The organism is Neisseria benedictiae (assembly GCF_958267435.1).
Classification (GTDB): Bacteria; Pseudomonadota; Gammaproteobacteria; order Burkholderiales; family Neisseriaceae; genus Neisseria; species Neisseria bergeri.
On record NZ_CATQFV010000027.1, the window covers coordinates 171,211 to 264,439 of the forward strand.

At 53.1% G+C, this 93,229-nt stretch carries 83 protein-coding genes, 1 tRNA gene, 3 pseudogenes, 1 CRISPR repeat array and 1 riboswitch (1 of these 89 cut by a window edge); of the genes and pseudogenes, 39 read left to right on the forward strand and 48 right to left on the reverse strand.

Going from position 1 to position 93,229, the window contains the following annotated elements:
- Nucleotides 1-240, forward strand: the 3' portion of a protein-coding gene (gene argC, locus Q3O12_RS03035; RefSeq protein ID WP_301669257.1) for an N-acetyl-gamma-glutamyl-phosphate reductase. Its footprint begins 804 nt before the window's first position; only the last 240 of its 1,044 coding nucleotides appear in the window; the start codon falls outside the window, past its left edge; its stop codon occupies nucleotides 238-240.
- A gap of 149 nt (nucleotides 241-389) precedes the next feature.
- Here argC and Q3O12_RS03040 read toward each other — a convergent pair.
- From Q3O12_RS03040 to grxC, 4 genes and pseudogenes are all read right to left on the reverse strand, one after another.
- Nucleotides 390-506: pseudogene (locus Q3O12_RS03040) on the reverse strand (IS5/IS1182 family transposase); the annotation flags it as partial.
- A 431-nt stretch (nucleotides 507-937) separates the two neighbouring features.
- A complete protein-coding gene (gene recG / locus Q3O12_RS03045; protein ID WP_301669258.1) occupies nucleotides 938-2,980 on the reverse strand; it encodes an ATP-dependent DNA helicase RecG in 2,043 nt (680 codons plus the stop codon).
- An 85-nt stretch (nucleotides 2,981-3,065) separates the two neighbouring features.
- Entirely contained in the window at nucleotides 3,066-3,509 is a 444-nt protein-coding gene (secB, locus tag Q3O12_RS03050; protein ID WP_002226664.1) for a protein-export chaperone SecB, read from the reverse strand.
- 20 nt (nucleotides 3,510-3,529) lie between these two features.
- Nucleotides 3,530-3,787: a glutaredoxin 3 gene (grxC, locus tag Q3O12_RS03055; protein WP_002214462.1), complete on the reverse strand. Its 258-nt coding sequence runs from the start codon at nucleotides 3,785-3,787 to the stop codon at nucleotides 3,530-3,532.
- A gap of 213 nt (nucleotides 3,788-4,000) precedes the next feature.
- On the opposite strand from grxC, the gene rng reads away from it, so the two are divergent.
- Nucleotides 4,001-5,494, forward strand: coding sequence for a ribonuclease G (rng, locus tag Q3O12_RS03060; RefSeq protein ID WP_301669260.1), 1,494 nt, complete (start codon nucleotides 4,001-4,003; stop codon nucleotides 5,492-5,494).
- A 38-nt stretch (nucleotides 5,495-5,532) separates the two neighbouring features.
- Here rng and Q3O12_RS03065 read toward each other — a convergent pair whose 3' ends face one another.
- The 3 genes and pseudogenes from Q3O12_RS03065 to Q3O12_RS03075 form a co-directional block, all read right to left on the reverse strand.
- Nucleotides 5,533-6,780 (reverse strand): ATP-binding protein, encoded by a 1,248-nt coding sequence (locus Q3O12_RS03065; RefSeq protein WP_301669338.1) that lies wholly within the window; start codon nucleotides 6,778-6,780, stop codon nucleotides 5,533-5,535.
- 100 nt (nucleotides 6,781-6,880) lie between these two features.
- Nucleotides 6,881-7,551 (reverse strand): annotated as a pseudogene (locus Q3O12_RS03070) (response regulator transcription factor).
- A 114-nt stretch (nucleotides 7,552-7,665) separates the two neighbouring features.
- Nucleotides 7,666-8,238: an NADPH-dependent FMN reductase gene (locus Q3O12_RS03075; RefSeq protein WP_118997744.1), complete on the reverse strand. Its 573-nt coding sequence runs from the start codon at nucleotides 8,236-8,238 to the stop codon at nucleotides 7,666-7,668.
- 158 nt (nucleotides 8,239-8,396) lie between these two features.
- Here Q3O12_RS03075 and dacB point away from each other — a divergent pair, with 158 nt between their 5' ends.
- Nucleotides 8,397-9,806 carry a D-alanyl-D-alanine carboxypeptidase/D-alanyl-D-alanine endopeptidase gene (gene dacB / locus Q3O12_RS03080; protein WP_301669261.1) on the forward strand — a complete coding sequence of 470 codons (1,410 nt, stop codon included), beginning with the start codon at nucleotides 8,397-8,399 and terminating at the stop codon, nucleotides 9,804-9,806.
- 198 nt (nucleotides 9,807-10,004) lie between these two features.
- Nucleotides 10,005-10,115: pseudogene (locus tag Q3O12_RS10845) on the forward strand (IS5/IS1182 family transposase); the annotation flags it as partial.
- Between the two features lie 397 nt (nucleotides 10,116-10,512).
- Here the strand turns inward: Q3O12_RS10845 and Q3O12_RS03085 are convergent.
- From Q3O12_RS03085 to rlmD, 8 genes are all read right to left on the reverse strand, one after another.
- Nucleotides 10,513-10,588, reverse strand: a tRNA-Asn gene (locus Q3O12_RS03085).
- Between the two features lie 92 nt (nucleotides 10,589-10,680).
- Nucleotides 10,681-11,040: a roadblock/LC7 domain-containing protein gene (locus Q3O12_RS03090; RefSeq protein ID WP_003710368.1), complete on the reverse strand. Its 360-nt coding sequence runs from the start codon at nucleotides 11,038-11,040 to the stop codon at nucleotides 10,681-10,683.
- Between the two features lie 20 nt (nucleotides 11,041-11,060).
- Nucleotides 11,061-11,705 (reverse strand): hypothetical protein, encoded by a 645-nt coding sequence (locus Q3O12_RS03095; protein ID WP_003710371.1) that lies wholly within the window; start codon nucleotides 11,703-11,705, stop codon nucleotides 11,061-11,063.
- A gap of 1 nt (nucleotide 11,706) precedes the next feature.
- Nucleotides 11,707-12,243: a GTP-binding protein gene (locus Q3O12_RS03100; protein ID WP_003710372.1), complete on the reverse strand. Its 537-nt coding sequence runs from the start codon at nucleotides 12,241-12,243 to the stop codon at nucleotides 11,707-11,709.
- Between the two features lie 11 nt (nucleotides 12,244-12,254).
- Entirely contained in the window at nucleotides 12,255-13,352 is a 1,098-nt protein-coding gene (locus Q3O12_RS03105; RefSeq protein ID WP_118802037.1) for a response regulator, read from the reverse strand.
- Between the two features lie 19 nt (nucleotides 13,353-13,371).
- Nucleotides 13,372-14,790 carry a tetratricopeptide repeat protein gene (locus tag Q3O12_RS03110; RefSeq protein WP_301669263.1) on the reverse strand — a complete coding sequence of 473 codons (1,419 nt, stop codon included), beginning with the start codon at nucleotides 14,788-14,790 and terminating at the stop codon, nucleotides 13,372-13,374.
- A 527-nt stretch (nucleotides 14,791-15,317) separates the two neighbouring features.
- Complete coding sequence (locus tag Q3O12_RS03115; RefSeq protein WP_301669264.1) at nucleotides 15,318-15,659, reverse strand: hypothetical protein; 342 nt, start codon at nucleotides 15,657-15,659, stop codon at nucleotides 15,318-15,320.
- 200 nt (nucleotides 15,660-15,859) lie between these two features.
- Nucleotides 15,860-17,191 carry a 23S rRNA (uracil(1939)-C(5))-methyltransferase RlmD gene (gene rlmD, locus Q3O12_RS03120; RefSeq protein WP_301669265.1) on the reverse strand — a complete coding sequence of 444 codons (1,332 nt, stop codon included), beginning with the start codon at nucleotides 17,189-17,191 and terminating at the stop codon, nucleotides 15,860-15,862.
- Nucleotides 17,192-17,254: 63 nt separating this feature from the next.
- Here rlmD and Q3O12_RS03125 point away from each other — a divergent pair, with 63 nt between their 5' ends.
- Nucleotides 17,255-18,277, forward strand: coding sequence for a L,D-transpeptidase (locus tag Q3O12_RS03125; protein WP_118818018.1), 1,023 nt, complete (start codon nucleotides 17,255-17,257; stop codon nucleotides 18,275-18,277).
- A 79-nt stretch (nucleotides 18,278-18,356) separates the two neighbouring features.
- On the opposite strand, the gene Q3O12_RS03130 is transcribed toward Q3O12_RS03125, so the two are convergent.
- The 5 genes from Q3O12_RS03130 to rpsT all read right to left on the reverse strand — a co-directional run bounded on the left by Q3O12_RS03130 (nucleotide 18,357) and on the right by rpsT (nucleotide 23,074).
- Nucleotides 18,357-18,641, reverse strand: a complete 285-nt coding sequence (locus Q3O12_RS03130; protein WP_050888842.1) for a PepSY domain-containing protein — start codon at nucleotides 18,639-18,641, stop codon at nucleotides 18,357-18,359.
- Nucleotides 18,642-18,791: 150 nt separating this feature from the next.
- Nucleotides 18,792-20,600 (reverse strand): aspartate--tRNA ligase, encoded by a 1,809-nt coding sequence (gene aspS / locus Q3O12_RS03135; RefSeq protein WP_301669268.1) that lies wholly within the window; start codon nucleotides 20,598-20,600, stop codon nucleotides 18,792-18,794.
- Between the two features lie 57 nt (nucleotides 20,601-20,657).
- Nucleotides 20,658-21,359, reverse strand: a complete 702-nt coding sequence (locus Q3O12_RS03140) for a DUF502 domain-containing protein (RefSeq protein ID WP_301669270.1) — start codon at nucleotides 21,357-21,359, stop codon at nucleotides 20,658-20,660.
- Nucleotides 21,360-21,501: 142 nt separating this feature from the next.
- Complete coding sequence (locus Q3O12_RS03145; protein ID WP_301669271.1) at nucleotides 21,502-22,650, reverse strand: phospholipase A; 1,149 nt, start codon at nucleotides 22,648-22,650, stop codon at nucleotides 21,502-21,504.
- 160 nt (nucleotides 22,651-22,810) lie between these two features.
- Complete coding sequence (gene rpsT / locus Q3O12_RS03150) at nucleotides 22,811-23,074, reverse strand: 30S ribosomal protein S20 (RefSeq protein WP_002212556.1); 264 nt, start codon at nucleotides 23,072-23,074, stop codon at nucleotides 22,811-22,813.
- 302 nt (nucleotides 23,075-23,376) lie between these two features.
- On the opposite strand from rpsT, the gene Q3O12_RS03155 reads away from it, so the two are divergent.
- Nucleotides 23,377-24,519, forward strand: coding sequence for an extracellular solute-binding protein (locus Q3O12_RS03155; protein WP_002224944.1), 1,143 nt, complete (start codon nucleotides 23,377-23,379; stop codon nucleotides 24,517-24,519).
- Between the two features lie 973 nt (nucleotides 24,520-25,492).
- On the opposite strand, the gene Q3O12_RS03160 is transcribed toward Q3O12_RS03155, so the two are convergent.
- Together Q3O12_RS03160 and murI are read right to left on the reverse strand one after the other, a co-directional pair.
- Nucleotides 25,493-25,756 carry a hypothetical protein gene (locus Q3O12_RS03160; protein ID WP_301669272.1) on the reverse strand — a complete coding sequence of 88 codons (264 nt, stop codon included), beginning with the start codon at nucleotides 25,754-25,756 and terminating at the stop codon, nucleotides 25,493-25,495.
- 602 nt (nucleotides 25,757-26,358) lie between these two features.
- Complete coding sequence (gene murI, locus Q3O12_RS03165; RefSeq protein WP_039854299.1) at nucleotides 26,359-27,171, reverse strand: glutamate racemase; 813 nt, start codon at nucleotides 27,169-27,171, stop codon at nucleotides 26,359-26,361.
- A 200-nt stretch (nucleotides 27,172-27,371) separates the two neighbouring features.
- Between murI and tsaE the strand changes: the two genes are divergently transcribed.
- Nucleotides 27,372-27,833, forward strand: a complete 462-nt coding sequence (gene tsaE, locus Q3O12_RS03170) for a tRNA (adenosine(37)-N6)-threonylcarbamoyltransferase complex ATPase subunit type 1 TsaE (RefSeq protein ID WP_301669273.1) — start codon at nucleotides 27,372-27,374, stop codon at nucleotides 27,831-27,833.
- Nucleotides 27,830-29,080 (forward strand): N-acetylmuramoyl-L-alanine amidase, encoded by a 1,251-nt coding sequence (locus Q3O12_RS03175; protein ID WP_301669275.1) that lies wholly within the window; start codon nucleotides 27,830-27,832, stop codon nucleotides 29,078-29,080. Before tsaE ends, Q3O12_RS03175 begins: the two co-directional genes overlap by 4 nt.
- A gap of 57 nt (nucleotides 29,081-29,137) precedes the next feature.
- On the opposite strand, the gene Q3O12_RS03180 is transcribed toward Q3O12_RS03175, so the two are convergent.
- The 10 genes from Q3O12_RS03180 to Q3O12_RS03225 all read right to left on the reverse strand — a co-directional run bounded on the left by Q3O12_RS03180 (nucleotide 29,138) and on the right by Q3O12_RS03225 (nucleotide 37,920).
- On the reverse strand, nucleotides 29,138-30,280 hold the full coding sequence (locus Q3O12_RS03180; RefSeq protein ID WP_301669276.1) for a THUMP domain-containing class I SAM-dependent RNA methyltransferase: 1,143 nt from the start codon (nucleotides 30,278-30,280) through the stop codon (nucleotides 29,138-29,140).
- Nucleotides 30,281-30,328: 48 nt separating this feature from the next.
- The gene (locus Q3O12_RS03185; protein ID WP_301669277.1) at nucleotides 30,329-30,751 is read right to left on the reverse strand and encodes a hypothetical protein; all 423 of its coding nucleotides are present in this window, start codon (nucleotides 30,749-30,751) and stop codon (nucleotides 30,329-30,331) included.
- Complete coding sequence (locus Q3O12_RS03190) at nucleotides 30,744-31,553, reverse strand: NUDIX domain-containing protein (RefSeq protein WP_301669278.1); 810 nt, start codon at nucleotides 31,551-31,553, stop codon at nucleotides 30,744-30,746. The genes Q3O12_RS03185 and Q3O12_RS03190 overlap by 8 nt, the downstream gene beginning before the upstream one ends.
- A gap of 81 nt (nucleotides 31,554-31,634) precedes the next feature.
- The gene (gene acpS, locus Q3O12_RS03195) at nucleotides 31,635-32,012 is read right to left on the reverse strand and encodes a holo-ACP synthase (protein WP_301669279.1); all 378 of its coding nucleotides are present in this window, start codon (nucleotides 32,010-32,012) and stop codon (nucleotides 31,635-31,637) included.
- A gap of 49 nt (nucleotides 32,013-32,061) precedes the next feature.
- Nucleotides 32,062-32,790 carry a pyridoxine 5'-phosphate synthase gene (pdxJ, locus tag Q3O12_RS03200; RefSeq protein WP_301669280.1) on the reverse strand — a complete coding sequence of 243 codons (729 nt, stop codon included), beginning with the start codon at nucleotides 32,788-32,790 and terminating at the stop codon, nucleotides 32,062-32,064.
- A 60-nt stretch (nucleotides 32,791-32,850) separates the two neighbouring features.
- Entirely contained in the window at nucleotides 32,851-33,591 is a 741-nt protein-coding gene (recO, locus tag Q3O12_RS03205; protein ID WP_003676684.1) for a DNA repair protein RecO, read from the reverse strand.
- 36 nt (nucleotides 33,592-33,627) lie between these two features.
- A complete protein-coding gene (pheA, locus tag Q3O12_RS03210) occupies nucleotides 33,628-34,755 on the reverse strand; it encodes a prephenate dehydratase (RefSeq protein ID WP_301669281.1) in 1,128 nt (375 codons plus the stop codon).
- 38 nt (nucleotides 34,756-34,793) lie between these two features.
- Nucleotides 34,794-36,023, reverse strand: coding sequence for a multidrug effflux MFS transporter (locus Q3O12_RS03215; protein ID WP_308447782.1), 1,230 nt, complete (start codon nucleotides 36,021-36,023; stop codon nucleotides 34,794-34,796).
- Nucleotides 36,024-36,138: 115 nt separating this feature from the next.
- A complete protein-coding gene (locus Q3O12_RS03220; RefSeq protein ID WP_301669282.1) occupies nucleotides 36,139-37,014 on the reverse strand; it encodes a DMT family transporter in 876 nt (291 codons plus the stop codon).
- Nucleotides 37,015-37,107: 93 nt separating this feature from the next.
- Nucleotides 37,108-37,920 carry a carbon-nitrogen hydrolase family protein gene (locus Q3O12_RS03225; protein ID WP_301669284.1) on the reverse strand — a complete coding sequence of 271 codons (813 nt, stop codon included), beginning with the start codon at nucleotides 37,918-37,920 and terminating at the stop codon, nucleotides 37,108-37,110.
- 83 nt (nucleotides 37,921-38,003) lie between these two features.
- Here Q3O12_RS03225 and Q3O12_RS03230 point away from each other — a divergent pair, with 83 nt between their 5' ends.
- The gene (locus tag Q3O12_RS03230) at nucleotides 38,004-38,876 is read left to right on the forward strand and encodes a prephenate dehydrogenase (protein ID WP_301669285.1); all 873 of its coding nucleotides are present in this window, start codon (nucleotides 38,004-38,006) and stop codon (nucleotides 38,874-38,876) included.
- 63 nt (nucleotides 38,877-38,939) lie between these two features.
- Here Q3O12_RS03230 and Q3O12_RS03235 read toward each other — a convergent pair whose 3' ends face one another.
- A complete protein-coding gene (locus Q3O12_RS03235) occupies nucleotides 38,940-40,094 on the reverse strand; it encodes an NnrS family protein (protein ID WP_301669286.1) in 1,155 nt (384 codons plus the stop codon).
- A gap of 44 nt (nucleotides 40,095-40,138) precedes the next feature.
- The gene (locus Q3O12_RS03240) at nucleotides 40,139-40,507 is read right to left on the reverse strand and encodes a hypothetical protein (protein WP_025457980.1); all 369 of its coding nucleotides are present in this window, start codon (nucleotides 40,505-40,507) and stop codon (nucleotides 40,139-40,141) included.
- A 173-nt stretch (nucleotides 40,508-40,680) separates the two neighbouring features.
- On the opposite strand from Q3O12_RS03240, the gene Q3O12_RS03245 reads away from it, so the two are divergent.
- Nucleotides 40,681-41,127 (forward strand): Rrf2 family transcriptional regulator, encoded by a 447-nt coding sequence (locus Q3O12_RS03245; protein WP_301669287.1) that lies wholly within the window; start codon nucleotides 40,681-40,683, stop codon nucleotides 41,125-41,127.
- A gap of 91 nt (nucleotides 41,128-41,218) precedes the next feature.
- On the opposite strand, the gene metK is transcribed toward Q3O12_RS03245, so the two are convergent.
- Nucleotides 41,219-42,388, reverse strand: coding sequence for a methionine adenosyltransferase (metK, locus tag Q3O12_RS03250; RefSeq protein WP_301669288.1), 1,170 nt, complete (start codon nucleotides 42,386-42,388; stop codon nucleotides 41,219-41,221).
- A gap of 173 nt (nucleotides 42,389-42,561) precedes the next feature.
- Nucleotides 42,562-42,672, reverse strand: a riboswitch (SAM-I-IV-variant riboswitch).
- A gap of 101 nt (nucleotides 42,673-42,773) precedes the next feature.
- Here metK and Q3O12_RS03255 point away from each other — a divergent pair.
- Entirely contained in the window at nucleotides 42,774-43,625 is an 852-nt protein-coding gene (locus tag Q3O12_RS03255) for a lysophospholipid acyltransferase family protein (RefSeq protein ID WP_301669289.1), read from the forward strand.
- A gap of 43 nt (nucleotides 43,626-43,668) precedes the next feature.
- On the opposite strand, the gene tsaD is transcribed toward Q3O12_RS03255, so the two are convergent.
- The 4 genes from tsaD to Q3O12_RS03275 all read right to left on the reverse strand — a co-directional run bounded on the left by tsaD (nucleotide 43,669) and on the right by Q3O12_RS03275 (nucleotide 48,881).
- Complete coding sequence (gene tsaD, locus Q3O12_RS03260; RefSeq protein WP_301669290.1) at nucleotides 43,669-44,733, reverse strand: tRNA (adenosine(37)-N6)-threonylcarbamoyltransferase complex transferase subunit TsaD; 1,065 nt, start codon at nucleotides 44,731-44,733, stop codon at nucleotides 43,669-43,671.
- A gap of 115 nt (nucleotides 44,734-44,848) precedes the next feature.
- Nucleotides 44,849-46,036, reverse strand: a complete 1,188-nt coding sequence (gene ccsB, locus Q3O12_RS03265) for a c-type cytochrome biogenesis protein CcsB (protein WP_301669291.1) — start codon at nucleotides 46,034-46,036, stop codon at nucleotides 44,849-44,851.
- Nucleotides 46,029-47,981, reverse strand: a complete 1,953-nt coding sequence (locus Q3O12_RS03270; protein WP_301669341.1) for a cytochrome c biogenesis protein ResB — start codon at nucleotides 47,979-47,981, stop codon at nucleotides 46,029-46,031. The genes ccsB and Q3O12_RS03270 overlap by 8 nt, the downstream gene beginning before the upstream one ends.
- Nucleotides 47,982-48,257: 276 nt before the next feature.
- Nucleotides 48,258-48,881, reverse strand: coding sequence for a c-type cytochrome (locus Q3O12_RS03275; protein WP_301669292.1), 624 nt, complete (start codon nucleotides 48,879-48,881; stop codon nucleotides 48,258-48,260).
- Between the two features lie 205 nt (nucleotides 48,882-49,086).
- Between Q3O12_RS03275 and yihA the strand changes: the two genes are divergently transcribed.
- Nucleotides 49,087-49,716 carry a ribosome biogenesis GTP-binding protein YihA/YsxC gene (gene yihA / locus Q3O12_RS03280; RefSeq protein ID WP_301669293.1) on the forward strand — a complete coding sequence of 210 codons (630 nt, stop codon included), beginning with the start codon at nucleotides 49,087-49,089 and terminating at the stop codon, nucleotides 49,714-49,716.
- 120 nt (nucleotides 49,717-49,836) lie between these two features.
- On the opposite strand, the gene Q3O12_RS03285 is transcribed toward yihA, so the two are convergent.
- Nucleotides 49,837-52,233 (reverse strand): penicillin-binding protein 1A, encoded by a 2,397-nt coding sequence (locus Q3O12_RS03285; RefSeq protein ID WP_301669294.1) that lies wholly within the window; start codon nucleotides 52,231-52,233, stop codon nucleotides 49,837-49,839.
- Between the two features lie 150 nt (nucleotides 52,234-52,383).
- Here Q3O12_RS03285 and pilM point away from each other — a divergent pair, with 150 nt between their 5' ends.
- From pilM to Q3O12_RS03370, 18 genes are all read left to right on the forward strand, one after another.
- Nucleotides 52,384-53,499 (forward strand): type IV pilus biogenesis protein PilM, encoded by a 1,116-nt coding sequence (gene pilM / locus Q3O12_RS03290; RefSeq protein ID WP_301669295.1) that lies wholly within the window; start codon nucleotides 52,384-52,386, stop codon nucleotides 53,497-53,499.
- Nucleotides 53,500-53,501: 2 nt separating this feature from the next.
- Entirely contained in the window at nucleotides 53,502-54,101 is a 600-nt protein-coding gene (locus Q3O12_RS03295) for a PilN domain-containing protein (RefSeq protein ID WP_301669296.1), read from the forward strand.
- Nucleotides 54,102-54,764, forward strand: coding sequence for a type IV pilus inner membrane component PilO (locus tag Q3O12_RS03300; protein WP_301669297.1), 663 nt, complete (start codon nucleotides 54,102-54,104; stop codon nucleotides 54,762-54,764).
- 17 nt (nucleotides 54,765-54,781) lie between these two features.
- The gene (locus Q3O12_RS03305; RefSeq protein WP_107819764.1) at nucleotides 54,782-55,327 is read left to right on the forward strand and encodes a pilus assembly protein PilP; all 546 of its coding nucleotides are present in this window, start codon (nucleotides 54,782-54,784) and stop codon (nucleotides 55,325-55,327) included.
- 17 nt (nucleotides 55,328-55,344) lie between these two features.
- Entirely contained in the window at nucleotides 55,345-57,522 is a 2,178-nt protein-coding gene (locus tag Q3O12_RS03310; RefSeq protein ID WP_301669298.1) for a type IV pilus secretin PilQ, read from the forward strand.
- Between the two features lie 147 nt (nucleotides 57,523-57,669).
- Nucleotides 57,670-58,182: a shikimate kinase gene (locus Q3O12_RS03315; RefSeq protein WP_301669299.1), complete on the forward strand. Its 513-nt coding sequence runs from the start codon at nucleotides 57,670-57,672 to the stop codon at nucleotides 58,180-58,182.
- Between the two features lie 10 nt (nucleotides 58,183-58,192).
- Nucleotides 58,193-59,272, forward strand: coding sequence for a 3-dehydroquinate synthase (aroB, locus tag Q3O12_RS03320; protein ID WP_301669300.1), 1,080 nt, complete (start codon nucleotides 58,193-58,195; stop codon nucleotides 59,270-59,272).
- Between the two features lie 522 nt (nucleotides 59,273-59,794).
- Nucleotides 59,795-60,637, forward strand: coding sequence for a class II glutamine amidotransferase (locus Q3O12_RS03325; RefSeq protein WP_301669301.1), 843 nt, complete (start codon nucleotides 59,795-59,797; stop codon nucleotides 60,635-60,637).
- A 28-nt stretch (nucleotides 60,638-60,665) separates the two neighbouring features.
- Nucleotides 60,666-61,130, forward strand: coding sequence for a transcriptional regulator NrdR (locus tag Q3O12_RS03330; RefSeq protein WP_301669303.1), 465 nt, complete (start codon nucleotides 60,666-60,668; stop codon nucleotides 61,128-61,130).
- A gap of 31 nt (nucleotides 61,131-61,161) precedes the next feature.
- A complete protein-coding gene (gene ribD / locus Q3O12_RS03335) occupies nucleotides 61,162-62,271 on the forward strand; it encodes a bifunctional diaminohydroxyphosphoribosylaminopyrimidine deaminase/5-amino-6-(5-phosphoribosylamino)uracil reductase RibD (protein ID WP_301669304.1) in 1,110 nt (369 codons plus the stop codon).
- Nucleotides 62,272-62,465: 194 nt separating this feature from the next.
- Entirely contained in the window at nucleotides 62,466-63,887 is a 1,422-nt protein-coding gene (locus tag Q3O12_RS03340; RefSeq protein WP_301669306.1) for a lipopolysaccharide biosynthesis protein, read from the forward strand.
- A 167-nt stretch (nucleotides 63,888-64,054) separates the two neighbouring features.
- A complete protein-coding gene (locus tag Q3O12_RS03345) occupies nucleotides 64,055-65,296 on the forward strand; it encodes a NeuD/PglB/VioB family sugar acetyltransferase (RefSeq protein WP_301669308.1) in 1,242 nt (413 codons plus the stop codon).
- A gap of 183 nt (nucleotides 65,297-65,479) precedes the next feature.
- Nucleotides 65,480-65,713 (forward strand): hypothetical protein, encoded by a 234-nt coding sequence (locus tag Q3O12_RS03350; RefSeq protein ID WP_185079931.1) that lies wholly within the window; start codon nucleotides 65,480-65,482, stop codon nucleotides 65,711-65,713.
- Nucleotides 65,710-65,931: a helix-turn-helix domain-containing protein gene (locus Q3O12_RS03355; RefSeq protein ID WP_123812337.1), complete on the forward strand. Its 222-nt coding sequence runs from the start codon at nucleotides 65,710-65,712 to the stop codon at nucleotides 65,929-65,931. Before Q3O12_RS03350 ends, Q3O12_RS03355 begins: the two co-directional genes overlap by 4 nt.
- A 37-nt stretch (nucleotides 65,932-65,968) precedes the next feature.
- Nucleotides 65,969-66,196, forward strand: a complete 228-nt coding sequence (locus Q3O12_RS10855; protein WP_369419351.1) for an adenine-specific methyltransferase EcoRI family protein — start codon at nucleotides 65,969-65,971, stop codon at nucleotides 66,194-66,196.
- A 122-nt stretch (nucleotides 66,197-66,318) separates the two neighbouring features.
- Nucleotides 66,319-67,494, forward strand: a complete 1,176-nt coding sequence (locus tag Q3O12_RS03360; protein WP_301669342.1) for a DegT/DnrJ/EryC1/StrS family aminotransferase — start codon at nucleotides 66,319-66,321, stop codon at nucleotides 67,492-67,494.
- Nucleotides 67,495-67,541: 47 nt separating this feature from the next.
- Nucleotides 67,542-69,452, forward strand: coding sequence for an NADH-dependent dehydratase PglD (gene pglD, locus Q3O12_RS03365; protein ID WP_301669310.1), 1,911 nt, complete (start codon nucleotides 67,542-67,544; stop codon nucleotides 69,450-69,452).
- Between the two features lie 55 nt (nucleotides 69,453-69,507).
- Nucleotides 69,508-70,800 (forward strand): valine--pyruvate transaminase, encoded by a 1,293-nt coding sequence (locus Q3O12_RS03370; protein ID WP_301669343.1) that lies wholly within the window; start codon nucleotides 69,508-69,510, stop codon nucleotides 70,798-70,800.
- 52 nt (nucleotides 70,801-70,852) lie between these two features.
- Here Q3O12_RS03370 and Q3O12_RS03375 read toward each other — a convergent pair whose 3' ends face one another.
- The 3 genes from Q3O12_RS03375 to Q3O12_RS03385 all read right to left on the reverse strand — a co-directional run bounded on the left by Q3O12_RS03375 (nucleotide 70,853) and on the right by Q3O12_RS03385 (nucleotide 72,548).
- On the reverse strand, nucleotides 70,853-71,689 hold the full coding sequence (locus tag Q3O12_RS03375; RefSeq protein ID WP_301669311.1) for a PHP domain-containing protein: 837 nt from the start codon (nucleotides 71,687-71,689) through the stop codon (nucleotides 70,853-70,855).
- 444 nt (nucleotides 71,690-72,133) lie between these two features.
- Nucleotides 72,134-72,337 (reverse strand): oxidoreductase-like domain-containing protein, encoded by a 204-nt coding sequence (locus tag Q3O12_RS03380; protein ID WP_002240002.1) that lies wholly within the window; start codon nucleotides 72,335-72,337, stop codon nucleotides 72,134-72,136.
- Nucleotides 72,315-72,548 (reverse strand): RNA-binding S4 domain-containing protein, encoded by a 234-nt coding sequence (locus tag Q3O12_RS03385; RefSeq protein ID WP_004467908.1) that lies wholly within the window; start codon nucleotides 72,546-72,548, stop codon nucleotides 72,315-72,317. Before Q3O12_RS03385 ends, Q3O12_RS03380 begins: the two co-directional genes overlap by 23 nt.
- 192 nt (nucleotides 72,549-72,740) lie before the next feature.
- Here Q3O12_RS03385 and Q3O12_RS03390 point away from each other — a divergent pair, with 192 nt between their 5' ends.
- From Q3O12_RS03390 to cas2, 5 genes are all read left to right on the forward strand, one after another.
- On the forward strand, nucleotides 72,741-72,869 hold the full coding sequence (locus Q3O12_RS03390; protein WP_019742775.1) for a hypothetical protein: 129 nt from the start codon (nucleotides 72,741-72,743) through the stop codon (nucleotides 72,867-72,869).
- 219 nt (nucleotides 72,870-73,088) lie between these two features.
- A complete protein-coding gene (dnaE, locus tag Q3O12_RS03395; RefSeq protein ID WP_301669313.1) occupies nucleotides 73,089-76,523 on the forward strand; it encodes a DNA polymerase III subunit alpha in 3,435 nt (1,144 codons plus the stop codon).
- Nucleotides 76,524-76,801: 278 nt separating this feature from the next.
- A complete protein-coding gene (gene cas9 / locus Q3O12_RS03400; RefSeq protein WP_301669314.1) occupies nucleotides 76,802-80,047 on the forward strand; it encodes a type II CRISPR RNA-guided endonuclease Cas9 in 3,246 nt (1,081 codons plus the stop codon).
- 65 nt (nucleotides 80,048-80,112) lie between these two features.
- Complete coding sequence (gene cas1 / locus Q3O12_RS03405; protein ID WP_301669315.1) at nucleotides 80,113-81,027, forward strand: type II CRISPR-associated endonuclease Cas1; 915 nt, start codon at nucleotides 80,113-80,115, stop codon at nucleotides 81,025-81,027.
- Nucleotides 81,020-81,346, forward strand: coding sequence for a CRISPR-associated endonuclease Cas2 (cas2, locus tag Q3O12_RS03410; RefSeq protein WP_301669316.1), 327 nt, complete (start codon nucleotides 81,020-81,022; stop codon nucleotides 81,344-81,346). The genes cas1 and cas2 overlap by 8 nt, the downstream gene beginning before the upstream one ends.
- Before the next feature lie 63 nt (nucleotides 81,347-81,409).
- Nucleotides 81,410-82,237: a CRISPR direct-repeat array (repeat unit 36 nt; unit sequence ATTGTAGCACTGCGAAATGAGAATGGGAGCTACAAC).
- A gap of 315 nt (nucleotides 82,238-82,552) precedes the next feature.
- Here cas2 and Q3O12_RS03415 read toward each other — a convergent pair.
- Nucleotides 82,553-83,362, reverse strand: a complete 810-nt coding sequence (locus tag Q3O12_RS03415; RefSeq protein WP_301669317.1) for an alpha/beta hydrolase — start codon at nucleotides 83,360-83,362, stop codon at nucleotides 82,553-82,555.
- Nucleotides 83,363-83,549: 187 nt separating this feature from the next.
- The gene (locus Q3O12_RS03420; RefSeq protein WP_301669318.1) at nucleotides 83,550-85,667 is read right to left on the reverse strand and encodes a TonB-dependent siderophore receptor; all 2,118 of its coding nucleotides are present in this window, start codon (nucleotides 85,665-85,667) and stop codon (nucleotides 83,550-83,552) included.
- A 159-nt stretch (nucleotides 85,668-85,826) separates the two neighbouring features.
- Here Q3O12_RS03420 and Q3O12_RS03425 point away from each other — a divergent pair, with 159 nt between their 5' ends.
- The gene (locus Q3O12_RS03425; protein WP_301669320.1) at nucleotides 85,827-86,486 is read left to right on the forward strand and encodes an HAD-IA family hydrolase; all 660 of its coding nucleotides are present in this window, start codon (nucleotides 85,827-85,829) and stop codon (nucleotides 86,484-86,486) included.
- Nucleotides 86,487-86,572: 86 nt separating this feature from the next.
- Here Q3O12_RS03425 and ispH read toward each other — a convergent pair whose 3' ends face one another.
- Together ispH and lspA are read right to left on the reverse strand one after the other, a co-directional pair.
- On the reverse strand, nucleotides 86,573-87,541 hold the full coding sequence (ispH, locus tag Q3O12_RS03430) for a 4-hydroxy-3-methylbut-2-enyl diphosphate reductase (protein ID WP_301669321.1): 969 nt from the start codon (nucleotides 87,539-87,541) through the stop codon (nucleotides 86,573-86,575).
- 29 nt (nucleotides 87,542-87,570) lie between these two features.
- Nucleotides 87,571-88,065 carry a signal peptidase II gene (gene lspA, locus Q3O12_RS03435; protein ID WP_301669322.1) on the reverse strand — a complete coding sequence of 165 codons (495 nt, stop codon included), beginning with the start codon at nucleotides 88,063-88,065 and terminating at the stop codon, nucleotides 87,571-87,573.
- 1,154 nt (nucleotides 88,066-89,219) lie between these two features.
- Here lspA and Q3O12_RS03440 point away from each other — a divergent pair.
- The 3 genes from Q3O12_RS03440 (at nucleotide 89,220) to Q3O12_RS03450 (ending at nucleotide 90,499) form a co-directional block, all read left to right on the forward strand.
- Nucleotides 89,220-89,963, forward strand: coding sequence for an opacity family porin (locus Q3O12_RS03440; RefSeq protein ID WP_301669323.1), 744 nt, complete (start codon nucleotides 89,220-89,222; stop codon nucleotides 89,961-89,963).
- Nucleotides 89,964-89,976: 13 nt separating this feature from the next.
- Complete coding sequence (locus tag Q3O12_RS03445; RefSeq protein WP_196427926.1) at nucleotides 89,977-90,147, forward strand: hypothetical protein; 171 nt, start codon at nucleotides 89,977-89,979, stop codon at nucleotides 90,145-90,147.
- A 181-nt stretch (nucleotides 90,148-90,328) separates the two neighbouring features.
- Nucleotides 90,329-90,499 (forward strand): hypothetical protein, encoded by a 171-nt coding sequence (locus Q3O12_RS03450; protein ID WP_199901114.1) that lies wholly within the window; start codon nucleotides 90,329-90,331, stop codon nucleotides 90,497-90,499.
- Nucleotides 90,500-91,158: 659 nt separating this feature from the next.
- Here Q3O12_RS03450 and Q3O12_RS03455 read toward each other — a convergent pair.
- A partial coding sequence (locus Q3O12_RS03455; RefSeq protein ID WP_301669324.1) for an isoleucine--tRNA ligase occupies nucleotides 91,159-93,229 on the reverse strand: 2,071 nt, incomplete at its 5' end.

Sequence of the window (93,229 nt, forward strand, 5' to 3'; positions counted from 1 at the left end):
CGCGACAGCCTGTTCGTGGACATCCTGCCTGCCGGTTCGACACCCGAAACCCGCAGCGTGCGCGGCGCAAACCTCTGCCGCATCAGCATCCAACAGGCGGCGCAATCCGATGTGTGGGTCGTCCTTTCCGTCATCGACAACCTCGTCAAAGGCGCGGCGGGTCAGGCGGTGCAAAATATGAACATTATGTTCGGACTGGAGGAAACACACGGCTTGGGCGGCATCCCCCTGCTCCCCTGAAGCGCAAACGGCAAACCGCAGGCATCGTGCCTGCGGTTTTTGATGCCGTCTGAAAGCGACGGTTTTTTTGGGTTCGGACGGCTTTCGGCTCATCATTCCGCGAAAACAACAATCTGAAATCCCGTCATTCCCGCAAAAGCGGGAATCTATAGTGGATTAAATTTAAACCAGTACAGCGTTGCCTCGCCTTGCCGTACTATCTGTACTGTCTGCGGCTTCGTCGCCTTGTCCTGATTTAAATTTAATCCACTATAGTTTATCCGGTTTCAGCGATTTCCGACACATTTCCACACGCTTCGATTCCGTCATTTCTCCGGTTTCAATCATTTCCGATAACACCGTGGTTTTTCATTTCTAGATTCCCGCCTGCGCGGGAATGATAGCGGAGGGCTTGCCGTTTTCCCGATAAGTCTCTGCGGCTTCCCATTGCCGGATTTCCGCCCACTTGGGAATAACGGGATTTAAAATCATGAAAATGTATCAAAAATAATATAGTGGATTAACAAAAACCGGTACGGCGTTACCTCGCCTTAGCTCAAAGAGAACGATTCTCTAAGGTGCTGAAGCACCAAGTGAATCGGTTCCGTACTATTTGTACTGTCTTCGGCTTCGTCGCCTTGTCCTGATTTTTGTTAATCCACTATAAAAAATCAGATTTCCGTTACACTTTTTTCTAATATTTCAGACGGCATTTTGCTCACACGCCCAAATATCCTTCCCTGCCGGAAAGCCACCGCGCCAGATGCGCTTCGACGATTTCGGGGTTTTGCTCAATCAGCAAAGGGGCGGTTTCGCGCGCCTGTTCCAAAAGGTGTAAGTCTTCTTCAAGCTTGGCGAAACGCAGCATAGGCACGCCGCTTTGGCGCGCGCCGAGAAATTCGCCGGGGCCGCGGATATTGAGGTCTTGGCGGGCGATTTCGAATCCGTCGGTGTGTTCGTAGATGACTTTCAGCCGCGCTTTGGCGAGTTCGCCCAAGGGTTCGGCAAACAGGAGGACGCACACGCTTTCTGCCGCGCCGCGCCCGACCCGTCCGCGTAATTGGTGCAGCTGCGCCAAGCCCATGCGCTCGGCGTGTTCGATGACCATCAGGGCGGCGTTGGGCACATCTACGCCGACTTCGATAACGGTGGTGGCGACCAAGACATTCAGCTCCCCCGAAGAAAACCGCGCCATCACTTCGACCTTTTCGGCGGCCTTCATGCGCCCGTGTACCAGTCCGATATTGAGTTCGGGCAATGCCGTCTGAAGCCGGGCGAGGGTTTCGGCGGCGGTTTGCAATTGCAGGGTTTCGCTTTCTTCAATCAATGGGCAGACCCAATATGCCTGCTGCCCTTTGCGGCAGATGTTGAGGACGAAGCCTTCGACTTCGGCGCGGCGGACGTTGTTGACGAGGCGCGTTTTAATCGGGGTGCGCCCGGGCGGCAATTCGTCGATGACGGACACGTCCAAGTCGGCGAAAAAACTCATCGCAAGCGTGCGCGGGATGGGCGTGGCGGACATCATCAGCTGATGGACTTCGCGCCCTTTGTTTTTAAGGGCAAGACGTTGGGCGACGCCGAAGCGGTGCTGTTCGTCCACAATGGTCAAACCCAAATTGTGAAACGCCACGCCGTCTGAAAACAGGGCATGCGTGCCGACGGCGATTTTGACGCTGCCGTCGGCGAGTTTGGCTTTGGCTTCGTCTTTGGCTTTTTTACGCAAACTGCCAAAAAGGCGGACAACTTCAATGCCCAAAGGTTCGAGCCATTGTTTAAATTTAATAAAATGTTGTTCGGCAAGGATTTCAGTGGGCGCCATTACAGCCACCTGCGCACCGGATTCGATGGCGGTCAGCGCGGACAAGGCGGCGACGATGGTTTTGCCGCTGCCGACATCGCCTTGCAGCAGACGGTGCATGGGGTGGGTTTGCGCCATATCGCGGCAGATTTCGGACACGGCTTTTTCTTGTGCATCGGTCAGGGCAAACGGCAAGGCGTGGCGCAGGGCTTGAGTCAGCGTACCGTCGCCGCCCAATGCCGCCGCCGTGCCGCTGATACGCTTCTGCCGCGCCAGCCGCATGGACAACTGTTGCGCCAAAAGTTCGTCGAATTTGAGCCTTTGCCATGCAGGCAGCGTGCCGTCTGAAAGCTGATGAATCGTGAAACTCGGCGGCGGCGAATGCAAAAGGCGCAGGCTTTCGGCAAGGTGCGGCAGCTTCAGACGGCCTAATAAAGCATCAGGCAGCGTGTCGTGCAGCGGCGTAACGTCCAACGCCGTCTGAATGATGCGGCGCAAAGTGGGCTGGTTCAAACCGTTTACGGTCGGGTAAACCGGCGTGAGGCTTTCCGCCAAACCACTGCTCTCGGCATCGCGGATTTTGGGATGAATCATCTCGTCGCCGTAAAAGCCGTGTTTGATTTCGCCCACGGCGCGGATGCGTTTGCCGACCGCCGTCTGCTTCTGATGGCCGGCGTAAAAGTGGATGAAGCGCAGGAAAAGGACGCTGCCGGAGCCGTCGGCGATTTGGACAATCAGCTGCTTGCGCGGTTTGAACGTTACTTCCTGATGGATAACCTCGCCCTCGACCTGGCACGGCACGCCGATCGGCGCGTCCTTAATCGGCATAATGTGCGTCTCGTCCTCGTAACGCAGCGGCAGGTGCAAAACCAAATCCCACGCGGTATGGAGGTTGAGTTTGTCGAGCTTCTTGGCGGAAACATCGGTGATTTTGAGCTGTTTCTGGGTTTCGGGCGACATCATAGGCGGATTCCTTTGGACGCGCCTATTTTATCCGAAAACAAAAATGCCGTCTGAAACGGATTCAGACGGCATCGGCAGGCAGGAATCAAGCCCCGGCGGCTTCGGCTTCCTGCTGTTGTTGGTAAATCGCCTCAAAATTAATCGGCGCAAGCAGGACGGGCGGGAAGCCGGCGCGCGTTACCGTACCGGAAACCGCTTCGCGCGCGTAAGGGAAGAGGATGTTCGGACACGCCACGCCGAGCAGCAGGTCGGCATCTTCTTCGGGGATGTTTTCCAGACGGAAAATACCGCTTTGGGTTACTTCGTTCAAAAACATCGTGCGCTCGTTATCCAATTTGGCGGTAACGGTAACGGTAACGTCCACGTTGTAGTAACCGTCTTCCAGCTTTTGGCTGCCGGTGGAAACGCGCATATCCACTTCGGGCTCGCCCTGTTCCAAAAAGATTTGCGGCGCGTGCGGCACTTCCAAAGACAAGTCTTTGACATACAGTCGCTCGATGCTGAATACGGGTTGCAGTTCTTCGCTCATTGTGTTTTCCTAGTTGGGGGTTAAGGGTTCAGCAGTCCGTCCAAACCGCCTTCCTGCTGGAGGCGGTAGAGGTCGGTAAATCCGCCGACGTGCGTTTCGCCGATGAAAATCTGCGGCACGCTGCGCTGTCCCGAAAGCTGCTGCATTTCGGCAAAGGCTTCGGGGCTTGCATCGACACGGATTTCGTCGATATGTCCGACACCTGCCGCGTGCAGCAGCCTTTTCGCCATCGTGCAGTAGGGGCAAAACGGACCTGTGTACATGGTAACGGTCTGCATATTGGGTTTCCGAAAGTTTTGCAATGATAATCAATATAGGGGCAATCGCTCCGTTTGGCAAGTGCGGAACAGATGCACATTCAGACGGCATGTGCGGAGTGTGTCAAAGTTTCTTTTTTAAAGTATGATAGGCATTGTGAAAAATATTTTTGCACCCGCTCTGCGCGGCGGAACGGGTGCAAAAATATTTTTATTACATTTTCAGGAAAAACCATGTTGTCAGGACTCCCCATCCCCAAAGACATCGCGCGCCCACCCGAAACGATATTGGTCAACATCACGCCGCAGGAAACGCGTGTGGCGGTGTTGGAGGAAAACAATATCTGCGAGCTGCACATCGAGCGCAACAGCGGGCACAGCCTGGTCGGCAATATCTATTTGGGCGTGGTGCGCCGCGTATTGCCCGGAATGCAGAGCGCGTTCATCGACATTGGTTTGGAACGCGCGGCGTTTTTACACATCGTCGATGTCCTCGAGCAACGCCGCAACCCCGACGAAACCCAGCGCATCGAGCATATGTTGTTTGAAGGACAGTCGGTTTTGGTGCAGGTCATCAAAGACCCCATCAACACCAAAGGCGCGCGGCTTTCCACCCAAATCTCGCTGGCGGGGCGTTTCCTCGTCCACCTTCCGCAGGAAGACCACATCGGCGTATCCCAGCGCATCGAGGACGATGCCGAACGCAGCAGCCTGCGCGAACGCCTCAACAAGCTCCTGCCGGAAAACGCCTGCCGGGGCTACATCATCCGCACCAACGCCGAAAACGCCACCGACGAACAGCTCCAGTCCGACATCGACTACCTGACCAAAGTGTGGGAACACATCCAAGAACAGGCAAAAATCCAACCGCCCGAAACCCTGCTTTATCAGGATTTGCCTTTAAGCCTGCGCGTGTTGCGCGATATGGTCGGCTGCGACACGCAGAAAATCCTCGTCGATTCCACCGTAAACCACGGACGGATGACGCGTTTTGCCGAACAATACGTCCACGGCGCATTGGGCAGGATAGAATTGTTCAAGGGCGAACGCCCGCTGTTTGAAACCCACAACGTCGAACAGGAAATCAGCCGCGCCCTGCAACCGCGCGTCAACCTCAACTTCGGCAGCTACCTGATTATCGAGTCCACCGAAGCGATGACCACGATAGATGTAAATACCGGCGGCTTTGTCGGCGCGCGCAATTTCGATGAAACGATTTTCCGCACCAACCTCGAAGCCTGCCACACCATCGCCCGCGAATTAAGGCTGCGCAACCTCGGCGGCATCATCATCATCGACTTCATCGATATGGCGCAGGAAAGCCACCGCGAAGCCGTATTGCAAGAGCTTGCCAAAGCCCTCGCCTTCGACCGCACGCGCATCACCCTGCACGGCTTTACCCATTTGGGGCTGGTCGAGCTGACGCGCAAACGCTCGCGCGAAAACTTAAACCAAGTCCTCTGTGAACCCTGCCCTTCCTGCCAAGGCAGAGGCCGTCTGAAAACGCCGCAAACCGTGTGCTACGAAATCCAGCGCGAAATCGTCCGCGAAGCGCGCCGTTACGATGCCGAAAGTTTCCGCATCCTCGCCGCCCCCAACGTCATCGATTTGTTTTTGGACGAAGAATCGCAATCCTTGGCAATGCTGATAGATTTCATCGGCAAACCGATTTCTCTGGCAGTCGAAACCGCTTACACACAGGAACAATACGACATCGTATTGATGTAGGAAATGCCGTCTGAAACCTGTTTTCAGACGGCATCTGTCTATTTCAGGGTTTCCTTGTCCAACAAGGCGCGTATCAGCAGACCGTGTCCGAACCTGCGGCTGTCGGTCAGTTCCAAATATCCGCCGTATTTTTTGGCTAGCGTGTCGGCAATCGACAGCCCCAGCCCCGTCCCCTGCTGCTCCGTTCCCAAAATACGGTAAAACGGATCAAGGACGCGGGCGCGTTCGGATTCGGGAATGCCTTTCCCGTTATCTTCCACCCACACGGCGAGATATTTCCCTTCATCCGTGAAACCCAAATCTATCCTGCCTTCGGGCGGCGTGTAACGTACCGCGTTGTCGGCAAAGGTTTTAATCAGCGTATAGATTTCCGTTTCGTCGGCAGACACTTCGACATCGCCTCCGACCGCCACGCCGATGTCCTGACGTTTTTCCAAAGCCAGCGGCATCAGTTCCTGCAACACTTGGCGGAAACGGCTTTGCAAACCGAATGTCGTTTTCGTCAGAGGGGTTTCGTCCGACTGCGAACGCGCCAATGCCAAAAGCTGTTCGAGCAGGTGTTTGTTGCGCCGTATGCTTTGCTGCAAAACGGCGGACTGCCGCGCCGCTTCTGGCGGGAGCGGCATATTGTTGAGCCGTTCCGCCTGAAGGGAAAGGGCGGTCATCGGCGTGCGCAACTCGTGCGCCGCATCGGCGACAAACCGCTGACGGTGGCGGATGTCTTCATCCGCACGTTTCAAAAGCAGGTTGATGGCGGTTACGAAACCTCTGATTTCACTGGGAATATTGTCCACACTCAAAGCAGACAGGTCATTGATTCGGCGTTTTTCGAGACTTTGCGACAATTTGCGGACGGGGCGCATGGCTTTGTGCGTAATCCACACGGTCAGCAAAATCATCAGCGGCAATGCCGCCGACAGGGGCAGCACGCTTTGCCACGCCGCTGCCGCCGCCAAATCTTCCCGGTATTCGCTTTCCTGCATCACGGCAATCCGCCCCCGCTCCGTCGTGCGGATATAGACGCGGTAATAATCGTCATCATCGTCCGCACGCAAAGTATGCAGCCCGTCTTTCAAATGCGGCGGCAGACTGACAATCGGCTTCTGATTCGGCATCTGCACCAAAATACGCGTATCGCCGTCCCCCTCCGGCGAAGCATCGGAACGGTAATCGGGACCGACATACAATGCCGTCTGACGCAGCAGGCCGTCCTGAAGCTCCTCCGCCTCGTGAAAAGTATAGTAATAAGAAAAAATGCCGGCAGCCATTGCCAGCGGAAAAAACATCAAAACCAGCGCGACACTGATTCTGACCTGAAGCGACTGCTTCAACATCACAATCAAACGTTCCAACATCGGCAACGCCCCCCTTCCCCGACAGCATCCCTTAAACAGCCGACGGCACAAGCCAGCCGACACCGCGCACATTTTGTATGCTTTCCTTACCCAGTTTCTTACGCAGCGCGTGAATCAGAAAATCCACCGCATTGCTTTCGACTTCCTCGCCCCAACCGTAAATCTTATCTTCCAAATCCGAACGCGACAAAATCACGCCCGGCCTCGCCAGCAAAGCCTGCAATACCGAAAACTCCTTATTGCTCAACGCGACCTGCCGCCCTTCGGCAACAATTTCCGCCTGATACGTTGCCGGATTCAGCGAAATCACGCCGTTGGACAGGCAAACCTGTCCCTGAGACCGCTCCCGCGCCGCAACACCGCCCTCATCCGTGCCTGAAGCTCCGCCATATCGAACGGCTTGACGATATAGTCGTCCGCACCGCCGTCCAAACCATTCAGCCGGCTGTACAAATCATCCCGCGCCGTAACGATCAGCACGGGGACGGTACAGCCTGCCGCGCGTATTTCCGACAAAACATCCAAACCATCGCGCCCCGGCAAACCCAAATCCAGCAGCATCAGGTCATAAGGCTGGGCAGCGGCCGCCGCTGCAACCTGCGCGCCGTTTTTGACCCAATCCACCGCATAACCGCCGTCTTTCAAATTTGCCGACACCGCTTCCGCAATCATCGCATCATCTTCAACCAGCAAAACACGCATCAACTTTCCCTTTCAGACAAACCGCGGCTATTCTAACACTTGAACATTAGCTGCAATTTAGCGGCAACAAAAAACCGCAGAACAGAAATTCTGCGGTTTTTGACCGTTTTCAACCTATTTTGCGTGTTTCTCCACCAGAGAGACAAACTGATTAATATATGACTGAACAAAATCCCTTGCCGAGTCGATCAATTTGCCTTTTTCATCAAACAGCGTCGGCGAATTGCCCAAAAACACCTCAGGCTGTCCTGTCAGCGGCATATCGAAATAAGACAGGGCAAGACGCAGGTTTTTTTGGGAACTGTAGCCCCCCATCTTGCCGACGGAATGGCTGATGATGCCGGCCGGTTTGTTTTTCCACGCCACGTCGGCATTCGGTTTCGAGCCGATGTCCACCGCATTTTTCAAACAGGCGGGAACGGTGCGGTTGTTTTCGGACGTAACGAACAAAATGCCGTCTGAAGCCTTAATCGTTTCGCGGAAAGCCGTGTAGCTTTCGGGCAGCGGCACATCTTCCACCGCAGGGTCGTCATAATCGAAATTGTAAAGCGGCAGATGTCCGATTTCGACGATTTCCGCCTGCCAGCCTTCGGGGAACATCTCCGCCGCATTCAATGCCACTTTGCGCGCAAACGAAGCACGGCGCAGGCTGCCCACCAAAATACTGATTTTCTTAGCCACAATCATTCCTCCTGAATATTAAGTTTGTACGTCTCAATCATTTCATAATGATAACGATTATTATATATGTGATTTCCCCTGCAAACAAGCCGGACCGCCGCCCCAGCGTTCCCACTTATCCGGCTTTGCCTTATAATTGCTTTTTTTATGTAACAGATTCACCTATGAATTTCCCCAAAACAGCGGCCTCCCTGCTGCTGCTTCTCGCCTCCCTCGCCGCACACGCGCTCGATACCGGCCGCATTCCGCAAAACGAAATCGCCGTATATGTCCAAGAACTCGGCAGCGGCAGGGTCGTCATCGACCACCGTGCGGATGTCCCCGTCAATCCCGCTTCCACGATGAAACTCGTTACCGCGTTTGCCGCCTTCAAAACCTTCGGCAGCAATTACCGCTGGGCGACTGAGTTTAAAAGCAACGGCAAAGTGAGTAACGGCACGCTGGATGGCGATTTGTATTGGGCAGGCAGCGGCGACCCCGTTTTCAATCAGGAAAACCTGCTTGATGTTCAAAAACAGTTGCGCAACAAAGGCATACGCAATATCACGGGACACCTGATACTCGACCACAAGCTGTGGGGCGAAGTCGGCAGTCCCGACCATTTTGAAGCCGACGGAGGCTCACCGTTTATGACGCCCCCAAATCCGACTATGCTGTCTGCCGGTATGGTTATGGTGCGCACCGAACGCAATGCCGCCGGCAGTACCGACATCCTTACCGATCCGCCTTTGCCGCATATTTTCGCCCAAAACAACTTGAAAATTACCGCCTCCCAAGCTGCCTGCCCTTCGGTCAAAAAACTGATGCGTGCATCTTTTTCGGACAATACGCTGAAATTGCGCGGCAATATTCCCGAAAGCTGTTTGGGCAAGCCTGTCGGTGTCCGGATGTTCGCGCTTGACGAACTGATCCGGCAAAGTTTTACCAACCACTGGCTGCTGGGCGGCGGACGGATTTCAGACGGCATCGGCATAGCCGACACGCCGGAAGGCGCGCAGACGCTTGCCGTTGCACACTCAAAGCCGATGAAGGAAATTTTGACGGACATGAACAAGCGTTCGGACAATCTGATTGCGCGTTCCGTCTTCCTCAAACTCGGCGGCAACGGCAAACTACCCGCCGTTTCCGAACAGGCAGCGTCTGCCGTCCGGCGCGAACTTGCCGTGTCGGGCATCGATGTTGCGGATTTGGTTTTGGAAAACGGTTCGGGTCTGTCCAGAAAAGAAAGGGTAACGGCGAGAATGATGGCGCAAATGTTGGAAACGGCTTATTTCAGCCCGTTTGCACAAGATTTCATCGACACGCTGCCCATCGCCGGCACAGACGGGACTTTACGCAACCGCTTCAAACAAAGCGGCGGTCTGTTGCGTTTAAAAACCGGCACGCTCAACAATGTCCGCGCCCTTGCAGGTTATTGGCTGGGCGACAAACCGATGGTGGTGGTCGTCATCATCAACAGCGGCCGCGCCGTTTCCCTGCTGCCCGACTTGGACAACTTCGTTGCCAACAACATCATCTCCGGCGGCGATGGCTGGCTGGATGCGAAACTGATGTGCAAAGAACGCCAAGCCTGAACGGACAAAATATAGTGAATTAACAGGTTACCGCATTGCCGTACAGTTCGCAGTTTCACCGCCTTGTTCCGATTTCTGCCGACCCACGATAAAATGCCGTCTGAACTTGCACTGCCCCAACTGATAGGGTGCAGTCAAGTCTAGACGGCATTTTTATTTCTCCATCAAATCATAGCTCCAATCCAACAGCATCAATCTAGTGGATTAAATTTAAATCAGGACAAGGCGACGAAGCCGCAGACAGTACAAATAGTACGGCAAGGCGAGGCAACGCTGTACTGGTTTAAATTTAATCCACTATATTTCATCCGTTTCCGCACCATAATCCAACACGATACCGACCCAATGCTGCTTGTTCATATGGTATGCAGGTAAAAAATTTTCCCCCTGCCTCAAAACGGAAACCATATCAGGATTACTCTTCACATTAATGGATGTTACCCCTCCATCCCCTGCAAACCCAAACGGCTTTTGGCAATCCTCCCGATTAGGGCATACCATTTCCCCCTATTCCCACCATGCCTCAACACGGCAGAATCGGGATATTTTATCCACAAATACTTAAGAACCGTGCCGCATTGCTTCTCTACGTATTCTAAAATCCGCCTTGATTGGGTAACAACTTTCCCTCCATAAAAGGATGCCGTACCGGATTCTCTGACAAAAACAAAACCCTCTAAGAAAATACTTAGAGGGTTTTGGAATTTGGCTCCCCGACCTGGGCTCGAACCAGGGACCTGCGGATTAACAGTCCGTCGCTCTACCGACTGAGCTATCGGGGAATAAGCGAGAATAATAAAACAGAAATACCGAACGTGTCAATATAAATTTACAATCGATTGCACTTTATCTGCAAGCCCGCAATCTTTATATGTCATATGGCTTCCGCAATATGCCTTGCCGCACGTTTCGCATCCAATAGGATTAAACCAAGTTTGCCGGTTTCTTTTGCCATCAGCACCAACACGGCATCTTTACCCGCCTGACTTAAAAGGATATAGCCTGATTTTCCTTTAATCATCACTTGTTCCAATTCCCCGCAGGCGAGTTCTTGCACCGAACGGCTGCCTAAAGCAAGCAAAGTGGCAGAAATCGCCCCTACCCTGTCCGAATTCAAATGTGAAGGAAGCATTGTCGCCATCGGCAATCCGTCGGTTGAGATAACGGCAGATGCGACAATATCCGGAGATGTGTTGTTCAAATCTTCCAAAACCGAAATTAATAATTGCTGCATAAACCCTCCTATCCCAAGTTTTACACGCGGTTGCTGTAACGGCGGTATAAAATCCTGACCAAAGTAACAAATGCCTCTTTGCTCAAGTCCGGAATACCACCGATGACCAAAATAAATTTGGTTGAACCGATATACAATGGGAAAAATGTCAATTCGCTCTGACCGGAAGGGTCGCAAACGCCCCAAGCGTTATTGTTGATATACAGGTTGTTCTTAATCAGCAGCCGGTGTTTCTTTTCCATCTGTGCGACTTCTGCCGCCAGCAACCCCAACTCTTCCGCCGCCTCATGATGGAAATTGGCATTGGCAAGATACAGGCCGTTCCGATCGACCAATAATGCCTTACCACTGCCGGACAATTGTTCCATCAGCAACGGCAATTGCTCGTCCGACAGATTGATGCCGTCTGAATGACCGTTTTCATCGCCATAAAGGAATTCGAGTTTTTGCAAACGGTACAACAGGTTCAAAGCGGTATCGATGTCGGCGGTGTCCGCCCAGGCGAGCAGCTTCTCACTGCTGACCACTTCGTCCGCATCCGCTTTCAACAGGCTGTGCAACAAGGTTTTACCGGCACTGGGGGTATCGCTGGATACGGCATAAAATGCACCGGCAGGAGTCAGGCGGGGATATAAATTTGCTTGTAGTGAAAGTGTTGATTCCATATTAAACCTCCAGTCCCGGATCAATAGAAAATAACATTGCGCTAACCAATTGCTTTACGTCATCTTCCTTACGGGCATCAATTTCAAAAACCGGAACATTAAGATTATGTTTTGCAAGATATTTGTGATACACGTCGATACCGGGCTGAGAGCGTATATCCATCTTGGTAATACCGACAACGACGGGTGCCTTCTCCAGCAGCCCTCGAAACGAATGTAAAAAGAATTCCAAATCTTTCAACGGGTTGGTTCGGGCATTATCTAAAAGCAAGACCAAACCCATACTGCCTTGGCTTAAGATTTCCCACATAAAGTTGAACCGTTCCTGACCGGGCGTACCATATAAATGGACTTTGGTATCCTCATCCAAGCTGATGACCCCGTAGTCCATCGCCACTGTCGTATTCCTTTTCCTATCCAAAGTCATATCGGATGCGGAAGCATCGGTCTGGACGGGTGCTTCATCCGAAATAGCCGCAATGGCGGTGGTTTTCCCTACGCCGACAGGTCCTGTGAAAATAATTTTATTTTCTCTCATCTCTCTGCCTCTTAGCTGCCCAACAGTTTTTTCATCAGCCTTTGAAGAAGGCCGCGCGGCTGGGATTGGGATGGTGTCGTGATTTTTTCCGCTTTTTTCACCATTTCACTATCAGAGGCAGAATCGGCCCCGATATTTATTTTATCCGCCATATCGGAGTATGCCTGTTGTGAAACCGTTTTTAAATCTACCGACAAAAACCCGGTTATATAGGTTGCTGCAAGATAATTCAGAATATCATTGAGGTTTAAAGGCATCACTTTATACAACACATTAAGGTTGACGGATGCCTTGGTCAGAAATGCCGACAAGCGTATCGATCCCGGCACATTTGCCAACCGGGTCAGGTTCGGCCAAGATTTCAACGTAAACGGAGTATCGGGAGAAATCGGATAAATCAACCTGCCCTGCGCCGTCCAAATGGAAAATTGCCACATACAGGACATAATGCCTACTTTAGCCTTTTCGCGCCATTGCGGGTTATCGGGAACAGTCTTGCAACTGACCTGCAAATTTTCGTCTTTGCACAATTCTTCGAGTTTTTGCACACTTTCTGTCAGCAAAACCCGTTGTATCGAGGGGAAAACAATAAGGACCGGCTTATTTCCATGCAAGATAGCGATGTCCCGCCTGTTCTTTTCCGCAAACCGCAACGCCCCCAATAATCCTTTATTCGGGTTAAACCGGCGTATCGTAACCGTACGCTGCACATTCCCGTTGTTTTTCGCCGACCGGTCTGCGGGTGCAATAAACGATTTCCCATAAACATTCTCGCCCTGCAACAACTTGCGGAGCATAGGAAACAATGTTTCAAACCGAATCGGTTTGGGCAGGTAGGGAACTTCAGAATCGGGAACTTTCTCCGAACAGACGGCGACAGGTATATCCTTATAACGCTCGGCAAGCTCTTTCCAAAGTTCAAAACCGCCCTCGGCATCGGTATCCGCCAAAACCAAATCGGGCACGACACTGCCGTCTGAAGGGGATACCGTTTCATAACGGGTGGTATTGTGCATTTTGAATGCCATTTTGAAAACGGATTCCTGCTGCGCCGTCATCCCCGCCAACATTACGTGTACTGTTTTAATTTTCGGCAGTTGAACTTCCATTTTTATTTTCCGTACCGTTTTATTTTTTTATATTTTGATTCATACGCTGCAGCAGCCGGCTCATCAGCATAACGACCTCTTCAGGAAGCCTGTCCGCACGTTCCCTCAATACCCTTAAAAACTGCCCCAACCTATCCCAATCTTCAGTACGTTCATAAATATCGATCAACGTAATATAAAGCTGGGACTCGTCGGGATATTTCAATACCGCCTGCTCCAATACATCCATTGCCGCTTCAATCTGACCATACATCAGTAACGACTCTACTTCTTTAACCGCATCGTCTGCCGGAGACGAACCGGTGTTGATCAATGAAGAATCTTGAAGCACCAAATCCCGATGTTGCGCTTTGAATTTCTGTATATTTTTCGGCAGATACCCATGCCCCATACCGATGTCTTTGATTTGCAGGTCGTTCGGCCCTTTTTCCAAATCATCGAAAACTTCATGGTAACCCAGGCTGTACCCCCAACCCAGCATCCGCTCTTTAACCTGCCTGCCGTAGTTGCCCAACGTTTGGTAAAGCTTCCACAAATGTCCGGCAAAACGGTCTATGTCCGCGTGTTGGTAATCGAGTTTCAACGCATCAATAATCAGGTTTGCAGGTTTTTCGGAAGTTTGGATGGCACGGTCGTATTGTTTCGATGCCGTTTCGTAGCTGACTTTGTCTTTAAGGATTTTCGCACCTTGATCGGCACGAACCAGACCGGCAATCGCACCGATTTCCTCTTGGCTGATTCCGGACACGTCTTTTTTGCCCCGCACAATCGGGATGCGCTTGATTTCTTCGGCTCCATAAGCCTTACCGTCGGCATCCGGCGGGGGCGATGCGGAAGCTGCCGTCGCAGAACCGCCTTCCGCGCGTTTTTCAATCTCCTGAATGCCCCATCCCAAACCTTCTTCTGCCAAGACGCGGATACGCAAATGGTTTGAATCGCGCTGTAATGCCTGTTCGATATATTTTGCCAAAAGTTCGGAAGGAATCAGTCTGCCGTATTTTTGCAGATTGTCTGCCAAAACATCGACATCCCCCACTTCGAGATTGATATCGAGCAGCTCGCGGATAAGGTTTTCAGGTTTCGCTTCACCATCCGGAATGCCGTCCAGATAGGCAGCCAAAGACTCGGCAGCCTTGCCCTGATAACCGAACTGCTTATAAACCTGATATTCCGTCAGCGGATCGACTTCTTGCGCAGATACTGCTGCAGATGCGTTTTCGGCACTCTCATTCCAAGAAAATCCCGTCTGCGTGCCGTCTGAAACCGATTGGTCAACCTGATCGACCCAGTCCGAATCATTGCTTCCGGGCGGCTGCCCCTGCGTATTGCCGACACCTTGGGATTTGCGCTTCGGTGTTTTCTTACCCTGCTTCGCACGCATAACCAAAAGCACCAGCAATACCGCCAGTGCCAGACCGATAATTAATGAGTTTTCCAAAGGATACTCCCGATACCGTAACGAGCGGATAGCTGACTGCCTGCAACGGCAATTGTCCGCTTTTATTATTAACGATTTACTGAAATAGACTTGTAAGTTTCAAATCATACCATAATTTAACGTTTGACAATATGCCTTCTGCACAAGCCTTGCCATATGACCTTTCTTGGATTTGTTGTTCATATTTACGAGCTATTGACCTTGGAAACGGAAAGGTATGAAGTCTCGTTCTCCTCTCAGTCTGAACACTTCTCCGTAGATGTCGAGGACGCAGTCCTATACTACCTCGCCCTTGCTGTCTAGAGCTTGTATGGGCGTACCCAGATAGTCCTGCACGATGGTGTAGCTGTCCTCCTCGGCAAGCTTTGCCACCGGGGTGTAGCTACCACCGTCATACACCCACGTTCCGAGGTTTTGCACTAGCTCTGCTTGTCAAAAGATACTCCGCCTAACTTATTAACAACTCGGCGTGGGGCGTTTTCTTTTTCATATTCCCATTCGTGTAAAAGAACGTTGCCGTCCCAATATTATTGATTTTTCTTTTTCCAATTTTCATAGCGAATTTGTAAATTTTCTCGCCATTCTTCACTTGGACATTTATCTATAAGTTTTTGATATTCTTCCTCTGATGCACTTAAAATACAAGTTTCAAAAAGATGCAATAATCCCCAATGCATATCATAGAAAAAACCATCTGGAAAAAGAGATACTAATACCTCTGCTTCTTCAAGTGTAATAGGTTTTTCTATACTTGATATAAGCTCATTATATTGTTCTATCAATTCATCTATTTTTTCATCATTGTCATCTGCATCTGATTCTGTTGGCATTCTACCAATTGCTTTCAACTTCAAAATTTGTTCTCTCATTATTTACAAGCTTCTTTAATTTTACTTAGTGTCAATTCTCCCTTTTTAAGCATTCCTAAATCTTCATATTCCTTGATAATTTGCTTAATAGGATTATCATATTTACTTCCTCTTATGTTTTATACGTTTAAATGTATTTGTCGGGCACTATCTGTTTACACCCCTTCCTTAATTAGTCTTTGCCTTTGATTTTCAAAAAGTTATTTTCCTGTTTGCGGCAACAAATCGAATACGGCGACAGACTCGGTATGAGATGTCTGGGCAAACATATTCATTATCCCTGCCTGGCTGAGTATATAGCCTTTTTCAACCAACACGCCCGCATCCCGTGCCAAAGTGGAAGGGTTGCAGGATACATAAACGATTTTTTGCGGAAGATAGGGTGTATGCAGCGATTTGACGACTTCATACGCACCGCTTCTGGGAGGGTCTATCAGCATTTTGTCAAACCTTCCCCAAGAGGCGACTGTCTTTTCGGTGCAATCAAAGAGGTTGGCAGCAATAAAATCTGTCTGTCCGCCGCAACCGTTCAACCGAGCATTTTGCTGGGCGCGCCTGACCAGGTTTTCCGCACCTTCGATGCCGACGACATCCGCCCCGCTTTTTGCCATCGGCAGACTGAAATTGCCCAAACCGCAAAACAGGTCGGCAATCCTTTCGCCCCGCCGTATGTCAAGCATTTTTACGGCGCGTGAAACCATCAGCCGGTTGGTATCGGTATTGATTTGTGTAAAATCTCCCGGACGGAATGGCATTTCAATGCCGAATTCAGGTAATGTATATTTTAATGTTTTGTCTGTTTTGGGATAAAACGGTTGCGATACGCCCCCTTCGATTTGCAGCCAAACCTGCCAGCCGTCCGACAATTCCGAATCAAACCACTGCCGAATCCGGTTTTCTTCGTTCTGCCGAAGTTTGCTTTTGAACGCGATGTTCAATACGGTGATTTCACTGCCGCGATAAAACTCGGCAAAACGGGCAACACTTCCCTCTTCCGCCAAATCCTGCAAAAGCTCCCTGATGGCCGGCAGCTTTTCCGAAACCGGCTTCGGAAGAAGCATACATGACGAAATATCCACCACATCATTCGTTTTCTTTGCCTGAAACCCCAGTTTCAGACGGCATAGTTTGTCTAATGACACACTGAACCGCGCCCTGTCCCGATAATGCCATACATGTCCGTAAATCGGCGGCAATATCTGCTTCGGTTTGACCTTGCCGATACGCTCGAGCTGCTCTTCCATCATCCTTTGTTTGAACGCCACCTGCGCCGCCGGGGAAATATGTTGCAGGGAACAACCGCCGCAGCGTTCAAAATAACGGCACTGCGGGACGGTGCGCTCATCCGAAACTTTGAATATCGCTACTGTTTCCGCTTCGTCAAACTGCTTTTTCTGTCTGACAATCCGAAAACCGACTCTTTCAGACGGCAATGCCCCTTTAATAAAAACCGTTTTGCCGCCAACCTTTGCCACACCCCTGCCTTCATAATCCAAGGCGGAAATTTCCGCGACATTTGTTTCCGTTGCCATTACCCAATCCGTCCGCACTGTACCGAAGCGCATATTTTCGCACAAATTGGTACGGTTTCAGGTATGATTTGCCGAAAACCTATCGGACACACACCATATTTTGATATGAATAAAACAATCTGCCGCACTGCCGCACTATTGATAAGCGGTTTTTCATACGCAAACACCGTCATTCCCGATGTCTCTCCCGTCGCACAAGGTCAACATGTCTTCATCAACATCCCCCAACAACGCCTGTTTCTCTACACCGACGGCAAACTGACCAAGGTTTATCCCGTTGCGGTAGGTCGGGCGATGACGCAAACCAATCTAGGCGAACATAAAATCGGGGCGAAAGCCTATAACCCTGTTTGGCACATCCCCAAATCCATACAGAAAGAACGCGGCGACGGCGTAAAAACCATAGCCGCCGGCCCGGACAACCCTTTGGGGCCGGTTTTTGTCCGCTTAGGCGACCCGAAACTCGGTTTGGGCATACACGGAACCAATGCGCCGGCCAGCGTCCCCGGGGTTCGGAGTCACGGCTGCGTCCGCATGAAATCGCCCGACGCGCTCGAATTTGCCAAAACCATCGCCACCGGCTCGCCCGCCTCCGTCATCTATCAAATGGCGGGTCTCAATGAAGATGCGGATCGCAACCTGTGGCTTGCCGCCTTCCGCGACCCTTACGGCAAAAACAACCTTGACACCGCCTCCCTGAAAAAAAGTATTGCGCAATGGGCAAAAACACAGGGCAAAACCATCGCGCCCGAGAAAGTTGATGCCATACTCAAAGACCGCACCGGATCGGCCGTCTGCCTGACCTGCGGCAAAAACGGCAAGATGAAGATGCCGCTCAAATCGCTGGCGTGGATACAGGGTTCTTCCGCATACAGCCAAGCTGAAGCACCTAAGCCGAAAATTACCCCGGTTAACCCTGTCGAACAGCCGGTTGCCCAAGCTGCCGAACAACTGCCGGTTCAAATCGTCCACCCCATTCCCGCCCTGCTGCCGGCCGATGTCGAACCGGTTACCGAATCCGTACCTCAGGCAGAAACTGAAACTTTTAAAAACACTGCCTCCGAACCGTTTGATTCGCTGTTCTAAACCCGTCTCCTCACCGGAAAACAAAATGCCGTCTGAACGCTTCAGACGGCATTTCGCATTCATCTTCCCATCAAAGGAATCAGCGATCAAGCTGCTCTTTGATGATTTTCAGGTCGGGGTAAGACAACACGATATCGTATTCGCGGCCGTCTTTATAGGCTTCCACTTCCAAAACAGGTTTGCCCCAATGGTCGTCGGCATCGACATCGTGAACCTGATAACCGCGCTGTTCCAACATTTTCACGGCTTTTGTGCGGTTTTGTTCAAAATGGGGATCGCCGTAAATCTGACGCTCGGCAGAGTCGCCGGCAAATGCGGCTGCGGCACTCAGGGAAACAACGGCAGCCAATAACAGTTTTTTCATTTTCAGTCCTTTCTTTATCGACTTATTGAACAAGGGGTGTTTTTCAATGCCGCCATTAAAACACAGCAAAATTAGGTTTGAATTAGCAGGAAGTTAAGAAGCGTAAATGCCGTCTGAAAAAAACAGAGCCGTCAAACGGCTCCGTTTTCCTTATGCTTCTTTGGTTTCAGCCACCTTTTGGCGCAGGCGCAGGCTCAATTCACGCAACTGCTTGTCGTCCACGCTGTTGGGCGCGTTGGTCAGCAGGCATTGGGCACGTTGTGTTTTCGGGAAGGCAATCACGTCGCGGATAGATTCGGCGCCGGTCATCAGGGTAACCAGACGGTCGAGGCCGAATGCCAAACCGCCGTGAGGAGGCGCACCGAATTTCAGGTTGTCCAAGAGGAAGCCGAATTTCTCTTGTTGCTCTTCAGAGCTGATTTTCAGCGCGGCAAACACTTTCTCTTGTACGTCTGCACGGTGGATACGGATAGAGCCGCCGCCGATTTCCCAGCCGTTCAATACCATGTCGTAGGCGCGCGCCAAACAATTTGCAGGGTCGGAAACCATCAGGTCTTCATGGCCTTCTTTAGGCGCGGTAAACGGATGGTGTACGGCAACGTAGCGATCGGCTTCTTCGTCGTATTCGAACATTGGGAAGTCGACAACCCACAAAGGTTTCCATTCGTCTACGAAGTAGCCGTTGTCTTTGCCGTGTTCCAAGCCGACTTTAATGCGCAACGCGCCGATGGCTTCGTTCACGACTTTGGCTTTGTCTGCGCCGAAGAAGATAATATCGCCGTTTTGTGCGCCGGTACGCTCGATGATTTCTTTCAGGGCGTTTTCAGACAGGAATTTTACGATTGGAGATTGCAGGCCGCTGTCTTCGCCGTTGGAGAGGTTGCTCACATCGTTCACTTTGATGTACGCCAAACCTTTCGCGCCGTAGATGCCGACAAATTTAGTGTATTCGTCGATTTCTTTGCGGCTGAATTTTGCACCGTTCGGTACGCGCAGAGCGACTACGCGGCCGCCTTTCATGTCGGCTGCGCCACGGAAGACTTTGAATTCTTCCGTTTTCATCAGGTCGGTCAACTCGGTAAATTTCAAGTTGATGCGCATGTCCGGTTTGTCAGAGCCGTAGTAGAACATGGCTTCAGAGTAAGGCATGCGTGGGAAGTTGCCCAAATCCACGTTTAAAGCGTCTTTGAAGACTTGTTTGGCCATGCCTTCGGTGATGTCCATGATTTCATCCTCGTTCAGGAACGAGGTTTCCAAGTCGATTTGAGTGAATTCAGGTTGGCGGTCGGCACGCAAGTCTTCGTCACGGAAACATTTGGTGATTTGGTAGTAACGGTCGAAACCAGCAACCATCAACAGTTGTTTGAACAATTGTGGAGATTGCGGCAGAGCGAAAAACTCGCCCGGATGAACGCGGCTCGGCACGAGGTAGTCGCGCGCGCCTTCAGGCGTGGAGCGGGTCAGCATTGGGGTTTCGATGTCGATGAAGCCTTGTGCGTCCAAGTAGCGGCGAACGCCCATAGCAACTTGGTAACGCAGGCGCAGGTTGCGTTGCATGGCAGGACGGCGCAAGTCGATAACGCGGTTGGTCAGGCGAACGTTTTCGCTGATATTTTCATCGTCGATTTGGAACGGAGGCGTAGCGGCAGCGTTCAAGACTTCGATTTCTTTGGCAAGAATCTCGATTTTGCCGGAAATCATTTTGTCGTTGGTCGTACCTTCGGGACGGTTGCGTACGCGGCCGGTAATGCTCAAAACGTATTCGTTACGGGCGGAATCGGCAGCGGCAAACGCTTCGGGCGTATCGGGATCGATCACGACTTGGACGATGCCTTCGCGGTCGCGCAGGTCGATAAAAATCACACCGCCGTGGTCGCGCCGGCGGTGTACCCAGCCTTTGACGGTAACGGTTTGGTCTAAGTATTGCTCGCTGATCAGGCCGCAATAGTTGGTACGCATAAAATCACCTTTTATTGATTTAAACTGAAAACAGAAAATGCCGTCTGAACGGCGGCTTTATTGTTGTTCGGGCAAATCCGCCTTTTCAGACGGCATAGGTCCTGCCAATGTTTTGACGGGCAGGTCGTCAGGGATGACCATACCCAGCGAAATCACATATTTCAACGCTTCGTCCACGCTCATATCGAGTTCGCGCACATCGCTTTTCTTTACCATAATATAGTAACCGCCGGTCGGGTTGGGCGTGGTCGGGACATACACGGAAAGATAATCGCCATCCTGAGGCAATGCGGCCTTAACCGCATTCGACACCTGACCGGACACGAATGCGATTGTCCAAATACCCGATTGGGGAAACGGCACGAGTACCGGTGTTTTAAACGAACGGCTGCTGTCGGACAGCAGGGACTCAGATACTTTTTTAACACTCGAGTAGATGGATTTCACAACCGGAATCCTACCCAACAGACTGTCCCACGCGGCAAGAATCTGCCGGCCCAATACGTTGGCGGCAAACAATCCGGTTACAAACAATACGGCAATGGCAACGATAACGCCCAGCCCCGGGATATTAAACCCCAAAACATATTGCGGCCGCCATTGCTTCGGCAGCAGGTTGACGAGCTGGTCGGACGCGGAAACGATATAGGAAACCACCCAAACCGTTACCGCAATCGGCAGCCAGACCAAAATGCCTGTAATCAGATATTTTTTTAACGCCTTAGCAGTTTTACCGCCCTCGGCCGCAGGTTCCGTCATCTTGCTTGATTCCGACAAAGTCCGTACAAACCGCACATTATACGCGTTTGCCCGGATTCAAACGAATTTTTTATCCCGCCCCGCCAAACCGCCGGCGGCTTCAGACGGCACGGCAACTTGATATGCCGTCCGAACACGCGGTTCAGATGCCGTCCCAGTCGTTGAACATCAACCCGATACCGATACCGTTCTGCTTGTGGTTGTAGTCGATCAGGCTCTCGCCGTAACCGTGGAATCCGCGTATCACGCCTTTGAGTTTGCCCTTAATCGGAAACGAATAGGCGGCTTCAATCGCGCCGTAGCCCGTTTTGGGGTTGTAGCGCAATACGGAATACACATTCTGCCTGTCGTTCAGGCGGTACTGCAACTTCACGTCGCCATACCCCATATAGTCGGCAATATCGGGATTGTCGTTTTTATCGCCGCTCTGATCGAACGCACGCACCCACACGCGCGGAATCACCGTCAATTTGCCCCACTCCATCCCCGCCACGGCGTAAATCCTGTTCCACGAACGCGATTCGGGACGGCTCTGTCCGTTGGACTGGTGGACAAAACCCGCACCGAGCATACGCAGCCTGCCGCCGAACGGCAAATCTGCCTTCACAGGCTGGGTCAGGAAAATTTCGGGTTTGTAATCCGTATTGCGGAACGGCGCGGATTTCCTGCCTTGGTTGTAAATCTGCCAATCGGATTTTTGGGTGTAGCCGAACCACAGATCCGCGCGGGTTTTAAACAAATCTTCGGCAATTTTGCTTTTGAACGAAACCTGCAATTTGGTTTCCGCACGCTTTTGCTGCCCGAATCTCTCTTGTTCGGTTATGCCGCGCGTTGGTGAACTCGGAGAATAGTTGGGCGAACTGTTATACCAAACCGGCATAAGGTACATCGGATTGTGTTCGCGCACGCCCAACAGCCCGCGCAAATCGTTTTTGTCCAAGTCGTACATCAGGCTCAAAGGCGTATAGATGTCGGCGGTTTCGCCCGCACTGTCGGCAGGAAGCGCATCCCCGCCTTTTTCAACAACAATGACCGCCTCGCCCTTATCCAGGCTGCTGCGGACGGTTTCCGTCAGATTGAGTACGGTTTTCGGCTCCCGCCCTTCCTGCCCTGCCGAAGACGGAAGCTGTGCCGCAAAAATCCTGTCGTAACACGCCAAACGCGTAACATTGTCCGTCAAAGCGGCGCATTGCAGCGCGGTCTCTCCAAAAGCGGATGCCGTCGGCAACAGTCCTGTCAAAAGGATATAGCGCATATTCCGTGTATTCATCTCCGCCCCCATTGTCGGCATATTGGTTTTCAGACGGCATTTTATAGCGGATTCAGATAAAAAACCGCACCCTTTCCGCCATTTCGGGATTTTGTCCCTACAATGCGGAAAACCCCGAAACCGTCGGGCTTCAGGGTTTTCCGCTTATCGCGTATCAACCGCCTTGGCGGTTTTGCAAAAATCAAGCCAAGGCTTTTACTTTTGCAGACAGACGGCTTTTGTGGCGAGCCGCTTTGTTTTTGTGGAACACGCCCTTGTCGGCGATGCGGTCGATGACTTTGACGGACTCTTGGTAAACCGCTTGTGCGGCAGCTTTATCGCCTGCTTCGACTGCTTTCAATACTTTTTTCACTGCGGTGCGGAATGCGGTACGCAGGCTAGCGTTGTGGGCGCGTTGTTTGACGGACTGGCGGGCACGTTTGCGTGCTTGTGCGCTGTTTGCCATATTGGAATCTCCTGGAAGAAAAATAAATTCTGTAAACGCGCAATTTTAAAGGGGGTTTACATTATATGCAAGCCTTTTCTCTCTATCCGCCCGTCGGATACCCTGACAGCGCAGGAAAACGGCAAAATCGGGCAACCGTTTTCCTCCCCTTTTAAAAACAGGATAATTTTTTAGGAAAATCAGTCCAATATCGCTTTGAGTTTGCACAAATTTACTTTACAATGCCCAAACCTTGCGCCGGGGTGTTTATGGGGCGCGGGGTTTTCTTTTTTTCCAACCTCTTTCATCAGGAATCTGCCCGTATGAAAAAATCCGTATTAGCCGTTTTGGCCGCGCTGTCTCTGGCAGCCTGCGGCGGCAGCGAAAAAAACGCCGTGCAACCTCAAGCAGACGCTGCGTCTGCTGCCAATGCCGAAGCCGCTGCCACCGATACTCTGAACATCTACAACTGGTCGAACTATGTTGACGAGAGTACGGTCGAAGACTTTAAAAAAGCCAACAATCTGAAGCTGACTTACGACTTGTACGAAAACAACGAAACGCTGGAAGCCAAAATGCTGACCGGCAAATCCGGTTACGATTTGGTTGTGCCGGGCATCGCCTTCCTGCCGCGCCAAATCGAGGCGGGCGCGTATCAAAAAGTCAACAAAGACTTGATTCCCAACTATAAAAACATCGATCCCGAACTCTTGAAAATGCTGGAAACCGCCGACCCGGGCAACCAGTATGCCGTCCCCTATTTCTCCGGCGTGAACACGATTGCGATTACGGCGAAGGGCAAAGAGCTTTTGGGCGGCAAGCTGCCCGAAAACGGCTGGGATTTGCTGTTCAAACCCGAATACACCCACAAGCTGAAATCCTGCGGCATCGCCCTGTGGGACACCCCGAGCGAAATGTTCCCGATTTTGCTGAACTACTTGGGCAAAGACCCCAAAGGCTCGAATCCTGAAGATTTGAAGGCGGCGGCGGAAGTGTTGAAGTCTATCCGTCCTGATGTCAAACGTTTCAGCCCGTCCATCATTGACGAGCTGGCGCGCGGCGACATCTGCCTGGCGGCAGGCAACGGCGGCGATTTGAACTTGGCGAAAGCACGTTCCGAAGAAGTGAAAAACAACGTCGGCATCGAAGTGCTGACACCGAAAGGTATGGGCTTCTGGATTGAGTCTTGGCTGATTCCCGCCGATGCGAAAAACGTCGCCAATGCCCACAAATACATCAACTACACGCTCGACCCCGAAATCGCGGCGAAAAACGGCATCGCCGTAACCTTCGCCCCCGCCAGCAAACCGGCGCGCGAAAAAATGCCTGCCGAGCTGGTGAACACCCGTTCCATCTTCCCGAACGAGCAGGATATGAAAGACGGTTTCGTGATGCCGCAAATGAGTACGGATGCGAAAAAACTGTCGGTCAGCCTGTGGCAGAAAATCAAAGTCGGCACCAACTGATTTGAAGCATTAAAAATGCCGTCCGAACGATGTTCGGACGGCATTTTATATTGGATTGAAATAGAAATATTTATATAGTGGATTAACAAAAATCAGGACAAGGCGACGAAGCTGCAGACAGTACAAATAGTACGGAACCGATTCACTTGGTGCTTCAGCACCTTAGAGAATCGTTCTCTTTGAGCTAAGGCGAGGCAACGCCGTACTGGTTTTTGTTAATCCACTTCCCACGGTCGGGATTTCAGATTGCGGACATCTGTCAGGAAGACAAAAAACCTTCCGCCGTCATTCCTCACAGGAGGTAATCCGATCCGTTGGGATTTTGCAACTTCAAATCAATCCGCAAACTGAAATCCCGTCATTCCCGCGCAGTCGTGAATCCGAACGCGTCCGCACGGAAACCCGTATCCCGTCATTCCCATGAACGTGGGAATCTAGAACGCGGGGTTGGAGCAAGCGTTTTATCCGATAAGTTTCCGCACCGACAGGTCTGGATTCCCGCTTTCGCGGGAATGACGGGATTTTAGCGAGCCGTGGGGGTGGGCTTCGGCCCACCGTACCAAGAGTTTTTGGAGAATCGGTAAGATTCGGCGGTTTCGGTTTTCGGTGGGAATGGGAGGAATGGATAACATTGACGGAGTTGGTGGGATAGGAGGGGTTGGTGGGCTGAAGCCCACCCTACAGCCCACCCTACACCTGCCTTACAGCCTGCCCTATGTCCACGCTGCACATCCTACGCCCGCCTTGCGTTCCTTATAAGCAGCATTTTACGCAAAACTTTGCGTCCGCTGAAAAAATTTCAAACGGTCTTTTTTATCAAATGCGAAAAATATAACGTCATTCCCGCGCAGGCGGGAATCCAGACCTGTCCGCACAGAAACTTATCGGATAAAAACAGTTGCTCAAACCCCGCGTTCTAGATTCCCACTTTCGTGGGAATGACGTGGTGCAGGTTTCCGTATGGATGGATTCGTCATTCCCGCGCAGGCGGGAATCTAGTCTGTTGTTGCGGAAACTTATCGGATAAAACGGTTTCTTTAGATTTTACGCCCTGGATTCCCGCCTGCGCGGGAATGACGGGATTTGAGGTTTCTGTTTTTGATTTTCCGCTTTCGAGAAAATGACGGTTTAGAGTTACCCGAAACCTCAAAAAAAACCGAAACCGAACGGTCTGGATTCCCGCCTGCGCGGGAATGACGGCGGAGCGGTTTCTGTTTTTTCCGGTAAATACCCACAAGCTAAAATCCCGTTATTTTCACAAAAACAGAAAACCAAAAACAGCAACCTGAAATTCGTCATTCCCACGAAAGTGGGAATCCAGTTTTTCGAGTTTCAGTCATTTCCGATAAATTGCCTTAGCATTGAAGGTCTAGATTCCCGCCTGCGCGGGAATAACGGGATTTGAGGTTTCTGCTTTTGATTTTCTGTTTTCGTAGGAATAACGGTTTAGAAGTTACCCGAAACCTCAAAAAAAAAACCTAAACCGAACGGTCTGGATTCCCGCCTGCGCGGGAATGACGGGTTTCGAGATTACAGTGTATCGAGAAGGATGGGAAACGGTGGGAATTGTGTAAAAAATGCCGTCTGAAGCCTTTCAGACGGCATTTGCGGCATTCGGACATTTAAAAATCCCATCATTCCCGCGCAGGAGGGAATCCGAATACATCTGCACAGAAACCTGCATCCCGTCATTCCCGCGAAAGCGGGAATCTAGAACGTAAAATCTAAAGAAACCGTTTTATCCGATAAGTTTCCGCACCGACAGGTCTAGATTCCCACTTTCGTGGGAATGACGGGATTTTAGGTTTCTGTAATCTCGGGCAGCTTTCCGTTATCGTTTTAACCCAAAGACACCATTTCAATCTGCTCCATCGTCCTACCCAGAAAACGCTCGCCTATCGTTCTGAATTTCAAAGGAATATCGCTGACGTAAAAACGGTAGTCGGGATTGTTGTTGTCGGTATTGAGCAATCCTTCCTGCGCAAGGACGCGTGCGGTTTCTTCGGCCGTCGTAATTGCAGAATCAACCAACGCGACATTGCCCGCCTCCCTACCGATTAAGGGCTTGAGCAAGGGAAAGTGCGTGCAGCCCAACACCAGCGTATCGATGCCGTCTGCAAGCAATGGTTTGAGGTATTCGCATACGGTCAGGCGGGTAACTTCATGTTCCAACCAACCTTCCTCCACCAAAGGGACAAGCAGCGGCGCAGCCTGCGTGCGGACGAGCGTATCGGGGTTGTTCCTATGGATGGCGCGCGCATAAGCATTGCTGTTGACTGTCGTATTGGTGGCGATAATGCCGATTTTGTTGTTGCGCGTCGTTGCCAGCGCGGCTTTCGCGCCGGCGGAAATCACGTCCAACACAGGCATATTGCCCGTCTTTTGACGGATTTTCTGCCCCGCCACCGCCGCAATCGTATTACACGCGATAACCATCGCCTTAACATCGTGTTCCAGTAGAAAATCGACAATCTGCATGGAGAAATGCTCAATGGTCGCCTTCGACTTCGTTCCATAAGGCACACGCGCCGTATCGCCGAAATAAATGATGTTTTCCATCGGCAGCCGCTCCATCAGCGCGCGCACATTGGTCAAACCGCCGATTCCTGAATCAAAAACACCGATGGGGCGCTGCCTGCCGATATTTTCCATCCTTCTTCCAATCTGTCCTAAACATACAATTCGCGTATTGTACACGCGCCGCTTTTTCTTGACAGCCATGCCGTCTGAAAGCAGAACGCGTATTTGGCTGTTATAATGCTCGGACAGGAAGCATCCGCCCCTCGGGTGCAAAGTTTGCAAAACCTGTAAAACTGCCCATAATACCCCCAACCTTACAACAAACCGTTTCCATGTCTGATTTACCCTCTATCTCCCGATTCCTTGCCGATGAAGCCGCCACACTCGATTTGGGTGAAGCATGGTCTTCCCGTTTAAACGCACCCCTGGTCATTTATCTCGAGGGAGACTTGGGCGCGGGGAAAACCACGCTGACACGCGGAATCCTGCGCGGACTCGGTCATCGGGGACCGGTCAAAAGCCCGACTTACGCCATCGTCGAATCCTATCCGCTGAAACCCTTTACCCTGCATCATTTTGACCTCTACCGTTTCACCACGCCCGAAGAATGGGAAGATGCCGGATTGGACGAACTGTTTGCCGCAAACAGCGTCTGCCTGATCGAATGGCCGCAACAAGGTGGGGAATTTACCCCGCCTGCCGACATCACCGCAACATTGACACACGACGGCGACGGCAGAAAATGCCTGCTGACCGCCCATACCGAACGAGGACGTGAAGGCCTGCCGCTATGACCAAACTGACACGAAGACAAATCATCCGCCGCACCGCCGGCACACTGTTCGCCCTAAGCCCCATCGCATCCGCCGTTGCCAAAACGGTACGCGCACCACAATTCACCGCCGCACGGATATGGCCGTCGCACACCTACACCCGCCTGACGCTGGAAAGCACCGCCGCGCTCAAATACCAACACTTCACGCTCGACAACCCGGGCAGGTTAGTCGTCGACATACAAAACGCGAACATCAATACCGTATTGCACGGACTGTCTCAGAAAGTCATGGCAGACGACCCCTTTATCCGCAGCATACGCGCGGGTCAGAACACGCCGACCACCGTCCGCCTCGTCATCGACCTGAAACAATCCTCACGCGCACAAGTCTTTTCCCTCCCCCCTGTCAGCGGTTTTAAAAACCGCCTCGTTATCGACCTCTATCCGCACGGAATGGATCCCGACGATCCGATGATGGCACTGCTTAACGGCAGCCTGAACAAAACCCGTCGCGGCTCCCCTGAAGCCGACCTCGCTCAAAACACTCCCGCACAAACCGAACGCGGCAGAAACGGGCGCAGACCCGTCATTATGATCGACCCCGGACACGGCGGCGAAGACCCCGGTGCCGTCAGCTCGGGCGGATTGCAGGAAAAACACGTCGTCCTCTCCATCGCCCGCGAAACCAAAAATCAGTTGGAAGCATTAGGTTACAACGTCTTTATGACGCGCAACGAAGACGTGTTCATACCATTGGGCGTGCGTGTCGCCAAAGGGCGCGCACGGCGGGCGGACGTATTCGTCTCCATCCACGCCGATGCCTTCACCAGCCCCTCCGCACGCGGCACGGGGGTTTATATGTTGAACACCAAAGGCGCAACCAGCTCTGCCGCCAAATTCTTGGAACAAACCCAAAATAATGCCGACGCGGTCGGCGGCGTACCGACCAGCGGCAACCGCAATGTCGATACCGCCCTGCTCGATATGACCCAAACCGCCACACTGCGCGACAGCCGCAAACTCGGCAACCTGGTGCTTGAAGAATTGGGCAGGCTCAACCACTTGCACAAAGGCAGGGTGGACGAAGCCAATTTCGCCGTTTTGCGCGCACCCGATATGCCGTCTATCCTGGTCGAAACCGCCTTCCTGTCCAACCCTGCCGAAGAGAAGCTGCTGGGCAGCGAATCCTTCCGCCGGCAGTGCGCCCAATCCATTGCCTCGGGCGTCCAACGCTACATCAACACTTCCGTATTGAAGCGGGGTTGATTCCGAAAAATAAATGCCGTCTGAACATTTTTCAGACGGCATTTTTGTACACTTTCCTCAACGGTTCGATCCCTGCACCATATCAATCAGAAACAGGCGGCAATCGAGGTTGCCGTTATAAAGTGGGATTTTGCGTTTTGGCGACAGGCGCATGAATTTGGGCATTTCCCTGTCGCCGGTAAATATGCCGACCCGCCAGCCGGCATAGTGTTTTTTCAACCACGTACCCAACTGCGGATAAAGCGCCTGCAAAGCGTGGACTTCCTCAAGGCGTACACCGTAGGGCGGATTGGACACCATAATGCCGTCCACGCCGTTCGGCCGGACGGACTGCGCATCGGCAACGCTGAAGGAAACGATGTCGTCCACCCCGGCACTGCGTGCGTTGGCAAATGCCGTCTGAATGATGCGACGGTCGCTGTCGCTGCCCGAAATCGGTGCAAAAGCGGGTTTGACCTGCGCTTCGGCACGGCGGCGCAAATCCGACCACAGCGTTTTATCGAAATTTTGCAGTTTCTCAAAACCGAAACGGCGCATCATACCCGGTGCGCGGCCTGTGGCAATCCAAGCTGCCTCGATGGCAATCGTGCCGCTGCCGCAGAACGGATCTTGAAACGGCTGCGTGCCGTCGTAACCTGCCAAGAGCAGTAGTCCGGCAGCAAGGTTTTCACGCAGCGGGGCTTCGCCGGTATCCAGGCGGTAGCCGCGTTTAAACAGGGCTTCGCCCGAAGTGTCGATAAAAACCTCGACGTGCCGCTCATCCAAAAAAACATGGATACGGACATCGGGAGAGGTTTTGTCTACACTCGGACGGGCATCGTAAATGTCGCGAAAGGCATCGCAGACGGCATCTTTGACGGTCAGTCCGACAAATTGGATGCTCTTAACGTTGGCACGCTTTGCCTCGACTTTGACTTTGAACGTCTGCTGCAAGGTAAACCAATTAAACCAGTTGATGTTTTTGGCAAGTTTGTAGATGTCGCGCTCATTGCGGTATGTGCCTTTGGTCAGACGCAGCAGGATACGGCTGGCGGTGCGCGAGTGCAGGTTGGCGGCGTAGGTCTGTTCCAATCCGCCCCGGCAGGAAACGCCGCCGTCAAACGCTTGAACATCGGTACAGCCGAGGCTTCCGAGTTCTTGAGATAAAACGGTTTCCAAGCCGCGCGGGCAGGTGGCGAAAAGTGTATATAAAGTATTCATAGCGTGTCCTTTCCGGACGAGTATTCCGGCAATGGCGGATTAAAAGGTTTATTCGGCGGTAAATGCCGTCTGAAATGTCCGACTGCCGATTGTAATGTCCGCCGTAAAATCGCGCCTGCCTTCGACACAGACGGGCAGGCGGATGCGTACTGCCTGCCAATTCCCCGACGGTTGCCGCTCGAACATATAGCGGTTGAAACCCATATCCATATTTTTCATACTGAAGCTGATACTGACCTGTTCCGTGCCGGCGGGCGCGTGTTCGATATAAATATCAAACGGTTTTTTGGTTGAAACGGCGGCGGCGCGGACGCGGCTTCCGTCCGGCAGCGTGCAACCTTCGGTCAAATCGCATTGCACCTCCGCAACTTGCGGCTGCTGCGCCTGCCACCATTGCAACAAAACGAGCTTGAAGGCGGCAAAGGCAATCAGCAGCAGTGCGGCAAGCAGCAATTTGCGGTTTTTAGCCATTTCCGTCCCCCATTTTTTCATCGGCTAACACGGCGTGTGCGCCCGCCGCCAGCCATTGCCCGCCGTAATGCGATGCCGTCTGAACATCAGCGGCAACGACCAGCGGCACGGATACGCCGTGCTTCAACACTTCGTCCACCGCTGCGGCTTGTGCGGCATTACCGACCCGCCACACGGCCACATCCGCGCCCTTTTCCTGCGCCTGCCGCCATTGTTCGCGGGTCTGCACCATCATCCAAACGCTGCCGGCGTGTTCGGGCCTGTCCTGCCATTGCGCCGCTTCCATCAAAACGTTCGCACCGCTTCCCTCTGCCGAACCCAAAGGCAGGACGCGGTACGCGCCCATACTGTTTTCTCCGTACAAACCCGTTTTCAGGCTGCCGTACAAACGGCGCGGGACGGACAACGAACGCAAAAGCGCGCCGTTGGCGGGCAGCATGGGGGCAACGGTAAAATCGCCCGCCTTCTGCCAAGACCATTTCTGTCCTTCGCGCGATTGCGGTTCGCCCATCCATTGGTCGGGGTTTACCCATAGGAATTTCAGGCAGACATGCGCATGCTCGTAGGAATGGATTTTGGTCAGCCAAGGCGTGGCGGCGAGGATGCGGATGCTGAGTTCTTCTTCAAACTCGCGTTGCAGGGCTTGGAAGTCGGTTTCGCCCGCTTCGACCTTGCCGCCGGCAAATTCCCAATATCCGGCATAGGGCTTGCCTTCGGGGCGGGAACTGAGCAGGTAGTCGCCGTCCCGGTTGAGCAGGATGCCGGCAACGACGCGGATAAGGGGTCGGGTGTCTTGGGTCATGGCGGGTATGCGGTTGGTCGGTCGGAGTGCAAATGAAGGACGGGCAATGCCGTCAACGGGTTTGCCGCATTTCAGACGGCATTATTTTTCGGCAACGGCAAACGCCAACACGGTATCGCCTTCGTCCGCCATACTCAGGCTGACGCGGCTGATACCTTGTTCTTCCAGCCATTCTGACAGGACGGGGGCATAGAAAAATTCGGGTTTGCCCAATGCGTCGTGCCCGATGCCGATGTTGCGGAAGGAAACTACGCCGCGTATGCCCGTGCCGACGGCTTTGGCAAAGGCTTCTTTGGCGGCAAAGCGTTTGGCAAGATAGTTGACGGGTTTGCCCGCCTGAGGAAATTCAAGCAGCTCTTCGGGAGTGAGGATGCGCCCGGCAAACGCCTGTCCGAATTTTTTGTTTAAGCGGATGATGCGCTTGAGGGAAACGATGTCTGTACCAATGCCGTAAATCATATTTGCGCTCCTTTGTCGTGAAATGCCGTCTGAAACGGTTTGCCTGCCCTTACGGCAGCATTCTTGCACGGAACATGGTTTCTTTCATCTGGCGCACGGCCTCGGGCAATCCGAGGAAAAGTGCCTGCGAAATCAGCGAATGTCCGATGTTCAGCTCGCGGATGGCGAGAATTTGGGCGATGGGGGTAACGTTGTGTATGGTCAGTCCGTGTCCGGCGTTGACGACCAAGCCCAAATCGCTGGCAAAATGCGCGCCGTTTTGCAGACGCTCGAATTGTTTGATTTGTTCGGCGTGGCTGCGTGCATCGGCGTATGCGCCGGTGTGCAGCTCGATAACGGGTGCGCCGACATCATGGGCGGCTTGGATTTGCTCGTTGTCGGCATCGATAAAGAGCGAGACTCGGATGCCCGCGTCGGTCAGGATTTTGGTGAACTCGGCAATTTTTTCTTGTTGCGCCAATACGTCCAAGCCGCCTTCAGTCGTGATTTCCTGACGTTTCTCAGGCACGATGCACACGTCTTGCGGCATGACTTTGAGTGCGTTTCCCAACATTTCTTCAGTCAGTGCCATTTCAAGGTTCAGGCGCGTGCGGATGGCGTTTTTGACGGCGAACACGTCCGCGTCTTTGATGTGGCGGCGGTCTTCGCGCAGGTGCATGGTAATCAAATCCGCACCGTGCGTTTCCGCGACCAATGCCGCTTCCACAGGGCTGGGATAGGTCGTGCCGCGGGCATTGCGGACGGTGGCGATGTGATCGATGTTGACACCTAAAAGCATGATGTTTCCTTTCCTCTTCGATTTTTTATTTTGCAGCATACCGGTACGCTGCGTCGGCACCTATGTTGCACGACGGTCAAACTGCCGTATCTGTTCCAACACCTGCCTCGACTTCACCCCTTCAGGAAGCAGGCTGCCTGTCAGCAGCCGTGTGATTTTCAGGGCATCCTGAAGGCTTTGCGCACTGCCGAAACTGCCCGTCTGCAAATCAATCAGGCTCTGCCCGTCGGCAATAATGACGGTTTCAGACGGCAAAACACATTCCCTGCCTACGGGCATGACTGCTTCTTCCGGTCTGATACAGTATCTGGCGGATGACTGGATTTCCCTGCCCTCTCCGTCCGTATGCAAATCGGGGGCGACGCCTAAGGCCGTCAGCAGCTTCCACTCGAAGCGGCGCAAATCGGCAACATGGTCTGCTTCGCAGCAGACTGCCTTCATCACTTCAGCCAATGCATCGTATAACTCAGGCATGGGATCTTCGCGCGCGGTCAGTTTCAACACCAGCTCGTTCACATACAATCCGCCAAACAACGCCCTGCCCTGCGGCTGCCGCCATCCGCCGACCCATTCGGCGCGGTGAAGGGTTTTGAGTTCCTGACTGCCGTACCACGACACGCTGACAGGGACGAACGGAACCAATACGCCGCGCAGCTCGCTCTGCCGTTTGCGCGCGCTGCGCGCCAGCAAAGCCACACGCCCGTAACGGCGGCTGAATGCTTCAACCCACAGGCTGCTTTCTCGCCAAGGCGAAGATGCCAGCATAAAAACGGGTTCGTGGTTGACTCGGTATTCGGACATAATCGTTGGGGAAATGCCGTCTGAACGCTGCCGCGACTACAAAACGGCAGTCGGATACGAACCGATGATTTTGACGAACGAAGCGCGCCCGCCCAACTGTTTTAATGCCGTCTGAACCTTGTCATCCGTCCGGTGTCCCTCGATATCGATAAAGAACAGGTATTCCCACAACGCCGCCTTTCCGGGACGGCTCTCAAACTTGGTCATGGAAATGCCTGATTCGGTCAGGGGTTGCAGCAGCGAGGCAACCGCGCCTGCCCGGTTGGGTGCGGAAACGACCAGCGAGGTTTTGTCGCTGCCGCCGGCACCGGTTTCATGATGACCCATAACCAGGAAGCGCGTGGTGTTGTTCGTCTCATCCTCAATGCACTCAGCAACGGGGCTGAGTCCGTAGATTTCCGCCGCAGTACGCCCGGCAATGGCAGCAACCGTACCGTCTTCCGATTCGGCAACCAGCCGCGCAGCTTCGGCATTGCTGGAGACCGCCACCCTCTCGGCGTTGGGAAGGTGTCTGCCCAGCCAGTCGTTGCACTGCGCCAACGCCTGCGCGTGCGAAAATACTTTGGTGATGCCTTCGGTACTGCTGCTGTTTTTACGCAGAAGGTTGTGGTGTATGCGCAAGACGACTTCGCCGCAAGCCTGCAACGCGGTAACGGCAAGCAGGTCTAACGTGCGGCCGACCGAGCCTTCGGTCGAATTTTCCACGGGGGCGACCAGATAATCCGCCTGACGCGTTTCAACCTGTTTGAAGCAGTCGTCTATGGTCGGACACGCCATAGTGTGTGCGGCATGACCGAAATGCTTAATCGCCGCCTGTTGGGTAAACGTACCCTGCGGTCCCAGATAGGCGATGGTCAGCGGACGTTCGACGGCGAGGCACTCGCTCATCACTTCCCGAAACAGGCGTGCTACCGATTCGTCGGGCAGCGGGCCTTTGTTCAAATCCTGAATGCGGCGCAACACGGCAACCTCGCGCTCCGGACGGTATACCGCGCCCGTGCCTTTCAGTTCGCCGATGGCGTGTGCGTGTTGCGCGCGTTCGTTGAGCAGGCGCAGGATTTCCGCATCGATGGTGTCGATGGCGTTGCGGTGGGGAAGGAGGAGTTCGTCGATAGTTTGGGACATGGTTTCGCCTGCCTGATGGTTTGTCGTGCATTCTAACATCAAATGCCGTCTGAAACGGTTTCAGACGGCATTTTCCGTTAAAGGTATTCGCTTTGCCCGTTTTCTTTCCACGCACGATGCGAGCAGAGCCACAGAAGCGCAATGCCGCAAGAGGTGGACGCGGTCATGGTTGCCGCCATCACGGTTGCCGAACCGTTGTGCAAGAAGGTCGCCGCCATACCCACCCCCGCGCCGATTAAAGATTGGAATACACCCAATACGGCGTTTGCGCTGCCGCCCTCTTCTTTGAAATAAGACATAAAGCATGCCTGCGTGTTCGCACCGACCAGACCCTGCGTACCGACGGAAAACATCACGCACGCAACCAGCAGCCAAAACGGGGGCAGCCCGAAAAGCAGCACGGCGGCGAGTTGGGACAGGTTGGCGGCAAACTGAACGACAATCCCCCACAGCAGGATGCTTTGCGGATGCGCGCCGGTTTTGAGCCGCCACGCGGTAATACGGTTGAAAAACATCATCGTGATGATGTTGAGTGCAAACGCCCAGGCGTATTGATGCGGCGTAACGCGGTAAAGCTGCTGGTACACGAAGGACGATTCGGTCAAAAAAGCAAACATCGAGCCAAAACTGAATGCTTGGAAAAACAGATACCCCATGGCGGCGCGTGTTTTCAAAACACGTTTGAACCGCCCAGCCACCAGCCCGAACACATCCCTGCCAATTTTGCCGCCGACGGCGGGCTTGGGTAGGAAATATTGCACCAAACCGAGCAACACCAGTGAATATGCCGCCAGAAAAACAAAAATCGCCTGCCAGCCGCCCAAGCCCTGCAATACCGCGCCGACCATGGGTGCGACCAGCGGCACAACCATCAAAATGATGCCGATAAGGGCAAACATCTGCGCGGCTTTGCGTCCGGAATAATAATCGCGCACCATTGCGCCGACGATGACCACAGTCATGCCTGCGCCGAACGCCTGTACCGCACGCAGGTTAAGGAGCTGTTCGGCACTCGAAACAAATACGATGGCGGCAACGGCAAGGCAATATACAATCAAACCGGTCAGGGCGACGGGTTTGCGCCCTTTGATGTCGGACACCGAACCGCCGACCACCTGTCCGAACGCCGTGCCGAACATAAACAAACTCAGGCTCTGTTCGATACGGTGAACATCCGCGTTCAGCGACTGCGCCATTTCGGGAATCGCGGGCAGGTAGGCATCGATGGAAAACGGCATCAGCGCGACCAGCATCGCCATCAAAACCGCCATCAGTTTTTCGTTCATCGGAGGAAGGGTCGGAGACATGGTTTTTCCGTTCAAATCAAATAAAGAAACCGTCGCAAACGACGGTCGGTACGGGCGCAAGTTTAACATATCGGACGGCGGGGCAAAACCGGAGGATATGCCGCCCGAAACCGCTTCAGACGGCATTGCCGCTTTCCGCATCCCTGAGCGACAGCCAGCCTGCGGCAAATGTGGCGGCGATGACGACAAACACGCCCAAGGCGGACACGGGCGATAAATGTTCGCCCAAAATCAAAACCGCCAACAACACACCGACGACAGGTTCGAGCGAAATCAGCAGTCCCGACACGTTTGCCGGAACACGGCTCGTACCTTTATTCCACAACCAATAGGCGTACCAGCTGCACCCCACGCCCAAATACAGCAGCGACACCACGCCCTGCCAGCTCCAATGCACCGTATAACTCTGCGCCAAAGCAAGCGAAAACGGCAGGCACATCAGCGATGCGGCGGCAATGGAAACAGATGTGAATGCCGGTGCGCCGATACGGGCAATCAGCCTTTGCGTCGGACGCATAGCGGCACAAAAGCCCGCGCCCGCCAACAACACCAGCAGGCAGCCGAACCAGCCGACTTCGCCGCCCTCTTCCGCACCGCCCGCCATCAGCAGCGCGACACCGGCAAATGCCGCCGCGCCGCATATCCAGTGGTAGGCACGCGCTTTGTCGTTGAAGAAGAAGTGTCCGACAAACACCATCAGCAGCGGCTCGAGTCCGACGATGGTCGATGCGCTGGCGGCAGACGTATATTTCAGTCCGATAAACTGTAGCATCAGGGTAAATACATAAGTGATGAAGGATACCGCCAGCAGGGGCTTCCATTCCCTGCGCGGAATCTTGCCGATATACCGGCGGCAGACGGGCAGCACCAAAAGCGCGGCAATCAACAGGCGCGCGCCAACCATCAGTGCCGGATCGATGACGGCGTAGGCATATTTGGCGGCAATAAAAGAGCTGCTCCAGATAATCAGGGCAAGGATTTGGTAAAACATTTCAACTTATTCGGCTTAAAAACGGTGTTTGTTGGCGGAGGGGTGGATGGGAAGTTTCACCACCGGCGGGGCAAAACAAACCGCCTGCCGGTTTCAGACGGCATCCAAAACCATGTGTTTTAAAGCAGGCAGCCGGGTGCGGACGCTGTTCAGCCTGCCTGCATCGATGTCTGCCGTAACGATGCCTTCTCCTTCGGGCAATACGTCCAAAACTTCGCCCCACGGATCGACAATCATACTGTGTCCGAACGTGCGCCTGCCGTTTTCGTGCAGCCCGCCCTGCGCCGCCGCCACAACATAACATTGGTTTTCGACGGCACGCGTACGCAAAAGCAGCTCCCAGTGCGCCTTGCCAGTCGTATGGGTAAATGCCGCCGGAAGCATCAATACGTCAAACGGCAGCTGGCGGCGGAAAAATTCGGGAAAGCGGACATCGTAACAAATACCTGCCGCCACCGGCACGCCCTCTGCCGACAAGTGCGGTACCTCCCGTCCCGCGCTGATGGTATCGGCTTCGGCATAGCGTTCGCCCAAACCGGAAAAACCGAAGAGGTGCATTTTGTGATACAGACCCGTTCTTACGCCGTCCCGTCCGTACACCAACATCGTATTCATCACCTTGCCCGCCTCGCTGCTTTGCAGCGGCACGGTTCCGCCAAACAACACCACGCCGCACGCTTTCGCCGTTTCACTCAATGCCGTCTGAAAGCGTCCGCCGCCCAAAGGCTCAGCAAGCGCAAGTTTGTCGGTATCGTTTGCGCCCATCAGCACCCAATATTCGGGCAGCAGCACCCAATCCGCACCCTGCTCCGCCGCCCGTGCGACCAGGCGTTTCATGGCGGCGACGTTGGTTTCCGGCGACAATCCCGAAACCATCTGCACGGCAGCAACTCTGATTTTGTCCATTTCTTCTCCTTTTTCCTGCCGACCTTGCGGCATATTCCGCCGATACGCTACCATAACGGCAGTTGACGAAAATCTTTACACAAATGCCCATTTTGAACCATATTGCCCTCATCGGCGTCGGGCTGATCGGCGGTTCGTTCGTTCTCGACCTCAAAAGACAGGGACTCGTCCGCACCGTTACCGGCATCGACACCGACCACGACAACCTGCAACGTGCGCTGGAACGCGGCGTGATTGACCGGGCTTCCGTCGTCATCGATAAAAACAGCATCGCCGATGCGGATTTGATTGTTATCGCCACGCCCGTTGCCTCCGTCTCCGGCATCTTAACCGCGCTTGCACCCGTTTTACCCGCCCACGCTTGGATTTCCGATGTCGGCAGCACCAAAATCTCCGTTATCGAGGCTTTCCGACGCTGCCTGCCCGACAGCATTCACCGCTGTATTGCCGCCCACCCGATTGCCGGTTCCGACCGAAGCGGGGCAGATTCGGCGCAGTACGGCCTGTTCCAAAATAGAAAACTCATCATCACACCACACGGCGGCGAAGATTCAGACGGCATCTCATTGATAGAAAACCTATGGCGCGCCGTCGGGGCCGAAATTTATACGATGGACGCGCAAAAACACGATGCGGTTTTTGCCGCCGTCTCCCATATGCCCCACCTTGCCGCCTTCGCCTATGTCCACCAGCTTTTCGACCACCCCGACGGAAAGGCGTATCTGAAATTTGCCGCCACGGGCTTTCAGGACTTTACCCGCACCGCCTCCAGCCACCCTGCCGTGTGGGCGGACATCTGCCTTGCCAACAGGGACAACCTGTTGGAGCTGATTCGGGGCTTGGGCAGGCAGTTGGACACTTTGGAAACCATCCTGCTTAACCGGGACCGCCCCTCCCTGTACCGCTATTTTGAAGAAGCCAAAGCCACGCGCGACGGCTGGTCTGATGAGAATTGATGTTCAGATGGCATCGCGCCCAAACCGAAACCGCCGCAGACCGGGAATCTGCGGCGGTTTTACTCAACCGGGCCTGCCGTCGGAACGCGGACGGATCAGCCAAGGAATATACTTCCACGCATACACCAAAAGCGCGATGGCAAACAAAACCGAAGATGTGCGTATACTGTGCGTATAGGCGGTACCGGAAGAAAATACGGCAACCATGCGGACGGCGGTTGCCGCCATCATCAGCCAAAATGCGACCGGAACGGATTTAGGCGGCGGATAAATGGGATTGCCCGTATGACCGAGCGCGGTACGCGCCATCATGCCCAAAGTCAACACGCCGATACCACCCACGCCGATCAGGTGCACGCCCAAATTGAGGAAAGCGGGTTTGAAATAAGACGCGCCGACCGCAATCAGCCCCAATCCGGTAAACAGATAACCGGCAAACAGAATCCACAGCATCGGCTCTTTCAATACGGGTTTATACCACCAGCGGTACACCTGTACGGTAAAAATCACACCTGCCGCAAACGCGAAAACGGCAGACAGCCAAGGTAGCGCGCCGTGCGCCATCAGCATGGCGGTCAACATAGGCAGCCACAGCGAAGCCTGCGCCACCCATTTCGGACTGGGAATCTGCGGCACGTTCAAACGTTTGGACGTAAAAAACGAAATAATCCGCATCCCGATCAGACCGATAAAGCCCGACACCATAATCAGCCCCGACTGCAAACCGCCCAACAGCCCCTCGAAATTGCCGTTGTGCAACTGGACGTGGAACGCCGCGTGCGTACCGCCCAAGACGAACAGCGCGAACACGGCAACATAATTGCGTTGATTCTGCGAACGGATAACGGGCAAAGCCATGCACACCGCGCCGTACCAGAAAAACAGCGTACCGAGTATGCCGCTTGCCGCCGCACCCCAACCCGGGATAAAGACGGCAATCCGCGCAGCCAACCAAAAGGCGGTCAACCCGACCAGAACGCCGCCCCTCGTAGGCGGCTGCCCCGTCCAAGTGGCGACGGCGGTCAGCAGGAAGGCGATGACGACGAGACCGGCATAACCCCAAATCATCTCATGCGCGTGCCAATAGAAACCGGACAGCTCGTGCGTTCCCGTGTAGCCGAAACCCCACAGCAATACGGACAATGCGCCGTACAGTGCCGCCAGCGAATAAAACGGGCGGAACGCCATTGCCCAGACGGGGTGCTTGGTAAATTTCATGTGTGTTCCTTGTTTATCATTAATATATTTGCCGCAAAACGGAATCATGCCGGCAAAAACGGTTCGACGGCGGGAAACAGCTCGCGTTCTTCAAAGCGCGCGTGGTCGCGCAGGGTTGTGGCAAAAGCGATATTCCACGCCGCGTTACCGTATTCGGGGCTTGCCATCATCTGCCGCAGTTTGGCGTGATCGCCTTCAAAACGGGTTTTCAACTCAAGCGCGATATTTTGCCAAATTGGGGCAAACATGGTTTCTTCTTCACAGAAATGGATTTCCAGTTCGGCAAAATGCAGCTCGAGTTCGGCACGATGGTCTGCCCCAGGCGTCCGCAACAGACGCACGCACAGGGAAAGCGAGTGGTGGTGTTCGCGCGAAAGCCCGACAAGGGCGGAATGTCGTTTCAACGGTTTCATAAATTTAGGTTACAATAACAAATTATCAAACAGTAGCGCGGATGTTTCAGACGGCATACCGCCGCAGACAGGCTGCATTCTACCGCCCCGACGGACAGGGTTTCAACCATTAAGGTATTTTCCGTGAAACTTAAACCGTACCGATAAGAATAACGATCCATACCGAGAAAATCATGTATTTGACACAACATACGGACTACGGGCTGCGCGTCCTCATCTACACTGCCATCAACGACGATGCGCTGGTCAACATCAGTACCATCGCCGTAACCTACGGCATTTCCAAAAGCCATCTGATGAAGGTCGTTACCGCGCTGGTCAAAGGCGGCTTCCTCCACAGCGTGCGCGGAAAAGGCGGCGGCCTGCGGCTTGCCGCACCGCCCGACCGCATCAACATCGGCTCGGTTGTCCGTCACCTCGAACCGATGCAGCTGGTCGAGTGCATGGGACCGAACAATGAATGCCTGATTACACCGTCCTGCCGGCTGACGGGCATACTCGGCGGTGCAATGAAGTCGTTTTTCACGTATCTGGACGGTTTCACGCTCCAAGACCTGCTCAACAAGCCGACCTACGACCTGCTCTACGAACCGAGAATTCCGATTGTAACGCAACATTAAGGCTGCAAAAGGCTGCAAAAATGCCGTCTGAAACACAAACCGCCTCCGGAGGCGGTTCGGTTTCAGACGGCATTTCTTTATTCAGACCAAATTACAGCCCCGCGGCTGCTTTCAATGCAGCAGCTTTGTCGGTGCGTTCCCAAGTGAACTCAGGTTCTTCGCGGCCGAAATGTCCATAAGCGGCGGATTTTCCGTAAATCGGGCGCAAGAGGTCGAGCATTTGGACGATACCTTTGGGGCGCAGGTCGAAATGTTCGCGAACTAAGGCAATCAGTTTTTCTTCGCTGATTTTGCCGGTGCCGAAAGTATCGATGGAAATCGAAGTCGGTTCGGCAACGCCGATGGCGTAGGAAACTTGGATTTGGCATTGGGTTGCCAAGCCTGCGGCAACGATGTTTTTCGCAACATAACGGCAGGCGTAGGCGGCGGAACGGTCCACTTTGGACGGGTCTTTGCCGGAGAACGCGCCGCCGCCGTGCGGAGCCGCACCGCCATAGGTATCAACGATGATTTTACGGCCGGTCAAACCGCAGTCGCCTTGCGGGCCGCCGATGACGAAGCGGCCGGTCGGGTTGATCAGGTATTTGGTTTCGTCGGTCAGCAGTTCGGGCGGCAAAACGGGCTTGATAATCTGCTCGATGACGGCGTTCTTCAGCTCTTCGTAAGCGATGGACGGATCGTGTTGCGTAGAGAGGACGACGGTATCAATGCGTTTTACCTTACCGGTTTCGCTGTCGTAAACCACGGTCAGTTGGGCTTTTGCGTCAGGGCGCAACCACGGCAGACGGCCGTCTTTGCGCAATTCGCTTTGACGCTGCATCAGGCGGTGGCTGTAATAGATGGCAAACGGCATCAGGGTCGGGGTTTCGTCGCAGGCATAGCCGAACATCAAGCCTTGGTCGCCTGCGCCTTGGTTCAAGTCGATGCCTTCGCCTTCGTTTACGCCTTGGGCAATGTCCGGAGATTGTTGGTCGTAGTACACGCCGACCGCGCAGCCGTTGGCGTCAAAGCCCAGCTCGGAGGAGTTGTAGCCGATGCGTTTGATGGTTTCACGTGCGACTTTGATGTAGTCCACTTGGGCGGTGGTGGTGATTTCGCCCGCCAATACGCACAAGCCTGTGTTGACCAAGGTTTCCGCCGCGACACGCGCTTTGGGGTCTTGCGCCAAGATGGCATCCAAAATCGCATCGGATACTTGATCGGCAACTTTATCCGGATGGCCTTCGGAAACCGATTCGGAAGTAAACAGATATTCGCTCATTGCTATTCTTTCATTAAAAACAGGCTGCTGTGTTTTCAGACGGCCTTTTATTTCGGACAGCGGAAATCATAACAAAAACTCCGCTTTTTCTCTATACAAGTGAGAAACATTCGCACTTGTCTGCTGTTTCGGAATCCTGTTGCGCGTTTCTTACAGGCAAAAAAATTCCCGCATTAAGCGGGTTTGGATTGCCCTTGCGGACCACATCGGTTTTTCAACCGTCCACCTTACCTTTCCGTTTGAAAAGCAGGTTGGCATGGAATTCCCAACTCTTAATGCAAGCGGGCGATGTTAGCAGAAAAGCCTTTCCGCCGCAAGCCGTTCCCTTTTTCAGACGGCATCTTTCGTTTACAATTCGGGCTGTTTCCCCCTTTCACCCCCTGCTATGTACACCTTATTGACCGCCCTGCTCAAATCCCTTTCCCTGCTGCCCCTGCCCTCACTGCACAAACTGGGCGTTTTCCTCGGGCATCTGGCGTTTTACCTGCGTAAAGAAGACCGGGCACGCATTATTGCCAATATGCGTCAGGCGGGTTTGAACCACGACACGCAGACGGTCAAAGCCGTTTTTGCGGAAACGGCAAAATGCGGTTTGGAACTCGCCCCCGCGTTTTTCAAAAAACCGGAAGACATCGAAACAATGTTCAAAGCGGTACATGGCTGGGAACACGTGCAGCAGGCTTTGGACAAGGGCGAAGGGCTGCTGTTCATCACGCCGCACATCGGCAGCTACGATTTGGGCGGACGCTACATCAGCCAGCAGCTTCCGTCCCCACTGACCGCCATGTACAAACCTCCGAAAATCAAAGCGATAGACAAAATCATGCATGCAGGCAGGGTTCGCGGCAAAGGAAAAACCGCGCCTACCAACATACAAGGGGTCAAACAAATCATCAAGGCCCTGCGTGCGGGCGAGGCAACCATCATCCTGCCCGACCACGTCCCTTCGCCTCAGGAAGGCGGCGACGGCGTGTGGGTAGATTTTTTCGGCAAACCTGCCTATACGATGACGCTGGCGGCAAAATTGGCACACGTCAAAGGCGTGAAAACCCTGTTTTTCTGCTGCGAACGCCTACCCGACGGACAAGGCTTCGTGTTGCACATCCGCCCCGTCCAAGGGGAATTGAACGGCGACAAAGCCCATGATGCCGCCGTGTTCAACCGCAATACCGAATATTGGATACGCCGTTTTCCGACGCAGTATCTGTTCATGTACAACCGCTATAAAGCACCGTAACGAAAATAAAAATGCCGTCTGAACGATTTCAGACGGCATTTTGTCATTTGACGATTTCGGACAATGGCCAGCGCGGGCGTACATTAAATGCACCGGCTTCCCTACCCGTTTTCAAATGCATCGCGCCTGCAAAGGCAATCATGGCACCGTTGTCCGTGCAGTATGCCATCAGCGGGAAAAACACGCTGACTTTTTCGGACGGATGTTTCGGCTTGCCTTTGGGGGTCGGGATTTGCACCGTCATGTTGCCGAAAGTTTCGCGGAGTTTGCGGTTTGCACCGACTCCGCCGGCGACCACTACGGTTCTGAACCCTGTCTGCAACAGGGCTTTTTTCACTTTTGCCTCCAACACTTCTACTACCGCATCTTGAAACGCACGGCAGATGTCGTTGCGTGTCTGCTCGGGAATGTCATCCGCCCCGTTTTCCGTGCGCACTTTCTCGACGGCGGTCAATACGGCGGTTTTCAATCCCGAAAAGCTCATCTGCAAATCGTCGGAATGAATCATCGGGCGTGGGAAAATAAAGGCATCGGTACTACCCGATTTAGCAAGTTCGGAAAGCTTTGCGCCGCCCGGATACGGCAATCCGAGCAATTTTGCCGTTTTATCGAATGCCTCGCCCGCCGCATCATCGACGCTCTCGCCCAAAAGCTCGTAGTCGCCTATGCCCCTGACCGCCATAATCTGCGTATGCCCGCCCGAAACCAACAGCGCGACAAAAGGAAAGTCGGGTTTTTCATCCGCCAACAGCGGCGACAGCAGATGTCCTTCCAAATGATGGACGGGAATGACAGGCTTGTCCAATGCCAAAGCCAGCGCGTTGGCATAGCTCGAACCCGCCAGCAGCGCGCCGCCCAAACCGGGCCCCTGCGTAAAGGCAACCGCGTCAATGTCGCCATACGATGCGCCCGCCTGCGCCAAACAGCCTTCAGTCAACGGAACAAGGCGGCGGATATGGTCGCGGCTTGCCAATTCCGGCACAACCCCGCCGTATTCGGCGTGCATTGCCATTTGAGTGTGCAGGCAATGCGCCCGCAATCCTCGTTCCGTATCGTAAAGCGCAACGCCTGTTTCGTCGCAAGAAGATTCGATTCCTAATACCAACATGGTCTGATGCCGTTAAAAACTGAAAAACGTATTTTAGCGGATTTCGGCACGACTGCCGTATCCCAAAAACGGAACATGCCGTCTGAAGCCCTTCAGACGGCATGTTCTGCCTGATTCAAAGCGTTCCGTAAGAATGCAGCCCGCTCAAAAACATATTCACGCCGATAAAGGCAAATGCGGTTACGAACAAACCGATAATCGCCCACCACGCCAGCACTTTGCCGCGCCAACCTGCCACCAGCCGCAAATGCAGCCAAACGGCGTAATTGAGCCAGACGATGAACGCCCACGTCTCTTTCGGATCCCAACTCCAATAGCGTCCCCAAGCATCCGCCGCCCACAGCGCACCCAAAATGGTGGCAATGGTAAAGAACAGAAAGCCGACGGCAATCGCCTTATACATCACCTCGTCGATCAATGCCGACGGCGGCAGCCACAGTTTTCCGCCTTTTTCTTCCGCACTCAGGGAAACCAGTTCGGCAATACCGAGCATCGCGGAAATACAGAACGCGCCGTAACCGATAAAGTTTGCCGGAACGTGGATTTTCATCCACCAAGACTGGAGCGCGGGAATCAGCGGCTGGATGGTATGCGCCTCACGCGACACGCTGTACCACAACACAAAGCCGACGACAACCGCCATAAAGCCGAACACGAAGCCGCCCAATTTCTGCACGGCGAATTTGCCCTCGTAATACAGATACATCAGCGCGGTAATCACCAGAAACAGGATGAAGACTTCATAAAGGTTGGACACGGGGATATGCCCAGCATCGGGACGGAGCAGGTAGCTTTCGTGCCAGCGCACCAGCAGACCGGTAAAGCCAGCTACGGCAGACACCCATGCAAACACGGTTCCCATACCCAACAGCGTGTTGGTCGGCACATTTTTTACGCTTGCCAAAACCGCGCCCGAAATATAGGCGAACAGGGCGAAGAAGACAAAAGCACACTGCCACATGATCGCCGATTGGCTGCTGAGGAAATACCGCAGCAAAAAGCCTTCTGCCGATTTGATGTCGCCTCCGTACAAACCGACGGCGGTATAAGCAAGCAATATGCACAGTGGCACAAACCAGCGCATCGGTTTGAAAAACCAACCCAAAAACATGGCAATACCGGCACTCGCCCACAACATGACCGTTTCGTAAATGTCCATATGCATACCGGAACGGGTCTGTACGAAAACCGTACCCGAAAAAACCAGCGCGGCAAACACCCAATCCCAGATATTCAAATTACGGATAAAAGACTTTCGAACTAGCAGCTCGTGTTCCGGAAGGGTTTTATAGTGTTCAGTCATGATTCAAGTCCTTGCCGAGCCGTTGCAGACTCTCGACGTGTTTTGGAAATTCCTTCTGCAAATCCCGTTCGCTGCGGGCAGAAGACATGGCAAAACGGATTTTGCCGTCTGAAAACAATATCCATGCACGCTTTTCCCGAACATAAAACATGAATACCGTACCTAAAACCAACAATACCGAACCAAGATAGACCAAAAGCGAACCAGGCGAGCGGGTCATCTGCAAACCTGAGGAACGCACTTCCGAAAACCCGTCAAGTTGCAGCAGCATAGGGGCGGGATATTCCGTCAGCCCCGTATAGGCATCCATACTGTGCAGCAGGAAACGGTTCCGCGCTTCATCCTGCTGCCATTCCGGCAATCCGTACCGGCGTATGGTTTCATCCAAAGCGGCGTTCATCACGCCGTAAAGCATTTCGTAGAAATAGCCCTGCATCTTATCCTGCTGCTCTTTCGGGATATTGGACGTAATAAATTCGTCCAACCCCAAATAGCCTTTTTGTGCAAAGATGTTCAGCGTGTTTTCCGCCGCCAGCATGAATTGTTCGCGGATTTCGGCAGGTGCGTCTTTGGTTGCGTCGGCAACCAGACGTTTGCGCCCTTCCCCATCTTTCAAAAACTCACGCAATGCCATAAAGGTGTCCGCTTTCAACTGCTTATCCAAGGGGATACGCAGCCAGCGGTATTGCTGCTGCAAACCGCTGCGCGTGCCGGTAATCCAAAAATAATCCTGTTCCTGCAAAACCGGCAGCATATAGTTTTTATATTCGACCGCCTGCCCTGCCACATCACGGATGCGGTACACGATGGAAGGGCCGATATTAGTGTATTTTTTACCTTCCTGAGTAACGGCGCGGACATCGTTCAGCGTGGATTTCAGACTTTTTTCCCGTTCCGTACCCTCGCTCATGTCCTCCACATTCATAGAAGTGAACTGATCAAATTCAAGACGGTATTTATGCCTGCCGATATCCAACGGAAACTGCCGCATAGATGTTGCCTTCAACACGACAGGCTCGCGCGAAGCATCACCCAAATTCCACGCCTTGAATGTCAAATCCGAACCGCCGTCGGCAAAACTCGCCTGATAAATCGTGATGCCGTGCAAAGTCAAAGGATGGTTCACGCGGATGGTCCGCTCGAGTTTCTCACCGGTTGCCTTGTCCGTTACTTCAATATCACTGGCAAAATCGCGCGGCATACCCGTATTGTAAAAATCGATATGGAATTTTTTCAGTTTGACTTCAAAAGGCAAGTCCTGAACCAACATCCCGTTGTCGGCATTCAGGAAAACCACATCCGCACTTTGCCCCTCGGAAATATTGACGTTGCCCCTAAATGAGAGATTGGACGCACCCAAAATACTTTCGGGCTTGAAATCCTTGGCATAAACCGCCTGATTGTCCGGAACAATCCGACCGGCCAGCATACCCAGCTTCAACAGCAGGTTACTGTCTATCAGCCCGCCCAAACAAATGACAATCAAAGCAACATGGGCAAAGATATAGCCCCATTTGTTCATCGTGCCTTTTTTGCCGGCAATCAGAACCGACCCGTCCTCACGATGGACGGCCTTTACCTTGAAACCCTGCACCTCCAGATAACGTTTGGCAACTTCGGGCGCGATTTTCACATCCATCAGCACGGAATGGCGCATTGCCGCCAAAGATTTCTCCCTGACCTTTTCCCGGAAAGACTTCATTTCGCGCCAGAACGGCGGCACATTGCGAATCAGGCACAAACTGGTCGAGATGACCAAAAAGAGCATAATGACAACGAACCATGCCGAAGCATAGACATCATACAGTCCCAGAAAACCAAAAATCTGCGCCCAAAACGGTCCGAATTTGACCAAATAATCCGTCTGCGGCTGGTTTTGCTGCAACACCGTACCGATAACCGATGCAATACCCAGCAGACTGAGCAAGGCGACCGCAAAGCGCATGGAGCTGAAAAAAGCGAACCACGGACGGGAAAGAAGTGGGGGAGATATACGGGATTTACTCATTGTGTGTTTATTCCGCCATCAGGAATATGGGAAAGCAGAATTGGGCAAACAGAAAACAACGCCCCGATTCTACTGTCTTGATGCTTTTTATTTCAAGACAATGAAGACAGCCTGCATCGATTCCAACGGTTGCGATTGAAAAAACTTATCGCAGAATTGTCTGAAGCCGTCTGAAAACTTTTCAGACGGCCTCTAAAACAGACTATTGCGGAATTAACGCAAACCTTGGATAAAGTTGGCAACCGCTTTCAAATCTTCTTCAGACATACGGTTTGCAATATCCGCCATAATGGCATTTTTGCGCTGACCGGACTTGTAGGCATTCATCTGTTCGACAATATATGCCTGATGCTGGCCGCCCAAACGCGGATAAGCCTGAATCTCGCTTCCGCCGCCCGGCATACCCGCACCGCTCGGACCGTGGCAGGACATACACGCCGGCACTTTTTTATCCGCCAAGCCGCCGCGATAGATTTTCGCACCCAATTCGGGATTTTCTTTCGGATTCGTCTCGCCCGATTTCGGCTGCTGTTTGGCATAGAACGCGGATACGTTCAAAATATCCTGATCGCTCAAATTCATTACCATCGGTTTCATCACAGCTGCCGAACCGTGGGTGCGTTTGCCGTCACGGATGCCGATGGTTTGATGATAGATGTAAGCAGTATGCTGTGCCGCCAAACGCGGATACATCGCAATGCCGCTGTTACCGTCTGCTGCATGGCAAGCCGCACAAACCGTTGCGGCAACCTGTTTGCCTTTTTCCACGTCCGCTTTGGGAGATGCGGAAACCGCACCGGCAGCCAAAACAAAGGCCAATAAAGTCAATCGTTTCATGGAGTGCTCCTGATTACAGCATTGGATAACGCAACAATGCTCTTTTTATATTCAAATACGGGATTTTTGACCCGATTAAAACCGATGATTCTGCAAACGTGATATTCTATACTAAATTTACATTAAATTACTACTGTGTTTCACATAAAACCAACCGCATATTTTGCTGTCGGACAAACGGCGGCGGAAAAACAAGGATATGCCCATGAACCTTTTTCAAAACGCCAAATTCTTCACGACGGTAAACCATCTCAAAGACCTGCCGGACACATCGCTCGAAATTGCCTTTGTCGGCAGGAGCAATGCCGGAAAATCCAGTGCCATCAATACCCTGACCAACCATGTCCGTCTTGCCTACGTTTCAAAAACACCGGGACGGACGCAGCATATCAACTTTTTCGAGCTGCAAAACGGCAATTTTATGGTCGATTTGCCCGGCTACGGTTATGCCCAAGTCCCCGAAGCGGTACGCGCACATTGGGTCAATCTGCTCGGCGACTACCTCCGCCATCGGAAACAGCTTATCGGTCTGATTCTGATTATGGATGCCCGCCATCCTTTAAAAGAACTCGACATCCGTATGCTGGACTTTTTCCACACAACCGGCAGGCCGGTTCACATCCTGCTGTCAAAAGCCGACAAATTATCCAAAAACGAACAGATAAAAACCCTGTCCCAAGTCAAAAAACTGCTCAAACCTTATTCCGACAGGCAAAACATCAGCGTACAGCTGTTTTCCAGCCTGAAAAAACAAGGTATTGACGAAGTCAACCGAACTGTCGGAAACTGGTTTGACGCAGTAGATGTCGCCGCTTCCTCTCCAGAGGAAGACTGACCCCAATTATACGGAAACCGTATTTCCCCCACTTGACCGACCGCAAACATTTAAAAAATTGCCACTGCCAAATCTAAAATGCCGTCTGAAAGACTTTTCAGATGGCATTTCGCGGAGTCTTTAAAACAGAGAATCCAACTGCTGCTGTTTGGAATCCGTATTGCTCGGAAGCGCCGGCGTTTCCTGTACATCCTGACGCGTTTCGTCAGACCTTCCCTGCTGTTCTTTTTCTACTGCCGCTTCATCATCTTCTCTTGCCCGTCGGGAAGGTTGCGGCGCAATACCGCTGTTGTCCAGCATCAAGCCTGGATCGGTTACCATACGTTCTTTCATATAGTATTCGCCATTGCTGCTGACCACACCCTCAGGCATTTTCATCCCTTTGCCCTGCTTTCCTTTCAACGCAAAACGCATATAGTCCACCCAAACCGGCACCGCAATCGTACCGCCGTAGCCGGCACGCCCCATACTCTTAGGTTTGTCGAAGCCGATATATACGGCAGTAACCACATCAGGGTTAAACCCGACAAACCACGCATCCTTATTGTCATTGGTCGTACCCGTTTTACCGGCAATATCCGTTCTTCCCAACGCAGCTGCCCCCCTTGCCGTACCGACACGGACCACATCCTGCATAATCTTATACATAATATAGGCATTGCGCGGATCGATTGCCTGAGGCGCATTTTGCCCGGCCACCAAAGGTTGCATTTGGGCACGCAACCTGCCGTCTCTGTCATAAATCTTATCGATCACGTGCGAAGAAACCCTATATCCGCCGTTCGCAAATACGCTATATGCCTCCGCTATCCTCAACGGTGTCGTCTCGCCCGTACCTAAAGCCATAGACAGGCTGACAGGCAGCTCGGACGGTTTGAAGCCGAAACGCCGGATATACTGTTGCGCGTAACCGACACCGATAGACATCAAAATACGGATGGAAACCATATTTTTGGAAGCCGTCAGAGCCTGCCTTAAAGTGATATATCCCGAATATCTGCCGTCTGAATTTTTAGGTGTCCAAACCGAACCGTTCGGCCCTTTCCCCGGCAGGGAAATCGGCGCATCGTTAACCATTGTGGACGCGGTCATCCCCTTAGATAATGCCGCCGAATAGACAAACGGCTTAAAGGTCGAACCCGGCTGCCGCATTGCCTGAACGGCACGGTTGAATGTTTTGCTGTGAAAATCATAACCGCCGACCAGCGCGCGCACCGCCCCGGTTTTTGCATCCAGCGAAACCAAAGCACCTTGCAGGAGCGGCTCTTGAACCACCGCCCAACGCCCGCCATTGTTTTTGACACGGATGACCGCACCCCTGCGGATACGGTCCTCACCCATTTTCTCATTATCGACCGCGCGGGTCGCAAAACCCAAGGCGCGCCTGTCAAGCGTAACCCGCCTGCCGCCGGGCAGCTGTATGACGATATTTTTCTTTTTAGTAACATCCAACACAACGGCGGGAACCATTTTATCGACGGTATAGAGTCCCGACAGATACTGGCTGACAGTCTCCTCGACATCTTCACTCTTACTCAAATCGATATAGTTTTCCGCACCGCGGTAGCTGCTGCCGCGATCGAAATTCCGTAGAGCCTTGCGCAATGCTTCGGTTGCCACCTTCTGATGATCGGTGCGGACCGTGGTATAAACCTTAAAACCCTGCGTATAGGCATCTTCACCGTATTTCTCATACAGTTCCTGACGCACCATCTCCGCCACATATAAAGCACTCTGATCGATTTTCTGAACAAACCGCTCGTAATGCAGCTCCTCATTCAACGCCTGATCGCGCTGTTGCACGGTAATCATCTTCTCCTCGAGCATATTGTTCAAAATATACTTCTGGCGCAACTTGGCACGTTCCGGATTAACAATCGGATTATAGGCGGACGGAGCCTTGGGCAGTCCCGCAAGCATGGCGGCTTCCGCCAAAGTCAAATCTTGGACATTCTTATTAAAATAGATTTGCGCGGCAGATGCAAAACCATAGGCGCGCTGACCGAGGTAAATCTGATTGAAATACAACTCGAGGATTTTGTCTTTGCTTAAAGACTGCTCGATTTTATAGGCAAGCAACGCCTCATTGAATTTGCGTGTGAACGTTTTTTCACTGCTCAAATAAAAATTTTTCGCCACCTGCTGTGTAATCGTACTCGCACCCGACTGCACGCTGCCGGACACGACATTGCCGACGGCAGCGCGGGCAACACCCCAAACATCCACCCCCCAATGCCGGTAAAAGCGTTTGTCCTCGGCGGCGATAACCGCATTCCGCAACACCTCGGGGAAATCGCCGATTTTTGTAAATTCGCGCCGCTGCTCCCCATACATACCGATGACTTCTCCATCCGCCGAATAAATAGTCAACGGCATTTTAGGCTGGTAATGCTGCAAAGAATCCAAAGACGGCAGTTTCGGATACGTTACCAAAATAGCAATGGCAACCAGCCCCACTCCAAATACACATAATCCCAAAACCAAACCAAAACAGGTAGTTATAATCTTTTTAATCATAGCTGAATGATAATTTACCATTATCGGTATTAAATAAAGTAAAATAGCAGCCGATTTCTACAAAGCACAGTTTCAACGTGTAAAAAACAAGAAATCCATTACGGATACCGAAACGGTTACTCACTGTACAAATAAAGTAGGAACTTCATCATGCGCTTGTTTAACAGCTTGAAAAACCCTAAAAAAACAGATGCCAAGCCCCAAAAGAAATCCTCAGGGCTCAATAACCGCACGGCAATCGGCGTCGACATCGACCAACATTCCATCAAAATGGTCCAATTGTCAGGACGTAGTTTAAACCAAATCCAATTGGAAAAATACATTATTGTCAAACTGCCGAAAAATATTGTCCAAGGCAACAAAGTTCAAAATTACGATCAACTTGTTACATATTTGCAACAAGCCTATGCCGAACTGGGTGCTTCGTGCAAAAACATCATCGCATCCGTCCCGCAAAATCTGACAACCATCGAACAATTGACCTACACGGCCAAAGATGCGGAATTGGATCTGCAGGGGTTCGTGGAGTCCTCCATCTCCGAAGTCAGCTCGATATCGCTCGAAGAAGCCAATTACGACTATCAGGTCTTGTCCCAATCGGCCGCCGGCGAAGCTGTTTTGGCCGTTGCATCGAGAAAGGATGAAATCGAACCCCTGATTGACGCATTCAACGCCGCCGGTATGAAATTATCCGCGCTTGATGTGGACATTTTCGGGCAATACAACGCCTACGCGCTGTGGATAAACCATTTCGCCCCCGAACTTGCAGCCGAAAAAGTCGCCATTTTCGGCGTATATGCCGCACAAACCTACGCCTTGGTCATCCAAGACGGAAAAATCCTATACAAACAGGAACCCTCCGTCAGCGAAGAACAGCTCAACCAACTCATCCAGCGCACCTATCAGGTGACAGAAGAAAAAGCGGAAGAAATCATCAACTCCCCGCAAAAACCTTCCGATTACCAAGAAAGAGTGGCAGACCATTTCAACCAGCAGATTACCCAAGAAATACAAAGGGTCTTGCAGTTTTATTACACCACGCAGACCGCAGACGATATGACCGACATCAAGCATATCCTGCTGACGGGGGAAGCGGTGCGCCAGGAAGGCATCGCCCAAACCGTCGCCTCTCAAACCAATGCGGATGTACAATGCGTCCATCCCGCGCGTTATTTTGCGGACGACCTCAAAACAGACAAACAACAATTCGAACTTGATGCGCCGACACTGACCAGGGCGTTCGGTTTGGCGGTACGGGGATTATAATTATGAACAATTTAATCAAAATCAACCTCCTCCCCTACAGGGAAGAGATGAACAAGCGCAAACAGCAGCAGTTTAAAATGCTGATGTACGGCGCCGTGCTGACGGGCGTTGCCGCCGTTGCGGCAACCTACCTGTTTATCGACAACATGATCAATAACCAGTCGGAAAGAAACACGCTGCTGGAAACCTCCATCGCACACTTGGATACCGAGCTGTCGGAAATACAAAAGCTCAAACAGGAAAAAGATGCCTTCCTGATTAAGAAAAACAAAATCGAGGAACTCCAGCTCAAACGCCTCCAAGCCGCAAAAATCCTCGACAGCCTGAATGAGGCTGTCCCCGAAAGCACCTACCTGACCTCGCTGGATGCAGTTACCGCCGACTCTTACCGGCTCAACGGCAGAACATCCAGCGACAACCGCGTTGCCGCCATGATGAGGGCGATGCCCAATACCGGCATATTCAAGCAACCCGAATTGTTAAGCATCAAGAAAAACAATTCGTATCAAGAATTTACCCTTCAGGCAACATTACAACCTATCATAAAGGCGGCCGAATCCAAAGAGAATCCGGCTTCGGGAAATGCACAGGAGGCAAACTGAATGGCTTCTAAATCATCTAAAAACAACTTGGATTTCAACAACCTTCACCTGCTCAACCTTCCTGCCAGGCTTTTTATCGCCCTGCTGGTCGTTGCCGCCATACTGGGCGGCGGTTATGCCGGATTGTTCAAAAGCCAGATGGAATCCCTTGAGGAATATGAAGCAAAAGAAACCGAACTGAAAAACACCTACAAACAGAAAAGTATCGACGCGGCCAGTTTGGACAACCTGAAAGAAGAGCTTGCCGCCATCCGATCCGCCTTCAACATTATGCTGAAACAGCTTCCGACCGATTCCGAAATTCCCAATCTGGTTCAAGAGCTTCATCAGGCGGGTTCGAGCAACGGCCTGCGCTTGGACAGCGTCATACCGCAGCCGCCTGTTGACGACGGCCCGATACAAAGGCTGCCCTATTCCATTTCCATTACCGGAAACTACAATCAAATCAGCCAGTTCACGCGCGATGTCGGCAGCCTTTCGCGGATTATCACCCTTGAATCGCTCAAAATTACCCAATCCTCCGAAAACGGAGGGGGGGCGGACGGCAAAAGCAACATCCTGAACCTCAGCGCCATTGCCACTACCTATAAGGCAAAATCCATAGAAGAACTTGCCGCACAACAGCAGGCTGCAGAAGCGGCACAAAATGCCGAACAAAAATAACTTATGTTAGGGAAACCATGAAATATTACGCCTTATTCATCAGCCTTGCCGCCCTATCCGCCTGTTCCCAAGATGCTGAAGACCTGAACGGGTGGATGGCTCAGACACAGCAGGAAGCCAAAGCAGGAATCATACCTTTCCAAGCTCCGACCCTGCCGGTCGCGCCGGTATACAGCCCCCCTCAGACGACAGGACCCAACGCTTTCGATTTCCACCGAATGGAAGCTGCCAAAAAAGGGGGGAACGCCCCCGACACCAAGCGTATTAAAGAAACGCTAGAAAAATTCAGCTTGGAAAACATACGCTATGTCGGCATTGTGAAGTCCGGTCAGAAAGTATCCGGCTTCGTTGAAGCCGACGGTTATGTCTACACAGTCGGCATCGGCAACTATTTGGGGCAAAATTACGGTAAAATCCAAAGCATTACCGACGACAGCATCGTTTTGAACGAATTAATCGAAGACGGTACGGGCAACTGGGTTTCCCGCAGGGCGGAACTGCCTCTGAACGCTTCCGACAAAAACACCGAACAAGCGGCAGCACCCGCCGCAGAACAAAATTAAGAAGGGGATTAATCCATATGAATACCAAACTGACAAAAATCATTTCCGGCCTGTTTGTCGCAACCGCCGCCTTTCAGACGGCATCGGCAGGAAACATTACAGACATCAAAGTCTCCTCCCTGCCCAACAAACAGAAAATCGTCAAAGTCAGCTTTGACAAAGAAGTTGTCAACCCGACCGGCTTCATAACCTCCTCACCGGCCCGCATCGCCTTGGACTTTGAACAAACCGGCATTTCCATGGATCAACAGGTACTCGAATATGCCGACCCTCTGTTGAGCAAAATCAGTGCCGCACAAAACAGCAGCCGTGCGCGTCTGGTTCTGAATCTGAACAAACCGGGCCAATACAATACCGAAGTACGCGGAAATGAAGTTTGGATTCTCATCAACGAATCAGACGATACCACATCCGCCCCCACCCGCCCCGCCGTAAAAGCCGCGCCTGCCGCACCGGCAAAACAACAGGCTGCCGCACCGTTTACCGAGTCCGTAGTATCCGTATCCGCCCCATTCAGCCCCGCAACACAACAAACGGCGGCTGTACAGGCAAAACAAACCAATATCGATTTCCGCAAAGACGGCAAAAATGCCGGCATTATCGAATTGGCGGCATTGGGCTTTGCCGGGCAGCCCGACATCAGCCAACAGCGCGACCACATCATCGTTACGCTGAAAAACCATACCCTGCCGACCGCGCTCCAACGCAGTTTGGATGTGGCAGACTTCAAAACACCGGTTCAAAAGGTTACGCTGAAACGCTTCAATAACGACACCCAGCTGATTATCACAACAGCCGGCAACTGGGAACTCGTCAACAAATCCGCCGCGCCCGGATACTTTACCTTCCAAGTCCTGCCGAAAAAACAAAACCTCGAGTCGGGCGGCGTGAACAATGCGCCCAAAACCTTCAAAGGTCGGAAAATCTCCCTTGACTTCCAAGATGTCGAAGTCCGCACCATCCTGCAGATTTTGGCAAAAGAATCCGGGATGAACATTGTTGCCAGCGATTCCGTCAACGGCAAAATGACCCTCTCCCTCAAAGACGTACCTTGGGATCAGGCTTTGGATTTGGTTATGCAGGCGCGCAACCTCGATATGCGCCAGCAAGGGAACATCGTCAACATCGCGCCCCGCGACGAACTGCTTGCCAAAGACAAAGCCCTCTTGCAGGCAGAAAAAGACATTGCCGATCTGGGTGCGCTGTATTCCCAAAACTTCCAGTTGAAATACAAAAATGTGGAAGAATTCCGCAGCATCCTGCGTTTGGACAATGCCGACACCACCGGAAACCGCAACACGCTTATCAGCGGCAGGGGCAGCGTGCTGATCGATCCCGCCACCAACACCCTGATTGTTACCGACACCCGCAGCGTCATCGAAAAATTCCGCAAACTGATTGACGAATTGGACGTGCCCGCGCAACAAGTGATGATTGAGGCGCGTATCGTCGAAGCGGCAGACGGCTTCTCGCGCGATTTGGGCGTTAAGTTCGGCGCGACAGGCAAGAAAAAACTGAAAGATGCAGACCACGCATTCGGCTGGGGTGTGAACTCGGGTTTTGAAGGCGGCGACGGCAAATGGTCTGCCCAAACCAGCATCAACCTGCCGGTTGCCGCTGCCGCAAACAGCATTTCACTGGTGCGCGCGATTTCCTCCGGCGCGTTGAATTTGGAATTGTCCGCATCCGAGTCGCTTTCAAAAACCAAAACGCTTGCCAATCCGCGCGTACTGACCCAAAACCGGAAAGAAGCCAAAATCGAATCCGGTACGGAAATCCCCTTCCAAGACACTTCAAGTTCGGGCGGCAGCAGCAGCACGACCACAACCTTCAAAAAAGCTGTCTTGGGATTAACCGTTACGCCGAACATCACGCCCGACGGGCAAATCATTATGACCGTCAAAATCAATAAAGACACACCTGTCGACTGTACTGTGAAAGATGAAACGACCAAGTGTATCCAAACCAAAAACCTGAATACGCAGGCTATGGTTGAAAACGGCGGCACGTTGATTGTAGGCGGCATTTATGAAGAAGAGAACGGCAATACGCTGACCAAAGTCCCCCTGTTGGGCGACATCCCCGTTATCGGCAACCTCTTTAAAACACGCGGGAAAAGCACCAACCGCCGCGAACTGCTGATTTTCATTACCCCGAGGATTATGGATACGGCCGGCAACAGCCTGCGCTATTGATGCGGCAAAATAAGGGCATATGTTTACGGCATATGCCTTTTTTTATCTAAAATCCAACACCCGTCAAAATGCCGCTTGAAACTGAATTACCATCCCGATATACCTTAAGCCCCTACCAGTCCTGCCAATATCGTATAAAATTACGCCATGAAAAATTTTACCGACAAACTCATCCTCATCGGACTGATGGGCGCGGGCAAAACCACTCTAGGCAGACAGGTTGCCCGCTCCCTAAATTACCGCTTTTACGACTGCGACCATGAAGTTTCGGCAGCCGCCGGCGTTTCCATCCCCACCATATTTGAAATGGAAGGCGAACAGGGATTCCGTTCGCGCGAAACCGCCATACTCAAAAAACTGATTGTCCTGCCGCATATCGTCCTGTCCACCGGCGGCGGCGCGGTGTTAAAAGAAGAAAACCGCGCCCTTATCCGCAAAAGCGGCACAGTCGTTTATCTGCACGCCCCGCCCGAAACCCTGCTCGAACGCACGCGCTGCGACAACAGCCGCCCTTTGCTGCAAGTTGCCGATCCTTTGGCGAAATTGCGCGAACTCTACGCCGCACGCGACCCGCTTTACAGGCAAACCGCCGACTTCACCGTCGAATCGGGAAACTGCCGACAAACCATACAAACCCTGCTCAACCTTTTATCCGAATAAAAACCGACGCATGAAAACACTGACCGTACACACCCCGTCCCACAGCTACCCCATCTTTATCGGCAACGGGCTGCTGCCGCAGGCAGGAAGCCTGCTCAAACCGCATTTGGGCAAACGCGCCGCCATCATTACCAACGAAACCGTCGCCCCGCTCTACCTCGGCACGCTTCAGACGGCATTGAATGCGGCAGGCATTCCCCATTTCAGCATCATCCTGCCCGACGGCGAGGCGCACAAAAACTGGCAGACGCTCAACCTCATCTTTGACGGGCTGATGCAAAACCGCGCCGAACGCAAAACCACGCTCATCGCACTGGGCGGCGGCGTGATCGGCGATATGACGGGTTTTGCGGCGGCTACTTATCAACGCGGCGCGCCATTTGTTCAAATTCCCACTACTTTATTAAGTCAGGTCGATTCCTCCGTCGGCGGCAAAACCGCCATCAACCACCCACTCGGCAAAAATATGATCGGCGCGTTTTACCAGCCGCAGGCGGTGCTTGCCGACTTGGATACGCTGCACACCCTGCCCGTCCGCGAATTGTCCGCCGGTATGGCGGAAGTCATCAAATACGGCGCGCTCGGCGACATTAGTTTTTTTGAATGGCTGGAACAGCATATACCCGAACTGATGGCACTCGAACGCGCGCGCCTCACCCAAGCCGTGTACCGCTGCTGCCAAATGAAGGCGGACATCGTCGCCCAAGACGAGACCGAACAGGGCATACGCGCATGGCTCAACCTCGGACACACCTTCGGACACGCCGTCGAAGCGGAAATGGGTTACGGCGTATGGCTGCACGGCGAGGCCGTCGCCGCCGGCTGCGTGTTGGCGGCGCGTTTGTCCGAACAACTGGGCAAAATCTCCGCCGCAGATACCGCACGGCTTGCCGCCCTGTTTGAAGCCGCCGGACTGCCGTCCGCGCCGCCCGTGTTTGCCTTTGAAAAATGGCTCGAACATATGAGCCACGATAAAAAAGTCAGCGGCGGCGTGATGCGCTTTATCGGGTTGAACCGTCTGGGCGAAGCCGTCATCACCGAAATTACTGACACGGACATCCTCCGCCGCACCCTGCAACCGTATCTCTGATTTCCTCTGCCGATGTGCTGCCGCGCGGGTTTGACGCACGATGATGATTTTCCATCATCTTTCTCCGCGAAAGCGGGCATCCGGTTATTCCATATTGCAGGGATTTATCCGGAATAACGACAATCTGTCCGCCGTCATTTCCGCACAGATGGAAATCCGGAAATTCAAAATCACAGGAATTTATCCGGAATAACAGCAACCCGAAACACCCCGTCATTCCCGCGCAGGTGGGAATCCAGTCCGTTCCGTTTCGGTCATTTCCGATAAATTCCTGTTGCTTTTCATTTCCAGATTCCCACTTTCGTGGGAATGACGGCGGAAGGTTTTTGGTTTTTTTCCGATAAATTATTGAGGCATTGAAATTCTAGATTCCCGCCTGCGCGGGAATGACGGAATCTTAAGTTTCCGTCTTTGTTTTCTGTTTTCGCGGAAATAATGGGGAACAAGCCGTATTTCAGACGGCATTTTCGGTTCGGGGTATAATCCGAATACTTGCGACCATCTGAATCATTTGGACAAACTATGTGTCAACTGCTGGGCATGAACTGCAATACGCCGACCGATATTATGTTTTCCTTTGAAGGTTTCCGCCGGCGCGGCGGCATTACCGACCATCACGCCGACGGTTTCGGCATCGGCTTTTTCGAAGGCAAGGGCGTACGCCTGTTCCATGACGACAAACCGAGTGCAAATTCCCCCGTCGCCGACCTCGTGCGCGCCTACCAGATTAAATCGGAAAACGTCGTCGCCCATATCCGCAAAGCCTCGCAAGGTCAAACCTCGCTGGCGAACACCCATCCCTTTATGCGCGAAATGTGGGGCGGCTACTGGCTGTTTGCCCACAACGGGCATTTGGTCGATTTTTTCCCCGAACAGGGCGAATTTTTCCACCCCGTCGGCACAACCGATTCCGAACGCGCGTTCTGCCACATCCTCAACCGCCTCCGCACACGCTTTGCCGCCCGTCCCGACGACGACACGCTGTTTGACGCGATTGCGGGGCTGACGCACGAAATCCGCAAATTCGGGCTGTTTAACTTTATGCTTTCAGACGGCATTTCCCTGTTTGCCCACGCCAGCACGCTGCTGCACTACATCGTCCGCCAAGCCCCGTTCGGCAAGGCGCGCCTGCTCGACGACGATGTAATGGTCGATTTTGCCGAAGTAACCACGCCGGATGACCGCGTCGCCGTCATCGCCACCCTGCCGCTAACGCGCGATGAAACGTGGTCCCAACTTGCCGCGGACGAACTGGTCATGCTCCGCGAAGGCAACATCGTCCGGCACGACCGTCCCGAAAACCCCGTCTATATGAGTACCGAAGAAGGTCTGGAAATCGCCCGCGCCGCCGGCGTATCGGTTTGACGTTCAGACGGCATCAGGGAGAAACACTATGAAATGCCCGTTTTGCGCCCACCCCGACACCCGCGTCGCCGATTCGCGCCTGATGGAAGAACGCAACGCCGTGCGCCGCCGCCGCCAATGCCCCAACTGCGGCAAACGCTTCGGCACGCTCGAAACCGCCGAACTCAAAATGCCCGCCGTCATCGGCCCGGACAAAAAACGTTCGCCCTTCAATGCACAACGCCTCCGCAACGACCTGACCGCCGCCGCCCGAAAATCCGCCCTGACACCCGAACAGATCGATGAAACCGCCCGCCTGACGGAACTCAGGCTCTACACTTCGGGTCAGCGCGACATATCCTCATCCGGACTTGTCGAAATCGTGCTGGAAGAGCTGTTCGGGCAAAATACGGAAGCCGCCGTACGCTTCGCCGCACTGCACAAACGCTTCGACAGCCCGGAACATTTCGCCTCGTGGCTGGCGCAAGCCGTCAAAACAGGCGGCAAAGCCTGATTCCCCCAACCCATACTGATACGGTATCCCTATGTTTTCGGACACAGATATATCCATGATGGAAAACGCCCTCCGACTTGCCGCTTTGGGGCGTTTTTCCACTTCGCCCAATCCGCGCGTCGGCTGCGTTATCGCACACGGCAGACAAATTGTCGGACAAGGCTTCCACGTCAAAGCAGGCGAACCGCACGCCGAAGTCCACGCCCTGCGTCAGGCGGGCGAAATGGCACAAGGCGCGACCGCCTTTGTTACCCTCGAACCGTGCAGCCATTACGGACGCACGCCGCCCTGCGCCGAAGCCCTGCTCCGTTCCGGCGTAACACGCGTCGTTGCCGCCATGCGCGACCCCAACCCGCTGGTTGCAGGCAAAGGGCTTGCCCTGCTCGCATCGGCAGGCATCAAAACAGAATGCGGACTGCTTGAAAACAAAGCACGCGAACTCAACCGAGGCTTCCTGTCGCGCATCGAACGCCGCCGTCCCTTCGTCTGCCTCAAATGCGCCGTTTCGCTGGACGGCAAAACCGCCCTTTCAGACGGCAGCAGCTTTTGGATTACCGGCGAAGAAGCGCGTGCCGACGTACAAACTTTACGTGCCGAAAGCTGCGCGGTGCTGACCGGCATCGGCACGGTGTTGGCGGACAATCCCCAACTCAACGTCCGCGCTTTTCCAACTTTGCGCCAACCCGCGCGCATCGTGTTAGACAGCCGCCTGCGTCTGCCCCCGAACAGCCATTTGGTTACCGACGGACAATCTCCGACCTACATCGCCACCTTGGAACGCGACGAAGACAAACTCCGCCCCTATCGGGAACACGCACACATCCGCATCCTGATGCCGTCTGAAACGGCAGACGGCAAAATCGATTTGAACAGCCTGATGCGCCTGCTTGCCGACGAAGGCATAGGGGAACTCATGGTCGAAGCCGGTTTCCGACTCACCTCCGCCTTTTTGGCAGAAGATTTGGCGGACGAAATCGTGCTGTACCGTTCGCCCAAAATCCTCGGCAGCGGCAAAGACCTGTTTTCCCTGCCCGAAAACCGCGCCGCCCTTTCCGCACCGCCCTTGTGGACACCCGTTTCAAGCGAAATCCTCGGACACGACATCAAAACCGTGTTCCGGAAAAACGGCAACGCCTTTTAAAGGGTTTGCGCCGTTTCACTATATAATAACGCCGATAAAAAACGGCACCATTCAGACCGCCGCCCACCCGAAAAAGCGCAACCCGGACTGCCGCACCCCGCCGGCAGCCGCGACGGTCTGAAAGCCGTCAAATTCCGATCAAGAAAGGCTTCAGACGGCATAGGCAGCATCCCGCCTCCGTCCGGACATCAAAAATGGACACAAAAGAAATCCTCGGCTACGCGGCAGGCTCGATCGGCAGCGCGGTTTTAGCCGTCATCATCCTGCCGCTGCTGTCGTGGTATTTCCCCGCCGACGACATCGGGCGCATCGTGCTGATGCAGACGGCAGCGGGACTGACGGTGTCGGTATTGTGCCTCGGGCTGGATCAGGCATACGTCCGCGAATACTATGCCGCCGACGACAAAGACACTTTGTTCAAAACCCTGTTCCTGCCGCCGCTGCTGTTTTCCGCCGCGATAGCCGCCCTGCTGCTTTCCCATCCGGCCATACCGTCTGAAATCCTGTTTTCGCTCGACGATGCCGCCGCCGGCATCGGGCTGGTGCTGTTTGAACTGAGCTTCCTGCCCATCCGCTTTCTCTTACTGGTTTTGCGTATGGAAGGACGCGCCCTTGCCTTTTCGTCCGCGCAACTCGTGCCCAAGCTCGCCCTGCTGCTGCTGCTGCCGCTAACGGTCGGGCTGCTGCACTTTCCGGCGAACACCGCCGTCCTGACCGCCGTTTACGCGCTGGCAAACCTTGCCGCCGCCGCCTTTTTGCTGTTTCAAAACCGATGCCGTCTGAAGGCCGTCCGGCGCGCACCGTTTTCATCCGCCGTCCTGCACCGGGGGCTGCGCTACGGCATACCGATCGCACTGAGCAGCATCGCCTATTGGGGGCTGGCATCCGCCGACCGTTTGTTCCTGAAAAAATATGCCGGTCTGGAACAGCTCGGCGTTTATTCGATGGGTATTTCGTTCGGCGGGGCGGCATTATTGTTCCAAAGCATCTTTTCAACGGTTTGGACACCGTATATTTTCCGCGCAATCGAAGAAAACGCCCCGCCCGCCCGCCTCTCAGCAACGGCAGAATCCGCCGCCGCCCTGCTTGCCTCCGCCCTCTGCCTGACCGGCATTTTCTCGCCCCTTGCCTCCCTCCTGCTGCCGGAAAACTACACCGCCGTCAGGTTTATCGTCGTATCGTGTATGCTGCCGCCGCTGTTTTGCACGCTGGTAGAAATCAGCGGCATCGGTTTGAACGTCGTCCGCAAAACGCGCCCGATCGCGCTCGCCACCTTGGGCGCGCTGGCGGCAAACCTGCTGCTGCTGGGGCTTTCCGTACCGTCCGGCGGCGCGCGCGGCGCGGCGGTTGCCTGTGCCGCCTCATTCTGGCTGTTTTTTGCTTTCAAGACCGAAAGCTCCTGCCGCCTGTGGCAGCCGCTCAAACGCCTGCCGCTTTATCTGCACACCTTGTTCTGCCTGACCTCCTCGGCGGCCTACACCTGCTTCGGCACGCCGGCAAACTATCCCCTGTTTGCCGGCGTATGGGCGGCATATCTGGCAGGCTGCATCCTGCGCCACCGGAAAGATTTGCACAAACTGTTTCATTATTTGAAAAAACAAGGTTTCCCATTATGAAAATCGTTTTGACCACATCTATGGCAGGCTTGGGCGGCACGGGCACGATATCATCGATTGCCAAATGGCGTGCAAAAACGACCCCGTTCAGTCCGACGAAATCGTCCGCCGCTTCAGGCGCGACATTTCCTATCGGAAAATCGTCAACCTGATTGAAAGATTAGCCCATGAGTAAATTCTTCAAACGCCTGTTTGACATCGTCACCTCCGCATCGGGACTGATTATCCTCTCACCCGTTTTCCTGATTTTGGCGTACCTCATCCGCAAGAATCTGGGTTCGCCCGTCTTCTTCATTCAGGAACGCCCCGGAAAGGACGGAAAACCTTTTAAAATGGTCAAATTCCGTTCCATGCGCGACGCGCTTGATTCAGACGGCATTCCGCTGCCCGACGGAGAACGCCTGACACCGTTCGGCAAAAAACTGCGTGCCGCCAGCCTGGACGAACTGCCCGAACTGTGGAACGTCCTCAAAGGCGACATGAGCCTGGTCGGCCCCCGCCCGCTGCTGATGCAATATCTGCCGCTGTACGACAACTTCCAAAACCGCCGCCACGAAATGAAACCCGGCATTACCGGCTGGGCGCAGGTCAACGGGCGCAACGCCGCCTCATGGGACGAACGCTTCGCATGCGACATCTGGTATATCGACCACTTCAGCCTGTGCCTCGACATCAAAATCCTACTGCTGACGGTTAAAAAAGTATTAATCAAGGAAGGGATTTCCGCACAGGGCGAAGCCACCATGCCCCCTTTCACAGGAAAACGCAAACTTGCCGTCGTCGGCGCGGGCGGACACGGCAAAGTTGTTGCCGAGCTTGCCGCCGCACTCGGCACATACGGCGAAATCGTTTTTCTGGACGACCGCACCCAAGGCAGCGTCAACGGCTTCCCCGTCATCGGCACGACGCTGCTACTTGAAAACAGTTTATCGCCCGAACAATACGACGTCGCCGTCGCCGTCGGCAACAACCGTATCCGCCGCCAAATCGCCGAAAAAGCCGCCGCGCTCGGCTTCAAACTGCCCGTTCTGGTTCATCCGGACGCATATGTTTCCCCGTCGGCAACCGTCGGTCAGGGCAGCATCATTATGGCTCAGGCAGTCGTACAGGCAGGCAGCGTATTGAAAGACGGCGTGATTGTGAACACTGCCGCCACTGTCGATCACGACTGCCTGCTTGATGCTTTCGTCCACATCAGCCCGGGCGCGCACCTGTCAGGCAACACGCGTATCGGCGAAGAAAGCTGGATAGGCACGGGCGCGTGCAGCCGCCAGCAGACAACCGTCGGCAGCGGGGTTACCGCCGGCGCGGGGGCGGTTATCGTGTGCGACATCCCGGACGGCATAACCGTCGCGGGCAATCCGGCAAAGCCCCTAGCGAACAAAAACCCCAAGACCGGGACGGCATAAGCGATTAAAATAAACCTCCGTACAAACCGATTGGCTGTGTTTTAATATAGTGTTGATAGGCATACTTGGCTTCAAGGTATTCAACAGGATAGGTTTATTCCTAATCGGAAAATAATTGTCTTTTCCCTTGCAAATAATTGAAATCAACAGATTACTAAAACACAGCCTTTTAAAAGGAAAAAAATGACTCACCCAAATAGAAACTGGCAGAGAAGATGGTCGGTAGATTTCGAACAACAAACCGCAACGCATAAAGAAGGTTGGGTATTTGAGTTTAAAAAAGTTTCAGACGGCGTTTTTGACGGCAAATTGATTCGTCAGCCAGAAAACCTCACGCTTGAGCAAATTAAAAACGCGCCGCGCATTGCCCGTGAAGCGGACGAGGCATGGGAGCGCGCACGGAAGGGGCGGCAATGATAAGCAACCCCCAATTCGGCTACACGCCGGCCAATTTGAAGGCGGTGCGGCAAAAATACGGGCTGACGCAGCAGGCGGCGGCGGATTTGTTGACGGTCGGCATATCCGGCTACCAACGGTGGGAGGCTGATATTACCCTCAAAAGCCATACCGATATGCCGTTAGAAAAATGGTTTAAATTTTTACAAAAACTAACACAATTAAATCAGCGGATATAGCCAAACGTCCTGCTTTGCCAGTCTAATCGAAGTTCATATGTTAAATAGATCGAAAAACACAAAATTGTCGAAAACTAAGACGGCTAAAAATGATGTGTTATACACACAATACTCTGATATTGAAAAAGAAATTCAAGCCTACCTGGAATTTAACCCCGATGTATTCAGGGATAAAACGGTCTTGCTTCCGTGTACGGCGAATTTACGCATCAATGCAGCGATGATGACTTTTTTCGGCCCAACGGTAATATCAACGGACTGTTAAAACACAGCCAACCGATTTTGACAACACCTGCGGCGTGCGACCGATTCATCGGGACACGCAAAACCCCTCCATCAGACGGCATATTGTCAGAAATGCCGTCTGAACCCGACGGACCAAACACCATGCTGAACACCTCCCTTTCCCCGTGGCCCTGCTTCACCCAAGAAGAAGCCGATGCCGTTTCCAAAGTCCTGCTGTCCAACAAAGTCAATTACTGGACAGGTACGGAATGTCGCGAATTTGAAAAAGAATTTGCTGCTTTCGCCGGCACGCGGTACGCCGTCGCCCTTTCCAACGGCACGCTGGCACTCGATGTCGCGCTCAAAGCAATGGGCATAGGCGCGGGCGACGATGTGATTGTTACCTCGCGCACTTTCTTGGCTTCCGCTTCCTGCATTGTGAACGCAGGCGCAAACCCCGTGTTTGCCGACGTGGATTTGAACAGCCAAAACATCAGCGCGGAAACCGTCAAAGCTGCGCTGACGCCGAATACCAAAGCCATCATTGTTGTGCACCTTGCCGGTATGCCCGCCGAAATGGACGGCATTATGGCTTTGGCCAAAGAACATGATTTGTGGGTGATTGAAGACTGCGCCCAAGCGCACGGCGCGACCTACAAAGGCAAATCCGTCGGCTCTATCGGACACGTCGGCGCATGGTCGTTCTGCCAAGACAAAATTATGACCACCGGCGGCGAGGGCGGTATGGTTACGACCAACGACAAAACCCTGTGGGAAAAAATGTGGTCGTACAAAGACCACGGCAAAAGCTACGATGCCGTGTACCACCGCGAACACGCCCCCGGTTTCCGCTGGCTGCACGAAAGTTTCGGCACCAACTGGCGCATGATGGAAATGCAGGCGGTCATCGGCCGCATCCAGCTCAAACGTATGCCCGAATGGACGGCACGCCGCCAAGAAAACGCCGCCAAGCTGGCGGAAAGCCTAGGCAAATTCAAAAGCATCCGCTTGGTTGAAGTCGCCGACTACATCGAACACGCGCAATACAAGTTCTACGCCTTCATCAAACCCGAACACCTCAAAGACGGCTGGACGCGCGACCGCATCGTCAGCGAACTGAACGCGCGCAAAGTCCCCTGCTATCAAGGCAGCTGCTCAGAAGTGTATTTGGAAAAAGCCTTCAACGACACGCCTTGGCGGCCGAAAGAGCGGCTGAAAAACGCCGTCGAACTGGGCGACACCAGCCTGATGTTCTTGGTGCACCCGACGCTGACCGACGGCGAAATCGCGTTCTGCAAAGAACACATCGAAGCCGTATTGACCGAAGCCACACGATAACCCTTCAGACGGCATATGCCGTCTGAAAGCACATACCGCCCCACGATATGACTCTGGAAACCCTGCTTGCCCTACCGCGCAACATCAAGAAAATCTGTTTCCTCATACACGATTTTCTGATGATTTTCACCGCCTTCTGGTTTACCCAAAGCCTGAAGGCAGACTATTCCGAAGAATGGTTCAGCCTTGCCAACTGGCAGTCTTTCCTGCTGACCGCGCTGTTGACCATCGGCCTGTTCGTCAGAATGGGGCTCTACCGTGCCGTTACACGCTTTGTCAGTTTCCACGTCCTGACCACAGCCTTTGCCGGTAGCCTCGTCTCCGCCGTCCTGTTCTTCCTCAACACATTGATTTTTGAAGAAAGGCTGCGCCTCGCCCTGCCCGTCGTCTATTTCCTGCTGCTGCTCGTATCCGTAACCGGCTCGCGCATGGTCATACGCGGCCTTTTATCCGACCACCAAAAAAAACATATGACCCCCGTCATCATTTACGGTGCGGGACAGTCGGGCAGACAACTGCTTGAGGCCGTCAAACAGATACGCGAATATTCCGCGATCGCCTTTGTGGACGACAACCCCAAGCTTTGGCACACCGTCATCTACGACCTTGCCGTTTACCAGCCCGATGCCATCGCCTTCCTCATCGAACGCTACGGCGTGGAAAAAATCCTGCTCGCCATTCCCAGCGCGACCCAGGAACAACGCCGCCGAATCATCAGCAAACTGGAAGCCTATCCGTGCGAAGTGTTGACCATTCCCGGAATGAAAGACCTGATGGACGGGAAAATCAGCATCGGCACGCTCAAAAAAATCTCCGTGTCCGACCTGCTCGGACGTGATTCCGTCGCGCCCGACGACCGCCTGATGAGTGCCGACATCGAAGGCAAAACCGTCATGGTAACCGGTGCGGGCGGCTCCATCGGTTCGGAACTCTGCCGCCAGATTATCCGCCGCCGCCCCGAAAAACTGCTGCTGTTCGAGTTATCCGAATTCGCCCTGTACGCCATCGAAAAAGAATTGCGCGAAACCTGCATCCAAAAACGCCTCGACACCGAAATCCTGCCCTTTCTCGGTTCGGTGCAAAACCGCACGCTGCTCGAACACGTCATGACCGCCTTTTCCGTTGCGACCGTCTATCACGCCGCTGCCTACAAACACGTCCCCATGGTCGAATTCAACACCGTCGAAGGCATACGCAACAACATCTTCGGCACACTCGAGTGCGCGCTTGCCGCCACGGCATCAGGCGTAAGAACCTTCGTCCTCATCTCCACCGACAAAGCCGTCCGCCCCACCAACACCATGGGTGCCAGCAAACGCATGGCGGAACTCTGCCTTCAGGCACTCGCCGCCGAACCCGGACAAAAAACCCGCTTCAGCATGGTGCGTTTCGGCAATGTTTTAGGTTCGTCCGGCTCCGTTGTCCCGCTGTTTGAAAAACAGATTGCCGAAGGCGGCCCGATTACCCTGACCCACCCCGAAATCACACGTTATTTCATGACCATACCCGAAGCCGCCCAACTCGTCATACAGGCAGGCGCGATGGGTACGGGCGGCGACGTATTTGTCCTCGACATGGGCGAATCCGTCAAAATCATCGACCTTGCCCGCCAAATGATTACCCTAAGCGGCCTCAAACCCAAAACACCCGAACAACCTGACGGCGACATCGAAATCCTCATTACCGGACTGCGTCCCGGAGAAAAACTCTACGAAGAGCTGCTCATCGGCGACAACGTCCGCAAAACCAGCCATCCGCGCATCATGACCGCCAACGAGACCATGCTGCCGTGGCACGAACTCTCCGCCCTGCTCGATCGCATCCGTTCGGCCTGCGACCGTTACGACCAGCAGGCAATCCGCACCCTGCTCATCAACGCCCCGACCGGCTTTGCCCCGAGCGACGGTATCTGCGACCTGCTTTGGGTTCGCGAAACACACAGAAAAAATGCCGTCTGAACCTTCAGACGGCATAACGTACAAACCAACCTACCTTACACACACGGAGTTTGACATGCAGTTTTCAGCATTCGGCGAAAAATTCACGCAACACAGCGGCATCCTCCAACTGATGGACGACCTCGGCGACGCGCTCAAAAGCGACAAGCCCGTCAACATGCTCGGCGGCGGCAACCCGGCGCGCATTCCGGAAATCGATCAGGCGTTCGCCGCCATATTTTCCAAACTGGCGGCAAAACACGCTGTCGAGAACATCGGCAACTACTCCAACCCCCAAGGCGATGCCACGCTAATTGACGCGCTGACCACCTTCCTCAACCTTGAATACGGCTGGAATCTGACCGCCGACAATATCGCGCTGACCAACGGTTCGCAAAACGCGTTTTTCTATTTATTCAACCTCTTCGGCGGCAAATTCAAGCTTTCAGACGGCACATCCGCAGAAAAAGCCATTTTGTTGCCGCTCGCACCCGAATACATCGGCTATGCCGACGTGCATGTCGAAGGGCAGCACTTCGTTTCCGTCAAGCCCAAAATCGAAAACGTCGAACACGAAGGCGAAGCAGGCTTCTTCAAATACCGCGTGGACTTTGACGCACTGGAAAACCTGCCCGAGCTGAAAGAAGGCAAAATCGGCGCGATTTGTTGTTCGCGCCCGACCAACCCGACCGGCAATGTGTTGACCGACGGCGAAATGGCGCGTTTGGACGCTTTAGCGCGTGAACACGGCATTCCGCTGATTATCGACAACGCCTACGGAATGCCGTTCCCCAACATCATTTACAGCGACGTAACGCTGAATTGGCATGAAAACATCATCCTCTGCTTCAGCCTGTCCAAAGTCGGCCTGCCGGGCGTTCGCACCGGCATCATCGTCGCCGCGCCCGAAGTCGTCAAAGCCGTCAGCAGCCTGAACGCGATTGTGAACCTTGCCCCCACGCGCTTCGGCGCGGCCATCGCAACGCCGCTGCTGGAAAGCGGCGAGATGAAACGGCTTGCCGACCAAGTCATCCGGCCGTTTTACCGCAATCAGGCGCAAACCGCCGTCTCGCTGCTCAAGCGGGAGCTGGGCGCGTACCCGATGAAAATCCACAAACCCGAAGGCGCGATTTTCCTGTGGCTCTGGTTTGAAAACCTGCCCGTTTCTTCGCAAACCCTGTACGAAATGCTCAAAGCCGAAGGTACGCTGATTATTCCGGGCGAGCATTTCTTCGTCGGCATCGACACGCAGGATTACCCGCACGCGGGCGAGTGCATCCGCATGAGCATCGCGCAGGACGCTCAAACGCTGGAAAAAGGAATTGCCGCCATCGGCAAAACCGTCCGAAAACTGTACGACAACGTTTAAAACGCAAAAAAATGCCGTCTGAAAAGTTTTCAGACGGCATTTTTATCTGCATTCAATGTCGGGAAAAATGTTCCCAAACCGGCCTGCAGTTTTCCGGCAGCTCGGGACACGCGCCGAGGATGCCGCCGCTGAAGTCGTTTAAACGGTGGAAGTCGCTGCCCGCGCTGGCGAGCATACCGAAACGTTCTGCCAAAAGCGCGTAGTTGAGGCGGTCGTTTTTGCAGCAGTTGCCGCTGTGGACTTCGATGCCTGCGCCGCCGAGGTTTTTAAATTCTTCAAACAGATTGCGCTTGGCGGTGGCGGACAAATCGTAGCGCATCGGATGGGCGATGACCGCCAACCCGCCCGCGCTGTTGACGGCGGAAACGCAGTCTTCCAGCGTCGCCCATTCGTGTCGGACGGCGCAGGATTTGCCGTCGCCCAAGTATTTGATGAACGCCTGCTGCTTGTTTTTGACGTGTCCGTTTTTGATGAGGAACTCGGCGACGTGGGTGCGGCTGACCATTTCTTTGTTTGCCGCCAGTGCGAGCGCGCCGTCGTATGCGCCGCCGATACCTTTCTTTTCGAGCTTGGCGGCGATGGCTTCAAGACGTTTCAGACGGCCTTGCCGTACTTGTGCCAACAGGTTTTGCAGGTTTTCGTCCCGTTCGTCGAAATCCAAACCGACAACGTGTATGGTACGCCCGCGCCACGTTACGGAGATTTCCACGCCGTTAATCAGGCGCAAACCGAGCCTGTCTGCTTCGGCACGCGCTTCGGCGATGCCGCCGGTGTGGTCGTGGTCGGTCAACGCCAGCAGCGTGCAGCCGTTTTGATGCGCGAGGCGCACGACTTCGGCGGAGGAGAGCATACCGTCGGAAACGGTGGAATGGCAGTGCAGGTCTATCATGGGGTGTTATGTGTGTGGTGAATGAAGGTCGGGGGTTAATATTATCGGTTGGTGTGGATACAGCGGTGATTTCAACAAACAGGTGTATGGCAAATGCAAAGGAAAAGTCCCTATGCCGTCATTCCCGCGCAGGCGGGAATCCAGACCTTGATTTGTCAAAAATATTTAAGGTTAACCGCTATTTCGAACTTCCGGATTCCCGCCTGCGCGGGAATGACGATATGGACGTTTTCAATTTTAATCTACTATAAAAGACTGTCTGAAAACGTGGTTTTATAGTGAATTAAATTTAAACCGGTACAGCGTTGGCTCGCCTTGGCTCAAAGAGAACGATTCTCTAAGGTGCTGAAGCACCAAGTGAATCGGTTCCGTACTATTTGTACTGTCTGCGGCTCGCCGCCTTGTCCTGATTTTTGTTAATTCACTATATCAAGCCGAACCGTTTCAGACGGCATCGTCCGACCAACCCGCTTCTTTCAATTTCCGCCGTTGCGCGTCGTAGCGGGCCTTGTCCGCCCAATAAATCGTCTGAATGCACGCCTCGCCGCAGTCGCTGCCGCAGCATTCCCACGACTCGGGGCGGACGGGTTCGTCTAAAAGCGGCTCGCCCAAAAGGGCTTCGGCTTTATGCTTCAGGGTCGTATCCATCTGCGATTTCCAAGCACGCGCCGTCAAACTCGATGACTTCGCCGCCGCGTATTTTGGCCGTTTTGCGGGTTTCGGTTTCGCCGTTGCGCAACACCAGCCCTTCGGCGATAAATGCTTTTGCCTGCCCGCCGCTTTCGGCAAGTCCGGCCAATTTCAAGAGGTCGCACAGGGCGATGTATTCGTTGTCTTCGAGATAGACGGTGGCTTCCATAATGTTCCCTTGCAGAAAGAGGCCGTTATTGTAGCACCTGCCGCCGCCGTACCCAAAATTACCGCAAAACCAGCGATGTATCCGCACCGCCTGTTCCGTAAAAATGCCGTCTGAAACCCCATATGCCGCCATCCGATCAAAGAAATCCTGCCCAACAGCAGGCTGCAAATCCTGTTCCCCGACGAATCCGCATTGACGCTGATGCACATCCTCAAACACGAACTGCCCGATACACTGGTCATCGGCATCAGCCATCAAAACGAAATCAAAAACCTGTTTGAACGTAAAATTAATTTAACTGCTTGCCATCCGTCCGAATAAGGTATATAGTTCTTTATAACTAGTTTGATAGTTCTTTATATCTATCAATACTCCTTGGGAAGCCTCCGCCATATGGCAGGAGGCATTTTTTTGCCGTCGTAAAAATTCAAGAAACCATTTGCAGGTCATGCCGTCTGAATCTAAAACGGCATTACCTACACCGCCATCTAAAGACAACCCTGCTACAATACGCCTTTTATTGTTCACGCCGATTTTGCCATGACCGAGCCGACCTACATCCCCCTGCGCCTGCATACCGAGTTTTCGATTACCGACGGTATGGTGCGGATTAAAAAACTGATTGCCAAAGCGCAGGAATACGGTTTGCCTGCTTTGGGCATCAGCGATTTGATGAACGAATTCGGTTTGGTGAAATTCTATAAAGCCTGCCGCAGCGCGGGGATTAAGCCCGTCGGCGCGGCGGACGTATGGATAGGCAATCCGAATGCGCCCGACAAGCCGTTCCGCGCTATGCTGATTATCCGCAACGATGCGGGCTATCTGCGTTTGAGCGAGCTTTTGACGGCGGCCTATGTCGGCAAAGACCGCAATGTCCATCACGCGGAACTCAATCCCGAATGGCTGGAAAACGGCGACAACAGCGGCTTGATTTGTTTGAGCGGCGCGCATTACGGCGAAGTGGGCGTGAATCTGTTGAACGGCAATGAAGACGCGGCGCGGGCGGCGGCGTTGAAATATGCAGCGTGGTTTCCCGATGCATTTTATTTAGAGCTGCAACGCCTGCCCGAGCGTCCCGAATGGGAGGCTTGCGTTTCGGGCAGCGTGAAGCTGGCGGAGGAACTGGGTTTGCCGGTGGTGGCGACGCATCCGACGCAGTTTATGAGCCGCGACGATTTCAACGCGCACGAGGCGCGGGTGTGTATCGCAGGCGGCTGGGTATTGACGGACAAGAAACGTCCGCGCGATTTCACACCGAGCCAGTTTTTCATTCCGCCGGAAACGATGGCCGAACGTTTCGCCGATTTACCCGAAGCCCTCGAAAACACGGTGGAAATTGCCAAACGCTGCAATCTGCACATCACATTGGGCAAAAACTTCCTGCCCCTTTTCCCCACGCCCGACGGTTTATCACTCGATGACTATCTCATCAAACTCTCCAATGAGGGCTTGCAGGAACGCATGGTTCAGCTTTATCCCGACGAGGCGGAGCGGGCGGCAAAAATGCCGGAATATCAGGAACGTTTGGATTTTGAGCTGAACATCATCATCCAGATGAAATTCCCCGGCTATTTCCTTATCGTACAAGACTTTATCAACTGGGCGAAAACACACGGCTGTCCGGTAGGGCCGGGACGCGGTTCGGGCGCGGGTTCGCTGGTGGCGTATTCGCTGAAGATTACCGACCTTGATCCGCTCAAATACGCGCTGCTGTTCGAGCGTTTCCTAAACCCCGAACGCGTTTCTATGCCCGACTTCGACGTGGACTTTTGCCAAAGCAACCGCGGCCGCGTGATTGAATATGTACGCGAAAAATACGGTGCGGAAGCGGTCAGCCAGATTGTTACCTTCGGCACGATGTCGTCCAAAGCAGTCATCCGCGACGTAGGGCGCGTGCTGGAGCTGCCGTTTATGCTGTGCGACAAACTGTCCAAGCTGATTCCGTTGGAAGCCAACAAACCTTTGGGTTTGGACGACGCGATGAAGGCAGAGCCGCAGATTCAGGAATTAATCGAAGCGGAAGAAGCGGACGAACTGATTACGCTGGCGAAAAAGCTGGAAGACCTGACGCGCGGTTTGGGTATGCACGCGGGCGGCGTGTTGATTGCGCCGGGCAAGATTTCCGATTACAGCCCCGTGTATCAGGCGGACGAATCCGCCTCGCCCGTATCCATGTACGACAAGGGCGACGTGGAAGACGTGGGTTTGGTGAAATTCGACTTTTTGGGCCTACGCAACCTGACCATTATCGAAATGGCGCAGAACAACATCAAAAACACCACCGGCGATATCGTTGATGTCGGCACAATCCCGCTCGACGACCAGGTCGCCTACCAAATCTTCCGCGATGCGAACACCACCGCCGTGTTCCAGTTCGAGTCGACCGGCATGAAAAAAATGCTGAAAACGGCGCATACGACCAAGTTTGAAGAACTCATCGCCTTCGTATCGCTCTACCGCCCCGGCCCGATGGACAACATCCCCGACTTCGTCGCGCGCATGAAGGGACAGGAATTCCAATACATCCATCCGCTGCTCGAAGGCATTCTCGCGCCGACTTACGGCATTATGGTGTATCAGGAACAAGTGATGCAGGCGGCTCAGATTATCGGCGGCTACTCGCTCGGCGGCGCGGACCTGCTGCGTCGCGCTATGGGTAAGAAAAAACCCGAAGAAATGGTGAAACACCGCGAAATCTTCGCCGAAGGCGCGGCAAAACAAGGCATTTCGCGCGAAAAATCCGACGAAATCTTCAACTACATGGAAAAATTCGCCGGCTACGGTTTCAACAAATCCCACGCCGCCGCCTACGCCCTGATTTCCTACCAGACCGCATGGCTCAAAGCCCACTACCCCGCCGAATTTATGGCGGCGACCATGTCGTCCGAATTGGACAACACCGACCAGCTCAAGCATTTCTACGACGACTGCCGTGCCAACGGTATCGAGTTCCTGCCGCCCGACATCAACGAATCCGACTACTGCTTCACGCCGTATCCGAACATGAAAATCCGCTACGCACTCGGCGCGATTAAAGGCACGGGCGAAGCAGCCGTCGAATCCATCATCGCCGCGCGGCAAAGCGGCGGCAAGTTTACCGGTCTCTTGGACTTCTGCGAGCGCGTCGGCAAAGAACACATGAACCGCCGCACCCTCGAAGCCCTAATACGCGGCGGCGCGTTCGACAGCATCGAACCCAACCGCGCCATGCTCTTGGCGAACATCGACCTTGCCATGAACAACGCCGACCAAAAAGCCGCCAACGCCAATCAGGGCGGACTTTTCGACATGATGGAAGATGCCATCGAACCGGTGCGGCTCGTTGACGCGCCCATATGGAGCGAGTCGGAAAAACTCGCCGAAGAAAAAACCGTCATCGGCTTTTACCTGTCCGGCCACCCGTTCGGCCCGTATGCCCAAGAAGTCCGCCAAATCGCACCGACCAAATTAGGCTGTCTGAAACCGCAAGACAGCGTGCGCCTCGCCGGATTCGTGACCGCCGTGCGCACCATGATGGGCAAACGCGGCAAAATCGCCTTCGTCAGCCTCGAAGATTTGAGCGGGCAGGTTGAAATCATGATCGGCGGTCAGACGCTGGAAAACTGCGCCGACTGCCTCAAAGCCGACCAAGTGCTAATTATCGAATCCAAAGTCAGCCGCGACGACTACGGCGGCGGCGACGGGTTGCGCATCATGGCAAACCAAGTCATGACCCTGCAAACGGCGCGCGAACGCTACGCCCGCAGTCTCAGCCTCGCCCTCGCCCCCGGCCACGACATCGGCGGACTGGTACGGCTGCTCGCCGCCCACCAACTGCCCGACACGCCGCGCATCCCGCTGCAGCTGTCGTATGCCAACGAAAAAGCGTCGGGCAGGCTTCAAGTGCCGCCGAAATGGACGGTTACGCCGAGTTCCGCATTGTTCGGCGAACTGGAAACATTGCTCGGCAGCCGGTCGGTGCGCGTGAATTGGTAACCCAAAATATAAATGCCGTCTGAAGCCCAAAAACCGGTTTCAGACGGCATTTTTTAACCGAAATAAACGATGCCCCTTAAAGCAGAAGCTTTAAGGGGCAGAGCGTTGCGGCACATCTTTTCAGACGGCCTTATTGTAGCAACGGTTCTCATTTCGCAGTGCGACAATATGTTTGGGATTCTAGCCGTTGTGAGATGATAAGTCAATAATCTATTTGTATATAAATAAGGCAATCAGATATATTATCATTATTTGCAACGTTGTTTACGGAGTAATAAATGGCTGCCTTCAAACCTAATCCAATCAATTACATCCTCGGTCTCGATATCGGTATCGCATCCGTCGGCTGGGCGATGGTAGAAATCGACGAAGAAGAAAACCCCATCCGCCTGATTGATTTTGGCGTGCGCGTATTTGAGCGTGCAGAAGTGCCGAAAACCGGAGATTCCCTCGCCATGGCAAGGCGTTTGGCGCGCAGTGTCCGCCGCCTGACCCGCCGTCGCGCCCACCGCCTGCTTCGAGCCCGTCGCCTATTAAAACGCGAAGGCGTATTACAAGCCGCCGATTTTGATGAAAACGGCTTGATTAAATCCTTACCGAATACACCATGGCAACTTCGTGCAGCCGCATTAGACCGCAAACTGACGCCTTTAGAGTGGTCGGCAGTCTTGTTGCATTTAATCAAACACCGCGGTTATTTGTCGCAAAGAAAAAACGAAGGCGAAACTGCCGACAAGGAGCTTGGCGCTTTGCTTAAAGGCGTAGCCGACAATACCCATGCCTTACAGACAGGCGATTTCCGCACACCGGCCGAATTGGCTTTAAATAAATTTGAGAAAGAAAGCGGCCATATCCGCAACCAGCGCGGTGATTATTCGCATACGTTCAGCCGCAAAGATTTGCAGGTAGAGCTGAATTTACTGTTTGAAAAACAAAAAGAATTCGGCAATCCGCATGTTTCAGACGGCCTTAAAGAAGGTATCGAAACCCTGCTGATGACGCAACGCCCTGCCTTGTCCGGCGATGCCGTTCAAAAAATGTTGGGGCATTGCACCTTTGAACCGACAGAGCCGAAAGCCGCTAAAAACACCTACACAGCCGAACGCTTTATTTGGCTGACCAAGCTGAACAACCTGCGTATTTTAGAGCAAGGCAGCGAGCGGCCGTTGACCGATACCGAACGCGCCACGCTTATGGACGAGCCATACAGAAAATCCAAACTGACTTACGCACAAGCCCGTAAGCTTTTGGATCTAGACGATACGGCATTCTTCAAAGGTTTGCGTTACGGCAAAGACAATGCCGAAGCCTCAACATTGATGGAAATGAAGGCCTACCACGCCATCAGCCGCGCACTGGAAAAAGAAGGTTTGAAAGACAAAAAATCCCCATTAAACCTTTCTCCCGAATTACAAGATGAAATCGGCACGGCATTCTCCCTGTTCAAAACCGATGAAGACATTACAGGCCGTCTGAAAGACCGTGTACAGCCCGAAATCTTAGAAGCGCTGTTGAAACACATTAGCTTCGATAAGTTCGTTCAAATTTCCTTGAAAGCCTTGCGCCGAATTGTGCCTCTAATGGAGCAAGGCAAACGTTACGATGAAGCCTGCGCCGAAATCTACGGAGACCATTACGGCAAGAAAAATACGGAAGAAAAGATTTATCTGCCGCCGATTCCCGCCGACGAAATCCGCAACCCAGTCGTCTTGCGCGCCTTATCTCAAGCCAGAAAAGTCATTAATGCCGTTGTACGCCGTTACGGCTCCCCTGCGCGTATCCATATTGAAACAGCAAGGGAAGTGGGCAAATCGTTTAAAGACCGCAAAGAAATCGAAAAACGCCAAGAAGAAAACCGCAAAGACAGGGAAAAAGCCGCCGCCAAATTCCGAGAGTATTTCCCCAATTTTGTCGGCGAACCCAAATCCAAAGATATTCTGAAACTGCGCCTGTACGAGCAACAACACGGCAAATGCCTGTATTCGGGCAAAGAAATCAACTTAGGCCGTCTGAACGAAAAAGGCTATGTCGAAATCGACCATGCCCTGCCGTTCTCGCGCACATGGGACGACAGTTTCAACAATAAAGTGCTGGTATTGGGCAGCGAAAACCAAAACAAAGGCAACCAAACCCCTTACGAATACTTCAACGGCAAAGACAATAGCCGCGAATGGCAGGAATTTAAAGCACGTGTCGAAACCAGCCGTTTCCCGCGCAGTAAAAAACAACGGATTCTGCTGCAAAAATTCGACGAAGACGGCTTTAAAGAACGCAATCTGAACGATACGCGCTACGTCAACCGTTTCCTGTGTCAATTTGTTGCCGACCGTATGCGGCTGACAGGTAAAGGCAAGAAACGTGTCTTTGCATCCAACGGACAAATTACCAATCTGTTGCGCGGCTTTTGGGGATTGCGCAAAGTGCGTGCGGAAAACGACCGCCATCACGCCTTGGACGCTGTAGTCGTTGCCTGCTCGACCGTTGCCATGCAGCAGAAAATTACCCGTTTTGTACGCTATAAAGAGATGAACGCGTTTGACGGTAAAACCATAGACAAAGAAACAGGAGAAGTGCTGCATCAAAAAACACACTTCCCGCAACCTTGGGAATTTTTCGCACAAGAAGTCATGATTCGCGTCTTCGGCAAACCGGACGGGAAACCCGAATTTGAAGAAGCGGATACCCCCGAAAAACTGCGTACCCTGCTCACAGAAAAATTATCATCTCGTCCCGAAGCCGTACACGAATATGTTACTCCACTGTTTGTTTCACGCGCGCCCAATCGGAAGATGAGCGGGCAAGGCCATATGGAAACCGTCAAATCCGCCAAACGGCTGGACGAAGGCATCAGCGTGTTGCGCGTACCGCTGACACAGTTAAAACTGAAAGACTTGGAAAAAATGGTCAATCGGGAGCGCGAACCTAAGCTATACGACGCACTGAAAGCACGGCTGGAGACGCATAAAGACGATCCTACCAAAGCCTTTGCCGAGCCGTTTTACAAATACGATAAGGCAGGCAACCGCACCCAACAGGTAAAAGCCGTACGCGTAGAGCAAGTACAGAAAACCGGCGTATGGGTACGCAACCATAACGGTATTGCCGACAACGCAACCATGGTGCGCGTAGATGTGTTTGAGAAAGGCGGCAAGTATTATCTGGTCCCGATTTACAGTTGGCAGGTAGCGAAAGGGATTTTACCGGATAGGGCTGTTGTTGCTTTTAAAGATGAAGAAGATTGGACGGTAATGGATGATAGTTTTGAGTTTAGGTTTGTACTTTATGCGAATGATCTGATTAAAGCTGAACTTAAAAAAGAAACTTTCTTCGGCTATTTTTCTGGATTAGATCGTTCTACTGGCAACATTTCTTTGCGTTCACATGATTTAGATAAAACTAAAGGTAAAGACGGTGTATATCGAATCGGAATTAAAACTGCCCTTTCATTCCAAAAACACCAAATCGATGAACTGGGCAAAGAAATCAGACCATGCCGTCTGAAAAAACGCCCACCTGTCCGTTAAATTAATCTGTCCCTGCTTCAGACGGCCTGAAGCAGGGATTTTTATATCAAAATAAGGGGAAAAACATGACTTGGCGCAGCCTGCTCATTCAAAACGGCGGCAAACTATCCTTGCAACGCCGGCAATTGCTGATTCAACAAAACGGCGAGTCCCATACCGTACCATTAGAAGACATCGCCGTTATCATCATCGAAAATCGCGAAACCCTGATTACCGCCCCGCTCCTATCAGCCTTAGCCGAACATGGCGCAACCCTGCTGACCTGCGACGAGCAGTTCCTACCCTGCGGACAATGGCTGCCTTATGCCCAATATCACCGCCAGCTTAAAATCCTCAAGCTGCAACTGAACATAAGCGAACCCTTAAAAAAGCAATTCTGGCAACATATCGTCCGCCAAAAAATCCTAAATCAAGCATTTGTCGCAGACGAAACCGGCAATGATCTTGCAGCCAAACGGCTGCGCACTTTGGCATCTGAAGTCCGCTCGGGCGATACAGGAAACCGCGAAGCCCAAGCCGCCGCCCTCTACTTCCAAGCCCTCTTTGGCGAAAAATTTACCCGCAATGACAACAACGCCGTCAATGCCGCATTGAACTATACCTACGCTGTGCTCCGGGCTGCAGTTGCACGCGCCCTGACCTTATACGGTTGGTTGCCTGCATTAGGCTTGTTTCATAGAAGTGAGTTGAATCCATTCAATCTCGCCGATGACTTTATCGAACCCTTACGCCCATTGGCCGATCTGGTCGTTATACATTTGCATGAACAAGGCCGTCTGAAAACTGAACTGACACCCAACCTCAAACAAAACCTTATCAAAACCCTTCACTGTCAAATCTGCATCGAACGGCAACATTTCAGCACCTTGGCTGCCATCGACAAAATGGTTTCTTCATTTCAAGCCGGCGTAACCGACAAAAACGCCAAACAGCTGAAACTGCCTGAAATCTTGCCATTGAAAGAATATCAATATGAGTGAGGCCAAATTTATGAGGATTATCGTCTTCTTCGACCTACCGGTCACCACAGCGGCAAAGCGCAAAGCCGCCAATCAATTCCGCCAGTTTCTATTAAAAGATGGATACCAAATGCTCCAACTTTCCGTATACAGCCGTATTGTCAAAGGTCGAGATTCGTTGCAAAAACACCACAATAGGCTATGTGCAAACCTACCGCAAGAAGGCTCAATCCGATGTTTGGAAGTAACAGAAAAGCAATATGCCACCATGAAACTGCTGTTGGGAGAGCTGAAAACCCAAGAAAAAAAGGTCAATTCAGACCAATTATTGTTATTTTAAGCCCATTTTTTCAGAACAAATAAAACGGGAAACCCTTACATAATAAGGATTTCCCGTTGGGGTATTGTAGCACTGCGAAATGAGAATGGGAGCTACAACATAGCCGCCCAACAGCAACAAGCCCAAGCCATTGTAGCACTGCGAAATGAGAATGGGAGCTACAACTAAAAAGGTTTACTATCCCCTGGCCTATACATTGTAGCACTGCGAAATGAGAATGGGAGCTACAACTTAAAACCCGTTGACGCATTTGCAACAGACATTGTAGCACTGCGAAATGAGAATGGGAGCTACAACCAAAAATGTTTCAATTAACTGCAAAAATGTATTGTAGCACTGCGAAATGAGAATGGGAGCTACAACAATCAAGGTTGTCAAATCCGGCAATGCGGCATTGTAGCACTGCGAAATGAGAATGGGAGCTACAACCCTTAAAAGTGATGGAAATTTTGGAAGTTAATTGTAGCACTGCGAAATGAGAATGGGAGCTACAACATTTTTGGGACTATTGTGCGAATAATCCAAATTGTAGCACTGCGAAATGAGAATGGGAGCTACAACATCGGCAAGTAAGCAACGCCAAGAGAGCCGATTGTAGCACTGCGAAATGAGAATGGGAGCTACAACATTAAACAATAGCGGTATGCGTGCAGCTATATTGTAGCACTGCGAAATGAGAATGGGAGCTACAACTGTCAGATTCTGAAATCGTTGATTATCTGCATTGTAGCACTGCGAAATGAGAATGGGAGCTACAACCAGCGCAATCGTGCAAACTCCATATGATTAATTGTAGCACTGCGAAATGAGAATGGGAGCTACAACGTCCGCATTACGGAAATTGAAGAAGACGAGATTGTAGCACTGCGAAATGAGAATGGGAGCTACAACTGCCACGCTCATCAAGAGCGGAATCAATGCATTGTAGCACTGCGAAATGGAAAAGATACTCCTTTGATCGATAACATAATCCTTACAATTGAAAGGATTTTACACGCGGCAAGGCGGGCGTTTCAAAAGAAATGCCTTTTTTCTTATCGGGATTTACGCTGGTTTATAACGCGATGAGCCGTCATCTTTGATTTTCCTGTCTATGTGGTACGTACCGGCAAGCCTACGCATCAATGCGACGATGACGGCTTTTTGGGTCTTCTTGGCTTCCGGTCTTGCGATAAAATCGGGAAATGCCTTTGTGCCGGTTATTCCCTACCTCTGCCAAGCCTTCCTCAAATATTCGACGCAATCGGTCAGCGAGTGAAACGGGACATTGCCGTGGTTGGCATTCAGATATTCCCGGAAAAAGACGGCGGCCCCGTGCCTGTCTAACTCTGCCGCCATTTGTTCGGCCTGCCCTGCCATGTCGCGTTCTTCCCTGCGTTTACAATCGCTGCCCCGTTCTAGCGCGCCGATGTTGAGGCAGACATCGATGCCGTTTAGCCGGTTTTCAGACGGCATAAAGTCGAGTATCCGCCTGTTGTGCCACCAAATCGAGGGGGATACGAGCCAATGCCGTCTGAAACGGCGGTGGGAAAGCAGGGAATACAGTCCGAATAGTGCGCCGAACGAATGCCCGAATACGGCGGTTTCATTTTTGTCCAGCCGGTATTTGCTTTCTAAAAAGGCGGTCAGTTCGCTGTCGATAAACTCGGCAAAACGGTCTGCCTGTCCGAACTGCCGCTGTTCGTCTTCTGAAGCGTTGCTGCGCAGCGGGGGGGTATAGTCGGCGGCACGTTGCGTCAGGTCGCGCACACTGCCTGTCGTATAGCCGATACCGACAATCAGGCAGGGGGCGTTGCTTCGGGTAACGGGGTTGGGCATCAGCGACTGCATGATGTTGAAAAGTGCGGGAAAAAAGGCTTCGCCGTCGAGGACAAAGAGGACGGGATAGCCTTCAGACGGCATTTCGCCGAGTGTTGCCGTCTGAATCCGATAGATTCGCCCCGTGCATGTGGATTTGATTTCGGTTTCAAAGGCTTGGGGAAGGCGTGCGGCTTGTGTGGCGTATATGGTTTTCATGATGTTCCGTTCTTCGGTCATACGGGCGGTAAAACGGTAAAACCGAACCGGCAAAGCGGTCTGCCTGCCGGTTCGGTCTGTTTTCCTTCGCAATGCCATACTCCAGTTGTGAGAGCATAGGGTATGCCGCGCAGCTTGTTGTGGTTTGATTATGCTGCGGCTGCCGTTTCAGACGGCATATTGGTCTTTAAAAACTGTAACGCAGGTTTGCCGTCAGGCTGCGCTCCGAACCGGGAATGTTAAAGGTGTTCGTGCCGCCGACGCGGGCGTAGTAATGGCGGTTGAAGATGTTGTCGGCGTTGACCTGGAGCTTCAGCTTGGGTGTGAAGCGGTATACCGCCATCGCATCGAAGGTGGCATAACCGCCTGCATGCATCCCTGCAGATGAAGTAATGCCGCTCATCGCGTTCACGCCGCCGCCGATGGTCAGCCCGGACGTAACTTGGTAAGTCGTCCACAGGTTTGCGCTGTGTTTGGGCATCAGCAGGAAGATGCCGTCGTCGCGCGAATTGGAGGCGGTTTTGATTTGGCTGTGCAGATAGCTGTAACCTGCATGGATTTGCCATTTCGGTGTAACCGCGCCGCTGATTTCGGTCTCAACGCCTTCCATCACGCGCTCGCCCAATGCGGCGTAACGGGTGTTGCGGTCTTTCGGGTTCAACGGTGCGGCGGCGTTTTTATCCTTCATGCGGTAGAACGAAACTCGGGTATTGAGGCGGTCGTCCATGTAGCTGCCTTTGTAGCCGACTTCAAACTGGTTGCCTTGGCGCGGTTTGAGCAGCTTGCCGTCTGTGCCGATGCTGGTTTGCGGCGTGTAGAGTTGGGAGAAGCTGGCGTACAGGCTGTTGCTGCCGTCTATATCGTAAACCGCGCCTGCGTAGCCGGTGAACTTGGTTCTTGAGGCTTTATGCAGGGTTTTGCCGTCGCCCGACTCGATTTTGTAGTGTCCCAAACGTCCGCCGCCGATGAGCGACAGCCCGTCGGCAGGATGGAAGGTGGATTTGCCGTAAACGCCGAATTTATCAAGGTTCTCGGTGTCAAGGGTATGCTTGTAGCCGTGCGCGCCGGCACGGGCATTTTGTATCAAATCAACATAGGAGGCGGAGCGGAAATCGCCCAAGGCGATATTGCTTGCAACAGTCGAACTACTTCCTTTTTCGTTGGTGCTGCGGAAACGGTTGTAATCCGCACCAATCACAAATTCGTTGGCGGTGTTGCCCAAGGCAAACGGCCGGCTGTAGCTTGCGTCAACCGCGAACGCCTTTTGTTTGATGTCCGTACCCAAACCCGCCACGTTGGCTTGTCCGGCATTGTTGAGTTTGCTGCCCGCAAACGTGTAATTGGAATCGGCTTTCCGGTCGGAATAGCGCATACCGACTTTGCCGTAACCGCCGTTGCCGAAGTAATGTTTCAAATCGGCGAACACGTCGTGGCTGTGCATTTTAAATTTGTTCCAATCCGCGCCGACAAATGCGTGTTGCGGCAGGGACGGTAATTTGCCGTCGGCATTGGCAGGCAAGCCGTTGTACGGCGCGAGGTGGCGTTGCTGGTAAAGATAGCCCGCGCCCAAAACCGTATCGGGGTTGATGTCCCAATCCGCCGCCGCGTAGAAGGTTTCATGGTGGTTATTTTTCTCGGCAGGACGCGGAGACGCGCCGACGGTCTGCGCCATCACGCGGCCGCGCACGCTGCCGTCTGAATTGAGGCTGCCCGATACGTCCGCCTCGGCTTTATATTGCTTGTGCGTACCGAATCCCGCTGCAGCATGACCTTGGAACGCTTTGGTCGGGCGTTTGCGCACCAGATTCACGATGCCACCCATCTCACCGCTGCTGTCGAACAGTCCGCTCGGCCCACGCATCACTTCCACGCGGTCGAAGGCAAACAGATTGGGCAGCGTGCCGTTGATACTCTGCATCTGCGCAGGCAGACCGTCGATGTTGTATTCGCTGTATTCGTAACCGCGCGCGTAAACCGAAGAGCGTCCGTCGTCGTTGCTCAACACGCGCAGGCCGGGCGTTTTGCGTGCCAGTTGGTCGAAGGTGTCAACATTGCGGTCTTTGACCTGCTGGTTGGTGATGATACTGACGGATTGCGGAATTTCGCGCAAAGAAGCGGGGATTTTTGTACCGACGGTGGCGGCAAACGAGCTGTAATCGCCGTTTTTCTCGGTGGCAATCGCGTTGTAAGAACGCTGCCCTTTGATGTGGACGGTTTCCAAATCTGCCGTTTGTGCGGCAAAAACCGAAGACGAAAGTGCTGCCAAAACCGTGGCGGCGGTCATATTGATGCGGAAAACTGACATAAACTGTCCCAGTCACATAAATGATAATGGTTCTATTTTAATAAAGCACAACGCGGCTTGTTCGGAAAAAAATATCGCGCAGCCGACAAATTTTGTCGAAAATGCGACACGTCTGCGTTTTCCGCATAAAATCTGCTTTTTTACTGCAACCAACCTGCTATGACCCCGCCCAAACTCATCATCTTCGACTGGGACGGCACGCTTGCCGATACAACCCAACCCATCATCGACACCATGCGCCGCAGCTTCGCCGAATGCGGTTTTCCGCCGCCCGAAGCGGAGCGCGTACGCAGTCTGATCGGCTACAGCCTGCCCGCCATCATCCGCGCCCTGCTCGAAATGCCGTCTGAAACCGCCGTTGCCGACATCGCACGCACCTATTCCGCGCATTACCTCAATCCCAACAACCGCAATATGTCCTTATTTCCCGATGCCCTGCCCTGTCTGGACAAGCTCAAAGCACAAGGATACTGGCTTGCCGTCGCCACGGGCAAAGGGCGGGCGGGTTTGGACAACGCCATCAGCCAAACCGCCACCGGCGGCTATTGGCTCGCCACCGCCTGCGCGGGGGAATATCCCTCCAAACCCTCGCCTGAAATGGTATTCGGACTCTGCGGCGAACTGGGACTCGACCCGAAAGAAGCATTGGTCGTCGGCGATACGGCGCACGACCTGCATATGGCGGCAAACGCGGGGGCGGCAGCAGTCGGTGTTGCCACCGGCGCACATTCGCGCGAACAGCTCCTTAGCGCACCGCATCTCGCCGTATTGGAAGACTTGTCCGAACTGCCCGGTTTTCTTGCACAGCATTACGCCTGATCGGTTTCCGCATCCGGCACGCGGCAAAAATGCCGTCTGAAGCCTGTTCAGACGGCATTTGTATTGCCCAAACATTCAACGCTTGCTCAACGTTTGCACAAATCGGGTTTGGTTTCGCCCTCGCGGCGTAGCTCTTTGGGCAGGACGAACACGATGCTTTCTTCCGCACCCTCCCCTTCGCGTACGGTTTCATGCCCCCACCCGCGTATGGTTGCCAGTACTTCCTGCACCAACACTTCGGGCGCGGACGCGCCTGCCGTTACGCCGACTTTGTGTTTTCCCTCAAACCATGCGCGTTGCAGGTAGCCTGCATTATCCACCATATACGCATCGATTCCGTGCAATGCCGCCACTTCGCGCAGGCGGTTGCTGTTGGACGAATTGGGGGAACCGACCACGATGACAATGTCGCACTGTTCCGCCAACTCTTTGACGGCAGTTTGCCGGTTGGTTGTCGCATAGCAGATATCTTCTTTACGCGGATTGCGGATATTGGGGAAGCGCGCGTTCAGCGCGGCAATGATGTCTTTGGTTTCATCGACCGAGAGCGTGGTCTGGCTGACATAGGCGAGTTTGTCGGGGTTTCTGACTTCGAGTTTGGCAACATCTCCGACTGTTTCCACCAGAAGCATTTTCCCGGGTTCGAGCTGCCCCATCGTTCCTTCGACCTCGACATGACCTTTATGCCCGATCATGATGATTTCGCAGTCCAGGGCATCGAGGCGGGCAACTTCCTTATGCACTTTCGTCACCAGCGGGCAAGTCGCATCAAATACCCGGAAACCACGTTCCGCCGCTTCCTGCTGCACTGCCTTCGATACGCCGTGTGCCGAATAAATCAGCGTCGCGCCCTGAGGCACTTCCGCCAAATCGTCGACAAACACCGCACCTTTTTCGCGCAGGTTATCGACGACGAACTTGTTATGGACGACTTCATGACGCACATAAATCGGCGCGCCGAATTCTTCCAAAGCACGTTCGACAATACTGATTGCCCGATCCACACCGGCGCAGAAGCCGCGCGGATTGGCAAGGATGATGGTTTTTCCGTTCATAAGTTTTGCATTCCGTGTTCAGACGGCATTCACGTTTTTTTGCTATCTTTGCGATGGACGATATTGTCAAGCACTGCCAACACCGCACCGACGCAGATAAAACTGTCGGCAATATTAAAGGCGGGATAAAACCAATTTTGCCAATAAAACAATAAGAAATCGACGACATGACCGTGTATCAGGCGATCGATGACATTGCCCAACGCACCGCCGATAATCATTGCTGCCCCGATTTTGCCGAGGGTTACAAACTCGTCGCGCAAGATAGCGCGTACCAAATACGCGCTCACCGCCACCGCCAGCACCAAAAAAAAGTATTTCTGCCAGCCGCCCTGATCGGCAAGGAAGCTGAACGCCGCGCCCGGGTTGTACACCAAGGTCAGATCGAAAAACGAAGGAATGACATTGACGCGTTCCTGATACTGAAACGACGACAGCACCGCCCACTTCGACCACTGGTCCAGCACGATGGCGGCAAATGCCAATACCCAATAGCGCGTTTTACTTGAAACAGATGAAGACATATTTTTCAACAACCGGATAAAAGAGTGCCATTTTACCCGAAAACCTCCTGCCTGTACCCGAAACGGCAAATGCCGTCTGAAACGCTTAATGCGCCCAAAAAAATCGGGCAAAACCGCCAGCCGATTAAGAGACGGATTTTTACCGGCTGATACAAACCGGCCTTCGGGCAATAAGTGATTGAGAATAATGAAATGAAAAATATGAAATTTATTGGAAATGCCGAGATTTTAGATTGCAAGGATTTATCCGCCCCGCCGTCATTCCCACAAAAGTGGGAATCTAGAAATAAAAAGCAGCAGGAATTTATCGGAAATAACTGAAACCGAACAGACTAGATTCCCGCCTGCGCGGGAATGACAATTCATAAGTTTCCCGAAATTCCAACATAACCGAAACCTGACAGTAACCGCAGCAACTGAACCGTCATTCCCACGAAAGTGGGAATCTAGAAATAAAAAGCAGCAGAAATTTATCGGAAATAACTGAAACCGAACAGACTAGATTCCCGCCTGCGCGGGAATGACGGGGTTTCAGGTTGCTGTTTCGGGTTGCTGTTTCGGGTTGCTGTTTCGGGTTGCTATTTTATAGAAATGACGAAATTTTAGATTGCAAGAACTTATCCCCTCCGCCGTCATTCCCACGGAAGTGGGAATCTAGAAATAAAAAGCAGCAGAAATTTATCGGAAATAACTGAAACCGAACAGACTAGATTCCCGCCTGCGCGGGAATGACGATTCATAAGTTTCCCGAAATTCCAACATAACCGAAACCTGACAGTAACCGCAGGGGCTTCAGCCCGCCGTTTCCATCAATCCCACATTTCTACCGTTTTCATCGAATCCATCGGATCCTCCCCTTTCGGCAATCCGACCCTATGCAACTGAACCGTCATTCCCGCGCAGGCGGGAATCCAGACCCTTTGGCACGGAAACTTATCGGATAAAACGGTTTCTTAGATTCCACGTTCTAGATTCCCGCCCGACGCGGAAAAAGCAGGCAAATTTCCCGCCGCCGAACGCACCAAACGCATAAAGCGCGCATCAGGCGCGGTCCTATGTGTTGAAACATCGCCCCAAACCCGATACAATCCGCCCTTGAACCATCAGTGAAAATCGTTCTCTTTTAATCAGTTAAACCGAATACGGAGCCGAAAATGAATCCAGCCCCCAAAAAAACTCTTCTCTTCTCTTCTCTTCTCTTCTCTTCTCTTCTCTTCTCTTCCGCAGCGCAGGCGGCAAGTGAAGACAATGGCCGCGGCCCGTATGTACAGGCAGATTTAGCCTACGCCTACGAACACATTACCCACGATTATCCTAGCGACAATGCCAAAGTCTTCGACGACTACCGCGACATCAAAACCCATTCCACCCACCCACGCCTTTCCGTCGGCTACGATTTCGGCAACTGGCGCATCGCCCTCGATTACGCCCGCTATAATAAGTGGAAACACAGCAAGCATATTCATTTGGAACAAACAAAAAATCCTACTCCATCTGTTACCGCCAAACTAGAAGCGGATCACACCGACAAAGGCACATTCAAAGCCGAATCCAACTACGGCATCTCCGCCATCTACGATTTCGATACCGGCACCCGCTTCAAACCCTATGCCGGCATACGGGTTGGTTTGGGCAAAATCAGACACAGCATTGCTGTGGAAGACCAGCAAACTATTACCGTTAACAATATCAAACGGGGACCGACCAATGTCCATCCGCCCTTACACGAAAGCCACAGCATCCGCCGCGTGGGCTTCGGCGCGGTGGCAGGTGTAGGCATCGACATCACGCCCAACCTGACCTTGGACACCGGATACCGCTACCACTACTGGGGACACCTGGAAAACACCCGCTTCAAAACCCACGAAGCCTCATTGGGCGTGCGCTACCGCTTCTGATTCCCCGACACCGATGCCGTCTGAACCTTCAGACGGCATTTTTGATGCACTTGCCGTTTACAGGCGCAGGACAGGCGTAGTGAAATACCCGAACCGTCATTCCCGACAACACCGTAATCTCAAAATCCGTCATTCCCGCGCAGGCGGGAATCCAGACCTGTCCGCACAGAAACTTATCGGATAAAAACAGTTGCCCAAACCCCGCGTTCTAGATTCCCACTTCCGTGGGAATGACGGTTCAGTTGCGTAGGGCTGGATTGTCGAAAGGGACGGATTCAATGGATTCAATGAAAACGGTAGAAATGTTGGATTGATAGAAATGGCGGACTGAAGCACACCCTACGGCTCGCTGATTCCCGATACCGATGCCGTCTGAACCTTCAGACGGTATTTTTGATGCACTCGCCGTTTACAGGCGCGGGGCGGGCGCAGGGAAATGCCCGAACCGTCATTCCCGACAACACCGTAATCTTGAAACCCGTCATTCCCGCGCAGGCGGGAATCCAGACCTGTCCGCACAGAAACTTATCGGATAAAAACAGTTGCCCAAACCCCGCGTTCTAGATTCCCACTTTCGTGGGAATGACGGGTTCAGTTGCGTAGGACTGAGTCGTCGAAAGTGGCGGATTCGATGGATTCAATGAAAACGGTAGAAATGTTGGATTGATGGAAATGGCGGACTGAAGCCCACCGATTCATCGACTCCAACGCTTCCGATGCTTCCAACGGTTTCAGACGGCATTTTTTACACAATTCCCGCCATTTCCTGTCATTCCCGACAACACCGTAATCTCGAAACCCGTCATTCCCGCGCAGGCGGGAATCTAGGATGCGGAATCTAAAGAAACCGTTTTATCCGATAATTTTCCGTGCGGACAAGTCTGGATTCCCGCCTACGCGGGAATGACGGCATATAAGTTTCTGTGTTGGTTTGAGTACGCCGCAGGGTTGGCTGCAAGGTAAACTGTGGCGTGGCTGTAGGGTGGGTTCAGCCCACCGATTCATCGATTCCAACGTTTCCGATGCTTCCAACGGTTTCAGACGGCATTTTTTACACAATTCCCACCATTTTCCATCATTCCCGACAACACCGTAATCTTGAAACCCCTCCGCCATTATGAAGACAAATCGCGGCGCAAAAAATGCCGTCTGAAATGCTGTTTGGCGGTTTCAGACAGCATTTGCTCAAACTTTATCAGGCGTAATGGCGCGTTTCGCCTTCTCCTCCGACATTCTCCGCACAGCGTTTGCAGACGGTTTCATAGCCTGCAACCGCGCCCACATCGCGGGTGTAGTGCCAGCAGCGTTCGCATTTTTCGCCGCCGCTGGCTTTGGCGGTTACGGCAAGCGCGTCGCCGGTTTTAACTTCAGCTTTAGACACCAGCAGGGCAAAGCGCAATTCTTCACCCAAAGCGTTCAGGTAGCCGGCCATTTCTTCCGGCGCGGTGATTTCGGCTTCCGCCTGCAAGGACGAACCGACGGTTTTGTCGGCGCGCAAAGGCTCGATGGCGGCGGTTACGGCTTCGCGCACTTTGCGGACTGCCGTCCATTTTTTCACCAATTCGGCTTCGGCTTTTTCGTTGATGGTCGGGAACTCGTGCCAAGTGTGGAAGAGGACGCTGTCTTCTTCGCCGCCACCAATGATGTCCCATGCTTCCTCGCCGGTGAAGCACAAAATCGGAGCAATCAGCAGAACCAAACTGCGCGTGATGTGATACAGGGCAGTTTGCGCGCTGCGTCGGGCGCGGCTGTCTGCTTTGGTGGTGTAGAGGCGGTCTTTCAGGATATCGAGGTAGAACGCGCCCAAGTCTTCCGAGCAGAAAGAAACAATGTCTTTTACGGCAAAGTGGAAAGCATAGCGCGGATAGTAATCGCCTGCCAGACGCTCTTGCAGCTGACGTGCCAATACCACGGCGTAGCGGTCGATTTCCACCATGTCTGCCTGTTGCACGGCATCTTCAATAGGATTGAAGTCGCTCAAGTTGGCAAACAGGAAGCTCAAGGTGTTGCGGATGCGGCGGTAGCTTTCGGTTACGCGCTTGAGGATTTCTTTGGAAATCGCCAATTCGCCGCTGTAATCGGTGGATGCCGCCCACAGGCGCAGGATGTCTGCGCCGAATTCGTTATAGACTTCTTGCGGCGCGACGACGTTGCCGATGGATTTCGACATTTTGCGGCCGTTTTGGTCAACCACGAAACCGTGGGTCAGAAGCTGTTTGTATGGCGCGCGACCCATGGATGAGGCGCAACCGGTCAACATAGAGGATTGGAACCAGCCGCGGTGTTGGTCGCTGCCTTCGAGGTAGAGGTCGGCAGGCCAGTCTAATTCTTCGCGCTGTTTCAAGACGGAATAATGGGTTGAGCCTGAGTCGAACCATACGTCCATGGTATCGGAAAGTTTGTCGTAATTTTCGCAATCTTCCGCGCTCAAGAGTTCGCTCTTATCAAGAGAGAACCATGCTTCGATGCCTTTTTCTTCGATTTTTTGGGCAACTTTTTCCAACAACTCGGCAGAGTTCGGATGCAGCTCACCGGTTTCTTTGTGAACAAAGAAAGTCATCGGAGTGCCCCAATAGCGTTGGCGTGAAACCACCCAGTCAGGACGGCCTTCAATCATGGCTTCGAGGCGAGCGCGACCCCAAGACGGGAAAAACTCGGTATCGTCCACGGCCTTGATGGCTTTGTCGCGCAGGGTTTTGCCGTCGGCACCGGCTTTGTCCATACCGATAAACCATTGTCCGGTCGCGCGGTAAATCAGCGGCGTTTTGTGCCGCCAGCAGTGCGCGTAGCTGTGTTCGATTTTACTGCTTGCCAAAAGGTTGCCGGTTTCTTCCAACCATTGCAGGATAACGGGATTGGCTTCCCAAACGCGCATACCGGCAACGCGCGGCGTTTCGCTGATGTATTTGCCTTCGGCGTTGACAGGGTTGTAAAGCTCGATGCCGTATTTATTGCAGACGGCGTAGTCTTCCAAACCGTGCGCGGGGGCGGTGTGTACCAAGCCGGTACCGGCATCGGTGGTAACGTGGTCGCCGTTGAGCATGGGAATATCGCGTTCTAGGAACGGATGATTCATGTGTAGGTTTTCCAGCTTGTCGCCGGTGGTTTCGGCAAGGATGGCGATGCCGTCTGAAAAGCCGTAGCGTTTCAAAGCGTCTTCTGCCAAATCTTTCGCCAATACCAATTTGCCTTTGGGCGTATCAATCAGTTGATACACCACGTCCGCGCCCGCCGATACGGCTTGGCTCGCCGGCAGCGTCCAAGGC

What these genes read in the sequence shown, in the direction of transcription:
- Q3O12_RS03180 (WP_301669276.1), bottom strand. Translation starts at nt 30,280, where the DNA reads ATGAATACTTTATATACACTTTTCGCCACCTGCCCGCGCGGCTTGGAA.
- Q3O12_RS03270 (WP_301669341.1), bottom strand. Translation starts at nt 47,981, where the DNA reads ATGCGCTTTGCGGTCGCCTTGCTCAGTCTGCTGGGTATTGCATCGGTT.
- Q3O12_RS03445 (WP_196427926.1), top strand. Translation starts at nt 89,977, where the DNA reads ATGCCGTCTGAACCTTCAGACGGCATTTTTGATGCACTTGCCGTTTAC.
- Q3O12_RS03305 (WP_107819764.1), top strand. Translation starts at nt 54,782, where the DNA reads ATGAAATATTACGCCTTATTCATCAGCCTTGCCGCCCTATCCGCCTGT.
- aroB (WP_301669300.1), top strand. Translation starts at nt 58,193, where the DNA reads ATGAAAACACTGACCGTACACACCCCGTCCCACAGCTACCCCATCTTT.
- Q3O12_RS03345 (WP_301669308.1), top strand. Translation starts at nt 64,055, where the DNA reads ATGAGTAAATTCTTCAAACGCCTGTTTGACATCGTCACCTCCGCATCG.
- Q3O12_RS03130 (WP_050888842.1), bottom strand. Translation starts at nt 18,641, where the DNA reads ATGAAAAAACTGTTATTGGCTGCCGTTGTTTCCCTGAGTGCCGCAGCC.
- dnaE (WP_301669313.1), top strand. Translation starts at nt 73,089, where the DNA reads ATGACCGAGCCGACCTACATCCCCCTGCGCCTGCATACCGAGTTTTCG.
- Q3O12_RS03325 (WP_301669301.1), top strand. Translation starts at nt 59,795, where the DNA reads ATGTGTCAACTGCTGGGCATGAACTGCAATACGCCGACCGATATTATG.
- pdxJ (WP_301669280.1), bottom strand. Translation starts at nt 32,790, where the DNA reads ATGCTTTTAGGTGTCAACATCGATCACATCGCCACCGTCCGCAATGCC.
- Q3O12_RS03275 (WP_301669292.1), bottom strand. Translation starts at nt 48,881, where the DNA reads ATGAAACGATTGACTTTATTGGCCTTTGTTTTGGCTGCCGGTGCGGTT.
- ispH (WP_301669321.1), bottom strand. Translation starts at nt 87,541, where the DNA reads ATGAACGGAAAAACCATCATCCTTGCCAATCCGCGCGGCTTCTGCGCC.
- ccsB (WP_301669291.1), bottom strand. Translation starts at nt 46,036, where the DNA reads ATGACTGAACACTATAAAACCCTTCCGGAACACGAGCTGCTAGTTCGA.
- Q3O12_RS03380 (WP_002240002.1), bottom strand. Translation starts at nt 72,337, where the DNA reads ATGGATACGACCCTGAAGCATAAAGCCGAAGCCCTTTTGGGCGAGCCG.
- Q3O12_RS03415 (WP_301669317.1), bottom strand. Translation starts at nt 83,362, where the DNA reads ATGAAAACCATATACGCCACACAAGCCGCACGCCTTCCCCAAGCCTTT.
- Q3O12_RS03315 (WP_301669299.1), top strand. Translation starts at nt 57,670, where the DNA reads ATGAAAAATTTTACCGACAAACTCATCCTCATCGGACTGATGGGCGCG.
- Q3O12_RS03215 (WP_308447782.1), bottom strand. Translation starts at nt 36,023, where the DNA reads ATGTCTCCGACCCTTCCTCCGATGAACGAAAAACTGATGGCGGTTTTG.
- Q3O12_RS03425 (WP_301669320.1), top strand. Translation starts at nt 85,827, where the DNA reads ATGACCCCGCCCAAACTCATCATCTTCGACTGGGACGGCACGCTTGCC.
- Q3O12_RS03100 (WP_003710372.1), bottom strand. Translation starts at nt 12,243, where the DNA reads ATGAGAGAAAATAAAATTATTTTCACAGGACCTGTCGGCGTAGGGAAA.
- Q3O12_RS03240 (WP_025457980.1), bottom strand. Translation starts at nt 40,507, where the DNA reads ATGAAACCGTTGAAACGACATTCCGCCCTTGTCGGGCTTTCGCGCGAA.
- murI (WP_039854299.1), bottom strand. Translation starts at nt 27,171, where the DNA reads ATGGAAAATATCGGCAGGCAGCGCCCCATCGGTGTTTTTGATTCAGGA.
- Q3O12_RS03370 (WP_301669343.1), top strand. Translation starts at nt 69,508, where the DNA reads ATGCAGTTTTCAGCATTCGGCGAAAAATTCACGCAACACAGCGGCATC.
- Q3O12_RS03235 (WP_301669286.1), bottom strand. Translation starts at nt 40,094, where the DNA reads ATGAAATTTACCAAGCACCCCGTCTGGGCAATGGCGTTCCGCCCGTTT.
- yihA (WP_301669293.1), top strand. Translation starts at nt 49,087, where the DNA reads ATGAACCTTTTTCAAAACGCCAAATTCTTCACGACGGTAAACCATCTC.
- Q3O12_RS03450 (WP_199901114.1), top strand. Translation starts at nt 90,329, where the DNA reads ATGCCGTCTGAACCTTCAGACGGTATTTTTGATGCACTCGCCGTTTAC.
- tsaD (WP_301669290.1), bottom strand. Translation starts at nt 44,733, where the DNA reads ATGTTGGTATTAGGAATCGAATCTTCTTGCGACGAAACAGGCGTTGCG.
- Q3O12_RS03285 (WP_301669294.1), bottom strand. Translation starts at nt 52,233, where the DNA reads ATGATTAAAAAGATTATAACTACCTGTTTTGGTTTGGTTTTGGGATTA.
- Q3O12_RS03155 (WP_002224944.1), top strand. Translation starts at nt 23,377, where the DNA reads ATGAAAAAATCCGTATTAGCCGTTTTGGCCGCGCTGTCTCTGGCAGCC.
- aspS (WP_301669268.1), bottom strand. Translation starts at nt 20,600, where the DNA reads ATGCGTACCAACTATTGCGGCCTGATCAGCGAGCAATACTTAGACCAA.
- Q3O12_RS03375 (WP_301669311.1), bottom strand. Translation starts at nt 71,689, where the DNA reads ATGATAGACCTGCACTGCCATTCCACCGTTTCCGACGGTATGCTCTCC.
- metK (WP_301669288.1), bottom strand. Translation starts at nt 42,388, where the DNA reads ATGAGCGAATATCTGTTTACTTCCGAATCGGTTTCCGAAGGCCATCCG.
- rng (WP_301669260.1), top strand. Translation starts at nt 4,001, where the DNA reads ATGTTGTCAGGACTCCCCATCCCCAAAGACATCGCGCGCCCACCCGAA.
- Q3O12_RS10855 (WP_369419351.1), top strand. Translation starts at nt 65,969, where the DNA reads ATGTTAAATAGATCGAAAAACACAAAATTGTCGAAAACTAAGACGGCT.
- Q3O12_RS03175 (WP_301669275.1), top strand. Translation starts at nt 27,830, where the DNA reads ATGACCAAACTGACACGAAGACAAATCATCCGCCGCACCGCCGGCACA.
- Q3O12_RS03115 (WP_301669264.1), bottom strand. Translation starts at nt 15,659, where the DNA reads ATGAGAGAACAAATTTTGAAGTTGAAAGCAATTGGTAGAATGCCAACA.
- cas9 (WP_301669314.1), top strand. Translation starts at nt 76,802, where the DNA reads ATGGCTGCCTTCAAACCTAATCCAATCAATTACATCCTCGGTCTCGAT.
- dacB (WP_301669261.1), top strand. Translation starts at nt 8,397, where the DNA reads ATGAATTTCCCCAAAACAGCGGCCTCCCTGCTGCTGCTTCTCGCCTCC.
- tsaE (WP_301669273.1), top strand. Translation starts at nt 27,372, where the DNA reads ATGTCTGATTTACCCTCTATCTCCCGATTCCTTGCCGATGAAGCCGCC.
- Q3O12_RS03245 (WP_301669287.1), top strand. Translation starts at nt 40,681, where the DNA reads ATGTATTTGACACAACATACGGACTACGGGCTGCGCGTCCTCATCTAC.
- Q3O12_RS03145 (WP_301669271.1), bottom strand. Translation starts at nt 22,650, where the DNA reads ATGCCGACAATGGGGGCGGAGATGAATACACGGAATATGCGCTATATC.
- Q3O12_RS03340 (WP_301669306.1), top strand. Translation starts at nt 62,466, where the DNA reads ATGGACACAAAAGAAATCCTCGGCTACGCGGCAGGCTCGATCGGCAGC.
- Q3O12_RS03440 (WP_301669323.1), top strand. Translation starts at nt 89,220, where the DNA reads ATGAATCCAGCCCCCAAAAAAACTCTTCTCTTCTCTTCTCTTCTCTTC.
- Q3O12_RS03255 (WP_301669289.1), top strand. Translation starts at nt 42,774, where the DNA reads ATGTACACCTTATTGACCGCCCTGCTCAAATCCCTTTCCCTGCTGCCC.
- Q3O12_RS03420 (WP_301669318.1), bottom strand. Translation starts at nt 85,667, where the DNA reads ATGTCAGTTTTCCGCATCAATATGACCGCCGCCACGGTTTTGGCAGCA.
- Q3O12_RS03385 (WP_004467908.1), bottom strand. Translation starts at nt 72,548, where the DNA reads ATGGAAGCCACCGTCTATCTCGAAGACAACGAATACATCGCCCTGTGC.
- Q3O12_RS03295 (WP_301669296.1), top strand. Translation starts at nt 53,502, where the DNA reads ATGAACAATTTAATCAAAATCAACCTCCTCCCCTACAGGGAAGAGATG.
- recG (WP_301669258.1), bottom strand. Translation starts at nt 2,980, where the DNA reads ATGATGTCGCCCGAAACCCAGAAACAGCTCAAAATCACCGATGTTTCC.
- grxC (WP_002214462.1), bottom strand. Translation starts at nt 3,787, where the DNA reads ATGCAGACCGTTACCATGTACACAGGTCCGTTTTGCCCCTACTGCACG.
- Q3O12_RS03090 (WP_003710368.1), bottom strand. Translation starts at nt 11,040, where the DNA reads ATGCAGCAATTATTAATTTCGGTTTTGGAAGATTTGAACAACACATCT.
- recO (WP_003676684.1), bottom strand. Translation starts at nt 33,591, where the DNA reads ATGTCCGAATACCGAGTCAACCACGAACCCGTTTTTATGCTGGCATCT.
- Q3O12_RS03300 (WP_301669297.1), top strand. Translation starts at nt 54,102, where the DNA reads ATGGCTTCTAAATCATCTAAAAACAACTTGGATTTCAACAACCTTCAC.
- Q3O12_RS03125 (WP_118818018.1), top strand. Translation starts at nt 17,255, where the DNA reads ATGATTTGCCGAAAACCTATCGGACACACACCATATTTTGATATGAAT.
- Q3O12_RS03225 (WP_301669284.1), bottom strand. Translation starts at nt 37,920, where the DNA reads ATGGACAAAATCAGAGTTGCTGCCGTGCAGATGGTTTCGGGATTGTCG.
- rlmD (WP_301669265.1), bottom strand. Translation starts at nt 17,191, where the DNA reads ATGGCAACGGAAACAAATGTCGCGGAAATTTCCGCCTTGGATTATGAA.
- ribD (WP_301669304.1), top strand. Translation starts at nt 61,162, where the DNA reads ATGTTTTCGGACACAGATATATCCATGATGGAAAACGCCCTCCGACTT.
- Q3O12_RS03355 (WP_123812337.1), top strand. Translation starts at nt 65,710, where the DNA reads ATGATAAGCAACCCCCAATTCGGCTACACGCCGGCCAATTTGAAGGCG.
- secB (WP_002226664.1), bottom strand. Translation starts at nt 3,509, where the DNA reads ATGAGCGAAGAACTGCAACCCGTATTCAGCATCGAGCGACTGTATGTC.
- pglD (WP_301669310.1), top strand. Translation starts at nt 67,542, where the DNA reads ATGACTCTGGAAACCCTGCTTGCCCTACCGCGCAACATCAAGAAAATC.
- cas2 (WP_301669316.1), top strand. Translation starts at nt 81,020, where the DNA reads ATGAGTGAGGCCAAATTTATGAGGATTATCGTCTTCTTCGACCTACCG.
- Q3O12_RS03140 (WP_301669270.1), bottom strand. Translation starts at nt 21,359, where the DNA reads ATGACGGAACCTGCGGCCGAGGGCGGTAAAACTGCTAAGGCGTTAAAA.
- Q3O12_RS03220 (WP_301669282.1), bottom strand. Translation starts at nt 37,014, where the DNA reads ATGTTTTACCAAATCCTTGCCCTGATTATCTGGAGCAGCTCTTTTATT.
- Q3O12_RS03095 (WP_003710371.1), bottom strand. Translation starts at nt 11,705, where the DNA reads ATGGAATCAACACTTTCACTACAAGCAAATTTATATCCCCGCCTGACT.
- pheA (WP_301669281.1), bottom strand. Translation starts at nt 34,755, where the DNA reads ATGTTAGAATGCACGACAAACCATCAGGCAGGCGAAACCATGTCCCAA.
- Q3O12_RS03075 (WP_118997744.1), bottom strand. Translation starts at nt 8,238, where the DNA reads ATGATTGTGGCTAAGAAAATCAGTATTTTGGTGGGCAGCCTGCGCCGT.
- pilM (WP_301669295.1), top strand. Translation starts at nt 52,384, where the DNA reads ATGCGCTTGTTTAACAGCTTGAAAAACCCTAAAAAAACAGATGCCAAG.
- acpS (WP_301669279.1), bottom strand. Translation starts at nt 32,012, where the DNA reads ATGATTTACGGCATTGGTACAGACATCGTTTCCCTCAAGCGCATCATC.
- Q3O12_RS03185 (WP_301669277.1), bottom strand. Translation starts at nt 30,751, where the DNA reads ATGGCTAAAAACCGCAAATTGCTGCTTGCCGCACTGCTGCTGATTGCC.
- Q3O12_RS03360 (WP_301669342.1), top strand. Translation starts at nt 66,319, where the DNA reads ATGCTGAACACCTCCCTTTCCCCGTGGCCCTGCTTCACCCAAGAAGAA.
- Q3O12_RS03330 (WP_301669303.1), top strand. Translation starts at nt 60,666, where the DNA reads ATGAAATGCCCGTTTTGCGCCCACCCCGACACCCGCGTCGCCGATTCG.
- Q3O12_RS03310 (WP_301669298.1), top strand. Translation starts at nt 55,345, where the DNA reads ATGAATACCAAACTGACAAAAATCATTTCCGGCCTGTTTGTCGCAACC.
- lspA (WP_301669322.1), bottom strand. Translation starts at nt 88,065, where the DNA reads ATGTCTTCATCTGTTTCAAGTAAAACGCGCTATTGGGTATTGGCATTT.
- cas1 (WP_301669315.1), top strand. Translation starts at nt 80,113, where the DNA reads ATGACTTGGCGCAGCCTGCTCATTCAAAACGGCGGCAAACTATCCTTG.
- Q3O12_RS03065 (WP_301669338.1), bottom strand. Translation starts at nt 6,780, where the DNA reads ATGTTTTTTCCGCTGGCAATGGCTGCCGGCATTTTTTCTTATTACTAT.
- Q3O12_RS03105 (WP_118802037.1), bottom strand. Translation starts at nt 13,352, where the DNA reads ATGGAAGTTCAACTGCCGAAAATTAAAACAGTACACGTAATGTTGGCG.
- Q3O12_RS03230 (WP_301669285.1), top strand. Translation starts at nt 38,004, where the DNA reads ATGCCCATTTTGAACCATATTGCCCTCATCGGCGTCGGGCTGATCGGC.
- Q3O12_RS03350 (WP_185079931.1), top strand. Translation starts at nt 65,480, where the DNA reads ATGACTCACCCAAATAGAAACTGGCAGAGAAGATGGTCGGTAGATTTC.
- rpsT (WP_002212556.1), bottom strand. Translation starts at nt 23,074, where the DNA reads ATGGCAAACAGCGCACAAGCACGCAAACGTGCCCGCCAGTCCGTCAAA.
- Q3O12_RS03190 (WP_301669278.1), bottom strand. Translation starts at nt 31,553, where the DNA reads ATGACCCAAGACACCCGACCCCTTATCCGCGTCGTTGCCGGCATCCTG.